The organism is Citrobacter sp. CFNIH10, assembly GCF_002934585.1.
GTDB lineage: Bacteria > Pseudomonadota > Gammaproteobacteria > Enterobacterales > Enterobacteriaceae > Citrobacter_A > Citrobacter_A amalonaticus.
The window spans coordinates 1,787,127-1,902,013 of the sequence record NZ_CP026216.1 but is presented as its reverse complement, the minus strand read 5'-3'; the positions used below and the strand labels follow the sequence as shown (position 1 = coordinate 1,902,013).

General features: G+C 51.9%; 114 protein-coding genes, 1 tRNA gene and 1 pseudogene (2 of these 116 cut by a window edge). 61 read left to right on the top strand and 55 right to left on the bottom strand.

What is annotated here, in order from left to right; genetic code table 11:
* A protein-coding gene (gene orn, locus C2U53_RS12615; RefSeq protein ID WP_042999177.1) for an oligoribonuclease crosses the window boundary here: on the bottom strand, window positions 1–438 show its 5' portion. Its footprint begins 108 nt before the window's first position; 438 of the gene's 546 nt are visible here — the first part of the coding sequence; it begins with the start codon at window positions 436–438; the stop codon falls past the left edge of the window.
* Between the two features lie 106 nt (window positions 439–544).
* Between orn and rsgA the strand changes: the two genes are divergently transcribed.
* The 3 genes from rsgA (at window position 545) to mscM (ending at window position 6,010) form a co-directional block, all read left to right on the top strand.
* Window positions 545–1,597 carry a small ribosomal subunit biogenesis GTPase RsgA gene (gene rsgA / locus C2U53_RS12610; protein ID WP_044327158.1) on the top strand — a complete coding sequence of 351 codons (1,053 nt, stop codon included), beginning with the start codon at window positions 545–547 and terminating at the stop codon, window positions 1,595–1,597.
* A 96-nt stretch (window positions 1,598–1,693) separates the two neighbouring features.
* Window positions 1,694–2,665 (top strand): archaetidylserine decarboxylase, encoded by a 972-nt coding sequence (asd, locus tag C2U53_RS12605; RefSeq protein ID WP_042999175.1) that lies wholly within the window; start codon window positions 1,694–1,696, stop codon window positions 2,663–2,665.
* An 18-nt stretch (window positions 2,666–2,683) separates the two neighbouring features.
* A complete protein-coding gene (gene mscM, locus C2U53_RS12600) occupies window positions 2,684–6,010 on the top strand; it encodes a miniconductance mechanosensitive channel MscM (RefSeq protein ID WP_042999174.1) in 3,327 nt (1,108 codons plus the stop codon).
* Between the two features lie 58 nt (window positions 6,011–6,068).
* Here the strand turns inward: mscM and C2U53_RS12595 are convergent, their stop codons facing one another.
* The 3 genes from C2U53_RS12595 to epmA all read right to left on the bottom strand — a co-directional run bounded on the left by C2U53_RS12595 (window position 6,069) and on the right by epmA (window position 8,500).
* A complete protein-coding gene (locus C2U53_RS12595) occupies window positions 6,069–6,383 on the bottom strand; it encodes a YjeO family protein (RefSeq protein ID WP_104445969.1) in 315 nt (104 codons plus the stop codon).
* Window positions 6,384–7,100, bottom strand: coding sequence for a hypothetical protein (locus C2U53_RS12590; RefSeq protein WP_371415066.1), 717 nt, complete (start codon window positions 7,098–7,100; stop codon window positions 6,384–6,386).
* A 422-nt stretch (window positions 7,101–7,522) separates the two neighbouring features.
* Window positions 7,523–8,500, bottom strand: coding sequence for an elongation factor P--(R)-beta-lysine ligase (gene epmA, locus C2U53_RS12585; protein ID WP_042999172.1), 978 nt, complete (start codon window positions 8,498–8,500; stop codon window positions 7,523–7,525).
* Between the two features lie 323 nt (window positions 8,501–8,823).
* On the opposite strand from epmA, the gene frdA reads away from it, so the two are divergent.
* The 5 genes from frdA (at window position 8,824) to C2U53_RS12560 (ending at window position 12,758) form a co-directional block, all read left to right on the top strand.
* Entirely contained in the window at window positions 8,824–10,614 is a 1,791-nt protein-coding gene (frdA, locus tag C2U53_RS12580; RefSeq protein WP_042999171.1) for a fumarate reductase (quinol) flavoprotein subunit, read from the top strand.
* The gene (gene frdB / locus C2U53_RS12575; protein ID WP_042999170.1) at window positions 10,607–11,341 is read left to right on the top strand and encodes a fumarate reductase iron-sulfur protein; all 735 of its coding nucleotides are present in this window, start codon (window positions 10,607–10,609) and stop codon (window positions 11,339–11,341) included. The genes frdA and frdB overlap by 8 nt, the downstream gene beginning before the upstream one ends.
* 10 nt (window positions 11,342–11,351) lie before the next feature.
* The gene (gene frdC / locus C2U53_RS12570) at window positions 11,352–11,747 is read left to right on the top strand and encodes a fumarate reductase subunit FrdC (RefSeq protein WP_042321376.1); all 396 of its coding nucleotides are present in this window, start codon (window positions 11,352–11,354) and stop codon (window positions 11,745–11,747) included.
* Between the two features lie 10 nt (window positions 11,748–11,757).
* The gene (gene frdD, locus C2U53_RS12565; RefSeq protein ID WP_042999169.1) at window positions 11,758–12,117 is read left to right on the top strand and encodes a fumarate reductase subunit FrdD; all 360 of its coding nucleotides are present in this window, start codon (window positions 11,758–11,760) and stop codon (window positions 12,115–12,117) included.
* A 107-nt stretch (window positions 12,118–12,224) separates the two neighbouring features.
* Window positions 12,225–12,758: a lipocalin family protein gene (locus C2U53_RS12560; protein WP_042999168.1), complete on the top strand. Its 534-nt coding sequence runs from the start codon at window positions 12,225–12,227 to the stop codon at window positions 12,756–12,758.
* On the opposite strand, the gene sugE is transcribed toward C2U53_RS12560, so the two are convergent.
* Window positions 12,755–13,072 (bottom strand): quaternary ammonium compound efflux SMR transporter SugE, encoded by a 318-nt coding sequence (sugE, locus tag C2U53_RS12555; RefSeq protein ID WP_042321373.1) that lies wholly within the window; start codon window positions 13,070–13,072, stop codon window positions 12,755–12,757. The two genes, C2U53_RS12560 and sugE, sit on opposite strands and share 4 nt — an antisense overlap.
* Window positions 13,073–13,328: 256 nt before the next feature.
* Here sugE and C2U53_RS12550 point away from each other — a divergent pair, with 256 nt between their 5' ends.
* On the top strand, window positions 13,329–13,919 hold the full coding sequence (locus tag C2U53_RS12550) for a LuxR C-terminal-related transcriptional regulator (RefSeq protein WP_044328366.1): 591 nt from the start codon (window positions 13,329–13,331) through the stop codon (window positions 13,917–13,919).
* Window positions 13,920–13,952: 33 nt separating this feature from the next.
* Here C2U53_RS12550 and ecnB read toward each other — a convergent pair whose 3' ends face one another.
* The 3 genes from ecnB to efp form a co-directional block, all read right to left on the bottom strand.
* Window positions 13,953–14,099 carry a lipoprotein toxin entericidin B gene (gene ecnB, locus C2U53_RS12545; protein WP_042999166.1) on the bottom strand — a complete coding sequence of 49 codons (147 nt, stop codon included), beginning with the start codon at window positions 14,097–14,099 and terminating at the stop codon, window positions 13,953–13,955.
* Window positions 14,100–14,207: 108 nt separating this feature from the next.
* The gene (locus C2U53_RS12540) at window positions 14,208–14,342 is read right to left on the bottom strand and encodes an entericidin A/B family lipoprotein (protein WP_042999165.1); all 135 of its coding nucleotides are present in this window, start codon (window positions 14,340–14,342) and stop codon (window positions 14,208–14,210) included.
* Window positions 14,343–14,405: 63 nt separating this feature from the next.
* Window positions 14,406–14,972 carry an elongation factor P gene (gene efp, locus C2U53_RS12535; protein ID WP_042999164.1) on the bottom strand — a complete coding sequence of 189 codons (567 nt, stop codon included), beginning with the start codon at window positions 14,970–14,972 and terminating at the stop codon, window positions 14,406–14,408.
* A 41-nt stretch (window positions 14,973–15,013) separates the two neighbouring features.
* On the opposite strand from efp, the gene epmB reads away from it, so the two are divergent.
* A complete protein-coding gene (epmB, locus tag C2U53_RS12530) occupies window positions 15,014–16,042 on the top strand; it encodes an EF-P beta-lysylation protein EpmB (protein WP_104445968.1) in 1,029 nt (342 codons plus the stop codon).
* A 161-nt stretch (window positions 16,043–16,203) separates the two neighbouring features.
* On the top strand, window positions 16,204–17,070 hold the full coding sequence (gene yjeJ, locus C2U53_RS12525) for a YjeJ family protein (RefSeq protein WP_104445967.1): 867 nt from the start codon (window positions 16,204–16,206) through the stop codon (window positions 17,068–17,070).
* A gap of 166 nt (window positions 17,071–17,236) precedes the next feature.
* On the opposite strand, the gene C2U53_RS12520 is transcribed toward yjeJ, so the two are convergent.
* From C2U53_RS12520 to C2U53_RS12510, 3 genes are all read right to left on the bottom strand, one after another.
* Entirely contained in the window at window positions 17,237–17,590 is a 354-nt protein-coding gene (locus C2U53_RS12520; RefSeq protein ID WP_042999161.1) for a DUF4156 domain-containing protein, read from the bottom strand.
* Between the two features lie 158 nt (window positions 17,591–17,748).
* Window positions 17,749–19,395: a chaperonin GroEL gene (groL, locus tag C2U53_RS12515; protein ID WP_003025464.1), complete on the bottom strand. Its 1,647-nt coding sequence runs from the start codon at window positions 19,393–19,395 to the stop codon at window positions 17,749–17,751.
* A gap of 43 nt (window positions 19,396–19,438) precedes the next feature.
* Entirely contained in the window at window positions 19,439–19,732 is a 294-nt protein-coding gene (locus C2U53_RS12510) for a co-chaperone GroES (RefSeq protein ID WP_000027827.1), read from the bottom strand.
* Between the two features lie 272 nt (window positions 19,733–20,004).
* On the opposite strand from C2U53_RS12510, the gene yjeH reads away from it, so the two are divergent.
* Complete coding sequence (yjeH, locus tag C2U53_RS12505; RefSeq protein WP_042999160.1) at window positions 20,005–21,255, top strand: L-methionine/branched-chain amino acid transporter; 1,251 nt, start codon at window positions 20,005–20,007, stop codon at window positions 21,253–21,255.
* 53 nt (window positions 21,256–21,308) lie between these two features.
* Here the strand turns inward: yjeH and C2U53_RS12500 are convergent, their stop codons facing one another.
* On the bottom strand, window positions 21,309–21,785 hold the full coding sequence (locus C2U53_RS12500) for an FxsA family protein (protein WP_042999159.1): 477 nt from the start codon (window positions 21,783–21,785) through the stop codon (window positions 21,309–21,311).
* Window positions 21,786–22,125: 340 nt separating this feature from the next.
* On the opposite strand from C2U53_RS12500, the gene aspA reads away from it, so the two are divergent.
* From aspA to C2U53_RS12470, 5 genes are all read left to right on the top strand, one after another.
* Window positions 22,126–23,562, top strand: a complete 1,437-nt coding sequence (aspA, locus tag C2U53_RS12490) for an aspartate ammonia-lyase (protein WP_042999158.1) — start codon at window positions 22,126–22,128, stop codon at window positions 23,560–23,562.
* Between the two features lie 114 nt (window positions 23,563–23,676).
* Window positions 23,677–24,978 carry an anaerobic C4-dicarboxylate transporter DcuA gene (gene dcuA, locus C2U53_RS12485; protein ID WP_042999157.1) on the top strand — a complete coding sequence of 434 codons (1,302 nt, stop codon included), beginning with the start codon at window positions 23,677–23,679 and terminating at the stop codon, window positions 24,976–24,978.
* A gap of 119 nt (window positions 24,979–25,097) precedes the next feature.
* Window positions 25,098–25,445, top strand: a complete 348-nt coding sequence (gene cutA / locus C2U53_RS12480) for a divalent cation tolerance protein CutA (RefSeq protein ID WP_042999156.1) — start codon at window positions 25,098–25,100, stop codon at window positions 25,443–25,445.
* The gene (locus tag C2U53_RS12475; protein WP_099433550.1) at window positions 25,421–27,130 is read left to right on the top strand and encodes a protein-disulfide reductase DsbD; all 1,710 of its coding nucleotides are present in this window, start codon (window positions 25,421–25,423) and stop codon (window positions 27,128–27,130) included. Before cutA ends, C2U53_RS12475 begins: the two co-directional genes overlap by 25 nt.
* Before the next feature lie 35 nt (window positions 27,131–27,165).
* A complete protein-coding gene (locus C2U53_RS12470) occupies window positions 27,166–27,741 on the top strand; it encodes a transcriptional regulator (RefSeq protein WP_043001810.1) in 576 nt (191 codons plus the stop codon).
* On the opposite strand, the gene C2U53_RS12465 is transcribed toward C2U53_RS12470, so the two are convergent.
* The gene (locus tag C2U53_RS12465) at window positions 27,738–28,328 is read right to left on the bottom strand and encodes a LysE family translocator (protein WP_104445966.1); all 591 of its coding nucleotides are present in this window, start codon (window positions 28,326–28,328) and stop codon (window positions 27,738–27,740) included. The two genes, C2U53_RS12470 and C2U53_RS12465, sit on opposite strands and share 4 nt — an antisense overlap.
* Window positions 28,329–28,366: 38 nt before the next feature.
* A complete protein-coding gene (locus tag C2U53_RS12460; RefSeq protein ID WP_044268503.1) occupies window positions 28,367–29,212 on the bottom strand; it encodes an AraC family transcriptional regulator in 846 nt (281 codons plus the stop codon).
* A gap of 169 nt (window positions 29,213–29,381) precedes the next feature.
* Between C2U53_RS12460 and C2U53_RS12455 the strand changes: the two genes are divergently transcribed.
* From C2U53_RS12455 to C2U53_RS12445, 3 genes are all read left to right on the top strand, one after another.
* Window positions 29,382–29,457 (top strand) — tRNA-Phe (locus C2U53_RS12455).
* Between the two features lie 182 nt (window positions 29,458–29,639).
* Window positions 29,640–30,911, top strand: coding sequence for an integrase arm-type DNA-binding domain-containing protein (locus C2U53_RS12450; protein ID WP_016240326.1), 1,272 nt, complete (start codon window positions 29,640–29,642; stop codon window positions 30,909–30,911).
* Window positions 30,912–30,919: 8 nt separating this feature from the next.
* Window positions 30,920–31,243, top strand: a complete 324-nt coding sequence (locus C2U53_RS12445; RefSeq protein ID WP_016240325.1) for a hypothetical protein — start codon at window positions 30,920–30,922, stop codon at window positions 31,241–31,243.
* Between the two features lie 40 nt (window positions 31,244–31,283).
* Here the strand turns inward: C2U53_RS12445 and C2U53_RS12440 are convergent, their stop codons facing one another.
* Genes C2U53_RS12440 through C2U53_RS12430 form a run of 3 tightly spaced genes read right to left on the bottom strand, consistent with a single transcriptional unit; the run spans window position 31,284 to window position 33,377 of the window.
* Window positions 31,284–32,762 carry a relaxase/mobilization nuclease domain-containing protein gene (locus tag C2U53_RS12440; RefSeq protein ID WP_049109143.1) on the bottom strand — a complete coding sequence of 493 codons (1,479 nt, stop codon included), beginning with the start codon at window positions 32,760–32,762 and terminating at the stop codon, window positions 31,284–31,286.
* On the bottom strand, window positions 32,759–33,130 hold the full coding sequence (gene mobC, locus C2U53_RS12435) for a plasmid mobilization relaxosome protein MobC (protein ID WP_064168947.1): 372 nt from the start codon (window positions 33,128–33,130) through the stop codon (window positions 32,759–32,761). The genes C2U53_RS12440 and mobC overlap by 4 nt, the downstream gene beginning before the upstream one ends.
* Window positions 33,117–33,377, bottom strand: coding sequence for a hypothetical protein (locus C2U53_RS12430; RefSeq protein ID WP_104445692.1), 261 nt, complete (start codon window positions 33,375–33,377; stop codon window positions 33,117–33,119). The genes mobC and C2U53_RS12430 overlap by 14 nt, the downstream gene beginning before the upstream one ends.
* Window positions 33,378–33,919: 542 nt before the next feature.
* Between C2U53_RS12430 and C2U53_RS12425 the strand changes: the two genes are divergently transcribed.
* Window positions 33,920–34,627 carry a hypothetical protein gene (locus tag C2U53_RS12425; protein WP_172740558.1) on the top strand — a complete coding sequence of 236 codons (708 nt, stop codon included), beginning with the start codon at window positions 33,920–33,922 and terminating at the stop codon, window positions 34,625–34,627.
* A 949-nt stretch (window positions 34,628–35,576) separates the two neighbouring features.
* Here C2U53_RS12425 and C2U53_RS12415 read toward each other — a convergent pair.
* Together C2U53_RS12415 and C2U53_RS29920 are read right to left on the bottom strand one after the other, a co-directional pair.
* A complete protein-coding gene (locus C2U53_RS12415; protein ID WP_016240318.1) occupies window positions 35,577–35,780 on the bottom strand; it encodes an AlpA family transcriptional regulator in 204 nt (67 codons plus the stop codon).
* A 367-nt stretch (window positions 35,781–36,147) separates the two neighbouring features.
* A complete protein-coding gene (locus tag C2U53_RS29920; RefSeq protein WP_146255631.1) occupies window positions 36,148–36,330 on the bottom strand; it encodes a hypothetical protein in 183 nt (60 codons plus the stop codon).
* A 1,055-nt stretch (window positions 36,331–37,385) separates the two neighbouring features.
* Between C2U53_RS29920 and C2U53_RS12410 the strand changes: the two genes are divergently transcribed.
* The 6 genes from C2U53_RS12410 (at window position 37,386) to C2U53_RS12385 (ending at window position 43,455) form a co-directional block, all read left to right on the top strand.
* Entirely contained in the window at window positions 37,386–37,925 is a 540-nt protein-coding gene (locus C2U53_RS12410; protein ID WP_044268420.1) for a fimbrial protein, read from the top strand.
* Between the two features lie 74 nt (window positions 37,926–37,999).
* On the top strand, window positions 38,000–38,683 hold the full coding sequence (locus C2U53_RS12405; protein WP_104445965.1) for a molecular chaperone: 684 nt from the start codon (window positions 38,000–38,002) through the stop codon (window positions 38,681–38,683).
* A 44-nt stretch (window positions 38,684–38,727) separates the two neighbouring features.
* Entirely contained in the window at window positions 38,728–41,208 is a 2,481-nt protein-coding gene (locus tag C2U53_RS12400) for a fimbria/pilus outer membrane usher protein (RefSeq protein WP_090050311.1), read from the top strand.
* Window positions 41,209–41,215: 7 nt separating this feature from the next.
* Entirely contained in the window at window positions 41,216–42,208 is a 993-nt protein-coding gene (locus C2U53_RS12395; protein WP_125339195.1) for a hypothetical protein, read from the top strand.
* A 10-nt stretch (window positions 42,209–42,218) separates the two neighbouring features.
* The gene (locus C2U53_RS12390; RefSeq protein WP_044268433.1) at window positions 42,219–42,713 is read left to right on the top strand and encodes a fimbrial protein; all 495 of its coding nucleotides are present in this window, start codon (window positions 42,219–42,221) and stop codon (window positions 42,711–42,713) included.
* Window positions 42,714–42,840: 127 nt separating this feature from the next.
* Window positions 42,841–43,455, top strand: coding sequence for a helix-turn-helix domain-containing protein (locus C2U53_RS12385; RefSeq protein WP_172740573.1), 615 nt, complete (start codon window positions 42,841–42,843; stop codon window positions 43,453–43,455).
* A gap of 480 nt (window positions 43,456–43,935) precedes the next feature.
* Here C2U53_RS12385 and C2U53_RS12380 read toward each other — a convergent pair whose 3' ends face one another.
* Window positions 43,936–44,286, bottom strand: coding sequence for a DUF1778 domain-containing protein (locus tag C2U53_RS12380; protein ID WP_125339196.1), 351 nt, complete (start codon window positions 44,284–44,286; stop codon window positions 43,936–43,938).
* Between the two features lie 558 nt (window positions 44,287–44,844).
* A complete protein-coding gene (locus C2U53_RS12375; RefSeq protein WP_104445963.1) occupies window positions 44,845–45,210 on the bottom strand; it encodes a FaeA/PapI family transcriptional regulator in 366 nt (121 codons plus the stop codon).
* A gap of 168 nt (window positions 45,211–45,378) precedes the next feature.
* On the opposite strand from C2U53_RS12375, the gene C2U53_RS12370 reads away from it, so the two are divergent.
* From C2U53_RS12370 to C2U53_RS12360, 3 genes are read left to right on the top strand one after another with little or no spacing between them, the layout of a single operon-like run.
* Window positions 45,379–46,107, top strand: coding sequence for a winged helix-turn-helix domain-containing protein (locus tag C2U53_RS12370; RefSeq protein WP_104445962.1), 729 nt, complete (start codon window positions 45,379–45,381; stop codon window positions 46,105–46,107).
* Window positions 46,100–46,567, top strand: a complete 468-nt coding sequence (locus C2U53_RS12365; protein WP_044257272.1) for a FidL-like protein — start codon at window positions 46,100–46,102, stop codon at window positions 46,565–46,567. Before C2U53_RS12370 ends, C2U53_RS12365 begins: the two co-directional genes overlap by 8 nt.
* Window positions 46,568–46,618: 51 nt before the next feature.
* Window positions 46,619–47,791 carry an HD-GYP domain-containing protein gene (locus C2U53_RS12360; protein ID WP_104446886.1) on the top strand — a complete coding sequence of 391 codons (1,173 nt, stop codon included), beginning with the start codon at window positions 46,619–46,621 and terminating at the stop codon, window positions 47,789–47,791.
* 33 nt (window positions 47,792–47,824) lie between these two features.
* Here the strand turns inward: C2U53_RS12360 and C2U53_RS12355 are convergent, their stop codons facing one another.
* The 26 genes and pseudogenes from C2U53_RS12355 to C2U53_RS12230 form a co-directional block, all read right to left on the bottom strand.
* Window positions 47,825–48,562, bottom strand: coding sequence for an SDR family NAD(P)-dependent oxidoreductase (locus C2U53_RS12355; RefSeq protein ID WP_044268441.1), 738 nt, complete (start codon window positions 48,560–48,562; stop codon window positions 47,825–47,827).
* Window position 48,563: 1 nt separating this feature from the next.
* Window positions 48,564–48,815 (bottom strand): acyl carrier protein, encoded by a 252-nt coding sequence (locus C2U53_RS12350; RefSeq protein ID WP_044268444.1) that lies wholly within the window; start codon window positions 48,813–48,815, stop codon window positions 48,564–48,566.
* Window positions 48,802–49,608 (bottom strand): MaoC/PaaZ C-terminal domain-containing protein, encoded by an 807-nt coding sequence (locus C2U53_RS12345; protein ID WP_061069546.1) that lies wholly within the window; start codon window positions 49,606–49,608, stop codon window positions 48,802–48,804. Before C2U53_RS12345 ends, C2U53_RS12350 begins: the two co-directional genes overlap by 14 nt.
* Window positions 49,605–50,858: a beta-ketoacyl synthase gene (locus tag C2U53_RS12340; protein WP_044257281.1), complete on the bottom strand. Its 1,254-nt coding sequence runs from the start codon at window positions 50,856–50,858 to the stop codon at window positions 49,605–49,607. Before C2U53_RS12340 ends, C2U53_RS12345 begins: the two co-directional genes overlap by 4 nt.
* The gene (locus C2U53_RS12335) at window positions 50,845–52,224 is read right to left on the bottom strand and encodes a TolC family protein (protein WP_044268451.1); all 1,380 of its coding nucleotides are present in this window, start codon (window positions 52,222–52,224) and stop codon (window positions 50,845–50,847) included. The genes C2U53_RS12340 and C2U53_RS12335 overlap by 14 nt, the downstream gene beginning before the upstream one ends.
* A complete protein-coding gene (locus C2U53_RS12330) occupies window positions 52,221–54,152 on the bottom strand; it encodes an ABC transporter permease (RefSeq protein ID WP_104445961.1) in 1,932 nt (643 codons plus the stop codon). Before C2U53_RS12330 ends, C2U53_RS12335 begins: the two co-directional genes overlap by 4 nt.
* Window positions 54,153–54,155: 3 nt before the next feature.
* A complete protein-coding gene (locus C2U53_RS12325) occupies window positions 54,156–55,307 on the bottom strand; it encodes an efflux RND transporter periplasmic adaptor subunit (protein ID WP_052443905.1) in 1,152 nt (383 codons plus the stop codon).
* Window positions 55,304–57,412: a peptidase domain-containing ABC transporter gene (locus C2U53_RS12320; RefSeq protein ID WP_104445960.1), complete on the bottom strand. Its 2,109-nt coding sequence runs from the start codon at window positions 57,410–57,412 to the stop codon at window positions 55,304–55,306. Before C2U53_RS12320 ends, C2U53_RS12325 begins: the two co-directional genes overlap by 4 nt.
* A gap of 8 nt (window positions 57,413–57,420) precedes the next feature.
* Window positions 57,421–58,371: an ABC transporter gene (locus tag C2U53_RS12315; protein ID WP_104445959.1), complete on the bottom strand. Its 951-nt coding sequence runs from the start codon at window positions 58,369–58,371 to the stop codon at window positions 57,421–57,423.
* A gap of 5 nt (window positions 58,372–58,376) precedes the next feature.
* Window positions 58,377–59,048 carry a DsbA family protein gene (locus C2U53_RS12310; RefSeq protein ID WP_104445958.1) on the bottom strand — a complete coding sequence of 224 codons (672 nt, stop codon included), beginning with the start codon at window positions 59,046–59,048 and terminating at the stop codon, window positions 58,377–58,379.
* Window positions 59,049–59,108: 60 nt separating this feature from the next.
* On the bottom strand, window positions 59,109–59,309 hold the full coding sequence (locus C2U53_RS12305; protein ID WP_104445957.1) for a DUF4762 family protein: 201 nt from the start codon (window positions 59,307–59,309) through the stop codon (window positions 59,109–59,111).
* A gap of 82 nt (window positions 59,310–59,391) precedes the next feature.
* Entirely contained in the window at window positions 59,392–60,060 is a 669-nt protein-coding gene (locus C2U53_RS12300; protein ID WP_044328422.1) for a transcriptional regulator, read from the bottom strand.
* Between the two features lie 23 nt (window positions 60,061–60,083).
* Window positions 60,084–60,632 carry a fimbrial protein gene (locus C2U53_RS12295; RefSeq protein WP_054176701.1) on the bottom strand — a complete coding sequence of 183 codons (549 nt, stop codon included), beginning with the start codon at window positions 60,630–60,632 and terminating at the stop codon, window positions 60,084–60,086.
* Between the two features lie 9 nt (window positions 60,633–60,641).
* A complete protein-coding gene (locus tag C2U53_RS12290; protein WP_104445956.1) occupies window positions 60,642–61,697 on the bottom strand; it encodes a fimbrial protein in 1,056 nt (351 codons plus the stop codon).
* Complete coding sequence (locus tag C2U53_RS12285; RefSeq protein WP_052517371.1) at window positions 61,697–62,320, bottom strand: fimbrial protein; 624 nt, start codon at window positions 62,318–62,320, stop codon at window positions 61,697–61,699. Before C2U53_RS12285 ends, C2U53_RS12290 begins: the two co-directional genes overlap by 1 nt.
* A gap of 17 nt (window positions 62,321–62,337) precedes the next feature.
* Complete coding sequence (locus C2U53_RS12280; RefSeq protein ID WP_044264050.1) at window positions 62,338–63,081, bottom strand: molecular chaperone; 744 nt, start codon at window positions 63,079–63,081, stop codon at window positions 62,338–62,340.
* Between the two features lie 42 nt (window positions 63,082–63,123).
* Window positions 63,124–65,598 (bottom strand): fimbria/pilus outer membrane usher protein, encoded by a 2,475-nt coding sequence (locus tag C2U53_RS12275; RefSeq protein ID WP_044257386.1) that lies wholly within the window; start codon window positions 65,596–65,598, stop codon window positions 63,124–63,126.
* A gap of 63 nt (window positions 65,599–65,661) precedes the next feature.
* Window positions 65,662–66,210: a fimbrial protein gene (locus tag C2U53_RS12270; protein ID WP_052443907.1), complete on the bottom strand. Its 549-nt coding sequence runs from the start codon at window positions 66,208–66,210 to the stop codon at window positions 65,662–65,664.
* 68 nt (window positions 66,211–66,278) lie between these two features.
* Window positions 66,279–66,809 (bottom strand): fimbrial protein, encoded by a 531-nt coding sequence (locus tag C2U53_RS12265; protein WP_042999110.1) that lies wholly within the window; start codon window positions 66,807–66,809, stop codon window positions 66,279–66,281.
* Window positions 66,810–67,232: 423 nt separating this feature from the next.
* Window positions 67,233–67,709 (bottom strand): type II toxin-antitoxin system YhaV family toxin, encoded by a 477-nt coding sequence (locus C2U53_RS12260; protein WP_042999109.1) that lies wholly within the window; start codon window positions 67,707–67,709, stop codon window positions 67,233–67,235.
* A gap of 4 nt (window positions 67,710–67,713) precedes the next feature.
* Window positions 67,714–68,049, bottom strand: a complete 336-nt coding sequence (locus C2U53_RS12255; RefSeq protein ID WP_042999108.1) for a type II toxin-antitoxin system PrlF family antitoxin — start codon at window positions 68,047–68,049, stop codon at window positions 67,714–67,716.
* 214 nt (window positions 68,050–68,263) lie between these two features.
* Entirely contained in the window at window positions 68,264–68,800 is a 537-nt protein-coding gene (gene napF / locus C2U53_RS12250; protein WP_042999107.1) for a ferredoxin-type protein NapF, read from the bottom strand.
* Complete coding sequence (locus tag C2U53_RS12245) at window positions 68,797–69,393, bottom strand: molecular chaperone (RefSeq protein ID WP_042999106.1); 597 nt, start codon at window positions 69,391–69,393, stop codon at window positions 68,797–68,799. Before C2U53_RS12245 ends, napF begins: the two co-directional genes overlap by 4 nt.
* Window positions 69,394–69,437: 44 nt before the next feature.
* On the bottom strand, window positions 69,438–70,211 hold the full coding sequence (locus C2U53_RS12240; protein ID WP_044257303.1) for a DmsC/YnfH family molybdoenzyme membrane anchor subunit: 774 nt from the start codon (window positions 70,209–70,211) through the stop codon (window positions 69,438–69,440).
* Window positions 70,204–70,830 carry a DMSO/selenate family reductase complex B subunit gene (locus tag C2U53_RS12235; RefSeq protein ID WP_042999104.1) on the bottom strand — a complete coding sequence of 209 codons (627 nt, stop codon included), beginning with the start codon at window positions 70,828–70,830 and terminating at the stop codon, window positions 70,204–70,206. The genes C2U53_RS12240 and C2U53_RS12235 overlap by 8 nt, the downstream gene beginning before the upstream one ends.
* A 13-nt stretch (window positions 70,831–70,843) precedes the next feature.
* Window positions 70,844–73,276, bottom strand: a pseudogene (locus C2U53_RS12230) (DMSO/selenate family reductase complex A subunit).
* 478 nt (window positions 73,277–73,754) lie between these two features.
* Here C2U53_RS12230 and C2U53_RS12225 point away from each other — a divergent pair.
* The 7 genes from C2U53_RS12225 to adiA all read left to right on the top strand — a co-directional run bounded on the left by C2U53_RS12225 (window position 73,755) and on the right by adiA (window position 84,151).
* Window positions 73,755–74,705, top strand: a complete 951-nt coding sequence (locus C2U53_RS12225) for a nickel/cobalt transporter (RefSeq protein WP_104445955.1) — start codon at window positions 73,755–73,757, stop codon at window positions 74,703–74,705.
* Between the two features lie 121 nt (window positions 74,706–74,826).
* Window positions 74,827–76,458, top strand: coding sequence for a sensor histidine kinase (locus C2U53_RS12220; RefSeq protein WP_044264069.1), 1,632 nt, complete (start codon window positions 74,827–74,829; stop codon window positions 76,456–76,458).
* Window positions 76,455–77,174: a two-component system response regulator DcuR gene (gene dcuR, locus C2U53_RS12215; RefSeq protein WP_042999101.1), complete on the top strand. Its 720-nt coding sequence runs from the start codon at window positions 76,455–76,457 to the stop codon at window positions 77,172–77,174. Before C2U53_RS12220 ends, dcuR begins: the two co-directional genes overlap by 4 nt.
* A 635-nt stretch (window positions 77,175–77,809) precedes the next feature.
* Window positions 77,810–79,150 carry an anaerobic C4-dicarboxylate transporter DcuB gene (gene dcuB, locus C2U53_RS12210; RefSeq protein WP_042999100.1) on the top strand — a complete coding sequence of 447 codons (1,341 nt, stop codon included), beginning with the start codon at window positions 77,810–77,812 and terminating at the stop codon, window positions 79,148–79,150.
* Between the two features lie 76 nt (window positions 79,151–79,226).
* Window positions 79,227–80,873, top strand: coding sequence for a class I fumarate hydratase (gene fumB / locus C2U53_RS12205; RefSeq protein WP_042999099.1), 1,647 nt, complete (start codon window positions 79,227–79,229; stop codon window positions 80,871–80,873).
* Window positions 80,874–81,017: 144 nt separating this feature from the next.
* Window positions 81,018–81,653: a DUF2238 domain-containing protein gene (locus C2U53_RS12200; RefSeq protein ID WP_042999098.1), complete on the top strand. Its 636-nt coding sequence runs from the start codon at window positions 81,018–81,020 to the stop codon at window positions 81,651–81,653.
* A 230-nt stretch (window positions 81,654–81,883) separates the two neighbouring features.
* On the top strand, window positions 81,884–84,151 hold the full coding sequence (gene adiA / locus C2U53_RS12195; protein ID WP_104446885.1) for an arginine decarboxylase: 2,268 nt from the start codon (window positions 81,884–81,886) through the stop codon (window positions 84,149–84,151).
* Between the two features lie 313 nt (window positions 84,152–84,464).
* Here adiA and C2U53_RS30730 read toward each other — a convergent pair whose 3' ends face one another.
* Window positions 84,465–84,647 (bottom strand): hypothetical protein, encoded by a 183-nt coding sequence (locus C2U53_RS30730; RefSeq protein ID WP_371415062.1) that lies wholly within the window; start codon window positions 84,645–84,647, stop codon window positions 84,465–84,467.
* A complete protein-coding gene (locus tag C2U53_RS12190; protein ID WP_000019445.1) occupies window positions 84,629–85,609 on the bottom strand; it encodes an IS5-like element ISKpn26 family transposase in 981 nt (326 codons plus the stop codon). The genes C2U53_RS30730 and C2U53_RS12190 overlap by 19 nt, the downstream gene beginning before the upstream one ends.
* A 75-nt stretch (window positions 85,610–85,684) precedes the next feature.
* Between C2U53_RS12190 and C2U53_RS12185 the strand changes: the two genes are divergently transcribed.
* The 5 genes from C2U53_RS12185 (at window position 85,685) to pmrB (ending at window position 91,411) form a co-directional block, all read left to right on the top strand.
* The gene (locus C2U53_RS12185) at window positions 85,685–86,446 is read left to right on the top strand and encodes an AraC family transcriptional regulator (RefSeq protein ID WP_042999096.1); all 762 of its coding nucleotides are present in this window, start codon (window positions 85,685–85,687) and stop codon (window positions 86,444–86,446) included.
* Between the two features lie 128 nt (window positions 86,447–86,574).
* Window positions 86,575–87,912: an arginine/agmatine antiporter gene (gene adiC / locus C2U53_RS12180; protein WP_042999095.1), complete on the top strand. Its 1,338-nt coding sequence runs from the start codon at window positions 86,575–86,577 to the stop codon at window positions 87,910–87,912.
* A gap of 98 nt (window positions 87,913–88,010) precedes the next feature.
* Window positions 88,011–89,654: a phosphoethanolamine transferase EptA gene (gene eptA, locus C2U53_RS12175; protein WP_104445954.1), complete on the top strand. Its 1,644-nt coding sequence runs from the start codon at window positions 88,011–88,013 to the stop codon at window positions 89,652–89,654.
* Window positions 89,651–90,325, top strand: a complete 675-nt coding sequence (gene basR, locus C2U53_RS12170; RefSeq protein ID WP_042999093.1) for a two-component system response regulator BasR — start codon at window positions 89,651–89,653, stop codon at window positions 90,323–90,325. The genes eptA and basR overlap by 4 nt, the downstream gene beginning before the upstream one ends.
* On the top strand, window positions 90,326–91,411 hold the full coding sequence (gene pmrB / locus C2U53_RS12165) for a two-component system sensor histidine kinase PmrB (RefSeq protein ID WP_042999092.1): 1,086 nt from the start codon (window positions 90,326–90,328) through the stop codon (window positions 91,409–91,411).
* Here the strand turns inward: pmrB and pmrR are convergent.
* Complete coding sequence (pmrR, locus tag C2U53_RS12160) at window positions 91,408–91,497, bottom strand: LpxT activity modulator PmrR (protein ID WP_042999091.1); 90 nt, start codon at window positions 91,495–91,497, stop codon at window positions 91,408–91,410. The two genes, pmrB and pmrR, sit on opposite strands and share 4 nt — an antisense overlap.
* A 60-nt stretch (window positions 91,498–91,557) precedes the next feature.
* Window positions 91,558–93,060, bottom strand: a complete 1,503-nt coding sequence (gene proP, locus C2U53_RS12155; protein WP_042321219.1) for a glycine betaine/L-proline transporter ProP — start codon at window positions 93,058–93,060, stop codon at window positions 91,558–91,560.
* Between the two features lie 701 nt (window positions 93,061–93,761).
* On the opposite strand from proP, the gene kdgT reads away from it, so the two are divergent.
* Window positions 93,762–94,760, top strand: a complete 999-nt coding sequence (gene kdgT / locus C2U53_RS12150) for a 2-keto-3-deoxygluconate transporter (protein ID WP_042999090.1) — start codon at window positions 93,762–93,764, stop codon at window positions 94,758–94,760.
* Window positions 94,761–94,777: 17 nt separating this feature from the next.
* Here the strand turns inward: kdgT and C2U53_RS12145 are convergent, their stop codons facing one another.
* A complete protein-coding gene (locus C2U53_RS12145; RefSeq protein ID WP_104445953.1) occupies window positions 94,778–95,668 on the bottom strand; it encodes a diguanylate cyclase regulator RdcB family protein in 891 nt (296 codons plus the stop codon).
* Window positions 95,665–98,019: a clamp-binding protein CrfC gene (crfC, locus tag C2U53_RS12140; RefSeq protein ID WP_042999088.1), complete on the bottom strand. Its 2,355-nt coding sequence runs from the start codon at window positions 98,017–98,019 to the stop codon at window positions 95,665–95,667. Before crfC ends, C2U53_RS12145 begins: the two co-directional genes overlap by 4 nt.
* 528 nt (window positions 98,020–98,547) lie before the next feature.
* Between crfC and C2U53_RS12135 the strand changes: the two genes are divergently transcribed.
* From C2U53_RS12135 to phnP, 16 genes are all read left to right on the top strand, one after another.
* Window positions 98,548–98,883: a zinc ribbon domain-containing protein YjdM gene (locus C2U53_RS12135; protein WP_042999087.1), complete on the top strand. Its 336-nt coding sequence runs from the start codon at window positions 98,548–98,550 to the stop codon at window positions 98,881–98,883.
* 81 nt (window positions 98,884–98,964) lie between these two features.
* Window positions 98,965–99,411 carry a VOC family metalloprotein YjdN gene (gene yjdN, locus C2U53_RS12130; RefSeq protein WP_042999086.1) on the top strand — a complete coding sequence of 149 codons (447 nt, stop codon included), beginning with the start codon at window positions 98,965–98,967 and terminating at the stop codon, window positions 99,409–99,411.
* A 132-nt stretch (window positions 99,412–99,543) separates the two neighbouring features.
* Window positions 99,544–100,332: a phosphonate ABC transporter ATP-binding protein gene (phnC, locus tag C2U53_RS12125; protein WP_058587236.1), complete on the top strand. Its 789-nt coding sequence runs from the start codon at window positions 99,544–99,546 to the stop codon at window positions 100,330–100,332.
* A 148-nt stretch (window positions 100,333–100,480) separates the two neighbouring features.
* A complete protein-coding gene (phnD, locus tag C2U53_RS12115) occupies window positions 100,481–101,497 on the top strand; it encodes a phosphonate ABC transporter substrate-binding protein (protein WP_042999084.1) in 1,017 nt (338 codons plus the stop codon).
* 96 nt (window positions 101,498–101,593) lie between these two features.
* Window positions 101,594–102,373: a phosphonate ABC transporter, permease protein PhnE gene (gene phnE / locus C2U53_RS12110; RefSeq protein WP_042999083.1), complete on the top strand. Its 780-nt coding sequence runs from the start codon at window positions 101,594–101,596 to the stop codon at window positions 102,371–102,373.
* Between the two features lie 20 nt (window positions 102,374–102,393).
* A complete protein-coding gene (gene phnF, locus C2U53_RS12105; protein ID WP_044328534.1) occupies window positions 102,394–103,119 on the top strand; it encodes a phosphonate metabolism transcriptional regulator PhnF in 726 nt (241 codons plus the stop codon).
* Window positions 103,120–103,572 (top strand): phosphonate C-P lyase system protein PhnG, encoded by a 453-nt coding sequence (phnG, locus tag C2U53_RS12100; RefSeq protein ID WP_042999081.1) that lies wholly within the window; start codon window positions 103,120–103,122, stop codon window positions 103,570–103,572.
* Window positions 103,569–104,153 (top strand): phosphonate C-P lyase system protein PhnH, encoded by a 585-nt coding sequence (gene phnH / locus C2U53_RS12095; RefSeq protein ID WP_044328533.1) that lies wholly within the window; start codon window positions 103,569–103,571, stop codon window positions 104,151–104,153. Before phnG ends, phnH begins: the two co-directional genes overlap by 4 nt.
* A complete protein-coding gene (locus C2U53_RS12090) occupies window positions 104,153–105,220 on the top strand; it encodes a carbon-phosphorus lyase complex subunit PhnI (RefSeq protein WP_104445952.1) in 1,068 nt (355 codons plus the stop codon). The genes phnH and C2U53_RS12090 overlap by 1 nt, the downstream gene beginning before the upstream one ends.
* A 46-nt stretch (window positions 105,221–105,266) precedes the next feature.
* Window positions 105,267–106,058, top strand: a complete 792-nt coding sequence (gene phnJ / locus C2U53_RS12085) for an alpha-D-ribose 1-methylphosphonate 5-phosphate C-P-lyase PhnJ (RefSeq protein ID WP_235188474.1) — start codon at window positions 105,267–105,269, stop codon at window positions 106,056–106,058.
* Window positions 106,055–106,813, top strand: a complete 759-nt coding sequence (phnK, locus tag C2U53_RS12080; RefSeq protein WP_044328531.1) for a phosphonate C-P lyase system protein PhnK — start codon at window positions 106,055–106,057, stop codon at window positions 106,811–106,813. Before phnJ ends, phnK begins: the two co-directional genes overlap by 4 nt.
* A gap of 72 nt (window positions 106,814–106,885) precedes the next feature.
* Window positions 106,886–107,572: a phosphonate C-P lyase system protein PhnL gene (phnL, locus tag C2U53_RS12075; RefSeq protein ID WP_042999076.1), complete on the top strand. Its 687-nt coding sequence runs from the start codon at window positions 106,886–106,888 to the stop codon at window positions 107,570–107,572.
* Window positions 107,569–108,705: an alpha-D-ribose 1-methylphosphonate 5-triphosphate diphosphatase gene (phnM, locus tag C2U53_RS12070; protein ID WP_042999075.1), complete on the top strand. Its 1,137-nt coding sequence runs from the start codon at window positions 107,569–107,571 to the stop codon at window positions 108,703–108,705. The genes phnL and phnM overlap by 4 nt, the downstream gene beginning before the upstream one ends.
* Window positions 108,706–108,707: 2 nt before the next feature.
* Window positions 108,708–109,262, top strand: a complete 555-nt coding sequence (gene phnN / locus C2U53_RS12065) for a ribose 1,5-bisphosphokinase (protein ID WP_104445951.1) — start codon at window positions 108,708–108,710, stop codon at window positions 109,260–109,262.
* Entirely contained in the window at window positions 109,249–109,683 is a 435-nt protein-coding gene (gene phnO / locus C2U53_RS12060) for an aminoalkylphosphonate N-acetyltransferase (protein ID WP_042999073.1), read from the top strand. Before phnN ends, phnO begins: the two co-directional genes overlap by 14 nt.
* 63 nt (window positions 109,684–109,746) lie before the next feature.
* Window positions 109,747–110,505 carry a phosphonate metabolism protein PhnP gene (gene phnP / locus C2U53_RS12055; RefSeq protein WP_042999072.1) on the top strand — a complete coding sequence of 253 codons (759 nt, stop codon included), beginning with the start codon at window positions 109,747–109,749 and terminating at the stop codon, window positions 110,503–110,505.
* Here phnP and yjdP read toward each other — a convergent pair.
* On the bottom strand, window positions 110,502–110,837 hold the full coding sequence (gene yjdP / locus C2U53_RS12050; protein ID WP_042999071.1) for a DDRRRQL repeat protein YjdP: 336 nt from the start codon (window positions 110,835–110,837) through the stop codon (window positions 110,502–110,504). The genes phnP and yjdP overlap by 4 nt on opposite strands.
* A 277-nt stretch (window positions 110,838–111,114) precedes the next feature.
* Between yjdP and fdhF the strand changes: the two genes are divergently transcribed.
* The gene (gene fdhF / locus C2U53_RS12040) at window positions 111,115–113,262 is read left to right on the top strand and encodes a formate dehydrogenase subunit alpha (RefSeq protein WP_080721659.1); all 2,148 of its coding nucleotides are present in this window, start codon (window positions 111,115–111,117) and stop codon (window positions 113,260–113,262) included.
* 103 nt (window positions 113,263–113,365) lie between these two features.
* Window positions 113,366–114,055, top strand: a complete 690-nt coding sequence (yjcO, locus tag C2U53_RS12035; RefSeq protein WP_042999069.1) for a Sel1 family TPR-like repeat protein YjcO — start codon at window positions 113,366–113,368, stop codon at window positions 114,053–114,055.
* A 97-nt stretch (window positions 114,056–114,152) separates the two neighbouring features.
* On the opposite strand, the gene gltP is transcribed toward yjcO, so the two are convergent.
* Window positions 114,153–114,887, bottom strand: the 3' portion of a protein-coding gene (gene gltP / locus C2U53_RS12030) for a glutamate/aspartate:proton symporter GltP (RefSeq protein ID WP_042999068.1). Its footprint extends 576 nt past the window's final position; the window shows 735 of its 1,311 coding nt (coding positions 577–1,311); the start codon falls outside the window, past its right edge; the stop codon is at window positions 114,153–114,155.

Genomic DNA, 114,887 nt, shown 5'->3' with positions numbered 1-114,887 from the left:
GGGTTTCCAGCGACGAGCCAGCTCTTTCAGCGTGCTGACATCCAGGTAGCGGTAATGGAAATACGCTTCCAGTTCTGGCATGTACTTAAACAAAAAACGGCGATCCTGTCCGATGCTGTTCCCGCAGATTGGCGACTTACCCGCTGGCACCCACGCTTGCAAAAATTCAATCGTCGCCAGTTCCGCTTCACGTTCACCCATTGTGCTCGCCTTCACTCGCTCCACCAGCCCGCTCCCGGTATGGGTACGCACGTTCCAGTCATCCATCAGTGCCAGCTGTTCATCAGACTGATGAACAGCAATCGTTGGCCCTTCAGCCAGAATATTCAGGTTGGCATCGGTGACCAGTGTGGCGATTTCAATTATGCGATCGCGCTCGGGATCCAGACCGGTCATCTCCAGATCAATCCAAATCAAGTTGTTTTCATTGGCACTCATGCTATTTTCCACCCCTCATACGTCACATTCTGTGTGACTACTCTCAACTAGAATTGTGTGTATCATAGATGTTTTGCCCAACATGGGCGACCAGGAGCCAGTACGATTGAGTAAAAATAAACTCTCCAAAGGCCAACAGCGCCGCGTGAACGCTAATCACCAGCGTCGTCTTAAAACGTCTAAGGAGAAGCCAGACTACGATGACAACCTGTTTGGCGAGACCGCTGAAGGGATCGTCATTAGCCGTTTTGGCATGCATGCCGACGTCGAATCTGCCGACGGTGAAATTCACCGCTGCAACATTCGCCGGACGATCCGCTCGCTAGTGACCGGCGACCGTGTGGTCTGGCGTCCCGGCAAAGCGGCTGCGGAAGGGGTCAACGTCAAAGGCATCGTCGAGGCGGTGCATGAACGTACCTCGGTATTGACGCGCCCGGACTTCTACGATGGCGTAAAACCCATTGCCGCCAATATCGACCAGATTGTCATTGTCTCCGCGATTTTACCGGAGCTGTCACTCAATATTATCGACAGGTATCTGGTGGCCTGTGAGACATTGCAGGTTGAGCCGATCATCGTGCTCAACAAAATCGATCTGCTGGATGACGAAAGCATGGCGTTTGTGAATGAGCAGATGGATATCTATCGTCATATCGGTTATCGCGTGCTGATGGTCTCCAGCCACACTCAGGATGGTCTGAAACCGCTGGAAGAAGCGTTGACCGGGCGCATCAGCATCTTTGCCGGTCAGTCCGGCGTTGGCAAATCCAGCCTGCTCAACGCATTGCTCGGTCTGCAGGAAGCCATTCTCACCAACGATGTCTCTGACAACTCCGGTCTGGGACAGCACACTACCACCGCGGCCCGCCTCTACCACTTCCCACATGGCGGCGACGTCATCGACTCCCCTGGCGTGCGTGAATTCGGCCTGTGGCACCTGGAGCCGGAACAAATCACCCATGGCTTTGTCGAATTTCATGACTATCTGGGGCTGTGCAAATATCGTGACTGTAAGCACGACACTGACCCAGGCTGCGCCATTCGTGCCGCCGTAGAGGACGGGAAAATTGCGGAAACCCGTTTCGAAAATTATCACCGTATTCTCGAAAGCATGTCGCAGGTAAAAACGCGTAAAAACTTTTCTGATACCGATGACTGACAACTAAGCTAAGCATCGCTAGAATCGTCCCCCCTTTTTCAGGATCCGGCATCAACGCCGGGTCAGGAACGATAAAACAATAGCCTGGAGGCTACCTTGTTAAACTCATTTAAACTTTCGCTACAATACATTCTGCCGAAACTATGGCTCACTCGCCTGGCGGGCTGGGGCGCGAGCAAACGAGCGGGATGGCTGACTAAGCTGGTTATCGATCTGTTCGTGAAGTACTACAAGGTCGATATGAAAGAAGCGCAGAAGCCAGATACCGCCAGCTACCGCTCATTCAATGATTTCTTTGTCCGCCCACTGCGTGACGACGTTCGCCCGTTGAATACCGATCCGAACGTACTGGTCATGCCGGCTGACGGTGTCATCAGCCAGTTAGGCGCTATCGAAGAAGATAAGATCCTGCAGGCCAAAGGCCACAACTACAGCCTGGAAGCCCTGCTGGCTGGTAACTACCTGATGGCGGATCTTTTCCGTAACGGGTCGTTTGTGACCACCTATCTGTCACCGCGTGATTACCACCGCGTGCACATGCCATGTAACGGCATTCTGCGTGAGATGATTTATGTTCCGGGCGATCTGTTCTCGGTTAATCATCTGACGGCCCAGAACGTTCCAAACCTGTTTGCCCGTAATGAGCGTGTTATCTGCCTGTTCGATACGGAGTTTGGCCCAATGGCGCAAATTCTGGTCGGTGCTACGATTGTTGGCAGTATCGAAACCGTCTGGGCGGGAACCATCACGCCGCCGCGCGAGGGCGTGATCAAACGCTGGACCTGGCCTGCCGGAGAAAGCGAAGGCTCCGTGGCGCTGCTGAAGGGTCAGGAAATGGGTCGCTTTAAACTGGGCTCCACGGTGATCAACCTGTTTGCGCCAGGTAAAGTGAATCTGGTCGAGCAGCTTGAGAGCCTCTCTGTGACCAAAATTGGTCAGCCGCTGGCGATCTCCACAGAGACATTCGTTGCGCCAGTCGACGCCGAGCCTGCACCACTGCCAGATGAAGAGATCAAAGCTGAACACGACGCCAGTCCGCTGGTCGACGATAAGAAAGACGAAACCTAATAGTAGAAGGACGTTGCTGTGCGCCTGATTATCGCGTTTCTGATGGCCTGGTGCCTCAGCCAGGGGGCGTACGCTGCAACCGCCCCCGACGCCAAACAAATCACTCAGGAACTGGAGCAGGCGAAATCCGCAAAGCCTGCTCAGCCTGATGTTGTTGAAGCCCTTCAGTCTGCGTTGAACGCGCTCGAGGAACGTAAAGGTTCTCTCGAACGCGCACAGCAATATCAGCAGGTTATCGATAATTTCCCGAAAATGTCCGCCAGCCTGCGCGCGCAGTTAACCAATCTGCGCGATGAACCCCGCAGCGTATCGCCGGGCATGACGACTGATGCGCTGAATCAGGAAATTCTCCAGGTCAGTAGCCAGTTGCTGGAAAAAAGCCGTCAGGCCCAGCAGGAGCAGGAACGCGCCCGTGAGATTGCCGACTCATTAAGCCAACTGCCTCAGCAGCAAACCGATGCCCGCCGACAGCTCAACGAAATTGAACGCCGTATTGGCAGCGCCACCGGCAACACCCCGCTCAACCAGGCGCAAAATTTCAGCATGCAGGCTGAATCCGCTCGCCTGAAAGCGCTGGTTGATGAGCTGGAGCTGGCGCAGTTGTCGGCCAACAACCGTCAGGAACTGGCTCGTATGCGCTCGGAACTGGCGGAAAAACAGAGCCAGCAATTGGATGCGTATTTACAGGCACTGCGCAATCAGCTCAACAGCCAGCGCCAGCGTGAAGCCGAACGGGCGCTGGAAAGTACCGAGTTACTGGCGGAGAACAGCGCTGATTTACCGCCGGATATTGTCGCCCAGTTCAAAGTGAACCGGGAACTGTCAGCCGCGCTGAATCAGCAGGCGCAGCGCATGGATCTCGTCGCCTCTCAGCAACGTCAGGCCGCCAGCCAGACTCAGCAGGTACGTCAGGCGTTGACGACGCTGCGTGAACAGTCGCAATGGTTAGGCTCGTCTAACCTGTTGGGTGAAGCGTTACGCGCCCAGGTGGCACGTCTGCCGGAAATGCCCAAACCCCAGCAGTTGGATACTGAAATGGCGCAACTGCGCGTCCAGCGTCTGCGCTATGAAGATCAGCTCAATAAGCAGCCTCAGCTGCGCCAGCTCCATCAGGCGGACGGGCAGCCGCTCACCGCCGAACAAAACCGTATTCTTGAGGCGCAACTGCGCACCCAACGTGAGCTGCTGAATTCGCTGTTACAGGGCGGCGACACGCTGATCCTTGAACTGACCAAGCTGAAGGTCTCCAATAGCCAGCTTGAAGATGCGTTGAAAGAGGTGAACGAAGCGACCCACCGCTATCTGTTCTGGACCTCAGACGTTCGTCCAATGTCATTCTCCTGGCCGATAGATATCGTGCAGGATCTGCGTCGGCTGATTTCACTCGACACCTTCAGCCAGTTAGGTCAGGCCAGCGTGATGATGCTGACCAGCAGAGATACCCTGCTGCCGCTGTTTGGCGCGTTGATTCTGGTCGGGTTCAGCATTTACTCGCGTCGCCACTTTACCCGTTTTCTGGAGCGTTCTGCCGCCCGAGTGGGCAAGGTGACGCAGGATCACTTCTGGCTGACGCTGCGTACGGTATTCTGGTCGATACTGGTGGCCTCGCCGCTGCCAGTACTGTGGATGACGCTGGGATACGGACTGCGCGAGGCCTGGCCTTATCCACTGGCTGTCGCGATAGGCGATGGCGTCACGGCGACGGTGCCGCTGCTGTGGGTCGTGATGATTTGCGCGACATTTGCCCGGCCCAATGGCCTGTTTATCGCCCACTTTGGCTGGCCGCGCGAACGCGTGTCACGTGCGATGCGTTATTATCTGATGAGTATCGGGCTTATCGTGCCGCTAATCATGGCGCTCATCATGTTTGATAACCTCAACGATCGGGAGTTTTCTGGCTCGCTCGGTCGCCTGTGCTTTATGCTGATTTGCGGCGCGCTGGCACTGGTCACCCTGAGCCTGAAAAAAGCCGGGATCCCGCTCTATCTCGATAAAGAAGGCAGCGGCGACAATATCGTGAACAGCATGCTGTGGAACCTGATGATAGGCGCGCCGGTGGTGGCGATACTGGCTGCCGCCGTGGGCTATCTGGCGACGTCACAGGCGCTGCTGGCGCGACTGGAAACCTCCGTCGCCATCTGGTTCCTGCTGTTGGTGATTTATCACGTCATTCGCCGCTGGATGCTGATTCAGCGTCGCAGACTGGCCTTTGACCGTGCCAAGCACCGCCGTGCGGAAATGCTGGCCCAGCGCGCCCGTGGCGAAGAAGAGCCGGCTCATTCAACCAGTCTGGAAGGGACCATCGACGTTGATGAGAGCGAAGTCGATCTTGATGCTATCAGCGCCCAGTCGCTCCGTCTGGTGCGCTCCATCCTGATGCTGATCGCCCTGCTGTCGGTCATTGTGCTGTGGTCGGAAATTCACTCCGCATTCGGCTTCCTCGAAAACATCTCGCTGTGGGACGTCACCTCGACGGTGCAAGGGGTTGAAAGTTTAGAACCCATTACGCTGGGCGCGGTGCTGATCGCGATTCTGGTGTTTATCATCACCACCCAACTGGTGCGTAATCTGCCTGCGCTTCTCGAGCTGGCGTTGCTACAACACCTCGATCTCACGCCGGGTACCGGCTATGCCATTACCACCATCACCAAGTACCTGCTGATGTTAATTGGCGGTCTGGTGGGCTTCTCGATGATCGGGATTGAGTGGGCGAAACTGCAATGGCTGGTGGCGGCACTCGGCGTCGGTCTGGGCTTTGGTTTGCAGGAAATTTTCGCCAACTTTATCTCCGGCCTGATCATCCTGTTTGAAAAGCCGATTCGTATTGGTGACACCGTGACCATTCGCGATCTGACAGGCAGCGTAACGAAGATCAATACCCGCGCGACGACCATCAGCGACTGGGACCGCAAAGAGATCATCGTGCCGAACAAAGCGTTTATCACCGAGCAGTTCATCAACTGGTCGCTGTCTGATTCCGTGACACGCGTGGTGCTGACCATTCCGGCCCCATCCGATGTGAACAGCGAAGAGGTGACGCAAATCCTGCTAACCGCCGCACACCGCTGCTCGTTAGTCATCGATAACCCGGCGCCAGAAGTCTTCCTTGTGGACTTACAACAGGGGATTCAGATCTTCGAACTGCGTATCTATGCCGCCGAGATGGGTCATCGCATGCCGCTGCGCCATGAAATCCACCAGTTGATTCTGGCAGGCTTCCGCGAGCACGGTATCGATATGCCGTTCCCACCATTCCAGATGCGTCTGGAAAGTTTGAATGGCCGACAAACAGGAAAAACGCTCAGTTCTGCCGGCAGAAGAAGTCGTCCGGCGGGGAGTTTGTAAATCGTTTGTACGTGTATCAGCAGAGGTTGGTTGTATTCCATCAGCCAATCTCTACTTTTTAGAGGCATAAATGATATCGAATAATAAAACGCCATAACCAAAAACTCAGCAGAGTTAACACAACAAAATATTGCCAAATACTGCGATGTTTTTTCCATATAATCACATAGAGGAAAGGGATAAAGATGGGTAGTGTTATTATCATTCCAGCTGCGCGAATATCGTCATTTTCAATATACATCATGACATCACAGATGTTTTTAATTCCCCTTCCATCGATAAACCATTCCTTACTTTGCGTTGACAACATGATTATCAATAAAATACAAACCACGCCTCCTATAAAATTCAAAACAAAAGCTTTCCAGTTCATTTAATTTCCTTGCGAAATCTTTTGTAGAATATCTTTCTTTTCTATAATTCGTCGGCCATATTCACTATATTCACGTTCTGCAGAGCCCGGTGATTTTCTAATCGAGAGAATAATATCTTCTTTGGCCCGTATAAGTCCGCGATTATACCTGGACCCCGCTAATATAATTTGCTCATCAGTCAGGTGAAGAGTATCAGTATCTGGATTATCATAGAGAATAAGGTCATGTAAATGGAATGCTACAACACGAATGTTAAAACTGTCATCGAGTAAGCATTGTGATAACCTAAATTGCTGAAAATGCGAAAGCGTGTTTGGGTGAATACCGATTGTTCTGGCAGCGACGCCTATCTGGATCGCGATAGAACCAATAGATGTTGCATTGGACAACTCATTGTTGTTCTTTCCCAGGAGCGCTTCTATTACTTGTCTGAATTGCAGAACGCCAACACCTTTGAATCTCTCCGGAGTTCCCCCTACTTCAGCAACCGCAACACCCGCAAGGAGTAATTCAGGTATTCGCGCTTCATAAGCATATTGTTTAATTTTATTCCGATGATGTACTAACCAGGCTGTTTTGTAATACCAAAGATATGCTTTTCCTGTCATAAAATGCCAATTAGTAGGCAACGCATACCAACGGAAAAAATCCCAACCATTCCAATGAGGGAAACCATATTCATCAATATCACAAAAAGGAGGCAAACTGATCACGATAACAGCCCTATGATAGACCTCACTATTGAAAAGACAATAGCTCTTTCGTCACTGCTCAGGATGGGATAGACATCACAATTATAAAAACGCATGTCAGCCTAACACAATATTATTCCAATAAAAAATTCAAGCCATCTATAAAAACAATAAAATATATAATACCGTTTATATATTCACACAGCGCGTTATATATAAAGAACAATATAGCTTCTACAATTAATGTTCATCTAATGATTAAATAAATATCTTGTGCAAAATAAATATATGATGAAGTCGTTCATACTAACCATCTACAGCGACTTAACGTTGAAACCTTAAGGTAGAAGTTACAAAAATAAAATGTGGGCGTTAAATATTAACTGAAAAGCATTCTTTAAAGCGGCGAGAAAAAACACGCCGCTTTGCTTTTTTGATTGAACAAGTTATGCGCGATCAACAGTAAACGCGATCACTTCCGCGAGGCTTTCTGCGCCCAGCGCCAGCATCACCAGACGATCCACACCCAGTGCGACGCCAGAACAGTCCGGCATGCCAACTTTCAACGCCTCAATCAGATTGTTATCGATCGGCTGCTGCGGCAGTCCGCGCGCGGCACGCTTACGGTTATCCTGTTCAAAACGTTGCTGCTGTTCACGCGCATCCGTCAACTCATGGAAACCATTCGCCAGCTCAATACCTTTGAAGTAGACCTCGAAACGTTCCGCTACACGGTGATCTTCCGTACTGATCTGCGCCAGTGATGCCTGGCTTGCCGGGAAGTGATACACAAACGTCGGTTTCTCTTTACCAATGTGCGGTTCAACGCCCATCGCAAACAGCAGTTGCAGTAAGGTATCGCGATCTTCTTCCGTATCGGCAATGTTGCTTAAATCCAGCTTTGCGGCAACTTCACGCAGCTGCGTTTTATCCGCAGACAGCGGATCAATCTCCAGATGACGCTGGAACGCTTGCTGATAAGAGAGGCTCTCCGCCGCCGGGCATTCCAGCACCTGCTGCAGCAAATCATCCACTTCGTTCATCAACCGGTACATGTCGTAATGGGGACGATACCACTCGAGCATAGTAAATTCGGGGTTGTGATGACGCCCCATCTCTTCATTACGGAAGCTACGGCACAGCTGAAAGACCGGACCACACCCTGCCACCAGCAGACGCTTCATGTGATATTCCGGGCTGGTCATTAAATAGAGGTTCATCCCTTGAGAGTGACCGGGGCCGACGAAACGCGTTTCGAACGGGAACAGATGAATGTCTGTGACCGTCGCCTGGCTCATGCAGGGCGTCTCAACCTCCAGCACGCCGCGATCGGCAAAGAAACGACGAATTTCCGTCATAATTGCCGCGCGTTTTAACAGGTTAGGTATGGACGCGCTCGGCTGCCAGGTTGCCGTTTCGCTCATGGTTCTTTCTCCAGTTTAAGACAAGGGCACGAAGTCTACTCGTAACGCGGCAATGAAACAAATTTTGCTCAGGAATACTCCGACACGGCTGAAGAGTTAAAAAACCGTAAAGCGATGGTTTAGTAATTAAATTAATCAAGATCACTGATAATTCCGGCCTCTGACACGCTAAAAAAATCGAACACGTCAAATTTCCCACTCATCGCAGAGACTATACTGTTGTACCTATAAAGGAGCAGTGGAAACGCATTCGCACCCCACCTGTTTCAGGGGGTTTACCCGAAATATGTGGTGGCGAAATTACAATAATCTGGAGGAATGTCGTGCAAACCTTTCAAGCCGATCTTGCCATTATAGGCGCCGGTGGCGCGGGATTACGCGCTGCAATTGCCGCAGCGCAGGCAAATCCTAATGCAAAAATCGCACTGATTTCAAAAGTGTACCCAATGCGCAGTCACACCGTGGCTGCTGAAGGGGGCTCAGCTGCTGTCGCCCAGGATCATGACAGCTTCGACTACCATTTTCACGATACGGTAGCGGGCGGAGACTGGCTGTGTGAACAGGATGTCGTGGATTATTTTGTCCACCACTGTCCTACCGAAATGACCCAACTGGAACAATGGGGCTGCCCGTGGAGTCGTCGCGAAGACGGCAGCGTCAACGTTCGTCGCTTTGGCGGGATGAAAATTGAGCGTACCTGGTTTGCTGCGGATAAAACCGGCTTCCATATGCTGCATACCCTGTTCCAGACCTCTCTGCAGTTCCCGCAGATCCAACGCTTTGACGAACACTTCGTCCTGGATATCCTGGTCGATGATGGTCATGCTCGCGGCCTGGTGGCGATGAACATGATGGAAGGCACGCTGGTACAGATTCGTGCTAACGCGGTAGTAATGGCGACAGGCGGCGCAGGCCGTGTGTATCGCTATAACACCAACGGCGGCATCGTGACCGGTGACGGCATGGGCATGGCGCTGAGCCACGGCGTTCCACTGCGTGACATGGAATTTGTTCAGTATCACCCGACCGGTCTGCCGGGCTCCGGTATTCTGATGACGGAAGGCTGTCGTGGTGAAGGCGGTATTCTGGTCAACAAAAACGGCTACCGTTATCTGCAGGATTACGGCATGGGTCCGGAAACTCCGCTGGGCGAGCCGAAAAACAAATATATGGAACTCGGTCCGCGCGACAAAGTTTCTCAGGCTTTCTGGCACGAATGGCGTAAAGGCAACACCATCTCCACGCCGCGTGGCGATGTTGTACATCTCGACCTGCGTCATCTGGGCGAGAAGAAACTGCTGGAACGTCTGCCGTTCATCTGTGAACTGGCGAAAGCTTATGTGGGTGTCGATCCAGTGAAAGAACCGATTCCGGTGCGTCCGACCGCGCACTACACCATGGGCGGTATCGAAACCGATCAGAACTGCGAAACCCGCATCAAAGGTCTGTTTGCCGTCGGCGAATGTTCTTCTGTGGGTCTGCACGGCGCGAACCGTCTGGGCTCTAACTCTCTGGCTGAGCTGGTGGTCTTTGGTCGTCTGGCAGGCGAGCAGGCGATGGAGCGTGCAGCAACGGCGGGCACTGCTAACGACGCAGCCCTTGACGCACAGGTTGCTGGCGTTGAACAACGTCTGAAAGACCTGGTCAACCAGGAAGGTAACGAGAACTGGTCGAAGATCCGCGACGAAATGGGGCTTTCGATGGAAGAAGGTTGCGGTATTTACCGTACACCGGAACTCATGCAGAAAACCGTGGATAAGCTGGCCGAACTGCAGGAGCGCTTCAAGCGCGTTCGCATCACCGACACCTCCAGCGTATTCAATACCGATCTGCTGTACACCATCGAGCTGGGTCACGGCCTGAACGTCGCTGAGTGTATGGCGCATTCCGCGCTGGCGCGTAAGGAATCACGCGGCGCACACCAACGTCTGGACGAAGGTTGCACCGAACGTGACGACGTCAACTTCCTCAAACATACTCTCGCCTTCCGCGATGCTGATGGCACGACTCGCCTCGACTATAGCGACGTGAAAATCACCACGCTGCCGCCGGCAAAACGTGTTTACGGTGGCGAAGCGGAAGCAGCCGATAAGAAGGAGAAGGCTAATGGCTGAGATGAAAAACCTGAAAGTTGAGGTGGTGCGTTATAACCCTGAGACCGACACCGCGCCGCACAGTGCTTTCTATGAAGTGCCTTATGATGAAACCACGTCACTGCTGGACGCGCTGGGCTACATCAAAGATAACCTGGCACCAGACCTGAGCTATCGCTGGTCCTGCCGTATGGCGATCTGCGGCTCCTGCGGCATGATGGTCAACAACGTGCCGAAACTGGCGTGCAAAACCTTCCTGCGTGATTACACCAACGGTATTAAGGTGGAAGCGCTGGGTAACTTCCCGATTGAGCGCGATCTGGTCGTCGATATGACGCACTTTATCGAAAGTCTGGAAGCAATTAAGCCGTACATCATCGGTAACCCGCGTACGCCGGATCAGGGACCAAATATCCAGAGCCCGGCGCAGATGGCGAAGTATCACCAGTTCTCTGGTTGCATCAACTGTGGTCTGTGCTATGCCGCATGTCCGCAGTTCGGCCTGAACCCTGAGTTCATCGGACCGGCTGCAATTACCCTGGCGCATCGTTACAACGAAGATAGCCGCGACCACGGTAAGAAGGAGCGTATGGCACAGTTGAACAGCCCGAACGGCGTATGGACCTGTACTTTCGTGGGCTACTGCTCCGAAGTTTGTCCGAAGCACGTCGATCCGGCGGCTGCCATTCAGCAGGGTAAAGTAGAAAGCTCGAAAGACTTTCTTATCGCTACCCTGAAACCACGCTAAGGAGTGCAACATGACGACTAAACGCAAACCCTATGTGCGGCCGATGACGTCCACCTGGTGGAAAAAATTGCCGTTTTATCGCTTTTACATGCTGCGCGAAGGCACAGCCGTTCCGGCAGTCTGGTTCAGCATTGAGCTGATTTTCGGCCTGTTCGCACTGAAGCATGGTGTCGAATCCTGGGCGGGCTTCGTCGGTTTTCTGCAAAACCCGGTGGTGGTGATCCTCAACGTGATCGCCCTGGCGGCAGCACTGCTGCACACCAAAACCTGGTTTGAGCTGGCGCCGAAAGCCGCCAACATCATCGTAAAAGACGAAAAAATGGGGCCAGAGCCGATCATCAAAGGTCTCTGGGCGGTTACTGTGGTGGCGACCGTAGTTATACTGTTTGTTGCCCTGTTCTGGTAAGGAGTCCGGGATGATTAATCCAAATCCAAAACGTTCTGACGAACCCGTATTCTGGGGTCTGTTTGGCGCAGGCGGTATGTGGGGTGCGATTATCGCGCCAGTGATGGTTCTGCTGGTGGGGATTCTGCTGCCGCTGGGTCTGTTCCCGGGCGATGCCCTGAGCTATGAGCGTGTTCTGGCGTTTGCTCAGAGCTTTATCGGCCGTGCTTTCCTGTTCCTGATGATTGTCCTGCCGCTGTGGTGTGGCTTACACCGTATGCACCACGCGATGCATGACCTGAAAATCCATGTGCCGGCTGGCAAATGGGTGTTCTACGGTCTGGCAGCCATCCTGACCGTCGTTACGGCGATTGGCATTCTGTCCGTCTAACGTCATCCGCCCTCTTGTCTGCTGATAAGAGGGCGTTTTTATCATTCCCGCCATTATTTCCCCCGCCAGGTTCTACACTTAGGAAAAAACACCCTAAGGATAAAACTATGCGCCTGCTCCCCATCGTTGCCGCTGTAACCGCTGCGTTTCTGGTGGTCTCCTGTAGTACCCCAACCCCGCCACAGGGCGTTACCGTGGTGAATAACTTCGATGCCAAACGCTACCTCGGAACCTGGTACGAAATTGCCCGCTTTGATCATCGCTTTGAACGCGGACTGGAGAAGGTCACGGCGACTTATAGCCAGCGCGATGACGGTGGCCTTACTGTCATCAATAAAGGCTGGAATCCGGACAGGAACAGATGGCAGCAAAGTGAAGGAAAAGCCTATTTTACCGGTGACCCAAGCCGCGCAGCGCTGAAGGTTTCGTTCTTTGGGCCTTTCTACGGCGGGTATAACGTTATCGCGCTCGACAGAGAGTACCGACACGCGCTGGTCTGCGGCCCGGATCGCGACTACTTGTGGATACTCGCCCGCACGCCAACCATTTCTGACGAAATGAAGCAGCAGATGCTGGCCGTCGCGACCCGGGAAGGGTTTGATGTCAATAAACTTATCTGGGTGAAGCAGCCCGGCGATTAGTGGGTGCTTAATTTCAGACCAATAATACCGACAACGATTAACGCCAGACTTGCCAGACGCATGGGATTGGCCGATTCGCCCAGCAGCAGAATACCGGTGATGGCGGCACCGACGGCGCCAATCCCTGTCCACACGGCATACGCGGTACCCACGGGTAGCGTTTTCATCGCCCACGCAAGGAGCGCCATACTGACGATCATCGCGGCAATGGTGATGATACTCGGTGTCAGGCGACTAAAACCGTGGGTATATTTCAGCCCCACCGCCCAAACGACTTCAAGCAGACCGGCGATTAATAAGATTATCCAGGACATATCAGGCTCCAGAGAAATGGGGCCGTCCCCGATGAAAGAAGCGTTCGCAGGTCGTCCTGCAAAGCTGAATGTGGAAAAAACATTCTTGCCCGAGCGGCGGTGAATTTCAACATTTTTATCTTTCCGCACCTAAAAGCTTGAATTAGGCGCATTTCGCTGCGTATTTTGCGCATTCAGCACTCATCCGACTTCTCTATGATGGGACGCTTTCTGAAGTCAGGAAGCCATTTGCCTTACTTCTGAATGCGAAAACGCTATGTTGAAAATATTAGTGATTGACCGTTGCCACTTCACCCGCACAGGGATCGAGGCATGGCTTAATCATTCCGAGCTCTTTAATACGTCGTTTCTGGTCTCTGGGCTCAATAATCTCTTACTGGTTAAAGAGCACATCCAGCAGTGGAAACCTCACCTGGTTATTGCGGACTTATACGGTTTTCTCAACGACACCCTGTCGGCCGAGTCCATTGCCCCATTTTTACTCGCCTGCGGCAGCAGTCCGTTGATATTACTGGAGTCAGGAGGCGTGATGGTAGAGACGCAGCGCTATCCTGTCTGTGCATCATTAACCAAGCAGGTCTCTCTGGCGATACTGGCTGAAAATATCCACAACGCCCTGCTGAGCGGCTCGGTATCGGAAGCACCCGGCAATGCCTCGACGCTGCTTACACCACAGGAAGAGAAAGTACTGACGATGTGGATGGAGGGGGCGAGTAACAACGCGATTGCCTGTGCGCTCAGTATTCATGGCAAAACGGTGTACACCTACAAACGCAATATCCGCATGAAGTTACACATGGATAATCGCTTTTCGCCGTTTCTTGCGCCAGCCGAGCTGAAAAATTAACGGCACGACAACACTGCCGTACCGTTTTCACCGTTACTGCTGAGCTTTGGTTGCTGCGCCTGAAATAGCGTTGCCGCCGTCGGAGATGTCTTCGCCCACACCACGTGTGGTGTTACACGCAGTCAACACGGAGGAAAGTACTAACACAGAAAAGATCGCTGCAATTGTCTTTTTAACCATAACGTCTTCCTTTTCTAGCCAATGTTATTTGTGTAGTGCCACTTAATCATAGACAAGATCCCGAACAATGCCGGGAGATAGACGCTTTTTAGGACGATGAGAAGAAAATTAACTGGCCGCGTGGGAAATGGAATTGCCGAGGTGCTTAATATCCTCACCAAAGCCGCGCGCGGTATTGCAGCCCGCCAGCAACGAGGTGGTGAGAAGAATCAGTGTTACAAGACCGAGAAGACGTTTCATCATTCCTGCCCTGGATAAACAATGGCGCAGCAAAGCTGCTGCACCATAATGAGCTAAACGCGCGGATTATTTAACGCGGGAAACGTATTCGCCTGAACGCGTATCCACTTTAATCACTTCGCCAATCTGAACGAACAGAGGCACTTTAACTACGGCGCCAGTAGACAGCGTTGCCGGCTTGCCACCTGTACCAGCGGTATCGCCTTTCAGACCCGGATCGGTATCAACGATTTCCAGTTCAACAAAGTTCGGCGGCGTCACGGAGATAGGCTGACCGTTCCACAGGGTCACGATGCACTCAGCCTGATCCAGCAACCATTTTCCGCTATCGCCAATCGCTTTAGCATCTGCGGAAAGCTGCTCGAAGGTTTCGTTGTTCATGAAGTGCCAGAACTCGCCGTCGTTGTACAGGTAAGTCAGGTTCATATCTACAACGTCAGCGCCTTCAGCAGAGTCAGTCGACTTGAAGGTTTTCTCAACGCGAGTACCGGTCAGCAGGCGACGCAGTTTCACGCGCGCAAAAGCCTGACCTTTACCTGGTTTAACGAATTCGCTGGCTTCAACCGCATAAGGTTCGCCGTCCAACATGATTTTAAGACCAGCACGAAAATCGTTGCTATAGTACGTTGCCATAAGGCCCTCTGAAAATTGTTAACTGGTAGCTAAGCCACAAAATGGCGCATATTGTAACCCTAAATACCCCATCCAGAGAAGATTGGTTATCGCAACTTGCCGATGTTGTGACCAATCCCGATGAACTCCTGCGTCTTTTGAATATAGACGCAGATGAAAAACTGTTGGCTGGACGCGACGCCAAACGGCTGTTCGCCCTGCGCGTGCCGCGTGCATTTATCGCACGTATGGAAAAAGGCAATCCTGACGATCCGCTTTTACGTCAGGTACTTACCTCCGAAGATGAGTTTATTACCGCGCCGGGTTTCTCCACCGATCCGCTGGAAGAACAGCATAGCGTCGTACCGGGACTGCTGCATAAATACCGTAACCGGGCGCTGCTGCTGGTGAAAGGCGGCTGTGCGGTAAATTGTCGCTATTGCTTCCGTCGCCACTTTCCGTACGCCGAAAATCAGGGAAATAAGCGAAACTGGCAGACGGCGCTGGACTACATTAACGCGCACACCGAGCTGGATGAGATCATTTTCTCCGGCGGCGATCCGCTGATGGCCAAAGATCATGAGCTGGACTGGCTGCTCACACAACTGGAAGCCATTCCCCATATCAAACGTCTGCGTATTCACAGTCGCCTGCCCATCGTCATCCCTGCGAGGATTACGGAGGGGCTGGTTGCCCGCTTCACCCGTTCTTCGCTGCAGATCCTGCTGGTGAATCACATTAACCACGCTAACGAGGTGGATGACGCGTTTCGACAAGCAATGGCGAAACTACGCATCGCAGGCGTTACGCTGCTCAATCAGAGCGTCCTGTTGCGTGGCGTCAATGATAACGCGCAGACGCTGGCGAACCTCAGTAATGCGCTGTTTGATGCGGGCGTCATGCCCTATTACCTGCACGTGCTGGATAAAGTGCAAGGGGCGGCGCATTTCATGGTGACGGATGATGACGCGCGCCAGATTGTGCGTGAACTGCTCACCCTGGTCTCGGGTTATATGGTGCCCAAACTGGCGCGGGAAATTGGCGGCGAACCGAGTAAAACGCCACTGGATTTACAACTGCGTCAACAATAACCTCGCAATCAGGTGTCCGTATCCGGACACCTGTCACCAAAACCCCGGATTCCCCCATTCTGTATGCTATTTTAGCGACACCTTGCGAACTATATATTTAAAAATCATATGTATAAGTCGCAACTAATCGCTGAATTTATTATTGGTGAGGAAGAACCGTTATGGCTATCAGTATCAAAGGAGTGAATACGGGTGTTATTCGTAAAGCGAACGAATTCATCGCGCTGGCGTTGAAAATTAAAGAGCAAAGGAACAAGGAATCGCTGTTTTTTCTACCTGCGCTGGAATTACGCGATCTGCTGATTGCCGTGGAAAGTCGTCTGTACCAGAAACAGCAACTGAACGCTGCCGAACGTCAGCACTACGAAAAAACGCGCGATGCTATCAGCAAGAAAATGCAGGAAAACATTCCCGCGATGGTGGAAAACGAACTTCGACATGCGGATATTCATCGCCGTGTCACCGCCGTCGCCTTAACTGACGCGAGTGGTGACAACATCACACTGACCTTCACGCTTCACGATGGCACAACTTGCGACCTGCGGGTGAACGAATTGCAGATTGATACTTTGGTGTATGCCATTATTCGGGCGATAGAGAACGCGGGTATGCGGGAACTGGCACTGAGGATCTCCTCGTTGCTGGATTTTTTGCCGCTGTACGATGCGGACTGTCTGGACCATGAGCGACTGGAATACGACGCCTACACGCAGTCAGAGTGGAAACACGCGCTTTTCACACATTATCTTGCGGTACTTTATCGTTTTACGGATGAAACAGGAAAGGAACGGTTCTGCGGCGCTGTCGTGAAAACCCGCGTTCCATCGGGTAGTAAAGAGGCGGAAGCCATTTCCCGTCGTGTACTCGACTTTAGCCCGAGGCTGAAAAAGCTGGCAGGTAAACCGTGTCAGGTCTCTGTCAGAACGCTGACGGCCAATAAAACGCAGACGCTGACCCAGGAGCAATGCCTGCGCGCGCTACATCATTTACGGGTTCAGTCCGTTAACACCGCAACACAGCACGCCTGATGGCGCTGCGCTTATCAGGCCTACGACATAACTTCGAGTCATTACACAAAATCATTCAATCAGAATCGCGGCGGCAAGCGAAGAAATCCCCAGGAGCATAGATAACTATGTGACTGGGGTTTCACAGCGCAGCCAATAAAGAGGCTGGTTGAAGGATGAAGTGTAATCAATTAGGGCACTTATAAACCTGGCCAATCATCTCACTGGCGGTCGGGACAAAGCTGGATAACATGCCCTGGCTCGGGCTGCTGACGCCATAAATCACGTTGCCGCCCATCGCTGCTGCCTGGTTGCGCAGGTCATTTGCCGCACCACGCATAGAACCGCCTTCTTCACCGTGCTGACCAGAAAGCCAGTTGCTTTGCTTCCCGGTGGCCGTGCCAATCAACTGACATTCAGCGCCTGGCTTCTCTTCCACAAAGCGAACGCTTTGCCCTGCGGAACTCAGTTCGTTGCTGGAGCTACAACCCGCCATCAGTAGCGCGGCACCGACGATCCCTGCTAAATATTTCACGTGCATGTTATTCCCCATAATCAATGAGCTGGACGTTTTGTCCGTCACTGAATCTTATACTAAAAAGATGACCAAAAGAAAAACCCCCGAACATTTCTGCCCGAGGGTTTCTCATTTCTGGGAGATTAACACCCTGCAGCCTGAAGGATGCAGGGTGTAGGCGATTACATCATGCCGCCCATACCACCCATGCCGCCCATACCACCAGCAGCACCTAAGTCAGGCGCGTCGCCTTTCGGCAGGTCGGTTACCATGCACTCGGTGGTGATCATCAGGCCAGCCACAGAAGCCGCGTACTGCAGAGCAGAACGGGTGACTTTGGTTGGATCCAGGATACCCATATCGATCATGTTGCCGTATTCTTCGGTCGCTGCGTTGTAACCGTAGTTGCCATCGCCCGCTTTCACGGTGTTAGCGACAACAGACGGTTCTTCGCCGCAGTTCAGAACGATCTGACGCAGCGGAGATTCCATTGCGCGCAGCGCAACTTTGATACCGACGTTCTGATCTTCGTTCTGACCTTTCAGGCCAGCGATTTTGGAGGCTACGCGAATCAGCGCCACGCCACCACCGGCAACCACGCCTTCTTCTACCGCAGCACGGGTCGCGTGCAGGGCATCTTCAACGCGGGCTTTTTTCTCTTTCATTTCAACTTCAGTCGCAGCACCAACTTTGATGACTGCCACGCCGCCTGCCAGTTTCGCTACGCGCTCCTGCAGTTTTTCGCGGTCGTAGTCGGAGGTGGCTTCTTCGATCTGCTGACGAATCTGAGTCACACGACCCTGGATTGCCGCTTCGTCACCCACGCCATCGATGATGGTGGTGGTGTCTTTGTTGATCACAACGCGTTTTGCCTGACCCAGGTCTTCCAGCGTTGCTTTTTCCAGCTCCATACCGATCTCTTCAGAGATCACGGTACCGCCAGTCAGAGTCGCGATATCCTGCAGCATCGCTTTACGACGATCGCCGAAACCAGGAGCTTTAACCGCAGCCACTTTCACGATGCCGCGCATGGTGTTAACCACCAGCGTTGCCAGCGCTTCGCCTTCCACATCTTCAGCGATGATCAGCAGCGGTTTGCCTGCTTTCGCAACGGCTTCCAGAACCGGCAGCATTTCGCGGATGTTGGAGATTTTCTTGTCAGCCAGCAGGATGAACGGGCTTTCCAGTTCTACTGCACCAGTTTCCGGCTTGTTGATGAAGTACGGTGACAGGTAGCCACGGTCGAACTGCATACCTTCAACGACGTCCAGTTCGTCCTGCAGACCGGTACCGTCTTCCACGGTAATCACGCCTTCTTTACCGACTTTGTCCATCGCTTCTGCGATCAGTTTACCTACGGTTTCGTCGGAGTTAGCAGAGATGGTACCCACCTGAGCAATGGCTTTAGAGTCGGAGCACGGTACGGACAGCGCTTTCAGTTCTTCAACCGCAGCCGCAACCGCTTTGTCGATACCACGCTTCAGGTCCATCGGGTTCATACCCGCAGCAACGGCTTTCAGACCTTCGGTGATGATGGACTGAGCCAGTACGGTCGCAGTGGTGGTACCGTCGCCTGCTGCGTCATTCGCTTTAGAGGCGACTTCTTTCACCATCTGCGCGCCCATGTTTTCGAACTTGTCTTCCAGTTCGATTTCACGTGCTACGGAAACACCATCTTTAGTGATGGTCGGTGCGCCGAAGGATTTGTCCAGAACGACGTTACGGCCTTTCGGACCGAGGGTGACTTTCACTGCGTCTGCCAGTACGTTTACGCCGCGCAGCATTTTCACACGAGCGTCGTTACCGAATTTTACGTCTTTAGCTGCCATTTTCTCTTTCCCTTAAATTCGTATGTTCAGTGTCGTTCGCGGATTACGCTTCAACAATTGCCAGGATGTCGCTTTCAGACATGATCAACACTTCTTCATTGTCGATCTTCTCAGATTTCACACCGTAACCATCGTTGAAAATCACGATGTCGCCGACTTTCACGTCCAGCGGTTGCACGGTACCGTTATCCAGGATGCGACCCTTACCGACAGCGATGATTTCGCCACGAGTTGATTTACCCGCTGCAGAACCGGTCAGAACGATGCCGCCAGCAGATTTGGACTCAACTTCTTTACGTTTAACGATCACGCGATCATGTAACGGACGAATACTCATTGATAGCTCTCCTTTGAGAAAGTCATTATCAGTTATGGGTGACGCCGGCCCGCTAAGGTTCCCGGCTAGTGACCAGAGAGATGGGGATGGGTTTTTGCCCCTTCAAGGGGCAATGTGAAAAAAAATTCTGATCAGCAAAAAATCCTGTAAAAACCCTACTTACCTCACATTTCTCGCCTATTTAATCGCTGGCGTCATAAGCAAATCTGATTGTGATAACATCGAAAACCTGCGCAGTGGCCTGGCATTCAGGCGCAAACGGATAACAACTCATGAGTGGACTGAAACAAGAGCTTGGATTGGCTCAGGGTATTGGCCTGTTGTCGACATCATTATTGGGAACAGGCGTGTTTGCCGTCCCGGCCCTGGCGGCACTGGTAGCAGGCAACAACAGCCTGTGGGCCTGGCCAGTTTTGATTGTGCTGGTGTTTCCCGTTGCGATTGTGTTTGCCCTGCTAGGCCGACATTACCCCAGCGCAGGCGGCGTCGCACATTTCGTCGGCATGGCGTTTGGCCCACATCTTGAACGGGTCACCGGCTGGCTGTTTTTGTCCGTCATTCCCGTGGGTCTTCCTGCTGCGCTGCACATTGCCGCCGGGTTTGGTCAGGCGATGTTTGGCTGGCACGGCTGGCAACTATTGCTGGCCGAACTGGGTACACTGGCGCTGGTGTGGTTTATCGGTTCACGCGGCGCGAGCTCCAGCGCAAACCTGCAAACGGTGATTGCCGGTCTGATCGTGGCGCTGATTGTCGCTATCTGGTGGGCTGGCGATCTCACACCAGCAGAAATCCCTTTCCCTGCGCCAGCCGATATTGAAATGTCGGGGTTATTCTCCGCGCTGTCGGTGATGTTCTGGTGCTTCGTCGGTCTGGAAGCGTTCGCCCATCTGGCCTCAGAATTCAAAGACCCCGAACGGGATTTCCCTCGCGCACTGATGATGGGTCTGCTGCTGGCCGGTTCGGTCTATTGGGCCTGCACCGTTGTGGTTCTGCACTTTGATGCCTATGGCGAAACGATGGCAGCGGCGGCCTCATTACCGGAAATTGTCGTGCAATTGTTTGGCGTTCAGGCGCTGTGGGTAGCCTGTGTGATCGGTTATCTGGCCTGCTTTGCCAGCCTCAATATTTATATTCAGAGTTTTGCCCGTCTGGTGTGGTCACAGGCGCAATATAAACCGGACCATTATCTGGCCCGCCTCTCCTCCCGTCATATTCCACGCAACGCGCTCAATGCCGTGCTGGGCTGCTGCGTAGTCAGTACGCTGTGCATTTATGCGTTAGAGATCAATCTCGATGCGCTCATCGTCTATGCCAACGGCATCTTTATCATGATCTATCTGTTGTGCATGCTGGCAGGGTGTCGCCTGTTGAAAGGGCGGTATCGCGCGCTGGCAATGGTGGGCGGATTACTATGCCTTCTGTTACTGGCAATGGTCGGCTGGAAGAGTCTGTATGCGCTGATTATGTTGGCGATACTGTGGCTGTTTTTGCCACAACGAAAAAAGGTTGAACATCACTTATAGGCCGGTTCCACGAAAATGCCCGGTGGCGCTTACGCTTACCGGGCCTACGGGAATCAGTCGCGACGATCGTCTTTGTGTTCGATACGGTCACGTTCTTCATCTTTGCGCTGGAACTCACCGTCAAAGGTGTCGCCACCGCCGGTTCCGGCGCTAAAGCCGCCACCCGGCATCCGGGAAAAACGCAAATGCGGCAGCAGCTTCATCGTCAGATGCTTCTGCACCGGTGGTAATAAAAGAAGAAGACCGAGGAAGTCGGTGAAAAAGCCTGGCAACAACAGCAACAGACCCGCGATGATCAGCGAAACACTCTTGATCATCTCTTCAGCCGGGCTCTCTCCTGCCGCCATTTTCTGCTGCATCAGCAAAAAGTTCTTAAACCCCTGGTTGCGTACCAGCGACATCCCGATGACCGAGGTGAAAATCACCAGTATGAGCGTCATCAGTACACCCATCACATGGGCAACCTGAATAAAGATAGAAATCTCAATATAAACATAGAGAAAGACTGCAAGTAACGGTATCCAGCGCAAAAGGATTCTCCTCAAACGACCGCCGTGATGCCCACGTCGGCCCGAAAATAGTTGCGATTCGCATTAGTCGGATGTAGGGGTAGTTCGCAAAATTTCAAGCTATTTGTACACTTATTTTTAGAGATAATCCTAAAGCGGTGACCTATTTCACAAAATAATAATTAAGGAGTAATTTACCACACTTAAAGTGATCCAGATTACGGCACAATTTCTGAAGCAGAATATGATCTCGTTGACCAGACCGATGTAGGGGATAATCGTCGGTCAAGAAACAATCGAAACCACATATATTCTGTGTGTTTAGTGCATTCATTGGCAGCTTTAAATAAAGAAGGTTCACATGTTAAACAACATTCGTATCGAAGAAGATCTGTTGGGTACCAGGGAAGTTCCAGCCGAAGCCTACTATGGTGTTCACACTCTGAGAGCGATTGAAAACTTCTACATCAGCAACAACAAAATCAGTGACATCCCTGAATTTGTGCGCGGCATGGTAATGGTTAAGAAGGCCGCTGCTCTGGCAAACAAAGAGTTGCAGACCATCCCTAAGAGTGTAGCGAACGCCATCATTGCTGCATGTGATGAAGTCCTGAATAACGGCAAATGCATGGACCAGTTCCCGGTAGACGTTTACCAGGGCGGTGCAGGCACCTCCGTCAACATGAATACCAACGAAGTGCTGGCCAATATCGGGCTGGAGCTGATGGGTCACCAGAAAGGTGAATATCAGTACCTGAACCCGAACGACCACGTGAACAAATGTCAGTCTACTAACGACGCCTACCCAACCGGTTTCCGCATCGCCGTTTACGCTTCTATCGTAAAACTGGTCGATGCTATCAACCAACTGCGTGAAGGCTTTGAGCGTAAAGCTGTCGAATTCCAGGACATCCTGAAAATGGGTCGTACCCAGTTGCAGGATGCAGTTCCGATGACCCTGGGTCAGGAATTCCGTGCTTTCAGCGTACTGCTGAAAGAAGAAGTGAAAAACATCGAGCGTACCGCTGAACTGCTGCTGGAGGTTAACCTCGGCGCAACGGCTATCGGTACCGGTCTGAATACCCCGAAAGAGTACTCTCCGCTGGCAGTACAGAAACTGGCGGAAGTCACTGGCTTTGCCTGCGTTCCTGCTGAAGACCTGATCGAAGCGACCTCTGACTGCGGCGCTTACGTGATGGTACACGGCGCGCTGAAACGCCTGGCGGTGAAGATGTCCAAAATCTGTAACGACCTGCGCTTGCTCTCCTCTGGCCCACGTGCCGGCCTGAATGAGATCAACCTGCCGGAACTGCAGGCGGGCTCTTCTATCATGCCAGCGAAAGTGAACCCGGTTGTACCGGAAGTCGTCAACCAGGTGTGCTTCAAAGTCATCGGTAACGACATCACCGTCACCATGGCGTCTGAAGCCGGTCAGCTGCAGCTGAACGTGATGGAGCCAGTGATTGGTCAGGCGATGTTTGAATCGATTCACATCCTGAGCAACGCCTGCTACAACCTGCTGGAGAAATGTGTTAACGGTATTACCGCTAACAAAGAAGTGTGCGAAGGGTATGTCTACAACTCTATCGGCATCGTCACCTACCTCAACCCGTTCATCGGCCACCACAACGGCGACATCGTCGGTAAGATTTGTGCCGAAACCGGTAAGAGCGTACGTGAAGTGGTGCTGGAGCGCGGTCTGTTGACTGAAGCTGAGCTGGACGATATTTTCTCCGCACAGAACCTGATGCACCCGGCTTATAAAGCAAAACGCTATACTGATGAAAACGAACAGTAATCGTACAGGGTAGTACCATGGAGGGCACGTCAGATGACGTGCCTTTTTTCTTATAAGAAGTTACTAAATAACAACAATTTAATATCAACTTGTTAAACAACAAGGAAGGCTAATATGATAGTTGTCGAACTTATCATTGTTTTGCTGGCAATCTTTTTGGGCGCCAGACTTGGGGGCATCGGGATTGGATTTGCAGGTGGACTGGGTGTTCTGGTTCTTGCCGCTATCGGCGTGAAACCGGGTAACATTCCGTTCGATGTGATTTCCATCATCATGGCGGTTATCGCTGCTATCTCCGCGATGCAGGTTGCGGGCGGTCTGGACTATCTGGTTAACCAGACAGAAAAACTGCTGCGTCGGAATCCGAAATACATCACGATCCTTGCACCGATCGTGACCTATTTCCTGACTATTTTTGCAGGCACCGGGAACATCTCCCTGGCAACGCTGCCGGTTATCGCTGAAGTGGCGAAGGAACAGGGCATCAAGCCTTGCCGTCCGCTCTCCACCGCGGTGGTTTCCGCTCAGATAGCGATCACTGCATCGCCTATCTCTGCTGCGGTCGTCTACATGTCTTCGGTCATGGAAGGCCATGGCATTAGCTACATCCACCTGCTGTCTGTGGTCATTCCGTCCACGCTGCTGGCGGTGCTGGTAATGTCCTTCCTCGTGACCATGCTGTTCAACTCCAGGCTCTCTGACGATCCGGTATACCGTAAACGTCTGGAAGAGGGTTTGATTGAGCTGCGCGGTGAGAAGCAGATCGAAATCAAACCTATGGCGAAGAACTCCGTCTGGCTGTTCCTGCTGGGCGTAGTGTGCGTAGTGGTTTATGCGATCATCAACAGCCCGAGCCTCGGTCTGGTTGAGAAACCGCTGATGAACACCACCAACGCTATCCTGATCATCATGCTGAGCGTCGCGACGCTGACCACGATCATGTGCAAAGTGGAAACCGACGCCATCCTCAACTCCAGCACCTTCAAAGCCGGTATGAGCGCCTGTATTTGTATTCTGGGCGTTGCATGGCTGGGTGACACGTTCGTGTCTCACAACATTGACTGGATCAAAGACACTGCAGGTGAAGTGATTCAGGGCCATCCGTGGCTGCTGGCTGTCATCTTCTTCTTTGCTTCTGCACTGCTGTACTCTCAGGCAGCAACCGCTAAAGCACTGATGCCGATGGCGCTGGCGCTGAACGTTTCTCCGCTGACTGCCGTTGCGTCTTTCGCTGCGGTTTCTGGTCTGTTCATTCTGCCTACTTACCCAACGCTGGTTGCGGCGGTACAGATGGATGACACCGGGACAACGCGTATCGGTAAATTTGTCTTTAACCACCCGTTCTTCATCCCTGGTACGCTGGGTGTGTTACTGGCGGTTTGCTTCGGCTTCCTGCTGGGCAGTTTCATGCTGTAAGTGTTACCTGCGGGGCGTGTTCACGCCCCGCATTTCCCTCCCCTTTGTCTAACATCCTTCCCTCGTCCGTTGTATAGTGACCTCTCTTTTGCCGGTCATTCTGTTCATTCGAGGTGTTTATGCATGATGTGAGTCGTCAGGATATCGCCCTCTCCGATGTCGTTGTTGTACTCTGTACCGCGCCGGATGAAGCCACCGCCCAGGATCTGGCGGCCAAAGTGCTGGCAGAAAAACTGGCGGCCTGCGCCACGATTATTCCCGGTGCCACCTCGCTGTATTACTGGGAAGGAAAACTGGAGCAGGAATACGAAGTCCAGATGATCTTAAAAACCTCGGTGGCACACCAGGACGCCTTACTCGATTGCCTGAAGTCTCATCACCCGTATCAAACGCCCGAGCTTCTGGTTTTACCCGTTACCCACGGAGACAGTGATTACCTCTCATGGCTCAACGCATCCTTACGCTGATCCTGCTTTTTTGCAGCACATCGACTTTTGCCGGACTTTTCGACGCGCCGGGTCGCTCGAATTTTGTCCCTGCTGACCAGGCCTTTGCCTTTGACTTTCAGCAAAACCAACACGATCTTAATCTCACCTGGCAGGTGAAAGACGGGTATTACCTGTATCGCAAGCAGATCAGTATTACCCCTGCACGGGCGGAAATCGCGGAAGTGACGCTGCCAGCGGGCGTCTGGCATGAAGATGAGTTCTACGGGAAAAGCGAAATCTATCGCAATACGCTCACCATTCCGGTTACCGTCAACCAGGCGCAGTCTGGCGCCACGCTAACGGTCACGTATCAGGGCTGTGCCGATGCGGGTTTCTGTTATCCGCCGGAAAGCAAAACCGTGCCGCTAAGTGAAGTGACCGCCAGCGCGAAGCCGAAACCAGTGGCGCCAGCAGCAATACAGCAACCGCCGCAGCCGGAGCAAGCGCCAGCCCAGCTCCCCTTCTCCGCCCTGTGGGCGCTGCTGATCGGTATTGGCATCGCTTTTACCCCCTGCGTACTGCCGATGTATCCACTGATTTCCGGCATCGTACTGGGCGGTAAACAGCGTCTTTCCACCGGACGCGCACTGCTGCTGACATTCATCTACGTACAGGGGATGGCGCTGACCTATACCGCGCTGGGGCTGGTGGTGGCCGCCGCCGGATTGCAGTTCCAGGCGGCTCTTCAGCATCCGTATGTCTTAATCGGCCTGGCAGTGGTCTTTACCCTGCTCGCCCTGTCGATGTTCGGCCTGTTCACCCTGCAACTGCCATCGTCGCTGCAAACGCGCCTCACGCTGATGAGTAACCGTCAGCAAGGCGGTTCTGCGGGTGGCGTGTTTGTGATGGGCGCGATTGCCGGGCTGATTTGTTCGCCGTGTACCACCGCACCGCTGAGCGCCATTTTGTTGTATATCGCTCAGAGCGGGAATCTGTGGCTCGGCGGCGGTACGCTGTATCTCTATGCACTAGGGATGGGGCTGCCGCTGATGCTGGTCACCGTCTTTGGTAACCGTCTGCTGCCGAAAAGCGGGCCGTGGATGGCGCAGGTCAAAACGGCGTTTGGCTTTGTTATTCTCGCGCTGCCGGTCTTTTTGCTGGAGCGCATCATCGGCGATACGTGGGGCTTACGCCTGTGGTCGCTGCTGGGCGTGGCCTTCTTTGGCTGGGCGTTTATTACCAGCCTGCAAGCAACGCGTAGCTGGATGCGCATCGTGCAGATAATCCTGCTGGCGGCGGCGCTGGTCAGCGTGCGTCCGCTCCAGGACTGGGCGTTTGGCACGACGGTGACCCAGACACAGGCGCATCTGGACTTCAAACCGGTGGCAAGCGTTGAGGAGCTTAATCAGGCGTTGGCCGAGGCGAAAGGCAAACCGGTGATGCTGGACCTGTACGCCGACTGGTGCGTCGCCTGTAAAGAGTTTGAAAAGTACACCTTCAGCCATCCACAGGTAAAACAGGCGCTGGGCGATACGGTACTGTTACAGGCTAACGTCACCGCCAATAACGCACAGGATGTGGCTCTGTTGAAGCATTTGCAGGTATTAGGACTGCCAACCATCCTGTTCTTTGATACGCAAGGTCAGGAACACCCGCAGGCACGGGTGACGGGCTTTATGGATGCGGCGACGTTTAGTGCGCATTTGCGCGATCGCCAACCGTGAGCGACACTTTCAGAGGTAAAGACGGAGGAATGACCGTGCAACGTGAAGATGTCCTGGGAGAAGCCCTAAAATTACTCGAGATCCATGGGATTGCGAACACCACACTGGAGATGGTGGCCGAGCGCGTAGATTATCCGCTCGATGAAATGCAGCGTTTCTGGCCGGACAAAGAGGCCATTCTGTATGACGCGCTGCGCTATCTCAGCCAACAGGTGGATATCTGGCGTCGCCAGCTATTGCTGGATGACACCCTGAGTGCCGAGCAAAAGCTGCTGGCCCGCTACACGGCGCTGGCAGAGTGCGTGAGTAACAATCGTTACCCGGGCTGCCTGTTTATCGCCGCCTGTACGTTTTATCCCGATCCGTCGCACCCCATTCATCAACTGGCAGATCAGCAAAAAAGCGCGGCGCACGATTTCACTCACGAACTGCTGACCACGCTGGAGATTGACGATCCGGCAATGGTGGCTAAACAGATGGAACTGGTGCTGGAAGGCTGTCTGAGCCGTATGCTGGTCAATCGCAGCCATGCGGATGTGGAGACGGCGCATCGTCTGGCAGAAGACATTCTGCGCTTTGCCCAGTGCCGCCAGGGCGGGGCGCTGACCTAAGCAAACACTCCCGCCCACGCAGAGATCAACAAACACAACGCCATCACACGCTGAAAACGCACCATCGCCACGGTGGTGCGAAACACTCGATTTACCGCCTTTCCCAGCCACGCCCAACACAGCAAACATCCGATAGAGATGAGCAAAAACCACAGCGCCATCAATGCAATATCGCGCAGTGCGTGACTCCCGGTCGGCGCAAACAGACTCACCACCGCCAACGCCATCATCCACGTTTTCGGGTTTACTACCTGCAACAGCGCCGCGGCCCGCGCGGTAAAGCGATGAGATGGTTTTCCGGACAGATTCGCAGCCGGAGCGCTAAATAACTGCCAGCTCATCCAGCTTAGCCACGCTACGCCTGCCCAGCTCATCACCTGCCGCACCAGCGGATGTTGATGCAATATCTCCCCAGCCCCGGCCCCAGAAATCAACACAATCATGCTCGCCGCCACACAACCGCTGACCAACGCAGGTAGTGTCGCTTTCACGCCATGATGCTGACTGTTCGCCAGGATGAGGATATTGGTGGGACCGGGGGTGATAGAGGCGACAAACGCAAACAGCAAAAACGGCGCGATACTCACAGGCAGACTCCTTTTTAGTTGAGCTTCTGACTGTGACGCTATTTCCTGTAAACGTCTGGAAGGTTTGTGCACAAGCGACGGTAATGCGCAGGCGAAATACGATACGCGCGCTGGAACCAGCGCCCCAGATGGCTTTGATCGGCAAATCCCAACGCTGCTGCGACATTAACCGGCAGCGCGCCCTTCGCCAGCATCTGACGTGCCTTTGCCAGCCGTAGCTGAATCAACCATGCGTGTGGAGCGAGGTGAAACTCGCGTTTAAAGCTGCGCGTCAGCGTAAAACGATCCGTTCCGGTCTCACGCGCCAGATCGGAAAGGCCAATGTTGTCACCCATATGCGCATGCAGATAATCCCGGGCGCGATGGGCGATCGCCGCGCTCTGTATCTGCGAAGGGAGGCGCTTTCGCCAGTGGCAATGGGTGGTGAGCTGTGAAAGAAGATGATCCATCGTACTTTGTTGCACAATACGCATCTCTTCGGTATGCAAGGCGTTAAACGTTTCGCCAATGGCGCGCACCAGCTGCGGCTCACGCGACAGCGTCCGGCTGAAATGCAGGGAATAGCTGTCCGGCGTGGTGTCATAAAGGCCCTGCAACGTTTTTGTCAGCCACTGCTCATCCAGATAAAAGGTGAGATAGGTAAACCCACCGGCCACCGGCGCATCGCCATCATGAATCTCACCCGGCTCCAGCAAAAAAGCATCACCCGGTTGGCTGTGGTGACACTCACGCCGACAGTGAAATTGCTGCGTACCGGAAAGGGTAATACCGACCAGAAAGCTATCGTGCCAGTGCGGGTCAAATGCATGCCCTTCAAAATGGGCTTTGATTGTCTCAATACCGGTATCGGCATGTTGTCGCAGCTCAAGCCAGTCGTTTGCCATACTGCCCTCCTCTCGCTGCCAGCATTGCCTGTTCAGAACGCATCTGTCTGGAAGATTTGTGCAAACTGAACGCAGAAACGCACAGATTGCCGCAAACTTAAGCAGTTGAACAGCTTTTCCCTAAATTAGGTTGACTGTCGTGCATGATTACGGTTTAATGCGCCCCGTTGCCCGGATAGCTCAGTCGGTAGAGCAGGGGATTGAAAATCCCCGTGTCCTTGGTTCGATTCCGAGTCCGGGCACCACTCATTTAGAAACGGACGTCTACTGACGTCCGTTTTGCTTTATAAAGTCAACAAGTTATCCCCTTCCAGTTGTCTACTACTGTCCGTTAAAATCTACTGGCAGCTCCCTCTATTTGTTGGTAAAAATGTTGGTAATCTCAGTTCGATGGGATTTTTACCAACATTTGCACAGGAGGCTTGTTATGCGCTTAACTGATATTGCTGTAAAAAACGCCAAGCCTTCCGACAAGCCAACTAAAATTTCTGATGGCAAAGGGCTGTATCTGCTCGTTCATCCTAACGGCTCGAAGTATTGGCAAGCGGCTTATCGCTATGATGGTAAGCAAAAAGTCTTCTCAATTGGCACCTACCCTTCTGTTTCGCTCTCAGAAGCTCGTACAAGCCTCTTAGCGATGAAATCTCTGTTAGCCAGTGGTATCGACCCACTTCAACAGAAAAAAGCTGTAAAGGCCGAAGAGCGAGGAGATTTTACGTTTGAAGCCGTAGCTCGTGATTGGCACAAAAAAATGTCTGTTAGTGAGCGGTGGATACCTCAGCATAGTGAGCGTATTTTAAACAGTCTTATTAATCATCTTTTCCCTGCTATCGGCTCAAAAGATATTACCAAGTTGACTACGCGCGATCTGTTGCTACCTCTGCGTAAAATTGAGGGCAAGGGCCAACACGAAACCGCTTCACGTTTAAAACAGCGTATTACCGCTATTATGCGTTATGCTGTCCAAGAAGATATGATTACCCATAATCCCGCTAATGAACTTGGCGGCACGTTAATCACACCTAAAAGAACGCATTATCCAGCGCTTGAACTTGAGCAGATACCTGATCTTTTAAGTCGTATAGATGCGTATAAAGGCCGTAGGCTCACTGTATTAGCTTTAAAACTCACTTTATTAGTTTTCATTCGGTCGAGTGAACTACGCTTCGCTCGCTGGCCTGAAATAGATTTTAAAAATGCCTTATGGGTTATTCCGCCAGAAAGAGACGAGATCGAGAACGTTAGATTTTCTGAAAGAGGATCTAAAATGCGCATACCTCATTATGTACCGTTAAGTCATCAGGCCATTGAAATATTAAAAGAGCTAAAAGATATTAGCTATGATATTAGCAATGGTGAGGGTTTGATATTTATCGGTTGTCATGATTATCGTAAACCTATGAGCGAGAATACCGTTAATAAAGCATTGCGACTTATGGGCTATGACACTCAAACTCAAATTTGTGGGCATGGTTTCCGCACAATGGCCTGTAGTTCTCTTGTTGAGTCAGGTATATGGACTGAAGACGCAATTGAAAGACAAATGAGTCATAAAGAGCAAAACAATGTTCGTGCTGCTTATACTCATAAAGCAAAACATATTACGCAGCGTCGTTTGATGATACAATGGTGGGCTGATTATTTGGACGCAAACAAAGAAAGACATATTATGCCGTTTGACTTCGCTAAAATGTTATAGGGGGATTTATGGATACTGTGATTTTCAATAACAATGAAGATGCGTACAAAAAGTGGTTAAACGATAATCCAGAAGGATACGTTGTTAACCTGTTAGAGAAAGCCAAAGGTACGGCAAGTAAATCTGACATAAATAGCACATGCCTCCACCATGTGAACTGTTTCGCTATAAATCCTTTAGTGTCAGATAAAGAAAAAACTGGATTTACAACAGGCCAGTATCAAAAAATATGTTCTGTATCAGAGGAGTCTGCTTATAACAAAGCTAAAGAACTTACAGGACTAACGACCATTAAACGCTGTTCTTTTTGTTTTAAGCATGTAGATATATAACAATTTAATACTAAAAAATAAAAGAGGTTTCAAGCCTCTTTTATTTTGGTTTAAAGGTTGGATATTTGACACTCTGTTCTGCTTCCTGCTGTTGTAGTTTTAATGTTTCTTTTTTTAAGTTTGATTTCAATTTGGATTTAAATCTATTTTCATAATCAAACATATATAATGGTTTTTTCTTTATTTCTTCTTTAATCACTTTTTCTTTATTTTTGGGCTGAATAACAGGTTTTCTAATATTTAACCTTTCTCTTATCTCTTCGATCTTAGTTGCTCTACTATTGAAACTGCGACGGCCTTTGAGTCTAAAGTTATTCGTGGCTGTTGTGGCTGTTTCTGCATGATCAAGTATCCTACTGATAGAACCGCTGCTAAGTTTAGAACTCCTACTATTGAAGCCACCTTGATTATAAGTTTTGATTGGTTCTTTATTGTATTGTTTTTTAACTCTGTTGAGTACTTGTGCAGCTTTTTGTGTTGTTCTTCTAACTTTTGGGCCTGTTGGTCTATTATATTTTTCGCTGAGTTTAAAGCTGTTGTGGTTGCTTCTAACGAGTTGTTTACCCTCGTAAGTGTCTGTTGTGTCTGGTTTAATGCTGTACTGACCGACTCCGATAATATCATCATCGTTTCTGATAATGGTTCTACCGTCATTGATATTTGGTTCAATAGGTGATCGTCCAATACTATTTTCGTCATCTGTTTTTCTTGCTGCGAATCTTCTAATGAGTTCATCATCTCTATTTTTGTCATATTTCACCTTGCCTTTAATAGTGTTCCAACTGTATTTTTTACCTAACTGTGAGCCTTTAAAATAAATATTTTTTTCATTATTTTTGATACCAAACGACACTCCGGCGACGTTGCCAGTGCTTGCAACGTTGAAGGCCGGATCGATGCCAACAGCCTGCAGTCTGTCTATGAATGTCTCAAGGTCTGGTTTTCCTACCATAGCCGCCTGTAATGCGTTCTGTAGAACGATACGAGCTGGTTTCTCACCTTTGCGTAGGGCTTGCTCGATCTCGTTCTTGGTTGGTGCTGATACCTCTGATTTTTGCCCTTTGAGACTTTGTGTAATGGTTAAGCCGTGCTTTATCTCCAAACGTTCACAAGCTGCTATTGTGTTAAATGCTGAGTGCTGACCATGCCATACGGAACCGTCTAAACCAATCCTATTGGCTACAATATGGATATGTTCTTTATCTGTATCGTTATGACGCACACAAATATATTGATGCTTTTCTATATCAATATTCATTTCTTTCAAATAGTCTTTTGCTATCTCCTGCCATTGTTCATCTGTTAAATGTTCATTTTTTGGAAGAGATAAAAACGCATGAAAAACAGGTTTTTTTATATCTTGTCTAAAGCTGCTTACAGTTTTAAACTCATCAGTTAAATCACTAACATTATTATAATCACTTGCCATGTTGCTACATATGAAATCGTGATCATCTTTTAATATATACTCAACTCTATTTTTAAATGATCTCCCTGTTTTAGCTACGTTTCCTTTCATACAGTATAAACCTCACAAGCCTTTAATATTCTTTTCATAAGTTGCTTTATAGCAAAGTTAGCTTCTGCGGCTACAGATTGTTTAAAGTCTTCGTTGGTATTTAGTTTTTTAGCAATCTGATTTATATTATTACCTTGATGCTGTATTTCCTTAAACAAGGATTGTTCAAAATCCGGCATTTTTCTTTTAACAATAGGTTCAGAGTTTAAAATCTCTTTTCTAATGTAATGGCCTCTTTCAAGGCCGGAGGCTTCCACAAGTTCTTTTAAATAGTCAAACTCTGCTTTGTTTACTCTAAACTGTATAGATATATCTCTACGTTCTGCGTGATTTAAACCCTTGCGGCCTCTTTTTCTATCTGTATCCATATTTACCACCTCCATAAACATAATCTTTCATTGCTTTGATATAATCTTCATCTTTTTGATCTTTCAAAGCTTCAATAAGATCTTGAGTTTTATTTTCTTTAATATAGCGATAAGCTACAAAATAACATAAATCTTGTTCATCTTTATTTGCTTCAAGAAATGCTGTATTTTCTTCATTTGGGTCTATATAATAAAAATATCTTGCTAATAGTTCTAGCAAGGACTGATCTATATCATTCTCATTCATTTTAAACACTCCTATATATATTTATAAAAACTACCGGATTTTACCGCCTCCCCTTTGATAAGGGGAATAGGCGGAAGGGTAGATATTTTTCAACCCTACGAGCAAAGCGAGATAGGGCCAATCGAAGATTGGGGTATAATACCGGCTACGGGATTACACCTTGCCTCAGTTTCCGAAAAGCTAAAAATAAAGCTGAACTCAACTTATATTTAAATAAATAACCGATAATAAGATCTAGTCAATAGCGGCTACATAAATAAATACACTTCACGCCGAATAAAAAGCAAATAAAAGATAGGGTAAATAATATACTGTCTATTGGTAGCTGTGCGTAATAGGTAGCTTTGCGTAAAAAATGCCGCTGCTTTTGATCGGCGGCGACAGAAAAGTAGAAAACTTGTTTTTCTGCTTTTGCTGGCGTCCATGCATTACAAACAACAATAAAATCAATAACATAAAAACAACAAACCAATTGCCGAATTAAAGATTTCAATAAAAACTCCAATATGCTATTTTATAAACATCAATACCTTAAAGGATCTATGATGAAAATAAATAAATTTACCTTAGCCATTTTATTTACATTATCCACACAATCTATAGCATGGGCTGATAATATTAATCATGGTTTAGATGAATACGGTAAAAAAGTATCGACGACTTCCGAAAAGGGAGCAATAAACTATATTAAATCATATCGAACAACTGAAAAACCATTAAATGCGTATAGAATGGATTTTGATACCTCTGAAAAAAATCTTTTGAGCGTGCCAAATGCTGCTCATGATAAAACAGCTAAATTGCAAAACTTAGCAATAACTAAAGCATGGGAAGTTAAATTTTGTCAGCCAGATCTGATTAACTTCATGTTAAAAAATAATATTGATATGGTCAGCGGTGCTCTAATAAGTAAAGGTGATATACAACGAATGGCAGTTTGCTTTAAAAGTATGCAATTACCTGAATCAGTATCAGATAAAAGCGATAAAGATATTGTTATAGGCTCATGGTATGACGACGTTGGTTCGCCTGAATTTTTGGATGCAACATTTACAATAACAAAAACATCACAAGGATATTTTTTAAAACGATTAAATGGTGATGGTAGTAGTGGGACCTATAAAATAACAAAACTTGATAATAAATATAAAAAGAACAATGATAAGTTCGGTTCTTATTATATAATAGATACTGAAGGATTAAAGATTTATGACAAGGATGGGTATATAAGAACAGCAAGAAAAAAATAATATCTTTAGTTTATATTTATTGGTGCCTGATAAAATGGCACCTTACTATTTTATATTTCCCGCTCTAGTTTTCCATTCCATTTTTATTTATTTTTTGTACTAGTAGTACTAGAATTTTATCAGCTTAGGTTCTGGGGTTTTAGATGGCGACTTTCAGTCGTAGTAGTTTTCCGTCAGGAAAACTTAGTTTTTCTTTAAGCATTCCCCCCCTACCCCCCACGCCAAAAATGGAAAGATAGAAGATGCTCATTGCGTCTTGAAAATATTCAGAACGTTTCCATTCTGATACTTCCCCCACGACCCACGCAAACAATACCATTGTTATTTTAAAACACTTCTCGTTTTACTAAAGAAGCTATACTAATGTTCTAAAAAACTTTAGGTATTGCGATTCAGGTTGGCAGCTACGTATCACCCGGCACTGCCACAATAACATAAGAACCGCCAATCACTTGAGGAACCTTCATTCTTATACCTGATACAGCAGGTTTTAACGTTATTGCTTTTGAGGATTAAAAAGGGTTCTGGAAATGGTATTTAAAAGACTTGTAAAAAGTTGGGATTTAGATTTGACAAATATAAGTTGATTAGATAATACTTTATTTATATTTGTAATCACGTTCTCGTATAACTGATTACAAGACTTAAAAAAGTCAGCGAAAACTTTTTTAGTCCTTAAAAAGTCAGATTTAATATCTGGCTTTTTTTGTATCTTTATTCTTTATAGATCTCTATATATTACCTGTCAATATAGAATGAAAAATATTTTAAACATCATGATCAATTAGATAAAAGAAAACAAAAAAGGCTGGATTTTATCCGGCCTTTACTCGAAGTATTCAATATTTTCCATATATAGCCTTAAAACGCTCTGTATGCGATTTTAGACGTTTTACACTATAAATAGTGTAATCATATTCAAGATAACAAATAGTAAGTGAGAGTGTTTTTACGCAGCCTGATTACGTGAATAAAAAATCTTTTCATCAATCCACGCATCGATTTCACTTTCAATAAATGCGATAGATCGTTCACCTGTTTTTACGGGAGCCGGGAAACTATTATTTTTAATCAGTCGATAAATCCAAGCTCTGCAAAATCCTGTGCGATCGATTACCTCAGAGATACGGATTAGTTTTGTTTTTTCTTTCATATATTTTTCCTTTTGTTATTTGATGGAATGTATTATTCGAATATCGCTTATGACGATCAACACCTATTTTTGGCATTTTCATGGCTTTTAGAGTGGAAACGGAGATAAAAGAAGATAACTTAATTAAAAACAATTAGTTATCATTTTTAGCAAAAAGTGCTTTTTTATTTGACAACACGATGTTTACACCATCTAAAAACCGATGTTTACTGATGTCTACTAACGAATAATAACGTAACTTATTGATTTAAATTGACAACACCTATGATTTGTTGGTAAATATACGTTGGTAAAAAACACTACATACTTATTTTTATTCGATAAAACATAGGATTGTATACATGTTCGATTCCGAGTCCGGGCACCACTATTCATAAGGCCTCGCTGAAAAGCGGGGCTTTTTTCTTTTCTGGCTACGGTAGATTTCTGGTCGTTGCAACACGTTATTTGTTTGCTGGATTTCACGCCATTTCTGCAAATGTTCTTTGCTGTCAAAGACATCCATACTCTCTGATAAGCCTGTAAACAAACCCGCTTTAGTTCCATGCATTTTTTGAATTCCCGGCCAAATCCTGCGCGAGCGCTATACGCTGACAGCGCAATAACGACTGGTTTTGCAGGTTGGGGGTTATAATAAATCGCTGAGTGATGACGATATTAATATTACTTTTCTTTGTGGCGTTTTTATACCATCTTGAGCTATAGAGTAATGTCGGGTGAAAATCGTAATCAAAAGATCAATCATGGGGAAAACGCAATAAAAAGAATAATGACCCATCCAGATTATCTGGACGCATATAAAGTTATATTTTGTTCTGCACTAACTCAAAATCAAACAGGATTAATGTAATAACTATACGTAAATTCAGATTATGACATTCAAGATTCTGTTTGAATATCATACCAATAAGATGCATTTCTGGCTGAGCTTCATGTTCCAACTCTCCAACTCATTGATAATAATAAAAGTCAGACTAATTTCCTGAAAGTGTGTTCGCTGGCGACAATATGTCCTATAACGCCCAGTCTATATGTATTGTAGAGATAGTTTCTATGAAATGAGAAAAAGCAGACCTGACAGTAATAACTGGGCGCTTCATTTTTTCCACACCATTTTTCGGACAGTTTCAGTCTACTGTCTGTAGCGACTTGCAGCAGCCATTGTAGCACACAATAAAACAAAAGTTTACTAAATAACCGATTTGCAGTGACGAACGTACAGTTTTCTGTAAGTAACCAAAGACTTCGCAAATAAAAATTAATACATCACATTTATGCGTTAGTATGGCTTAAGTATTGGTTGCTTAGAGACAAAAAACCTCGCTAACGAGGGGGGATTGCCTCTGTTGGTGCGGATTGCAGTTCGGTGCAATGACCATTGATGCATTGTTCAATGATATGATTTTATTGCGATTAGTCCTTTTTAGTATACGAAAAACCAATAAATAAAGTCCTATATAGGAGTAAAGAGACTAATTAGGACACATTTACTGTTCGGATTATAGCCACATCGAATTAATATTACTCCAGCTAACCTTCTGGGCTCAGTAAGGTGGTTTTAAAGGTTAATAAAAGACATGCGTCTAAGGATAGAAGGATTTAAAAATGAGTAATAAATTTTTTGCTGTTGCGGTTATGAGTATGTCCGTTGTTATGGGGATGTCTACAGCTCAGGCTAACAACGATGGTACTGTTAATTTCACCGGTGAAATTATTGGTACAGCCTGTACGGTTGATATCGGTGCAAATAACACAATGAATGTTGATCTCGGTAAAGTGAGTAAAACTGTTTTTACCGGAACGGGTACATACGCTTCAGCGACTGAGTTTGACTTAAAAGTGAAGGACTGTCCTGCAACTGGTATAAATGGCATTACCGTTAAGTTTGATGGTACTGCGTACGCTGGCGATAATAGTGTTCTTGCTCTTACCGAGGAAGACGGCGTTGCAACAGGCATTGCGATTGAGCTGTTAGATAAGAGTAAAAAAGCCGTTCCACTGTTTACCGATAGCGATTCATACGCTTTAGAGGCGGGTAAAACTGAGCTTACCATGCCGATGTATGCTCGTTATAAGCAGGTGGCCGCAGCTGTTACTGCCGGTCCGGCAAACTCCAGTGTTCAATTTACTCTTAACTACAACTAATTGGTGGAGTATTGACTAATTAGCACGTGGAGTAAATTTCACGTGCTATTTATAATATTATATAAGATATCATTATGAATCGTTCAATTATCTCTATCATAGCTATTTTAGGTGGCTATTTCCTGGCTTCCTCTGCTCATGCTGGGGTTGTTATAGGCGGTACTCGTATCATTTATGATGCGACAAAAAAAGATGCGTCCATTACTGTATCCAATCCTGACAATCATCCTTATTTGATTCAGACCTGGGTGGATAATGTAGAGAATGTCACAAAGGAAGTACCTTTTATTGTCACACCGCCCCTGTATCGACTGAATGCTGGCAAGAAAAGCATGATGCGGATTGTCTATACAGAAAGTTCCTTGCCTGAAAATCAGGAATCAATGTTTTATTTCAATGTAAAAGCAATACCTTCATCATCGGAAACGTCCAGTAATGTGTTACAGGTTGTTGTTAAAAGTAAAATGAAATTGATTTACCGACCCAAAAAATTAAAAGGTATAGAGCCTGAAAGTTTTGCTGAAAATCTGCAATGGAATATCAGTGGGAATCAATTAAATGTAAAAAATCCATCTCCATTTTATATGAACTTTGGAGAGATTAAGCTCAATGGTAGCGCGATCAAATCAGCATCCTATGTTGCACCAAACTCTAGCGCAAACTTTACGCTTCCTGGTCCAATGAAAAATGGCGCTATATCGTTTAAATTAATAAATGATTATGGCGGCCTGAGTAAAGAATTTAATTCCAAAATATAATAATGGACTATCTAATGAACTGCTTGCAAGGATCTAGCCCTCGAATGAAGAGGTTGGCATTGTTGGTTGCCTTAGTATCATTAGGTTATCCATTTAATGTTTTGCCTCGCGACCACTTTAATTCTGCGCTATTAGAAAATAATAGACCAGAGATCAAAGGGGTTGATTTGTCATCATTTGAAAATGGAATGCAACGCGCAGGGAAGTATCGCGTTGATATCATTTTGAATAATGATTTCTTTGCCTCAAAAGATATTAATTTTTCCAATGGCGAAGATGGGGAACTAACGCCTTGCCTGAGCATGGACTTTCTAAAAAATTTAGGTGTCCTTGTCGCAAATTTTCCAGAACTAAAAGAAACTGATGGTTGTGTAAATTTTAAGGTCATATCTCAAGCTTCAGCTAACTATGATTTATCAAGCCAGGAATTGCAGTTGAGTATTCCTCAGGCTGCATTGTCTCAAAAGGTTCGCGGATTTGTAGACCCCTCATTATGGGATGAAGGTATTCCTGCCTTTTTATTGAATTACAGTATTTCTGGCGATGAGACGAAAAATGATGCCGGTGGCACAACGAACAGTCAGTATGCACGCATTCTGCCTGGAATAAATATCGGCCCATGGCGTTTCAGAAATTACAGTTCTATAAATCATGATGATGTCAATGGGACTCAGGTTGATAGCGTTTATACCTATGTTCAGCGTGATATAAAGTTTCTTAGTAGCCAATTGACGATGGGTGATAGCAACACCCCATCCGATATATTTGATAGTGTCGCATTTCGCGGGACGCAATTGGCAACAGATGAAGATATGAAACCTGATTCCTTGCGTGGATATGCCCCCGTTGTGCGTGGCATCGCCAAAAGTAATGCTCAGGTTATGATCAAGCAAAATGGATACATTATTTATCAAAGTTATGTTCCTGCGGGATCATTTGAAATTAACGATCTCTATCCGACAGGACAGGGGGGCGATCTGACTGTGACAGTGAAAGAGCAGGACGGGAGCACACAGGAATTTGTTGTTCCTTATGCATCTTTGCCCCTGTTGCAACGTGAAAAAAGCTTGAAATACAGTGTTACCGCTGGACAATACCGTCCATCTAATTCTGATGTAGAAAAAACACCGTTCGTGCAAGGGACTGCAATTTATGGTTTGCCGTGGGGAATAACTATATACGGTGGTGTGCAGAATGCGAAATATTATAATTCTCTTGCAATCGGCCTTGGGCGTAATTTAGGAATCATTGGTGCTATTTCAGTAGATGTTATTGCTGCAAAATCAGAACTAAATGACTCACGTAGTGAATCCGGACGCTCATTCCGTGTGCGTTACAGTAAGGATTTTGTCGATACAGGCACCAACTTTGCCATTGCCGGTTACCGCTACTCGACGGAAGGTTTTTATAATTTGCAAGAAGTGCTTGAATCATATGGCAATGAAGATGCAATGCCGAATCGCCGCCGTGACCGAGCTGAAATCAGCTTAACACAATCCTTGGGAGAGAATCTCGGCAGTATAACAGGCAACGCGGTACAAGAAAAATACTGGAATAATGATGAAAAACTTAAATCATATTCATTCAGTTATAATAATTCATTCTCAGGCGTTACTTATTCTATAGTCTATAGTTTAAACAAAAATACTACAGCCAATAACGGCGACGGAACGACGTATAACGAAAACTCATTGATGCTCAATGTTAATATCCCGTTGTCAAGATTTTTGCCTGATACATGGGCAAGTTATAACTTAAATAACAGCGAGCATGGTGGCGCGACACAGACTATAGGTCTTAGCGGTTCTGCACTGGAAGAAAATAACCTTACCTGGAATATGCAACAAACAAAAGACCGGGAAAGTTATTCTGGAAGCTTCATGGCCGATTACAGAGGCGCGTTGGCGGAAACAAATCTGGGTTATAACTATAGCCCGGACTCACAGCAAATAAATTACGGTATATCGGGTGGTGTGGTAATCCACAGTGGCGGTGTGACTTTATCTCAACCGCTGGGTGAAACCATTGCTATTGTTGAAGCGAAAGGAGCTAAGGGTGCTGGTATTTATAATCAGGCCGGTTCTGGAATTGATCGGTTTGGTTATGCGGTAATGAATAGCCTTAGTCCATATCGTAAAAATGATATTTCTCTCGATCCAGGCACTTTTTCGGATAATGTTGAAGTTGAAGATAATGGTGTTACCGTCACGCCAACCAAAGGTGCTGTTGTCAAAGCCAGGTTTAATTCTCATTATGGCTATAAGGCATTAGTAACTTTGAAAAATGGCTCAGGGTATGTGCCATTTGGCGCAATGGTAAATTTAGTCGGGGGCGATAATTCCGATGAACAGAGTTTTATTGTTGGGGATCTTGGGCAGGTTTATATCAGTGGTTTGAAAAGCGAAAAAGGAAGTTTGTTAGTGAGATGGGGCAATGATGCAAACAATAACTGCAAGTCTCATTACAATCTGGTCGGTCAACCTTCCGCCGGAAATATGTACAAGACAACTGCAACGTGTGAGTAATAACTACATGAATAATTTCAAATATTATCGACTACTACTTATCGTTTTCTCGTTCTTATTGCTGATAATGTCCAGAGAGGCTTTGGCCATTAAATGTGTCGATGCGGAAACACAGAGTCAGACTGCAACCCAGGCGGTAGGGTCTGTGGCGATACCTAAAACTGACCCTGATGGTAGTATGGCATGGCGTTCACCACTCTTTCATTTACAAATTCAATGCTGGTCAGATAACGGCGATAAAAATGAAGATGTCTATTTATACACTAACCCACTAAAATCGGCTGTCGGCACAGGTATACAGCTGGGGGTCGTGGTAAATGGCCAGGATTTTGACGATATAAGCCAGGGAAGCAAGTGGCATATACCGGGCTGGATGGTGAGCTGCCCGGGCGGTGGCACGTCATCTGAATGTAAAGCCAACCACAGTAGCTTTTATACAATCGGTTATTATGTCAAGGTCAGGAAAAAGGGATCTGCATCAGGAACCTATCAGGGGAGTGATACATTCGCTGTTTTTCAGCTTGATGGCGTCGGTGGCTTGAACGTCAATGGTAACTATCGTTTTCAAATCACAGGATTGAAAAAAATTCGCTTTATAGGCTGCAGTGCAAATATAAATGTCACGCCAACAATTATCGATTTCGGTAATATCCTTTTGCCCGATACGACCTCGCCGGATCAATTTAAAGATAAAAAAGATTTTTCAATCACCGTTTCGCGTAGTTGTAACGACCCATTCAATCTGACGGCCCTTTATACCACCACTGCGGAAACTGATGGTGACAAAGTGAGATTTAATGGGATGTATCTGAAAATTTTTGATAAAACTCGCAACGGTTATGTCAATTTCTCTGATATGTTTCAATTGGTTGACTTTGCAAATCTGACTAATGTGCTCAGTGTTACGTTACCCTTTTCAGTAGAGCTTTATTTTGATGGCAGTGTACTTACGCCAGGGGAATATAGCCCAACTGTGACGGTATCAGTTTTTTATAACTAGCGGGAGCTATATGTTTATTTATAAATATTTGGTTGCTTTGCTGCTGCTGTGTTCTGCATACGTATATGCAGTAGGCTCATTCAACCTTAATTTCCATGTCAGGTTATATCAGAACGGTTGCACTGTTATTGGTGATAAAGATATCTATGTTGACTTTAGCGAAGTCGATGTGAAGCAGGTAAACTCAACACCTGCCCAGGAATTTAGTATCGATCTGAATTGTAATGTAGGGATGCCGAGTGTTTCCCTACAATTCGCTGGCGAAGCCGCAGGCACGAATAACCAATATATAAAAAACAATGGGACAGCTGCAAATGTCGCGGTAGAAATAAGAAGCAAAACTGATGATACTTTGATCAGTAACGGGCGTGTTTTAAGCCAGGTCGTTGATCCCGATACAGGCAGAGCATCGTTTCCGATGAAAGCAAAGATTGTACCTTTAGACGGGACGCTCAAATCAGGCACTCTGTCAGCGGTCGTTGAGTTTACCATTTTATATCCTTGATTAAACCGAATGCCTCTTGTCATATCAGCCAAGCGATAACGATGGAATCTTTTTTTTTATTACACTAAACTTGATATGAAAACATGGGAACCATGTTTATGACGCTATGTTTTTGACTGGAGTAAACATGAATACTTCGCCCGCTAATAATAACTATTCAAACCCACTTTTTGAGTTGATGATACGTCATGGTGAAAAGCGGTTGTATAATCGGGCACAGTTTGTTGTTGATGCAACGATTGATAAGAATATCTATTACGTCACCGAAGGAACCATCAATGTGTTTCGAAAAGGAGATAACATTGTTGTCGGAGTGATAAATGCCCCTTTCATGTTTGGTTTTGCTCTGATGTTTAACCCCATTGATATCGTTATTAAAGGGAGTGGGAAAACAGTAGCCTATGTGCTACCTAATGACAAAGTTCGAGCACTAATTAGTGAGCTTAATTTGTGGGAGTCTGTTGCTGAACTGCTTTCAAGACGTATTGGCTATTACTCTTATAGGGACAAATCCATACTAGGAAAAGATGCTTATGAACTCATCAGCAAACAACTACAGGAATTAATCAAGTACACGTTAGAACAGCGGGTTGGAATTGTAACGTCGACATTTATCATCGACCGCACTGGGCTGTCTCGCAGTCGAGTAATGTATATCCTCAAGCAGTTGAAAGCCGGTGGATATATAAAAATAATAAAGGGAGTGTTACTCGAAGTTAATTCTCTACCGAAGAAATTCTAGGTATTTTTCGTATTAAACGGGATGCTCATGTGCAATGACTATTTCGATAATCTATTCAAATATCTGACCATTACAAATAAACCTTCTAATAAACGCACTGCGCACGATGTCACACTTTTGAAAAACGATAAACTTTTCACTGAATTTCTGGGTAATAACTTCAATGGGGTGTAATGGACTCTCTCAGTATACGTCATAAACTTGTATCCCGCAGATCCTAATAGTTTCTTCTACATGAATCACCTGCAATCCGGCATTACCCACCAACGTTGGCCCGATTCCCAGAGAATGCAGAGATTGTTCTCCCCTAACCCTTGCCAATACCACAACAGGGATCGTATCGATCGCATTGCGGCGAAAGCGGCCAGATGAATGTTCGTCATCACCACGCTTGAGGCCAGCGAGTGGTAAACCATTACCTTCGAATCGCCGACGCAACAAATCAAAGTACGGGAGGCGCCGGTAACCTGATTTTCTCATTCACAGCAATTTCAACCGATTATCTATAAAATCCACACCGCAGCAGAACGGAGTACAAATATTACCGACGTGAGGCGGATCAGGTGCCTGATCCAGGCGAGTGCGAAATGCCTGATCGGTCTGCGGATCAGCCGTAATGATACGCTTCTCGATCAGCGCTTCTCCGACAGCAGTGCGGATTGCTTCCGGGATAAAATCAGTCTGGTTTTTGCCGCACACCTGCTCAGCGAGTTTTAATGCGCAGATTAAGGATTTCGTGTATCCCCGACAGACCGTCCGCGCCCGACAGGGTGTTGTCCTCCTCTGTAGCGATGGGCATAAAGTATTAAGCACGCGTAATGCTGATCTCATTAAGATAGAGATGCGATGATACCGTTTAATTTCGTGCCAGCTACCGAACGGTCTCACCTAAGCAACCAATCTCATGGTTAATACAGAGGTGATTGTCACCTTCTGTTTTATTTCAGGCCAGAACAAAAAAAACAAAAGAGAATATATCTACAACGGTATGCGCGGTTCCTCGTGAAAAAACATGCTAACCATGATCGCTAGTGTGTACAACCTCATCAGGACACAGGCCGGATACCAGTAGAGTCAGATGCAATAATCTCTGGCAGGATATAAAGATCATTAACGAGAAATAGTTGCCCATTGAAACCAGATTTCAAGGGCAACTGATAAGCAAACCATTCAAAAATGTAATGCGGCTTAAAAAGTGCTTAGTGCTACGCTTGTACTTACTGGTAAATACGGATCAAGCGTCCACTCTGCACAAGTATAAACAAAATGGACAAAAGGCAATAGTGACAGCATGCGAACATTAATATTTTATTGGGATTTTTCCTAATGGTTCGCGAGATTATAACCAGTATTTTTCATATTATCAGGGCTATCTAATTGACTTTTCACTCATTGTTGCAAATGAAAATACCCCTTGTTAGAATGCCAATCAATATCTGTAGAGTCCTTTGACAAAAACCACTGATGGTGCTTTTGCATTTTATTTCTTATAACCTGGCCATATTTCTCCAGCGGAAGAAGTAAGTGTCTGACTTTATAAATTGAAATGCCACACAGATCGGCAAGTTCTCTGGTCGACAGGCCCTGAGTACTGTGATCTTTTAATAGATTGAGAATAAAAAATTGTTCCGGCTCCCTGATCATCGGCAGGTCACTTATTCCCATTTCCGCCGCTAACATCTGCAGATTGTCATGAGGTACGTTGTAGCCTGGATGTGCTGTACCCGGGTTATATGAACGCAGCGAGAGTTTCATTGCAGACTCCTGGATTTTGAAGGTGTTAGCAGTATGCGTTCACCTGATTCAACCAGCAACATTAGCTTGAAATGAACGCAAATACAGGATTTTTATCTAATATTCATGTCGTTTTATTGAGAGAAGACTGTATGTTAGAGGAAAGCAGGGTCTAGGGTGGAGATGAACATGAGGTTCGACATTGAGGGATTTATCACTTTTGACACAGAGGATGCGTCTCTCGTTAACCTGTTGACTGGGGATTGTGTTGAATTATCCCAAACCTCTACACGCTTGTTGGCTGAATTGCTCAATCATCAAGGCGATATCCTTTCGAGAAATGAAATCTTTCAGTCTGTTTTTGATAAATATGGCGCCAGAGCGTCAAATAGTAATCTAAATCAATATATCTCCACATTGCGCAGAAACCTGAGCGATCTGGGTATCGCAAAAGAAATCATTGTCACGGTTCCTCGTATTGGTTTCAAAATAGCGGAAGATGCCATTATCAATAACGATCGTGAGTATCGCACGCCATTCCTTGAAGAAAAGGAGCCGGAGGCTCCGCCAGTTGAACCACAGAAACGCTGTCTTAAGCGATTTACCCGCATTATCGCTCTGGCAATTGCCTTCCTTCTGCTCATAATAAATCCAGGTTCATTCAGAGCCGACACCGATATACAAAAACTGGTTGAGGGTCAGTGCGTCATTTTTATGCCCACCTCACTCTCATTACGAGAGGTGACAAAGAGCTTTGATTTTGTCCCACAACCATTCGATTGCTCAGAGCAAAAGGAGTTGTACGTTTACAAGCAACAGGTACAAGGAGACCTGGGTGATATTGTGCAATTGTTACTCATTAAATGTGATAAAGACAGCTGCATGAGTTTTTATTACAGAGAAAAAAATAATGCCTAAACAAGCCATTTTTCTTTTGATCGGTGTCGGCCTGTTATTGATCGGCGCGGTTTACTGTTTTACCCGGCCCCCGGTTTTCTCATGCGAGTCACAGTTTTCTGTTATCCAGAGTATCAACAGCGACAACATTCGCGCCGAAGGGCTAATTTTTGTCCACATGACGGATGATCAACTTCTTATCAATATTGACGGGCTGCTCACACATAATGAAAAAAAGTATTTAATCTCGCGCACGCTCAAAATGAAATATGAAACATACAATGCCAATGCGCATCTGTATAAGATAATGAGTGTCAAAACCATACATGATAATACTGATAATGTTGATGATGAGATTGCTAATAGTTTGTTGTTTGGCAAAGGCCCTGACGACAAAATAATTTTCCTAAAAAAAGTCAATAATAATGTCATACTATTTGGTAACCACGTATTCCCGCAATATGGTTGCAAACGAGATTAATTAGCGTGGTTTTCTTTAACGAAGCACAGCGAAAGTTAAATGTCTCATTATATGAATATAAAATTAATAGAATCACTGGCTTGCATCTCAAAAATAATAGACATGATTAACCCCAGGCTTAACCTGCATCATGTCAGAACGGCATTCATCGCCTGGCACCTGGCCAGGGAATCGCGGTTCACACCTGCACAGTGCAGGAAAACGCTGCTGGCGGCCCTGCTTCATGATATTGGAGGACTGAACGAGGAATCTCGCCTTCAACCCCTCAGCTATTACGATAATGAACTCAATAACCATGCGGCCGTCGGTGCTGAATTACTGGCGAGCGTTCCTTTACTGAATCCGTTAAGTTCGATTGTTCGCTATCACCACACCCACTGGGACAATGGAAAAGGCGACTACGTTAACGGTGAAAAAGTGCCCAGAGAGAGCCATGTCGTTTATCTGGCGGATCGTCTGGATGTTTTAATCGCCCTTTACCGTGCTAGCGATATATTATCGGCAAAAGAGGAAATTATTAATATCATTGTTGGCGGCGAACATATTTTATATAACCCCGAATTTATCAATGCTTTCAGAAAAGTAGCAAATTGCGAACACTTCTGGTTAAAAATTAAATCCACAGAGTTCGACGATTATATCCAGGACATCCCCCGCATCCATAACGACTCCATCTCTTTGCATAACTTTCGCGATATCGCCAACATTCTGGCGTTTATTATTGATGGGTTCAGCCAGAACGGCGTCCAGCACTCCCTGGTTGTCGGCCGTATCTCCGGTTACCTGGCTCGAGAAATGGGAATCCCCCCGGTCCAGTGCCTGAAAATCGAAATAGGTGGCTTGTTGCATAATCTGACGTCTCTGGCGCTGTGCGCCGCTCCGGCACATACCGGGGAAGATAATGCTATCTGGGGTGAACTCTATCCAATTGAAGCCATTCGGGATATTGCCCGCTGGTGTCAAATTCAAAAGACAGGGGTTGCACAAGCCACCCATCCTCTTGAAGTGAGGATTCTGAAGGCCAGCATCTGGCTGGCGTCGTTGCTGCAGGGCGTCACGCTGTCATCGGAATTTAAAGTACGCGTCGGGGAAACTGCAGAAATCGCCCCTGAACTGGCGGACATTGTGCGGCAAAATAGCGAGGTTTTACTGCAAATTTTTCAGGAGTCGGTCAAAGAGCGACGCGCCCTGGTCCAGAGAATTAACCAGCTAGGCCTGACCTGAACCGCGAGATGCCATTCTCGCGGTTCTTGCTTATCAGGCGGACAAACCACCGTCCAGCACCAGCGTCTGACCGGTAAGATAGCTACTCCCTTCCCCGGTCAGAAACGCAACCGCGCGGGCGACGTCCTGCGTGCGTCCGAGGCGACGCAGAGGAATATTCTGCCGCATGGTTTTCAATCGGGCTTCCGGAATAGCCTGAACCATCTCACCGTCAATCAACCCCGGAGCCAGACAATTCACCCGAATGCCAAAACGCCCCACTTCTCGCGCCAGCGAATGCGTCAGGCCAATCATCGCCGCCTTGCTGGCGGCATAGGCCGTCTGTCCGCTGTTGCCTTTTATGGCCGTCACGGATGACATAAACACAATCGAGCCACTGCCCTGGGTCATCATGGCGGGCAGCAGGATGCGATTCCAGTTCACCACCGCGACCAGATTGTTTCCCAGCACCTCCTGCCAGTCTCGCGCGTTCTGGTGGATGTGCAGCGCGTCATTGGTCATACCGGCGTTATGGATGATAGCGGCAGGCGCGCCATGCGCCTCGAGCAGAGACATGGCTAACTGCTCGACGCTGGCTTCATCGCTGCCGTCGCAGCGAATGCCCTTCACCCAGGTCGACGTACTCTGGCTTTGCGCGATGTCCAGCGTGCGGGCGATCCCGGCCTCGTTGCGACCGGTAAAGACAATGTTCCATTCAGGCAACAGGTGACTCACCAGCGCCTGGCCGATTCCCCGACTGCCGCCGGTGATGAGCATCCATTTCTTTGCCATATCAACCTGCCATTTCCTGCGCAATACGCTGGCTGAGTTCGCGAAGCGTCATGGTTGGATTTTTCATAAACATTTCAGGGTTGAGCGTGACGTTAAATTCACGCTTCGCCAGTACCATCAGTTCAACGTAGTCGAGGCTGTCCAGCTCCAGTTCAGGCAGCGTCGTCTCTGGTGTCAGCGCCTCCGGCGCCAGGTCTTTGGCGTCACAGATCATTTCACTGATTTTGTCGTAGATCATTTCATGCTGGCTCATTTGATTTTCCTTTTGTCAGCGCGCCGACTTTAAGCGTTACGGCATTGCTAATGTAGTGATGTTGATAACAGGTTCGCGCGGCGATTCGCACCACCACCGCGCCATTCGCAAGGTCGCCAACCACCAGGGCCGGCAAGGTGTCGATCTCTAGATGTTCCGGTAGCGACTCTGCTCGCCAGGGGGCCAGCAGATGACTGTCAAAAATGACTTCCTGATGGGTCTGTACAACAGGAAAGTGAGAAAACAGCGCATCCAGCGTCCGACACGTCGGCAGTATGTCGGCAATCGCCTGCTGGCATAACAGCGCGGTATCCTGGAGAAGATGACGAAACAACAGGGCGTCGAGAAAATGCCATTGCTGAGCGTCGGGCAACAGCGGCAGAAACGTCCGATGCAGCGCGGCCAGCGCCGACGAATCCAGAACCCGTTGGCTTTCGCCATCGACGAGTGGCAGGTGGTTCTCCGGCGTGATCTGGCAAGAAAGGCAGGTCTCTTCGGCAGAAAACTCCCGCACCGACGCCGCAACCCGCTTAGTCGCATCGCGCGTCAGTCGATAGGCGGTATCCCGCCACAGCGGTCGACGCAGACGCACGGTACATTTCAGAAACGGGGCGTCGTCGACCGGCGGACTGATAAACCGCTTTACGTCCAGCAAGGCGCGCATGCCATGTACGCTGAGTCCGCTTCCGCCCCGCGCTTTCACCCACGCCTCGTCAAAGTGTACCGGGTTGTAATCGCCCGAAAACGCGGCCCAGCGCCGGGCATCCTGTTGACCATAATGAAGCGGCATCATACGTGCTTCTCCAGAATCAACGCCGCATTCGCGCCACCAAAGCCGAAGCTCAGGTTTAGCGTGCGACGGACATTGCCCGCACGATGGCCCTCAACCACATAATCCAGATCGCAGCATTCATCCGCTTGCTGGAAATTGGCCGTCGCGGGAATGATGCCGTTGGCGATAGCTTGCAGACAGACAATGCTCTCGAAGGTGCCCGCCGCGGAAATTAAGTGCCCGGAGTACGATTTCGTACTGGAAACCGGAATGGACCACACCGCGTCCCCCAGCGCCATTTTTAGCGACTGCGTTTCATTGATATCGTTCAGCGGCGTCGAGGTACCGTGCGCGTTGATGTAGTCGAGTTGCTCCGGTTCCAGCTCCGCCTGTTGCAGCGCATGGGTGATGGTTTGCACGCGGGCAAGACAGTCTTCCGCCGGCGAGGTGAAATCCCAGGCGTCGGAGAAGTTGGCGTAGCCGGTAATCTCGCCGAGGATCGTCGCGCCGCGTGCCAGTGCCCCTTCGCGCTCTTCCAGACACAGCACCGCCGCCCCTTCCGATAACACAAAACCGCTACGATGGGCGCTGAACGGACAGCTGGCGCGCTGCGGATCCGACGCCTCCTTACTCAGTGCGCCCAGCACGTCAATGTTCCACACCGCGCAGTGGCTGGTGAGAGATTCTCCGGCGCCGGCCAGCATCATCTTTGCCCTGCCGCTGCGGATCACCTCGTAAGCGTCGCCAATAGCGATCGTCCCCGTCGCGCAGGCGGCAACCACCGTATTCTGGTAACCATTGAGTCCCCAGAACTGGCTGCATGCTGCGGTGGTGACGCTGGGCATCGAATAAAAACAGTTAAACGGTGAAGCGACGCCCGCGGCCGCAAACTCACTTTGCGCGTCGTAGCTTTCGTCCAGTCCTCCCCAGCCGGTTCCCATGATCACGCCGCAGTCGAGCGTGCAGTAGTATTCCTGCGGCGGCCTGACGCCAAAGGCCATCGTCATAGCCTGACGTGCCGCGCCAACGGTCAGCCGGGCAAAGCGCGGCAGCCGACGGCGAATCACTGCAGGAACACCTGCCAGGCTCGGCTCGTTATCCACCAGCCCGAGAAAATGGGTGTTGATATTCTGCGCCGTTTTATCGACGTAGCGATAGCCCAGACGGTTATCCATCATCGCCTGCCAGCTCTCATCAGCCGTCGCGCCAAGTGGGGTCACGGCGCCATACCCGGTAACGACGACCCGCTTAAATTCATTATTCGGCTTCATGTTGCATCATCCTGTATTGCGTTTCGCCACCCCCTTGCGCCAGCCAGAGCTGCAACGTGGCGTAGAGGTAGTCGTATTGGGTTTGTGCGAGGGCGTTCTCTAACGTCAACAGATCGTCCTGCGCGTTCAACAACGTCTGAAAATCCACGGCGCCCGCGCGATAGCGGCTTTCCGTCAGGGTTAAACGCCGCTGACTGAGGATCAGCGACTGGTGAAGTCGTGCGCGCTGTTCATCAGCACTCAGGCGGTTTTCCATCGCTTCATCCACTTCGGCGAGCGCGGCGTAGGCCGTCGAGCGAAAGGCGATTGCCGCCTGTTTTACCGCGAGATCCGCTTGCTTCACGGTGAGCTGTTGGGTGTTCCACTGGATAAACGGCAGCGCCAGCGTGCCGCCAATCGTGCGGATCGGATCGCGGAACCATTGGCTGAAGATTTGACTGCCGGCATTCAGTGAGGCATCAAGCGAAAGTGCGGGATAAAACTGCAGCCTTGAGGCGTCGTAACCCGCAAGGGCCGCGCGCAGACGCGACTCCGCTGCCTGAATGTCCGGCCGCTGCGCAATCACCCGTAGCGGTGTTTTTTGCGCAATCGGCACCTGCTGGTTTGCATCCAGCGCGGGTGATTCATCGGCATGCTGTTCTGCCGGTCTGTTGAGCAACAGCGCCAGCGCATTGCGCGTATTCTGACGTTGCTGAACCAGCGTTCGCCACTGATTCTCTCGTTCCAGCAGGGCCTGCTGCGCCTGCAACACATCGAGCTGGCCGACCTTCCCGGCGTTAAACCATGACGTCACCTGCTGCACGGTCTGTTGCGAAATCGCCAGACCGTCACGCTGATTGCGAATCTGCTGGTTATACAGTGCGATACGCCAGTACAACTGGGCGGTGGTGCCCATCGTGGTGAGTACCGTCGCGTGATAATCCTGCTCGCTCGCCACCGCTTCCCACTCGCTTTGCTCACGGGCCCGCGCCAGTTTTCCCCACAGATCCAGTTCCCAGCCGATGGTGATGCCGCTGCTGTAGTTTTCCTGCGCGGATGTTCCCCGGCGTGTGTTTTTGCTGTTACTGGCAGAACCGCTGACCGCCACATCGGGGGTCATATTGGTGTCAGTTAACCCTGCCGCCACACGCGCCTGTTGCACGGTGATGGCCGCCGCCGCGAGATCGTTATTGCTTTCCAGCACCTGTTCAATCACCCGCGACAGTCGGGGATCGCCAAAACGTTGCCAGCCGTATTCCGACACCGTGTCGGTAGCAGGCCCCCATTGGGTGGGCAAAGACAACAGCGGACGCTGGTAGTCGCTGCGGGTCAGTGAGCCACAACCCGCGAGCAATAAAAGTGCGAGCAACACAAGCAGTCTTTTCATTCGCGGGCCAGCGCCTCGGTTGGGTTGAGGCGAGCCGCCCTGCGCGCCGGAAAATAGCCAAACGTCAGGCCGATCAGGGCAGAAAACCCACAGGCCATCAGCACCGGAAACGCAGTGAACACCATTGAGAACGCATCGGTCGCAAGGGCGAAAAGATGCCCCGCCACCCACGAACCGAACACGCCCAACAGGCCGCCGAGGGCGCAGATCATCACGGCCTCAATCAGAAACTGGTTCATGATGTCCGAGGGACGCGCCCCCACCGACAAGCGGATGCCGATTTCATGCGTCCGCTCTGTCACCGACACCAGCATGATGTTCATCACTCCGACGCCGCCCACCAGCAGGGAGATCGCCGCAATGGCGGTAATCAACAACGACATCGAGTCAGAGGTCTTTTGCAACGCATTCGCCAGCTGATCGTCGGTCTGGATAAAAAAGTCCTTCCGGCCATGTTCCCGCAGCAGATGACGTTCCGCCCGCAGCGCCGCCTCATGCGGTTCCAGCCGCGGTTGAAAACGCAGAATCAACGATTCCAGCGGCTTTTCGCCGGTGAGTCGCTGCTGTAATGACGTATGCGGAACCCAGGCGGTCATAAACCCGCCCACCACTTTCGGGCCGGGTCGTGTCGCCACGCCGATCACCCGCCACGGCGCGCCGCCAATCTGGACTATCTCGTCAAGCGGATTTTCGCCACCGGGAAACAGCGTATCGCGCCCGGTCTCATCGAGAATCAACAGCGGTTCGCCTTCCGCGACGTCGCGTTCGGTAAAGCCATTTCCCTGCACAAAGCGCAGCCCTTGCAGGGCAAAAAAGTCCTGTGACACGCCGGAGAGCATCATGGAGGAGTCGAGCCCTTTGCGAACCGCGAGCGTTGTGCTGCTGACCACCGGCGAGACGCCCATGATCCACGGCAACGCCTGTAAACTGCGCACATCGTCCATCGACAATGCGCGCTCCATATCCGGGCGCTTGCTGCCCCACCCTGTGCCGGGATGGATCTCCAGCGTGGTACTTCCCAGTTTGCCAATCTCGCTCATGATCGCCTGCCGTGCGCCTTCGCCTACCGCCATCGAAGACACCACCGACGCAATGCCGATGATGATCCCCAACATGGAGAGAAACGCGCGCATCCGGTGTCCGAGCAGCGAACGCCAGGCCATGCGGACCGCTTCATGAAGACGGCGGCCCAGCGAGGCGCGTCCGTTATCCTGCTCCGGCAGCGTAATCGGCCGACGAACGGCGGCGTGCTGAACGTCGCGAATAATTCGCCCGTCGCTGATCTCAATCATTCGCTGCGCCTGCCGGGCAACGTCGCGGTCGTGGGTGACGATGATGACCGTGTGCCCAGCCGCATGCAGCTGATGCAGCACGTCCATTAGCGCCTTGCCGCTGACGCTATCGAGTGCGCCGGTGGGCTCATCCGCGAGGATGATATGCGCACCGTTGATCAGCGCCCGGCAGATGCTCACGCGCTGCTGTTGCCCCCCCGAAAGCTGGGCGGGGCGGTGCTGGAGTCGGTTTTCCAGGCCAAGCTGACGTGCAAGACGCTGGGTGCGTGCATTGCGCTCTTGCGCTGACATCGCTGTGTACAGCGCGGGAATGGCGATGTTCTCTTCCGCCGCCAGATACGGCATCAGGTGATAGCGCTGAAATATAAACCCCAGATAACGACTGCGCAGATCGGCCAGGTGCAGGCTGTCGGCATCATGTACCGGCGTTCCGTTGATCAACACCTCGCCGGAAGAAGGTTTGTCCAGGCAACCGATGATGTTCATCAGCGTGGACTTCCCCGAACCCGAAGCGCCCACAATCGCCACCATCTCACCGCTGTGGAGGGTCAGTGAAATGTCGCTCAGCACCGCAAGCGTCTCGCTTCCCGCGCGGAATGTCCGGCAAACCTGGCGTAAGACGATAATCGGTTCCATCCGCTATCCTCGCACCGTGTCCTGCGCCAGCACCACGCGATCGCCGACCTGCAATCCCTCCAGCACTTCGGCGTATTGCCGGTCATTTATCCCAATGCGGATGGTGCGGGTGCGCGTTTTCCCGTTTTCAACGGTCGTGATGGTGTAACGCTCGGTATCCAGCGCCTGCCCGAGCGCCGCGACCGGCACGCGCAATACGTTTTTTGCTTCGGCAATCTGAATAAAGACCTGCGCCGTCATTGACGTTTTGAGCTCGCGCTCAGCGTTAGGCACTTCAAAGGTACCGGTGTAGTACACCGCCATCGCCTGTTGATTACCGCCCATGCCGTTCTCGCCGGGCGCTTCCAGCGCTTCCTGCGGCGCAGGCTGCACGAAGCCCATCGTACTGACGTAGCGTTTATCCGGATTGGCGATGACATAAAAGCGCAGCGGCTGACCGGGACGGATTTTTTGCACGTCGGCTTCGGAGATACGCGTTTGCACCTGCATGGTGTCGAGGTTCGCCAACACCAGAATGGTCGGTGCCGTTTGCGAGGAGACGATGGTCTGCCCTTCCCGGGTGACGATACCCAGCACTTCGCCGTCGATGGGCGCCACAATGCGGGTATAGCTGAGATTGGCCTGCGCCGTTTTCACCGCCATCTCCGCCTGCACAATCTGCGCATCGCTCACGTCAATTTGCTGCACCTGCGCATCGTATTGCGCCTTCGCCTGCTCGTATTCACTGCGCACGGCAGAGCCGTCACGCAGCATCATGCGCTGGCGGTTCAGTTCCTGGCGATAACGTAACAGCGTCGCCTGCGCCGACAGCTTTTGCGCTTTAGCGCTGGCCAGTTGCGCGCGCGTGTTGTTGAGATCCGACTCCTGCAACGTGGGGTCAATTTCCGCCAGCAGTTGTCCTTTTTGCACCTTCTCGCCCTGGCGCACATACAGCTTGCGCAATTGTCCGTTGACCTGTGCACCAACGTTAACCTGCACCGCCGGTTTCAGAACCCCCGTCACCAGCACCACCTTTTCGATATCGCCCGTGCCAATGGTCTCCAGCGGTAAACTCTCCTGCGGCGAGGTCGAAGCCAGCGACGCCCAGGTGACACCGATCGCAACGGCCAGCGCTACTGCACCGCCGATCAGCAGCCAACGCGATTTCGGCGTCATACGTTGACCTCCAGCGGGCTGAGCGTGCCGTCGTTCAGTTGATAAACCCGCTGGAACCGCGACAGAATCGCGTCGCTGTGGGTGACCACAATCAGTGACTTACCGGCTTTCTGGCAATGAGCGTGAATCGTCTCCATGACAATGGCCGCGGTGTCGTCGTCAAGATTGGCGGTCGGTTCGTCAAGCAACAACACCGGACGCGAACTGTACAGCGCGCGCGCCAGCAATAACCGCTGACGCTGGCCGAGCGACAGCGCCGCATGGCTTTCGCGGATCAGGGCGTCGATACCGCCCGGTAATCCGCGTACCACCTCACCCAGCGCGAGGGATTCCAGCAATGCCTCAATCTGCCCACGGTCGCGTTCGCGGTAGTGCGCGTCGAACAACGTAATGTTTTCGCGAACCGAGGCGTTAAACAGAATATCCTCCTGACTTTGCAGGCAGACAAACTGCGCCAGTTGTTGCGAAGGGAGTGCCGAATCTGCGGCATAACAGCCCCCCGCCTGCGGAGAAAACAGGCCGGCAATCAGACGGAGTAAAGTGCTCTTACCCGCACCAGATTCACCGACAATTGCAATCTGATCGCCCGCGCGTAGCGACAGCGACACCGACGACAGCACCGGCCTGGCGGGATCGTAGCCATAGCACAACGACGCAAACGTCAGATCTGGCGCGGTATCGGTGGGAAGTTGCATCGCAAACGAAGCGGGCTTCGCCTCGTCTCGTGGCGCAAACAGCGCATGGGCGCGGGTGTCGATCACGTTCAATTGCGATTTCTGAATGATGGCGTAGAAGATACGCGTGACGTAGGAGGTGAATATTTGCCGCAGGAAGCTATAGGCAAAAAAATCGCCCAGTGAGATCAGTTTGCTGTGCACCATCGGCAGAACCACCAGCATAAACACCACCATCTCCAGGCTTCCGGTGAGCTGATACAGCCCCTCTTTCACCTGCTGATAGACCTTCTGGCGTTGCAGACACGAAAACAGATCGCGACTGAAACCGGCGAATTGTCCCTGGCGCTGCCCTTCCAGTCCGGCGGTTTTGACGGTCAAAATGCCCTGAATAGTCTCCATGAAAAAATCATTCAGGGTGGCGCTTTTCAGCTGCAATTGCTGGGTGAACCAGCGGTCTCGGATCACCGCCCAGACGCTGATGATCCCCATTACCGTGACGCCGACGGCGGAGATCGCCGCCAGCACGGGCGCAATCCAGAACATGATCGCCAGCGCGATCGTGCAGATCACCCAGTCGGAGCGCAGGCCGTTATCCAGCTCAATCTTTTGCAACAGGCCAATCTGCCAGGCCGTGAAGCGGCTGAAGATCTCCCCCGGCGCCCGTTTTTCGAAAAAACGCAGTGGGTTGTGGAGCAGGCGGGAAAACCCCACACCGCTGTGGATCAGCACAAAGCGTTTGATAAAGCGTTCGCTAATCACCCGCACGCCCAGCGCCATCAGTGAGGAGGCGACAAACGCCAGGATAAACCAGCCGTAGGGAAAGTCGCTGCTGGCCACGCTGGAAAAGGCCTGGTTGATGGCGTTGCTCACCATCGTCGGCATCAGAAATAGCGTCAGCGAGACGAGGAAGGTCAGCAGCATCAGCCGATAGATCCCCGGCACCGCCGCAGTTTCCTGCATGCTCATCGCGCGCGGCGCGCTCTGCGCGGTTGTCGACAACGGCAAATCAGGGTCTGCGGCAACGGCCTGCTCAGGTTCGACAATCAGGGCATAGCCGCTGATCTCCTGCTTAAGCGCGGCAAACGGTAACCACTGCTCACCAATCGCCGGGTTCATCACGCACACGTGGTTGCCTTTGCGCCAGGCCAGCAGGACATAGTGACTTGCACCATAATGCAAAATGGCCGGCAGCGGCAGGTCGCTCAGCTCATCGTGCTCAAACAGGACCGGCGTCGTCGCAATACCCAGCCGCGCCAGAATGCTCATCAGCGTATCCAGTGAGGTTCCGTGGTCAGAGGCCGGAAACCACTCGCGCAATGTTGCCAGCGAAACAGGCTGCCCCTGCGTCTGTGCCAGCATCGCCACGCACGCCAGGCCGCACTCGTTGGTCTCTTCCTGAAAGATCAGATTCGGGATCGTGGTCGTCATTTTTATCATCAGTGATTAATAAAGAAGAGAGAATGGCTGTGCCAAAGGAGCCACTCCTGCGGATATTCACGCAGCGTGGATTCAATAATGTCAGGCAGTTCGCGGGCGACATTCTGACTGCTCACCGGCGGACGAATATGAATGTGCAGACCGTTGTGGTAGCTGAGGTGATAAAACACCACCTGCGCCGCAATCACTCCGGAAAGGCGCACCACGCCATTGTGTAACTTCGCGCTGCGGCCGAATAAACGACACGGCAGTTTCGCCGCCAGCGCCCCTTCGGCCTGTAGGGTGTAGTCCGGCGAGATATCGGGAAAAATAATCATGTTCTGCCGTCCGGTAGCGACATCGGTGATGAGCTCCATCAGGCTGCCGGCCAGCGTTTTGTTCTGCTGATGGATGGAGCAATAGGAGAGGTCGATACCGCCCAGGGCACGGGTCTGCGCGTTGTAGAGTTCGGCGCTGGAAGAGACTACCACGCAGGCTTTACCCGGCGTGACGCAGGCACCGACCATCGCCGCCAGCACGTCCGACACCGTATGTAACGGCGCCAGAATGTAAGGAATGTTCTGCTGATGCAGCGGTGCGACTGCGGCATCAAGTTCTGCCGCACAGGCACGGATCTGCTGGAGTAGCGCCGGGTTTTGTCCCCATGTTGCGGCCTCTTCCAGCAGGCGGCGACGCACCGCGATCCAGGCCGCGTTCACCCGGCCGGTTTGCCCGATCAGGCAGCGGGTGTTTTCGTTTGCCACCGCATTGCGTAAGCGATAAGAGCGCCCCAGCAACCGCAGCGCGCAGAGTCCTTTCGCTACGGTCAGTAAAGCGGGCAGCGGTAGATAACGCACCATTTTTCGCAGCAGAATCAGTGTTCCCTGAGAAAAATTACGCTTCGCGTCATACAGCCAACCCGCACTGTTTTTAAAACTAAATACGCTCCAGATAATAAAAAATCTGACCACCGCGGTTATTTATCCTCTTTCAGCAATTGCAGCATGCGCTGCGCGAATTGAGGAAATTCACTGTCCTGGGCGACCACGTAGCGTTTATTGATAATAAACATCGGCGTCGCGTTAATATCATAATGCGCAGTAATGGCCGCCATCGTGCTGAGACGGTTTTTAACCGCGTCGCTCTGACGCAGAGTATTAAATTTATCCACATCAATATTGTTTTTTACCAGCCAGGCATTCAATGCCTTCTCATCGGTGAGGTCGACATTACGGGTAATAACGGCGTTATAGGCGCTGTCGCGAACGTTCTTTTCAATCCCCATCTCTTCCAGCGTGGCGAAAATCGGCGCGTAAGCCGCAAGACCGCTGTCCTCACTGGTAATATGAATCGCGGTAAATACACTGCCCGGCGGCAGGGTCCGGGAAAATTCCGCCAGATTTTCTTCGTTAGCCGCACAATAATGGCAACCGTAAGACATCACCTCGATAATACTGCGCGCGTCTTTAATCGGACTCTGTGCAATCTGTTCTGCACTGACTTCACGAAAAGCCTGTGTTTGTGAGTTATCCGTGGCAAAGGTATTAAAGACAAAAATGTGATAACAAAGTACCGTCATCAACGAAGAGATGACGATCAAACACAGCGAATAGCTGATAATAGTGATGCGTTTAAATTGGGTTGCCATAGTATTCTCGCAGCGGAAAAAATAAACCTGGAGGTGCGGGTACCTCCAGGCTATAGCCAATTAGTAGCGGTTCGGAACCCCACCACACTTGCTGGCGTTCGCATCTTTCATTGACGTGGTCGTACCGTGCTTATCCGTGCAGGTTGTCAGTTCCTTACAGGAGGTTACACCACCAATGGTGACGTTCTGATACGTGGTTTCGCAGGTTTTACAGGTTCCGCCCACCACGTTAGCCACTTCGATCGCAGTTAATTTTTTCATCTCTGTTTTCCTTACTTAGGGTTTAATGGGGTGCAATCACTTGCACCGATCGCTCGGCAAATACCACTGCCGAAAAGACAGTTCACGGGTCACACGGCATAATTCCCTTGAACACCGTGAATAACGCAATGTTGTTTCTAATATTCAGTCGTTTCATTAAGTGCCGCTTGATATAGCTCAGGCGTCGAACATCGATATTCACTTCACCGGAAATTTGCGACAGCGATTTCCCTTTGAATATCTCTTCCATCAGCCACCATTCATTGCCGGAAATCGTATAATTCATTTCCCGGTGGTGCAGTCTTCTGCGGGTGTAATTCACTAATGAATAGCTAAAGCAGCATCCCTGGCGTCGTTGGTCCAATAATTCCTGAAAAAAAGGGGTGATATTGGCGAGATTCTCGCTTTTCAATAACCAGTGCGCGTTTGGCAACAGCGCATACAACGTGAAAAAAAGCGGCATGTTGTGCTCGCTTAATAAAATGATCAGATTCTTGTTTTCACGCTGATAGAAATTATTCATGAGCTGCAGCGCACGAATCCGCTCATGCGGCAGGCTGTCCAAATCGCAGAGGATCCACAGGCGGCAGTCATCATTCACGCGAGTCTGTAACTGCTTAATCAATTGCGTGTAATCATCCGTTAAGGAATATAAAACATCCGTTTTCTCCGCGAGCAAACTGGCAATCACTGTTTTGATTCCTTGCGAAAAAAAGAGATCTTTGTTGTAAAGAAAACACTGATACACCATGCCTCAATATCCTTTTGATGACGCTACTGATAGTTCAATGTGTAGTTCGCTGTGGCGGTAAAAGGTCCGGTGGTCAGGGTGCCATTTGCTAAGGCATCCGGCTCAGCCTCCACAAATGCCTGGAAGTTAAGCCGTAAAGTGGTGTCGCTGATCGCGGCCGGACGGGTCGCCACATTCAGGCGCACAGGCGTATCGTCTTCCTCCAGAAGACCGATCCCCACGCCACCCGCATTGCCCGGTGATGTGGCGCTGATCGCCAGTCGGTCCGCCAGATTGCCATTGGCAATACCGCTGAACGTCACCGTCACGGAATCAAAGACGCTCGGCGTGCAATCCTCTAATTTGATCGTGAACGGAACCGGCACTGTTTTTCCGTTGATATACAGTGATTTGGTCGATACTTTCCCGAAATCGACTGGCACCCGCTCTGAATCAGGCGCAATGCTGCACGGGTAGGCCATCACCACGCCGGTAAAACTGAGATCGCCACCCAGCAACTCCCCCAGCGCCCACACCGGGGCCGGAGCGAGCGTCGTCAATAAACCGGCAAAGACCATTGTTATGCGATGCATATTCCCTCCTTACTGGAATTCAGCCACAACCGTTGCAGATGCATGGAACTCACCTTCCGGAATGACGGAGGTGGTATATTTCGCCACCGGCGCGGCAGTCAGGTTCCAGTCGCCTTCGTTATTGGCAAACCCCGGCACGTTATAGAAGGTGTTGGGCGCCACCGGATTCCCCTGACGATCGCGCAGCGCAATGCCCAGCTCGGAACGATCCGTTGTCCCCTGCGTACTCAGGTATTTACCATCGTCAAACGCAGGATTAGCCTGCTGGATCCCCAATTTGATATTCAGTGCCCCCTGGGCAAAGCTGCCGCCCTCGCACTTCACATGAATCGGCACGTTTTGGCTGTAATTGATGCCATTCAGCCGGCTACCGATCCCCGGTATGTTGCCGAAGTCAACGACGATCGGCGTCCCCTGATTGACGATACATTTATCCGGCACGGTGATGACACCGGAAGCGATGGTGATGCGGGAAAGCGGTGTTTGTCCCATTGCGCCCGGCCCCAGGCGGCCAAAAAGCTTTGCAATCTCAGATCCTTGCAGGTTCACCCCGTTGATAATCGGTTTGGTGATCATAAAGGTCACCTTCCCCTTTGCACCGGAGGTAAACTGGTTGTCAAGGATCGTGCTGGGCGGGTTACAGTAGTTCTGATTGGCGTCGTTTGAGATGTTATCAAACGGTACTGTTTTATAATCTTGCAGATTCCCGCCAATGTAGATCTCAATTTTAACGTCCATGTAGTCATTGAGTTTGAGGTAACCCGGCGTCATTCCGGACTGCGTCAACGTCGCCTGCGACATGTAATACACCGGCTGATCCACCATTGACTGTGTACAGTACGCACGCCCCTGGAACATCCCTGCCAGATTAAACTCGTCAGTAATGGTCGCCCCTGCCTGGTTGGAGGTAATATCATGATTGCTGATATTAATCAGATAGTCATAGGTCCCATTCACCGGTTCAATTTCACCGTTCAGTGCGGACCACGCCGCGCCCGGTAAGCCGAGCGTGCTAAGTGCCAGTAAGACCGGCCATTTGCGGCGGAACAGGCCTGACAGTTTCATTACAAGTACTCCATCTTCAGGCGGACCAGGCTGCTAAAGTCACCCGCGCTTACATGCAAACCCGTGGATTCCAGCGCCGCCATAAAATTCAGTTCACTATCACCAGAGTTCACCAGCCAGGGCGCATGGGTCTGCCCGACATCCAGCGCATTCCCGTTTTTATCGAGCAGGCGCACGCCGGCTCCCTGGGTCGTACCGCTGGTGCGTAATAGCTGGCCGTTATTAAGATCGGATTCACCAACGAACGTCAGTTGCACCGCTTGCTCCCCGGTGCTGTAGGCACGCCAGTCATTCCCGGTGGTTCTGGACGCCAGACTCCCTCGCGACTGCGACGCCCCTTTCAGGCAGTCCTTCAGATACAATTTGAAGCGTACCGGCTCGCTGCGATCGCCCGCCTGGCGAAAATTCTGCGCGCTGATCTCGCCCATCTCGACGTCCTGAATACGCCCTTGTGTCATCAGCACACAGGGGGAGGCAAACACGGTGCCGTGAAACCGGACAATGCCGCTATCTTCGCTGACATGTTCCTGAGCGCTATGCTGTGGCTGCGCCGGCACATCCGCCCCGCACTGAAACGCCACGCCCATCGCAAGGAGGGCCACCGTGAATAAAGGATTTTGCATTGTCAGGTTCCTCCTGGTTAGCCCTGTTGCGCCGGTGGAAGCGCTTTGCAGGTGTTGCCATCGCAACGAAACTTCAGCTCCGGGTGTCCGCCATAGTCGTTCACGTACATCATGGAAAACTGGCTGACATTTCCGTCCGTTACCGCAAACTGCTGGCTCGATTTGGGCGCGATCATGATTCCCGGGAATTGGGTGATCTTCTGTCCGGCCCCTTTGGACAACCCAAGGATCGTGACGTAGTAAGGCGTTGGATTCTGTACCGTCATCTGGTTGCCGTTTTTCTGGAACACCACCTGGTCCTGCCAGATTTCACTCCGGGTCTTCGGGATCACCGCCGCCGGGCGGTAAAACAGCTTGATACGCGACTGCATGGCCAGTTGCAGCGTATTCGGTTTATCCGGCTTCGGCGGGATCTCCCGGACATTGAGGTAGAACAGGCTTTCTCTGTCCTGCGGCAGCTTTTCGATCCCGGCGGTTTTGGTGACGCGCGCGATCCCTTTTTGCCCCCCGTTGATTCGCTGTAGCGGCGGTAACACAATCAGCGGCGAGGTAATCTTGTTGCCCTTTTCATCCTCGACCCACGACTGGGCGAGGAAGGGAATATCCGGGCTGGTATTGGACAGATTGGCGCTCGATGAGGCCTCTTTCTCCGTAATAATGACGCGGGTCCGATCCAGAGAGACCCCCGCCTGCGCGTAGCCGCCAATCATGCTCAGCGCCCACGCCGCCATCAGATATCCGCTATGTCTTTTCTTGCTCATTTTTGGCCTTTTATTACAGTGAGATAACTCGTTCTGTCGGGATTAACGACACGGCAGAAGCGTGTTCGCCGATCCGTTGTTTGCGCCTGGCGGGATCGTCACCTGACATTGCTGTTTACCGCCCCACATCACGTTCAGCGTTTCGTTCGCATTGACCCCCGCAAGCCAGGCTTGCCCGTCTTCCAGCACCATCGCGACGCTTACGCCATCGGTGTTGTAAATTTCCGCGCCGAATGGCGGGACGCTGCCATCCGTGAGGCGTAGCGTCCCCATCATCTTCATCCCCTTCGCCATACCGAAGGCCTGATAGCCAATTGCGCCTTCCGTCAGGGTTGTCGTGCTGATGGCTTTTGACGGTTCGATGTCGCTGTCCATCGCATCCACATCCACGCGGGTGTCAAAACTGTTGTAGCTCACCACATCCGGCACCACGGCAATGCCGTAGCCGTTAGTCCGCGACTTCTTGCCGTTAAGCGGCACGCCGCCAATGCCATTGGTATCCACCATGACGCGCGCCGTGTTGATCGTTGCGCCGCTGTTATGCATCGCGGCACCGTGGCGGGTTGCCGTGAAGCCACCGCGCAGGGTCGTGCTCAGCGCCATGTACTGGCTCTGCTGATAGCTGGCATTGGTATTGATTTCCGCCAGTTGCGAACGATGCTGGTAATAGCCGTCAACGCTGGCGTTACCGCTCTGGCTGGCACCGGCACGAATACGCCACAAGTTGTTGTAATCACTGTTGTCGGTGTAGGACGCCATCGGACTGGTTTTGCCGTTGTTGGTCTGGATATCCAGACCCGCCCATTTGTTGTCGCCAATCGGCACCGACAGCGAGAAGGAGATCGAATCGTCTTTGCGCCCTTTGTAATCGGTACGGTAAGCGGAAAGGTTGGCGGTGATACCGTTGATGTCGCCAATGCGGAAGGCGCGCCCCACCGACATGCCGTAACGATCCTGGCTACGCTTATCCCAGTAGTTCTGGTGCGTCCAGGTCAGGAAGACGGTCGTCGCCTTCCCTGCTTCGCCAGCCCAGAAGGTTTTATTCCCGGTGATGGTATAGAGCTCTTTTTCACGCCCGATGTGGTCGTATCCCTGATAGCGTTCATCGAGATACTGCGCCATTGTGCGGAAGTCTTCCTGCGAGAAGCGGTAGCCCGCAAAGGTAATAGAGCTGTTGTATTCGTCGAAGGTTTTCGCGTAGCTCAGCTTGTAAGAGGTTCCTTTCAGCCGGTTGCCGTCTGGCTCACGGCTCCACGACTCGGTGGCGTCAATGGAAATAGCGCCAAACGCATAGAGATCGCGCCCGATACCCAACGACGCCGCGGTGTACTCTTCACCTGAAGACTGTAAGCCGCCATACAGCGACCACGCGTTACTGACCCCCCAGGAGAAATCGCCGGAAAGGAACGTTGGGCCCTGCATTTTATGGTTGTAACGGGACGGCGTACCGCCTGAGATGTTGTAACGAACGTAGCCCGGACGCGTGAGATACGGAATATTGGCGGTGTTCACCTGGAAAGTGGAGACCGAGCCGTCCTGTTCTTCGACGCGTACATCGAGCGTGCCGCGCACTGAACTGCGCAAATCCTGAATGTTGAACGGCCCGGCGGGTACGGTCGTTTCATAGATGACGCGCCCACTCTGGCTGACGGTCACTTTGGCGTTGGTACGGGCGATACCATGAATTTCAGGGGCATAGCCCTGTAACGCCGGTGGCAGCATCCGCTCATCGCTGGCAAGGTTGACCCCGGTAAAACGCACGGTATCGAAAACCTGCGAATTCAGGTAGATCTCACCCAGCGTCAGTTTCGCCGCCATCATCGGCAAAGGACGGTAGGCGTAGATCTGATTCCAGTCGAAATCGAATTGATGGTTCTGGCTGTAATAGCTGGTCTGATATTCACCGCGCACACGCCAGCCGCCGATGTTCGCGCCCGCCTGGCCATAGCCTGAAACCGCGCTGTAGTTTTCCTGGCCGTTAAACTGGCGGGTGAGTTGCCCGTTGAGGCTGTAATCAAACAGAAGACCCGCGATCCCTTCATCCCAGCGCTCAGGCGGCGTCCAGTTCGGATCGTTATACTTCATCCACGCCTGCGGCACGGTAATTTCAAGCACGCCGGCATAGTTGCTTAATTTCGCCCCTGGCAGACTTTGCAGGGAATAGCAGTTCTCATAGAGCTGGGTGACCTGCGCGCGGGCCTCATCTTTCAGCGCCAGTTTGTCCAGCAGGTCGCCGCTGATGCACGGCAGCGTGCGCTTGCCTTCAGGAGCCTCGATATAACGAATTTTCTCCTGACCGACCGGCTGACCGTTAATACGGATATCCAACAAATAATCACCAGGCGTGACATAGTTGTCGGTTGCAAAACGCGACAGATCAATCTGCGTGCGCTCCGCTGCATCCAGGACATCGGTATTAAACTCAACGCTCTCCTCAGCACTGGTTGTCGCGGCATAGCAGCTATTCATTACCAGAAGAGCAATCATCGTTATAGGGGTTTTTATTTTTACCGACATGATTTTCATCCCGAATAAATCCGTTAAAAACGTCCTGCTTCCTGCCAGGTTATTGTTATGCTGTTAGTGGTAATCCATAAAAAACTGCGCAACGGCAGTAAACTCGCCCGCTTTTATATATTTTTGAACCGGTACCAGCGATGCGGAAAATTTTAAAACGTTATCGGTCTCGCTCAGTTCATATTCCTGAGAGGGTTGACCCAGCGTTAATATTTCACCCTGACTGTCACGTAGACGAATACCAAAGCCATCGGCGTCACCACTGACTAATAATGTGGTGGGATCGGATGCCGCCGCATTGCCCATAAAAGTGACCGAAGCATAAGGATAAAGTGAACCATCGTTGCCTCGTTTCACCACGGAACATCCTGTCAGGCGTATCAACACTGGCCGCGTAATATTGCCTTCATCATTACGATTAATCAGGCTGGCAGAAACATTACCAAACTCAACCTCTATATCCCGACTGTTCGGGTCAAGGCTGCATGCCGCCTCAATCAGTTCACCGCTCATGGCTAATTTACCCGGCGTGACGGTGGATGCTGAAACCGAAGCCGACCCGACCAGAGCGCAAAAATAGACGGCAATGAGGAGCGTATTGTTTATTTTCACTTTGTCCCTCCCTGGTCTACGGTGGAGAAAGTGCGGGAACACGCCCCGCACTCATCACTTCAGGTCAATTACTGGTACGCAATCTCGAAGTTCACGGTGGACTGGAAGGAACCAGCAGCCACGGTTGCGCTTGCGCTTTCTGCTTTCACATAGGCCACAAACGGAATGGTGTTGGTGCCATTAACCAGCTGGACAGGTGTTGTTGCAGTGCCCCACACCACATCCTGGCTGGCGCTGTCACGCAGGCCGATACCCGCACCAGACGCGGTGCCTGAAGTAAAGGCCGCCAGAGTGGCGTCAGTTGGGTTGGTGCTGGTCGGGGTGTAAGTCACTTCTGCAGTTTGCGCTACCGTGATGTCGCAGTGCTGCAGTTCGATGTTCTGGTGTACGTTTCCGGCGCGAGCACCGTTAGCCAGTGCAGAAACAGGAATCTGACCAAAATCAACGGTCACCGGGCTTGAACCTGGTGCCAGACCACAGGCGGTATTTACCAGTTCACCCTGGAATTCAATCACACCGTTCGTTGTGTCAGCTAAAACAGACATAGAACCCAGAGCGGCGCTGAACGCAACAGCCATAGCAACTTTATTCATTTTCATAACAATTTCCTGTTTGTACCAATATCCTGAGAAATAAAGAGTCATCACGTCGCATTCGTTATTTCGTCCTGCTGTAATCAACTCTTGGTTTTGTTCTGGAAATGTCCTGGCAATAATTAAAAATGCAATAATATTAATTACCACCACTCCTTTGAACTGATGAAAATGCTACCAAATCAAAATTTCCACACAAAGCACTACATTTGCTGTGGGATAGATACGCATTGTTAACTCGCAGGGAAAGGAAAGGTGGATTTATATCTCGCGAAGTGGTGTGATAAATCCGAAATACATGACGGGTTTTAGCGGATATAGAATTCAAAAGCGGAGAAGAGATTAGGATAATTCCCGATAATACCGGAAATAAAATAATGATTCAGTAAATTATTGGAATAGTTAAGGTGAAAATATCAACAGTAGAGCTCAAAGATGTTCCTTCCCGTCGTTTTGACAAGCCTGAAGCAAACTTAGCCAGTCGTCGGGTGGATTTCCCTCATCGAGCATTTTCCCGAAAATCTTATAGGCATCGGTCTTGCTGCCGTAGGTGCGCAATGGCCCTTCATCATTCACCCATGCGATGACAATGATCTTACTCTCGAGACTATAACGGAAAAATAAGCGATACCGTCCTCCACCAAACTTCGCTCTCGACCAGTCTGTATAAGCTTTCCCTATACTGTCACCAGGCCGGTAAACAGAAGCTCGGGGTTCGTGGGTAATGTTGGCAATGGATTTCAATAAATGCGCCAGCACCTTGGTCTCTTTCTTCTTCTGGAAAACAATGGGATCTGGAAACCTGTGCTTAAGGTCTTCAACACGTGCGACCAGCGCGTTGTATTGATCGATAAAACAGGGATGAGCGTAGATCGTCCACCCGTTCAGCCATGTGGGAAAATCCATTTTTTCAGTCTTCGTCGCTGATTTCATCATCAAGATTGACGTCGATACCATCAACCAGTTCATAGCCACGGGATAAATCCAGCTTCTTCAGCGTTTGTGGGTTATTCGCCACATCCTGTGATAAGAAGTCCAGGAATGATCGCATCACACCGTCCTCCGTTGCTTCACTGTATTTTGAAAGCAGTACTTCACCCGTGGAAAGCAATGTGTAATGAATACGATCACCACTGCGAAGATGTAAAGCGTCCCTGATCGACGCAGGGATAGTCGTTTGATGTCGTTCCGTCAATTTAGAATCCGCTTCAATGGCAATGTCTTCAGATCGAACATAGGCGAACATATTTATCCCTTTGCGTTACTGTGTACAAATTTTAAACGCATTGTAGGCTCGCCAGAAAAACAATGCAAACGCATTGCAATGTAGTTGCATTGTTAGCAAAGAACTCACGGAGCTGAACGTTACACTCAGAAACTCGCAATGACAAAGGATTCAAAGCCTATAAAGGAGGAAAAGATCAAAACGGGAAGCCGTCTCGCAAATCCGGGCGGAAGGATTATTTCAGACTGACGGCATCAACATGACACTGTACCCGGCATTCACCGCAGCCGGTACAACGCTCGCTGTCCAGCACAGGGATCCCCGTCGCGCCGAGGGTACAGGCCAGTTCGGGGCATGCCTCAACACACTGGTTACACGAGCGCACTGGATTAACGCAGGCAGCGCTGAACGTTGGCCGCAGGCCTGTATCAAAACGCGCCTGTACGCACAGCGCGTCACTCGGGCATGCGGCAATGCACGCCCCACAGCCATCGCAACTGGCATAATCAATAGCCAGTTGCGGGTAGCCGTCTTCGTGACGGGTCAGAATCCCCATCGGGCATGCATCGATACACTGGTTGCAGCGGGTACATTGCGCGATGAACTGCGCATCAGGCACGGCTCCCGGCGGCAACGAATGCGCAAGTTGAGGCACCGATACCCCCTCCGGCGCAGTGTGCTTTGCCGCACTGACAAACGCGCGAAACAGCCCACGCCGACTGACGTGCCGATGCGTCATCAGCGCCTGATAATATTTCTCTGACTTGTTCATCCGAAGTACAGCCGTTTCACCGCAGGTTGTAGCGCGCGTTGCTGCTCCATCTCCTGCAGATAACACGCCGTTACGGCGGCAAGACGCGCATAGAACGGGCTCACCGCGCTGTCCTGCACGCGTTCCAGATAGCGATATCCCCACGGCAGCAGATGCACTGCGAATAATTGATTTACCGCCGCGTCTTTACCGGCCTCCAGCAGCGCACTACTGGCTAACAGCATCAGGCCAAACTGATCTTCGGGTTCGCTCTGGCGCGAGTCAAATGCCATTCCCTGCGACTGTAAAAACGCGCGGTATTCCGCGGTGGTATCGCCCATCAGCAGATTATCGCGCTCCAGCCAGACGGAACCCCATGGCGGCGCGGGCATATCCCCTTGCCCTTCGAACAGCACGGAAAATTGCCACGCCAGTTCTTCATCATCCGGCAGCGGCCAGTCAGCACACAGCCTGGCAATCTGCACCGGATCGCGCCACGGATACAGATCGGGCAGCATGGGCAGACTGTCGAACAGCGCTTTCACCTCCGGTCGTCCGGGAGAGTAATAAAACAGTGCACCGAGGATCCTCGGTAATACAGCATCGGGGGTCATCTCTGGCTCCTCCTGAAAACAGAGCGGCCGAAGCCGCTCACAGGTTACATCGGTAACGTCCACAGATTGTAGAACGCAATCCTGCCCACTAGCTCAGCCACGATGACGACCACGGCGGTCATCGCCAGAACCGTGACACTGGACTTCAACCGCGCCCAGGTCACCACCCCAACAATGCCTAGCGCCAGCAGCGCCGCTTGTGCGGTAAACCAACTGGTTTGCGCCGCCGTTAACGCGTCGTCCGCACTCATCAGCGTCGACACATACCCCGGTCGCAGGCAGAAACTTACGAGTATCGCCAGTACGCTCACCAACAGGCCCAGACGCAGCCCGAACAGCCCGGCCAGAATGCCGCCGCCAATCAGCGGCGTCAGCACCATCATCACCGTCGTATACGAGGTGCGCCAGGTAACCACCGTCGGCAACTGGTAGATTTGCGGGATCGCCAGAATAAAGACCACGCCCACCACCGCCGCCAGCCATACCAGCGCTTTACACAGCGCAGTCGCGCCACGGTTAAGCAGCAGACCGAGAGAACCCAGCCCGCCAAGCGTGGCAAACACTGCCGACAGTACAATTTCGTTGCTCATCGGCGAATGACCCACGCGCAGCAGCATATTCAGCGCACGCAGCGGTTGTCCGACGTGGATTACCCCCAGCAGCACCCCAACCCCAAACAGACACATGACACAGAACAGGCCGACGGCCATCCGCCGCGCCTCGATCTGCCCCAGGGTGCCGCCAATCAGCAGCAGAATAAATGCCCCCACTGCGCTTTGGGTAAAGACGGTAAAAAAGACCAGCGGTAACTCATGCATGGCGCACCTCCCCCATGTTCATAATGGCCCCTTCCTTATCGCCCGTAGGTTTGGCCTTCGGATGCGGCTTAATGATGAGGTTAGGATGGGTAAACGACGCGGCGGGTAGTGGCGCAATTTCGTTCTCGCTACCGTATTTCGCGCGCAGTTCATCGATTGGGCCGAAATCCAGCGCTCGCTGTGGGCAAGAATCCACACAGATGGGGCGCAGATTCTGCTCCAGTCGGTCGAGACAGCCGTCGCATTTGCGCATGACTTTGGCCTTAGCATCAAACTGCGGCGCGCCATACGGGCAGCGCATCTCGCAATAGCGGCAGCCCACGCAGATACTGTCATCGACCAGCACCAGACCGTCTTCTTCACGCTTGTGCATCGCGCCGGTCGGGCAGCCTGATACGCAGACTGGCTCATCACAGTGGTTACAGGCGATAGAGAGGTAGTAGGTAAAGGTGTCGTTGTGCCAGCTTTCTCCTTCTTTCACCCAGCTTCCGCCGCCGTATTCATAGACCCGGCGGAATTTCGGGCCGACGTCCAGATCTTTATTATCCTTACAGCTGACCTGGCAGGTTTTACAGCCCGAGCAGCGCGAGGAGTCAACATAAAAGCCATACTGTTTCATTGCGGATCACTCCTTAAGCGCGTTTGATTTCAACCAGGTTGGTATGCTGCGGGTTCCCTTTCGCCAACGGCGACGGCAGATGACTGGTCAGGGTATTGATGCACCCGCCAACGTCCACACCGTTGCTATCCAGACGAGTCCACGCCCCCTGTGGCATCGCCACCACACCCGGCAGAATCCGCTGGGTCACCTTGCAGGGAATCGCCACCACGCCGCGATCGTTGAACACATGCACCAGATCGCCAGAGTTCAACTGGCGTGCGCTGGCATCTATCGGGTTGATCCACACTTCATCCGGTACCGCTTCATGCAGCATCAACACGTTGGTATAGGTTGAGTGGGTATGGCCTTTGGTGTGAAAACCGCTTAACTGCAGCGGATACTTCGCGGTCAGCGCTTTGTTCAGATGCGACTCTGTCACCGCGCAGAACTCCGGTACCGCCGGGATGCGATCGCCTTCCGGCAGCGTCCACGCTTTCGCGAGATCGGCCAGCGCCTGCGAGTAGATCTCAATCTTGCCGGATGGCGTGGTCAGCGGATTGGCCACGGCATCGGCACGGAAATCAGCAAACGCCAGGCTCTGTTTGTCGGTTGCGATGCGCTGGTCAACGACCCCCATCTCTTTCGCCACCGACCATTCCGGCAGGTACGGACGTTTCTCGCGGATCTGCTGATAGTGCATTTCTGCCCACTGCGCCTGTGTCCGCCCTTCGGTGTACTGCTCACGCAGCCCCAGATGCCCGGCGATATCAGCACAAATATCGTAGGTGCTACGTACTTCCCACATCGGCGTGACCGTTTTCTGCAAGGCGATCATGTAGTTGTGAGACCCCGTGGCATAGGAGCTGTCCACCAGATCTTCCGCTTCGAGATAGCTGGTTTCCGGCAGCAGGAGATCGGCGTACTTCGCGCTCGGCGTCATGTGGTTTTCAATGACGATAATGGTTTCGCACAAACTTTCATCCGCGAGAATTTTGCGCGTGCGGTTGGTTTCACCGTGCTGATTCAGCAGCGTGTTACCGGCCTAGTTGAAGAACAGCTTGATGCCGGTTTTCAGTTTATCCGCCCCCTTCACCCCCATCGTGGTGGCCGTCATCATTTCCGGGCGTTGAATCGCATCCGTCCACAGATAGCACGGAATGGAGGTCTTGATCGGGTTGGTCAAAATCGGTAACAGCGGTACGCCATACGGGGTGCCATAAGGCCAGTTACCGTTATTGGTGCCCGGCAGGCCAAAGTGGCCCGTCAGTGCGGGTAACGTCTGAATGGCGCGCACGGTTTGCTCGCCGTTAGCGTGACGCTGCGGCCCCCAGCCCTGACAAATGTAACAGGCACGAGCCGAAGCGATTTCGCGCGCCAGTTGGCGAATGCGCGTCGCCGGAAGCCCCGTGATCTCCGCCGCCCATTCCGGCGTTTTAGCGATACCGTCATCACCTTTACCAATCACGTAGTCTTTATAGCTGGCATTCGGCGCAGCGCCTTCAGGCAGCGTGCTGCTGTCATAGCCCACGCAGTACTTATTCACCTCGGCTTCATTGATCAACTGTTCGGTAATCAACGTATGGGCGATACCAGCCACCAACGCGGCATCGGTCGTCGGGCGAATCGGCAGCCACTCGGCATGCTCGGTAACTACCGAGTCGGTATAACGCGGATCGATAATAATCACCCGCGCTTTCGAGGCTTCCAGCGCACGACGTAACTCTTCCACCTGTCCGCCGCCAGACATGCGCGTTTCAGACAAATTCAGACCAAACAGCACCACCAGATCGGAATGCGCAATTTGCGTAAAGTGACTTCCGACATACACGCCGTGAGTATAGGGCGTTGCGGTGGCAATTTGCGCCGTGGAATAGGTGTTATGATAATTTAAATAGCCGCCGGTAAGATTTAGCAGACGTTTCCAGGCAGGCGTGCCCTGGGTATGATAATAAGCGCCCGACTGATAATTATAATAAATTGCCTCACGGCCATATTTTTCCGTCACGCGTTTTAATTCTGCAGCGATAAATGCTGTCGCTTCGTCCCAGGAAATACGTTTGAATTTCCCTTCGCCACGTTTACCTACGCGTTTCATCGGATATTTAATCCGGTCCGGACTATATACCCGCCAGCGACTGGAACGACCGCGCAAACACGGACGAATCTGATGTTCGCCAAATACCGCGTCGTCTTTTGCGTCTTCCGGTTCAATACGCACGATGCGGTCATCTTTAACGATCACTTTCAGCGGGCAACGGCTGCCACAGTTGACCAGGCAGGCACTGTGGCGAACGGTTTCGCCATTGCCGCCTTGCGCAGGAGCGTCGGTCATTTCAGCCTGCGCGGTGGTAGAGAAAGGCAACGTAATCGCGTTACTGAGTGCAACAGCGGCACCTATTTTTGCGGTGCCTGTCACCGCATCCCGTCGGGACAGCGTTGTGTTTAGCCACTTTTTTATTTCCATCTTTTTTTCTCACATTGCATCCATAGTTATTATTAATAAGTAATCATATAGGGCTAAACACGGCTGATGGTTGATTATGATCAAACGCGCTTTTATGGAAAAATAAAGTGGTAAAACCATGACACTCTTATCATTTTTCATCTGATAAAAAGCAGTGATTTAACTGAAGATGACATTTTTAGAAACATATAAGAGATAAAAACAGAACAACAGCATAATCATTGTATAGTTAATTATATTGCGATTATATATTCCGTCAGGCAAGCGCAATAAAATTCTTATTTTTGGAACGTATGCCAAAAAGAGTATTCCTGGTCAAAATGAATATTCCTGGCGTTCAGGAACATATTACTTTTTATGCTAATTTAGCAATAATATGATTTTTTGTTATACAAAAAGAAGAAAGCCTTCTGCGTGAACTGAGTTCTTAACGTAAACGGGCTATACTGTTTCATCATCCCCATAGCCAGACTGAATCATGATCGTATCCGGACGCCATCCCTCTCTGCGCCTGTCGCTGGCAGGACTCCTGACGCTGACACTGTTTGGAAGCGGCTATACCCTGCATCTGCACTGGGGGGCGTTTATTCAGTGGTGTCTGGCGACGCAAATCACCCTGCATCGCTATCTGGTGATGTATCTGCTGCAGTTGAATAATCATCAGTACAGCGGCGGTTTCTGGTTACTGACGGGGGCGTTTCTGTACGGCGTACTGCATGCCATCGGACCGGGACACGGAAAGTTCATCGTGACGACCTATCTGAGTACCAATAAGGAAAGCCTGCTGGCTGCTCGGGTCGTGCCTTTTATTGGCAGCCTGATGCAAGGAGTCAGTGCGATCCTGTTTGTGTTTATCCTCGCGATTGGCTTTAACCTGGCAGCCGGCGATTTAAGCACCAGCCGATGGTACGTTGAAAAAATCAGCGCTGTGCTGATCGCCGGATTCGGCGCGTTTCTCATTTATCAGGCACTTAAATCCATACGCCCGATAACCTTCACCCGATTTACTCCCTTGCGCAGCCATGACGAGAAGTGCGGCTGCGGGCATCACGGCGTCGGGCAGACGCTGGTGGACGGTAACTGGAAAACCCGGCTGGGGGTGATTCTCGCCATCGGTGCCCGACCATGCAGCGGGGCAATCATGATCCTGCTGTTTTCCAATGCTCTCGGTATCGTCACCTGGGGCATTGCAGCGGTGATGACCATGTCCTTTGGCACTGCGCTGTCGATCATGGGCCTGTCTCTGGCGGTACGTTATGCCCGAAATCAGACACTCACATGGTTCGGTACAGGACATCCCGCTCTGAAATGGCTTGCGCCTGCAGCGAAAATAGTCGGCGGTGTGGTGCTGATCCTGTTTGCCACAATTCTGTTCTTAACGGTGATCCCGATTAGCGCCAACGGCGATTATATTGCCGCAGGTTGCTGACCCGACCTGCGTAATAATTATCCGATAATGGGACACCTGCCCCAGTGAATTTCCCTGCCACCTTTGAATTACGCGTCCCAATAGGGATAATATCCACACGAACTGTGAACCCGGGACCACCATGAGACACTCCCTGCCTTGTCGCAAGCTACGTGAACGGCCGATGAAACTCGGTACGACGGTGATACTGATGGTCAGCGCCGTGTTGTTTTCTGTCTTGCTGGTCGTCCATCTGTTCTACTTCTCACAAATCAGCCACATGACGCGTGATGCGCTGGCAGACAAAGCGCTGGCCGTTGCCCGGACGCTGGCAGACTCGCCGGAGATCCGTGCGGGGTTGATGAAAAAACCCGAGGATAGCGGGATTCAGGCGATTGCCGAAGCGGTGCGCAAGCGAAACGATATGCTGTTCATTGTTGTCACCGACATGAAAAGCCTGCGTTATTCTCATCCGGAAGCCCAACGCATCGGGCAACCATTTAAGGGCGACGATATTTTGCTGGCGCTGGATGGCAAAGAGAATATCGCCATCAACCGGGGCTTTCTCGCCCAGGCGCTGCGCGTTTTCACCCCCATTTATGACGACAATCACCACCAGATTGGGGTGGTGGCGATCGGTCTGGAACTGAGTCGGGTGACCGAACAGATTAACGACAGTCGCGGCAGCATCCTCTGGTCCGTACTTTTTGGCGTGCTGGTTGGCCTGCTGGGAACATGGGTGCTGGTGAAAGTGCTCAAACGCATCCTGTTTGGCCTGGAACCGTATGAAATTTCTACCCTGTTTGAACAGCGCCAGGCGATGCTGCAATCAATCAAAGAGGGGGTCATCGCCGTTGACGACAAAGGCGAAGTGACGTTAATCAACGAGGCCGCCCAGGAGTTGCTGGATTACCGTAAGTCACAGGATGACCCCCAGTTTTCCACGCTCAGCCATGCATGGTCGCAGGTGGTGGATCTCAGCGAAGTGCTGCGCGACGGTACGTCGCACCGCGACGAAGAGATCAACATCAAAGATCGGTTGCTGCTCATTAATACCGTCCCGGTTCGCAGCGACGGCAAGATTATTGGCGCGATCTCCACCTTCAGGGACAAAACGGAAGTTCGCCAGTTGATGCAGCGACTGGATGGCATGGTGAACTATGCCGACTCACTCCGTGAACGATCCCACGAATTCATGAATAAATTACATGTGATTCTGGGATTGTTACATCTGAAGAGTTATAAGCAGCTTGAAGACTATATTATTAAGACGGCAAACAACTATCAGGAAGAGATCGGCTCACTGTTAGGCAAAATTAGATCGCCGGTCATTGCTGGCTTTTTACTTAGTAAGATTAATCGCACATCCGATTCAGGGCACAAACTGGTGATTAGCCATGACAGCCAGGTACCGGACAGCGGCAATGAAGATCAAATTGCGGTATTGATTACCGCGCTCGGAAATCTGATTGAAAACGCGATCGACGCGTTAGCACAGCAGTCAGGAGGTGAGATCAGCGTCTCCTTATACTATCGCAATGGTTGGCTACATTGTGAAGTCAGTGACGATGGTCCCGGCATTGAACCGCACCGCCTTGACGCTATTTTTGATAAAGGCGTCTCGTCTAAAGGAACTGAACGCGGCGTTGGTTTAGCGCTTGTTAAACAACAAGTTGAAAGTCTTGGTGGCAATATTTTTGTGGAATCCGAACCTGGCGTTTTCACACAATTTTTTGTACAAATACCCTGGGATGGGGAGAGGGCCAGCACATGATCAATGTCTTTATTATCGATGACGACGCCATGGTCGCGGAGTTAAACCGCCGCTATGTCGCACAGATCCCCGGTTTTCAGTGCTGCGGAACCGCCTCAACGCTGGAAAAAGCCAAAGAGGTTATTTTTAATAGCGATGTTCAGATTGACCTGATTCTGCTGGATATTTACATGCAGAAAGAGAACGGGCTGGACCTGCTACCGCTTCTGCATGCCGCTGGCTGCAAAAGCGATGTCATTGTCATCTCTTCTGCCGCCGATGCCATGACGATCAAGGATTCGTTGCACTACGGCGTTGTAGATTACTTAATCAAGCCGTTTCAGGCCTCACGCTTTGAGGAAGCCCTCACCAGCTGGCTGCAAAAGAAAAGGGACATGGATAAGCACCAGTATTATGAGCAGTCAGAGCTGGACCAACTGATTCACGGCAATGCGTCCAGTGAGCAGGACACCCGCCGCCTGCCGAAAGGGTTGACGCCGCAGACGCTGCGCACGCTGTGTCAGTGGATCGATGCACATCAGGATTATGAGTTTTCAACCGATGAACTGGCAAATGCGGTGAATATTTCTCGCGTCTCCTGCCGCAAATATCTTATCTGGCTGGTCAACTGTCATATTCTGGTTACCAGCATCCATTATGGCGTTACGGGCAGGCCGGTTTACCGTTACCGTATTCAGGCAGAACATTATTCTTTACTTAAGCAATATTGTCAGTAGAAGATAAATCTTAACCTTGCATTATTTCGTTATATATTGGTAACAATTATTACAATAATGAAAAAATAAAAAGGTTAAGGTTACTTCCTGCAAATTCAGAAATTGTGCCAGATCAAATATAATTGCATCATTCCACATTTTTCAATGCGTTATTATTATCCGACACGCCATTGTTTTTAATTTCAAAAACGCTAACAAAAGTTAATAAAGTATTATCCCCTGCGCAGAGTGTGTATTTTTAATCACAAAGGAGTAGTCTGGAAATAACCGGACGGATTAACAAAAACGATAAACGGTAGCAACGGAGCTCATGCTACATCTTAAGGATAAGCACACTCTGTGAGCAGATGATATGTTCATGTTTTTCATAAAGATACAAAAAATAGCCCGAACCTGCCTCTGCTCTTCTTTTTCAACACTGCCCATCGCCAGAGAGTCGTGCTCTCTGAAAACAGCCTGAAAAAAACGATAAGAGTTTTCCTGTCCTTAGGAATAACGTTATTCGATGTTTAAAAACTAATCGCACTTTCAGACGAAACGAATATTAGCCAGGCTCTGCGCCCATTACACAAAAAACAGAACATGGCTGTGATCCATTTATCAAAATTGACTGGTTTTATCGCGAGGGTAAATAAATGCTATTTAGTATACAACTTCTCATAATATTAATATGTTTGTTTTATGGTGCCAGAAAGGGCGGTATCGCGCTGGGTTTGTTAGGCGGTATCGGCCTGGTCATTCTGGTGTTCGTTTTCCACCTCCAGCCGGGTAAACCACCGGTTGACGTCATGCTGGTGATCATCGCCGTGGTCGCGGCCTCAGCAACGCTACAGGCCTCAGGCGGTCTGGATGTGATGTTGCAGATCGCAGAGAAACTGCTGCGCCGCAACCCGAAATATGTCTCTATCGTTGCCCCGTTCGTGACCTGTACCCTGACTATCCTGTGCGGTACCGGCCACGTGGTCTACACGATTCTGCCCATCATTTACGACGTGGCGATTAAAAATAACATCCGCCCGGAACGTCCGATGGCCGCCAGCTCCATCGGCGCACAAATGGGGATCATTGCAAGTCCGGTATCGGTGGCGGTGGTTTCTCTGGTTGCCATGCTGGGTAATGTGACGTTTGAAGGCAAACACCTCGAATTCCTCGACCTGCTGGCGATCACTATCCCGTCCACGCTGATTGGTATTCTGGCTATCGGTATTTTCAGCTGGTTCCGTGGTAAAGATCTGGATAAAGATGAAGACTTCCAGAAATTCATCTCCGTACCGGAAAACCATCACTACGTGTATGGCGATACCGCTACACTGCTGGACAAAAAGCTGCCGAAAAGCAACTGGCTTGCGATGTGGATCTTCCTTGCCGCCATTGCTGTCGTCGCTATCCTGGGTGCCTTCTCTGAACTTCGCCCTTCATTCGGTGGCAAAGCGCTGTCGATGGTGCTGGTTATCCAGATGTTCATGCTGCTGACCGGCGCGTTGATTATTATTCTGACCAAAACCAATCCCGCTTCAATCTCTAAAAACGAAGTCTTCCGTTCAGGTATGATCGCGATTGTGGCGGTGTACGGTATCGCCTGGATGGCGGAAACCATGTTCGGCGCGCACATGACAGAAATCGAAGGTGTGCTGGGTAACATGGTGAAAGAGTATCCGTGGGCCTATGCGATTGTTCTGCTGCTGGTGTCTAAATTCGTTAACTCTCAGGCAGCGGCGCTGGCGGCTATCGTTCCGGTCGCGCTGGCGATTGGCGTTGACCCGGCCTACATCGTGGCGTCTGCCCCGGCGTGCTACGGCTACTACATTCTGCCGACCTATCCGAGCGATCTGGCCGCCATTCAGTTCGACCGTTCAGGAACCACCCGCATTGGTCGCTTCGTCATCAACCACAGCTTTATTCTCCCGGGTTTGATTGGCGTGAGCGTCTCCTGCGTCTTTGGCTGGATCTTTGCTGCCATGTACGGATTCCTGTAAAGGTCTCCCGCGTGCCGTCCGTCACCGGGCGGCACGTCACTTATGATATTAAAAGAAATCAATAGGCTGGAAGCACATGTCAAATAAAGCGTTCTTCTATCAGGCACCTTTCCCGATGGGGAAAGACGAAACAGAGTACTACCTGCTCACTTCCGATTATGTCAGCGTGAGTGAGTTTGAAGGTGAGTCCATACTGAAGGTTGAGCCGCAAGCCCTGACGCTGCTGGCGCAACAAGCCTTTCACGATGCCTCCTTCATGCTCCGCCCCGAACATCAGCAACAAGTCGCCTCCATTCTTCATGACCCCGAAGCCAGCGAAAACGATAAATACGTTGCCCTGCAATTCCTGAGAAACTCTGAAATCGCCGCCAAAGGCATTCTGCCGACCTGTCAGGATACCGGCACGGCCATTATCATGGGGAAAAAAGGCCAGCGTGTCTGGACTGGTGGCGGTGATGAAGCGGCGCTGTCAAAAGGGGTGTACAACACCTACATCGAAGACAATCTGCGCTATTCGCAAAACGCCGCGCTGGATATGTACAAAGAGGTGAATACCGGTACCAACCTGCCGGCACAGATCGACCTCTACACCGTCGATGGTGATGAGTATAAATTCCTGTGCGTAGCGAAAGGCGGCGGTTCCGCCAACAAAACTTACCTGTACCAGGAAACCAAAGCGCTGCTCACCCCGGGCAAGCTGAAAAACTTCCTCGTTGAGAAAATGCGGACGCTGGGAACAGCAGCCTGCCCGCCGTACCATATCGCCTTTGTGATTGGCGGCACTTCTGCAGAAAGCACGCTAAAAACCGTGAAGCTCGCCAGCACGCATTACTACGATGCGCTGCCGACCGAAGGCAACGAGCACGGTCAGGCGTTCCGTGATACACAACTGGAACAGGAACTGCTGGAAGAGGCACAAAAACTCGGTCTTGGCGCGCAGTTTGGCGGTAAATATTTCGCCCACGATATCCGCGTGATCCGCCTGCCGCGTCACGGTGCCTCCTGTCCGGTCGGCATGGGCGTTTCCTGCTCGGCGGATCGTAACATCAAAGCCAAAATCAACCGCGAAGGGATTTGGATCGAAAAACTGGAGCACAACCCAGGCCAGTACATCCCGGAAGCGTTGCGTCAGGCCGGTGAAGGCGAAGTGGTGAAAGTTGACCTCAACCGCCCGATGAAAGAGATCCTGGCACAGCTTTCACAGTACCCGGTTTCCACCCGTCTGTCGCTGACCGGAACCATTATCGTCGGTCGTGATATTGCGCATGCGAAGCTGAAAGAACGTATCGACTCTGGCGAAGGGTTGCCGCAGTACATTAAAGATCACCCGATCTACTACGCCGGTCCGGCAAAAACACCGGCGGGCTATCCTTCAGGCTCATTAGGACCGACCACCGCAGGCCGCATGGACTCCTATGTTGATCTCCTGCAATCGCACGGCGGCAGCATGATCATGCTGGCAAAAGGCAATCGCAGCCAACAGGTGACCGATGCCTGCCATAAACACGGCGGCTTCTATCTGGGCAGCATTGGCGGCCCGGCAGCGGTTCTGGCGCAGCAGAGTATCAAGCATCTGGAATGCGTTGAGTATCCGGAACTGGGTATGGAAGCGATCTGGAAAATTGAAGTGGAAGATTTCCCGGCGTTCATCCTGGTCGATGACAAAGGCAACGATTTCTTCCAGCAGATAGTGAACAAGCAGTGCGCTAACTGCACGAAATAACCTCTTCGGCCCGGCACCGGACTGCTCTCAACGTTTGAAGGCAGTCCGGTGATCCCCCCGGGCCACCTTTTCCCGTCATGGCTGACATTGAATTTTCGACCACTTCGGTGAATAGTAGCCTTTTCCATCACTTGCGAAATCACCATGATCCGCACATTAAACCCCACCCTGCTGAATATCGGCGCACTGATCCTGACGCTTATCCTGATCTACACTGGCTTCTCGGCAGGTGAGAAAACCACCTGGCTGATGGAAGTTACGCCGGTCATTATTGTGATACCGCTGCTGCTGACAACCGCAAAGCGCTACCCGCTCACTCCTCTGCTTTATACCCTGATTTTTTTCCACGCCATCATCCTGATGGTGGGCGGTATGTACACCTATGCCAAAGTCCCTGTGGGCTTTGAAGTGCAGGAGTGGCTGGGCTTAAGCCGAAATCCGTATGATAAGCTCGGCCATTTCTTCCAGGGCCTGGTTCCGGCACTGGTGGCGCGCGAAATTCTGCTACGCACAAAGAGTGTTCGCAGCGGTAAGATGCTGGCATTTCTGGTTTGCTGCGTGGCGCTGGCGATCAGTGCCACCTATGAGTTAATTGAATGGTGGGCCGCGCTGGCGATGGGACAGGGCGCGGACGATTTCCTTGGCACGCAGGGCGACCCGTGGGATACCCAGTCAGACATGTTCTGCGCGTTGCTGGGTTCATTAACTACGGTAACGTTGCTGGCGGGAGTGCATAGCCGTCAGTTGCAGCGCTATGGATTAACGCCCCCCGACGCATAACGTATTTATCTGCCGGAGGCATACACAGGCTCCGGCGATATCACTATCAGCTCAAAAAATAATTCAGCTGTCGATAAACCATCGCCAAAAACGGCTGGCAAATCACTTTAATCCATTGTTTATAAACAATTATTGATGAATCCCCGTCGTTTCGCGCCCTCTTTACACCTTTTTTAGTCAGGATAATACTTGCCCGCATCACAGATTCCTCCACAACCGGGTAAGAGATGATGAAAGTATTAATTGTTGAAAGTGAATTTCTGCATCAGGACACCTGGGTTGGCAAGGCCGTGGAACGTCTGGCAGACGCCTTAAGTCGGCAAAATGTTACCGTCATTAAGTCCACGTCTTTCGACGACGGCTACGCCATCCTGTCGGCAAACGAAGCCATTGATTGCCTGATGTTCAGCTATCAAATGGAACAGCCTGATGAACATCAAAATGTCAGAGAACTGATCGGTAAGCTTCATGAGCGCCAGCAAAATGTGCCGGTCTTTCTGTTAGGTGACAGAGAGAAAGCCACCGCCTCGCTGGACCGCGATATGCTGGAGCTTGTCGATGAGTTCGCCTGGATCCTCGAAGACACCGCTGACTTTATCGCGGGGCGCGCGGTCGCCGCCATGACCCGTTATCGTCAGCAACTGCTGCCGCCGCTGTTTAGTGCGCTGATGAAATATAGCGATATCCACGAATACTCCTGGGCTGCACCGGGCCACCAGGGCGGCGTTGGTTTTACCAAAACGCCTGCCGGCCGCTTCTATCATGATTATTACGGCGAAAACCTGTTCCGCAGCGACATGGGGATTGAACGTGCTTCGCTGGGTTCTCTGCTTGATCACACCGGGGCCTTTGGCGAAAGCGAAAAATATGCTGCACGGGTCTTTGGCGCAGACCGTTCCTGGTCCGTCGTGGTCGGGACATCCGGCTCCAACCGCACCATCATGCAGGCCTGTATGACCGATAACGATGTGGTGGTGTTGGACCGTAACTGCCATAAATCGATTGAACAGGGGTTGATCCTGACCGGGGCGAAACCGGTGTATATGGTGCCCAGCCGTAACCGCTACGGCATCATTGGCCCTATCTACCCACAGGAAATGCAGCCGGAAACCTTACAGAAAAAAATCAGCGAAAGCCCGCTGACCAAAGAGAAGACAGGACAAAAACCGTCTTATAGCGTGGTGACCAACTGTACCTACGACGGTGTCTGCTATAACGCGAAATCCGCACAGGCGTTACTGGCGCAAACTACCGACCGCATTCACTTCGACGAAGCCTGGTACGGCTACGCCCGCTTTAACCCGATTTACGCCGACCACTATGCGATGCGCGGTGAACCGGGCGATCACAGTGGTCCTACCGTTTTTGCCACCCACTCTACGCACAAACTGCTGAACGCCCTCTCTCAGGCGTCTTACATCCATGTGCGTGAAGGTCGCGGCGCGGTGAATTTTTCCCGCTTCAATCAGGCGTACATGATGCATGCCACCACCTCGCCGTTGTATGCCATCTGCGCATCCAACGATGTGGCGGTGTCCATGATGGACGGCAACAGCGGCCTGTCGCTGACTCAGGAAGTGATCGACGAAGCCATCGACTTCCGCCAGGCCATGGCGCGTCTGTATAAAGAGTTCAGCGCCGACGGCGACTGGTTCTTCAAGCCGTGGAACAAAGAAGTGGTCACCGATCCGCAGACCGGGAAAACATTCGATTTTGCTGACGCACCGGCGAAACTGCTGGCAACAGACCAGAACTGCTGGGTGATGCGTCCGGGCGAATCCTGGCACGGCTTTAAAGACTTACCCGATAACTGGAGCATGCTTGACCCGATCAAGGTCAGCATTCTCGCACCGGGGATGGGTGACGACGGCGAACTGGAAGAGACGGGGGTGCCTGCCGCGCTGGTCACCGCCTGGCTTGGACGTCACGGAATCGTGCCAACCCGCACCACCGATTTCCAGATCATGTTCCTGTTCTCAATGGGCATCACCCGTGGGAAATGGGGAACCCTGATCAACACCCTGTGCTCATTTAAACATCACTACGATGCCAACACCCCACTGGCGCAGGTCATGCCGGAACTGGTCGACGAACACCCTGAAACCTACGCCAATATGGGCATTCACGACCTGGGCGATCGGATGTTCGCCTGGCTGCGGGAAAACAACCCAGGCGCGAAACTCAACGCCGCCTATTCCGGCCTGCCGGTTGCCGCAATGACGCCGCGTGAAGCCTATAACGCTATCGTTAACGACAACATCGAAATGGTGGCCATTGATAAACTGCCGGGTCGCATTGCAGCAAACTCGGTGATCCCTTATCCGCCGGGAATTCCGATGCTGCTTTCCGGCGAGAACTTCGGTGATGAAAACAGTCCGCAGGTGGGCTATCTCCGCGCCCTGCAATCCTGGGATCACCACTTCCCTGGTTTCGAACATGAAACCGAAGGCACTGAAATCATTGATGGCGTCTATCACGTAATGTGCGTGAAAGCGTAAATCAATTCCGACGACTGCGTCATGACATGACCACCCTGACGCAGCCTGGTTTAGGCCGTAGGGTTATGACGAGCGTTTCCTGAGTATTGCTGAGAAAAACTACCATTGTCATACCTTTTTGCGCGGGTGCTCCCCGCGCTTTTTTTATCCCTTATGCATGGTTTCCACCGCGTAAAAGTTTCTGTACATAGCAATTATCTGTCGCCTATTGTATTTCCAGACAAAACCATTATTTTAATGCGGACTTCATTCGTCATACAAATCTAAATATCTGCTTTATCTCTCCCCTTTGGCGAGAAAGGATATTTTATGTTCATATTCGGGAGTTAGGGAAGGTGCGAATAAGCAGGTCATTTCTTCCCAAGCTGACTCGCTGATTAAAATTTCGCGGATCTGGGCCGATTTTTTTCCCGCAAACACATCGAATCAGCCTATTTAGGCTATTTTTTCCACCATTTCTGGCGTTATTTCCGGTTTTTACTGAGATCTCTCCCACTGACGTATCATTTGGTCCACCCGAAACAGGTTGGCCAGGGTGAATAACATCGCCAGTTGGTTATCGTTTTTCAGCAGCCCCTTGTATCTGGCTTTCACGAAGCCGAACTGCCGCTTGATGATGCGAAACGGGTGCTCCACCCTGGCACGGATGCTGGCTTTCATGTATTCGATGTTGATGGCCGTTTTGTTCTTGCGCGGATGCTGCTTCAAGGTTTTTACCTTGCCGGGACGCTCGGCGATCAGCCAGTCCACATCCACCTCGGCCAGCTCCTCGCGCTGTGGCGCTCCTTGGTAGCCGGCATCGGCTGAGACAAATTGCTCCTCTCCATGAAGCAGATTACCCAGCTGATTGAGGTCATGCTCGTTGGCCGCGGTGGTGACTAGGCTGTGGGTCAGGCCACTCTTGGCATCGACACCAATGTGGGCCTTCATGCCAAAGTGCCACTGATTGCCTTTCTTGGTCTGATGCATCTCCGGATCGCGTTGCTGCTCTTTGTTCTTGGTAGAGCTGGGTGCCTCAATGATGGTGGCATCCACCAAAGTGCCTTGGGTCATCATGACGCCTGCTTCGGCCAGCCAGCGATTGATGGTCTTGAACAATTGACGGGCCAGTTGATGCTGCTCGAGCAGGTGGCGGAAATTCATGATGGTGGTGCGATCCGGCAGGGCGCTATCCAGGGATAATCGGGCAAACAGGCGCATGGAGGCGATTTCGTACAGAGCATCTTCCATGGCACCGTCGCTCAGGTTGTACCAATGCTGCATGCAGTGAATACGCAGCATGGTCTCCAGCGGATAGGGCCGTCGGCCATTGCCCGCCTTGGGATAAAACGGCTCGATGACAGCGGTCATATTCTGCCATGGCAGAATCTGCTCCATGCGGGAGAGGAAAATCTCTTTTCGGGTCTGACGGCGCTTAGTGCTGAATTCACTATCGGCGAAGGTGAGTTGATGGCTCATGATGTCCCTCTGGGATGCGCTCCGGATGAATATGATGATCTCATATCAGGAACTTGTTCGCACCTTCCTTAGGGTATGAGAATTTTCAGCAATAATCCTTGCATTGTCGTGTTAACCGAAAAAGACGTTTGGCTACGAGTAAACGGTAAAGAGGCTATCAATTTAAAAGCGAATCATATGGCACTCATCGCCTGTGAAAACAATATCATCGACATCTCATCGATTAATAACGCACTGGTCGCACATATTAGCCGAGATATAATTAAAGATTATCTTCGCTTTTTAAATAAAGATCTTTCAAATATTCCACTCTGGCAACGGAGTTCCTCACCGGTATTAACCGCTGAATGTGTGACCCCCGATGTCTTCCGGGTGGCAGCACAACACAGCATTGCGCATACCGACAGCCCTGGCGAAGAAGAACGTACACGCTGCCTGTTGTTCGCCGTGTTATCCCGCTTTCTCGACAGTAAGAAGTTTTTGTCCCTGCTGATGTTTATGTTGCGAAACCGAGTCAGCGACAGCGTTTACCATATTATCGAGAGTGACATTCATAAAGCGTGGAATCTTAATCAGGTCGCCCGTTGTCTCTGTCTGAGTCCGAGTTTGCTAAAGAAGAAACTCAAAAGCGAAAATACCAGCTACAGTCAAATCATCACCACTTGCCGCATGCGCTACGCCGTTAATCAACTTCTGATGGATGGCAAGAATATATCCCAGGTCTCCGAACTGTGTGGTTATAACAGTACATCTTACTTTATCTCTGTGTTCAAAGAGTATTATGGCATGACCCCGCTACATTATGTCAGCCAGTTTAAAGACCGTACGGCAGCGTGATTTTTGAGCATTTTGTAATGAGCTACGATAATATCAGCATTAGCGATAACCCACGTCGCACATAATTCAACCGACACCTGAAGGCGTATTATGAGACATCATTTATTGTTCCCTTCAGGAGATTAATTATGTCCTCGGATGCTGATGCTCACAAAGTGGGCTTAATCCCCGTCACCTTAATGGTGTCGGGGAATATCATGGGTTCAGGGGTTTTCCTGCTCCCTGCGAACCTGGCCGCCACCGGCGGGATTGCAATCTACGGATGGTTAGTCACGATTATCGGCGCGCTGGCGCTGTCGATGGTCTACGCAAAAATGTCGTCCTTAGATCCCAGTCCCGGCGGTTCTTACGCGTATGCTCGTCGTTGCTTTGGGCCGTTCCTCGGTTACCAGACCAACGTGCTGTACTGGCTGGCCTGCTGGATCGGTAACATCGCGATGGTGGTTATCGGCGTCGGTTACCTGAGCTACTTCTTCCCCATTCTGAAAGATCCGCTGGTGCTGACCCTGACCTGCGTGGTGGTGCTGTGGATCTTCGTTCTGCTCAATATTGTCGGTCCGAAAATGATCACCCGCGTTCAGGCCGTCGCCACCGTGCTGGCGCTGGTCCCCATCGTCGGTATCGCGGTGTTTGGCTGGTTCTGGTTCCGTGGCGAAACCTACATGGCGGCCTGGAACGTGAGCGGCATGAACACCTTCGGCGCGATTCAGAGCACCCTTAACGTCACCCTGTGGTCATTCATCGGGGTCGAAAGTGCCTCGGTAGCGGCAGGGGTGGTCAAAAACCCGAAACGCAATGTGCCGATTGCCACCATTGGCGGGGTGCTGATCGCGGCTGTGTGCTACGTGCTCTCCACCACCGCCATCATGGGGATGATCCCTAACGCCGCGCTGCGCGTCTCCGCTTCACCGTTCGGTGATGCGGCACGTATGGCGCTGGGTAACACCGCCGGCGCGATTGTCTCCTTCTGCGCGGCAGCAGGCTGTTTAGGTTCGCTGGGCGGCTGGACGCTGCTGGCCGGACAGACCGCGAAAGCCGCCGCCGATGACGGTCTGTTCCCACCGATTTTTGCCCGTGTAAATAAGGCGGGCACACCGGTTGCCGGGCTGATTATTGTCGGGATTCTGATGACTATCTTCCAGTTCAGCAGTATGTCGCCGAACGCCGCGAAAGAGTTTGGTCTCGTCTCTTCAGTGTCCGTCATCTTTACGCTGGTGCCGTATTTGTACACCTGTGCCGCGCTGCTGCTGCTCGGTCACGGACACTTCGGCAAAGCGCGTCCGCTCTATCTGCTGGTAACCTTTGTGGCCTTTATTTACTGCATCTGGGCAGTGGTGGGGTCCGGCGCGAAAGAGGTGATGTGGTCATTCGTGACCCTGATGATCATCACCGCGCTGTACGCCCTGAACTACAACCGGATCCACAAAAACCCCTTCCCACTGGATGCGCCGGTTAACCGCAGTTAATCCCCTCTTTTACACGATGAAGCCAACCTTAAGTTCTTAAGGTTGGCTTAACTTTACTTTGCGAGGATCTGCGCTAATTAGTCTACGGAAGCTCCACCATGTTAAAGCGCATTGTCAAAAGACCTCTTCTCAGCCTGCTGGCCTGGTTACTACTGGTTTCATTCTATTTGTCTGTTTGTCTGAACATCGCGTTCTACAAACAGGTTGTGCAGGATCTGCCGCTGGATTCTCTGCGTAACATCCTGGTCTTCTTGTCGATGCCGGTCGTGGCGTTCAGCGTCATGAATATTGTCCTGACGCTGGCCTCTTTCCTGTGGCTGAACCGCCTGCTGGCCTGCCTGTTTATTCTAATGTCCGCGTCGGCGCAGTATTTCATCATGACCTACGGCATCATCATTGACCGCTCAATGATTGCCAATATGGTGGATACGACGCCTGCCGAAACGTTCGCCCTGATGACGCCGCGAATGGTGCTCACGCTCGGTCTTAGCGGCATTGTGGCGGCCATCGTTGCCTGCTGGATTAAAATCAAACCGACCACGCCTGTCCTGCGCAGCGTGCTGTATCGCGCTGCCAACGTGCTGGTATCCGTGTTATTGATCGTGCTGGTGGCGGCCTTTTTCTATAAAGATTACGCCTCACTGTTTCGCAACAATAAAGAACTGGTCAAAGCTCTCAGCCCGTCTAACGGCATTGTCGCCAGCTGGTCATGGTACTCCCATCAGCGCCTCGCGCACCTGCCGCTGGTACGCATCGGGGAAGACGCCCATCGTAATCCGGTGATGCAGCAAGAGAAGCGCAAAAATCTGACTATCCTGATCGTCGGTGAAACCTCACGTGGCGAAAACTACTCGCTCGGCGGCTACTCCCGCGAAACCAATCCGCTATTGGCAAAAGATAATGTGGTTTACTTCCCGCGCACCACGTCGTGTGGTACCGCCACGGCGGTCTCTGTACCATGCATGTTCTCTAACATGCCGCGTAAGCATTACGACGAAGAGCTGGCGCAGCATCAGGAAGGGATGCTCGATATTATCCAGCGCGCGGGCGTTAACGTACTGTGGAATGACAACGATGGCGGCTGTAAAGGCGCCTGCGACCGCGTGCCGCATCAGAATATGACGGCGTTAAACCTGAAAGGGGAATGCATCGACGGCGAATGCTATGACGAGGTTCTGTTCCACGGTCTGGAAGAGTACATCAACAACCTGCAAGGTGACGGGGTGATTGTACTGCATACCATCGGCAGCCACGGCCCGACCTACTACAACCGCTACCCGCCGCAGTTCAGGAAATTTACCCCAACCTGCGATACCAATGAAATCCAGACCTGTTCACAGGAACAATTAGTGAACACGTACGATAATACCGTGCTGTATGTCGACTATATTGTTGATAAAACAATTAATCTTCTGAAAGCGCATCAGGATAAATTTACCACCAGCCTGGTGTATCTTTCCGACCACGGCGAGTCGCTGGGTGAAAACGGCGTTTATCTGCACGGCCTGCCGTATGCCATTGCGCCAGACTCCCAGAAGCATGTGCCGATGCTGCTGTGGCTGTCAGAGGATTATCAGCAGCGCTATCAGGTTGATGCCAGTTGCCTGCAAAAACAGGCGCGTACTCAGGATTACTCGCAGGACAATCTTTTCTCGACCATGCTGGGACTGACCGGCGTACAGACCACGCAATATCAGGCCGCAGATGATATTCTGCAGCCCTGCAGGAGAACCACGCAATGAAAATACTGATTGTTGAAGACGATACGCTGCTTTTGCAGGGCCTGATTCTGGCGGCACAAACCGAAGGGTACGCCTGCGATGGCGTGTCGACCGCCCGTGCGGCTGAGCAATGTCTGGAAACCGGTCATTACAGTCTGGTGGTGCTGGACCTCGGCCTGCCTGACGAAGATGGCCTGCATTTTCTTGCTCGCATCCGGCAGAAAAAATATACCCTGCCGGTGCTGATCCTTACTGCGCGGGACACGCTCGGCGATAAGATTTCCGGGCTGGACGTCGGGGCCGACGATTATCTGGTGAAACCTTTTGCGCTGGAAGAGCTGCACGCCCGGATCCGCGCGCTGCTGCGTCGTCACAATAACCAGGGCGAGAGTGAACTGGTCGTCGGCAACCTGACGCTGAACATGGGCCGTCGACAGGTGTGGAAAGAGGGAGAAGAGTTAATTCTCACCCCTAAAGAGTACGCGTTGCTGTCGCGTCTGATGCTGAAATCAGGAAGCCCGGTGCACCGGGAAATTCTCTATAACGACATCTATAACTGGGATAACGAACCGTCTACCAATACCCTGGAAGTGCATATCCATAACCTGCGCGATAAAGTGGGCAAATCCCGTATTCGTACCGTGCGCGGCTTTGGCTACATGCTGGTGGCGACCGCGACTGAGGAAAGCTAATTGAATCTGAAGCGTTTTCTACGCCAGCCCATGACCCTGCGTCGGCGGCTGATGATCACCATCGGCATGATTTTGCTGGTTTTCCAGCTCATCAGCACCTTCTGGCTCTGGCATGAAAGCACTGAGCAGATCCAGCTGTTTGAACAGGCGCTGCGGGATAACCGCAATAACGATCGCCACATCATGCATGAAATCCGCGAGGCGGTCGCCAGTCTGATCGTCCCCAGCCTGTTTATGGTGGGGTTAACGCTGTTCATCTGCTATCAGGCCGTTCGCCGCATTACCCGTCCGCTCGCCAACCTGCAACACGAATTAGAAACCCGCACGGCGGATAATCTCTCCCCTATCGACATTCACAGCTCAACGGTCGAAATTGAAGCGGTCGTTTCGGCGCTCAACCAGTTGGTCAATCGACTGACCACGACCATCGAAAACGAGCGTCTGTTTACCGCCGACGTGGCGCACGAACTGCGAACACCGCTATCGGGCGTCCGTTTGCATCTGGAACTGCTGTCAAAAGCGCATCACGTGGATGTCGCGCCGCTGCTGGGTCGTCTTGATCAAATGATGGACAGCGTCTCGCAGCTTTTACAACTCGCCCGCGTGGGTCAGTCTTTTTCATCGGGAAATTATCAGCATGTCAGATTGCTGGAAGATGTGATCCTGCCGTCTTACGATGAGCTGAGCACGATGCTGGAACAGCGCGAACAGACACTCCTGCTGCCTGACAGTCAGGACGATGCGGCTGTTCAGGGCGACGCGACGCTGCTGCGGATGCTGCTGCGTAATCTGGTGGAAAATGCCCATCGCTACAGTCCGGAAGGCACCACCATCGCCATTACGCTGAACGTTGATGACGAAGCAACAATGACAATGGCGGTAGAAGATGAAGGACCGGGGATCGATGAAAGCAAGTGCGGCGAACTCAGCAAAGCCTTCGTCCGCATGGACAGCCGTTACGGTGGAATCGGTCTGGGGTTAAGCATCGTCAGCCGCATTACGCAGCTGCACCACGGGCAGTTTTTCCTGCAAAATCGCAGTGGAACCACCGGAACCCGCGCCTCGGTGCTGTTGAAGAAGGTTTAGTAGGTTGAGACCCAAATGTACAGGAAGCTACTGACAATCAGTACGCTGAATACGGTCGTGACACTTTCATAAATACGCTGTTTCATCACACTCTCCTCCAGGGTATGGAAGAGAGTGTGCCAGTCAGAGATTAAGCAAACCTTAATTTACTCGTCAATTCGCGGATGCTGCTGCACCAGGCGCGTACGCTTCGCCTGCAGGTCCGCAATCTCCTGATCGATATCCTCAATTTTCTGCTCGATATTATCGTAGTGTTCACCGAGAATTTCTTTCGCTTCCTGAATATCCGAGGCGGCGGGCGTTGCCCCTTTCAGCGGCTGATTCGCGGTCTCTTTCATGGTGATACCGGTAATGAAACCAATCACCGCAATCACCATCAGGTAGTAAGCAGGCATCATCAGATTCTGCGAGCTTTCCACCAGCCAGGCCGCCAGCGTTGGCGTCAGACCGGCAATCAGTACCGAAATATTAAATGCCGCCGCCAGCGCACTGTAACGAATATGTGTCGGGAACATGGCTGGCAGTGAAGACGCCATGACCCCGGTGAAGCAGTTGAGGATCACCGCCAGCATCAGCAGACCGGCAAAAATCAGGCCGATAATATTACTGTTAATCAGAATAAAGGCCGGGATTGCCAGGGCAAACAGCGCGATGCTACCCATGATCACGAATGGACGACGACCAAAACGGTCACTCAGTAGTCCCATCACCGGCTGGACAAACAGCATCCCGATCATAATGGCGATGATAATCAGCACGCCGTGATCTTCAGAGTAATGCAGGTTATGCGACAGATAGCTCGGCATATAGGTCAACAGCATGTAGTAGGTGACGTTGGTAGCAATCACCAGGCCAATACAGGCCAACAGGCTGCGCCAGTGCTTAGTGGCGATCTCTTTAAAGGACACTTTTGGTCCGTCCTGCAAGCCTTCGCGGTCGCCCTGTTCCAGCTTATCGACGTGCTGCTGGAACGCCGGGGTCTCTTCCAGTGCATGACGCAGATAGAGTCCGATAATCCCTAACGGCAGGGCGATAAAGAACGGAATACGCCAGCCCCATTCCAGGAAGTTCTCTTCTCCGACCACCGTCGAGATCAGGACGACCACACCCGCCCCCAGCACGAACCCGGCAATGGAGCCGAAGTCCAGCCAGCTTCCCATAAAGCCGCGTTTACGGTCCGGGGAATATTCGGCCACAAAAATAGACGCGCCGGTGTACTCACCGCCGACGGAGAAGCCCTGCGCCATCTTACACAGCAGCAGCAGGATGGGTGCCCAAATGCCTATCGAGGCGTAGGACGGTATCAGACCGATACAGAAGGTACTGATCGACATAATCACGATGGTGATGGCAAGAATCTTCTGGCGACCATATTTATCGCCGAGCATACCGAAGAACAAACCACCGAGCGGACGAATCAGAAAGGGAACAGAGAAAGTAGCAAGGGCGGCAATCATCTGCACGCTGGGGTCAGCCCCCGGGAAGAACACTTTACCTAATGCGTAAGCAACAAAACCATAAACCCCAAAATCAAACCACTCCATCGCATTACCCAACGAAGCAGCGGTAATCGCCTTTCGCAATTTACCGTCATCGATAATCGTGACATCACGAAGCGTAATCGGTTTTACTTTTTTCCTTTTCAGCATAGCTGTCCTCGTAGACTAAGCCCTGTCTCGCGGCATATCGACTGCACTGGCGCACTGGGCGCAACGTCACCGTCGAGCGCGGGGTTGCTCAGACGCAACTCCTGTAACAAGCGTAGCAGGTTTACTTACACGGACTGGTTAAGGTCTGTACAACCGAACCTGTTGACGCCTGATTTGGGCGGTTAATGAGCTATCTACCCTACCAGTGTTTAAAATTGTGATCAACTTCACATATATGTTTAGGTTTCGTCAACGGAGGTAAATAAGGTGATCCTGAGTCTCTTTTTTTAAAGCACAGAGTTGTTCTTTTTTACGTTTTCGACCTCTATTTTGTTGTGCTTGCTTCATAAAAAGTCACTGCAGTTATTATTATTCTGCCAGGCAATTCCCTCTCATTTTTCACAACTTCTTTACGGTAATTTTAAATATTCAGATCGCGCGGGAATGTTTACATTGATTATGTGACAAAGATAACTAAAACAGCGTTTCGTTTTGATTGAATCAACATTCCAATGAATGCAAGATAATAGTCGTTGCAATACCACCGGGAAGCGAAAAACGCCGATACACGGTGCAATCGCTACGTAGAACATAAAGAGAATGTAGGTTTCCCTGCCTTCTTTTCAGATACAACCTTCTGAATTTTAATATTTTTTTGCCACCTTACCCGTATGTTCCACGGGCAAGAAGTGAGGACATTTATGAGAATTAAAGCCACCATTGAACGCATCCCTGGTGGGATGATGTTGATTCCATTGCTGCTGGGTGCGGTTGTAAATACCCTGGCACCGAATACCGGTGCTTATTTTGGTTCCTTTACAAAAGGCATGATTACCGGCACGGTACCGATTCTTGCTGTGTGGTTCTTCTGTATTGGTGCATCAATTGATTTACGCGCAACCGGTACGGTTCTGCGTAAATCCGGCACGCTGGTCATTACCAAAATTGCCGTAGCGTGGGTAGTGGCAATGATTGCCGCCTCGTTTATTCCGGATACCGGTATTCAGACCGGTTTCTTTGCCGGTCTTTCCGTACTGGCGATTGTTTCCGCGATGGATATGACCAACGGCGGTCTGTATGCCAGCCTGATGAACCAGTACGGTACGAAAGAAGAGTCCGGCGCGTTCGTTCTGATGTCGCTGGAATCCGGTCCGCTGATGACAATGGTGATTCTGGGCGCTGCGGGTCTGGGCTCCTTTGAACCGCATCACTTTATCGGCGCAGTACTGCCGTTCCTGATCGGCTTCACGCTGGGCAACCTTGACCACGATCTGCGTGCGTTCTTCAGCAAAGCAACGCCGGTACTGATTCCGTTCTTCGGTTTTGCGCTGGGTAACACCATTAACCTGGGTGTGATTGTTGATACCGGTCTGTTGGGCATCCTGCTGGGTGTGGCGGTCATTGTCATCACCGGTATTCCACTGATTATTGCGGACCGTGTGATCGGTGGTGGTAATGGTACTGCAGGTGTCGCGGCGTCCTCTGCGGCAGGTGCCGCCGTTGCCAACCCGGTGATCATCGCGCAAATCAACCCGGCGTTTGAACCGGTTGCCGCCTCCGCGACGGCGCTGGTCGCTGCCAGCGTAGTGGTCACGGCGATTCTGGTGCCGATTATTACCGCGCTCTACGCCAAACGCTTCGCCAGGCTACCGGCTCCTGCTGGTGTGGAAGAAACGACAGCGGAATCCGCACACCACTAATCATCAGCCCTCTCCTCTCAAAACCTGAGGGGAGAGGGTGGAAACACCTCTTCAACCATCGCATCCACCAGTCGCTTTGCCGAACAGAGTCGCGGCATACCCAACGCAACCGGCTGCCAGCGCTGCGTCACAGACCAGCACACCGGATGTTTATCCGCCTCACACCAGTCTCCCAACCAGCTCAGCATGTCGCTGTACTCACCTGAACCGGCGGTCGCGGTGGTACTCAACCACTGATGATAATAGTGACGCGTCGTCGGTGCGGCATTGATACTGTGGGCCAGATAGTTTGTCGCCATCGCCCGGAGATTATCTTTCAGCATCGCCGCCACGTCAGGATTCGCCAGACGACAGGCATCGCCAAACGGTCCCCAACGCAACTCTTCGAGCGCAATAAAACACCGCCCCGGCAGCGACCATCCTTCATACGCCCCCGCCAGCCATCGGGTAAATACCTGTTCACTGTGTTCCCCGGCCTGAACCGTGAGACCACGCTGGCTCAGCGCCTTCTCCTTCCAGGCACTGCGCTGGCTAAACCACTCGCTGAGAGTGGTAAGTTGCTGAACCAGTCCTGGGACGGACGGTCCGCGAGAGAGATCCGTCTGTTGAAGGACCTGCAGTCGCGCAGCGATCCGCGTCAGCGCCAGATGCCCCGGATCGAGCATACCCGCCAGCTTTTCCACCAGCTTCAGGCGCATCATCAGATGCTCGCTGAACATCCCGGCCATCGCCCACGCCCGCAACTGCGTCTGGGACAGAATCTCCTGCGTCAGGCGCTCGCGAAACTGCTGCTGTTGCAATGTGCCGTCAGCCCGTTTCGGTTCTTCTCCCTGAACCAGATCGACCATAAACTTCGGGTGGATACACTCCAGCGTCCGTCCGGGGCCTTCCAGTAACGCGTTTGTCATGTGTGTTCGGCCACAAAAAGGGTTTGAATGTCGTCACGGAGCAGGCGAGAGTCTTCATAAATCCAGGCGGTGGTGGCAATACTGTGCTGCAACTGCTGACTCAGACTCTGAACAGCTGATTCATTCTGCTGACGAACCAGCAAACTCTCGCGCAGGCTCTCCTGTAATCCCGCCAGGCACAATGAGAAATCGGCAAAAAACGTTGCCATACCTGCCGTAACTGAAACATCGACCTGCGCGGCTAAAGCTTTACGAATTTGTTGGCAGAAGTGGCTGACGTACTCCGCCAGACTCTGATGCAGCGCATTAATATCAATCAGATAGCGTGTCTTCGCTTCGACATAATCATTCCAGCCCCAGTTCGGCTGATTCAGCCAACGAGAAAAGGTTTCACGCACCCCACTCACGCGAGGTTCGTCACTTTCGACGCGGTCCTGCTGGGCAATCGCCTCGCTGAATAACTGGCGCGTCGTGAAGTTAAACATGGAGGCGTGAAAGGCCGGAAAGCTGATTCGGGGGCGAAACCCCGCATGACTCAACTCCTCTTTCACCCGCATTTCGATAGGGCGCATCGCCTCATTCAGTGACCGGCTGAGCGTGGCTTCCAGTTGTTCAAAACGCATCGCCAGGTCGCGGCTGATGTTTTCCTGCGCCGCCAGCAGGACGCCCTCACAGGTGGAACGTAGTTTACTGAGGATCACCTGCGCCTGCGCTTCGTCATGCAGCACCAACACCTCTCCGTCAAGCTCCGCCTGCGGCAGCGGCGACCAGCTATCGCCACACGACAATTTCAGGATCTGTTCACGGCTGAAAAAGGTCCCGATGTTGCGCAAGATCGTGGCCTGCTGCTGGTTGAGAAAGTCGTTGGCCGACGTCAGCGCCAGCCCGACCTCATGGCGGATCTCGTCGCTGACGCTGTCCTGGCTCACTTTCAGTTGCTGCATGTCCGCTTCCAGACGCATGATATTTTGCTGCAGCGTGTCAAAGGCCACCGTCAGACAGTGATAGCGGAAATCCAGATATTCGCGGGCGCTGTGGGCGTAATTCAGCAATTTATGCGAGGCGGAACGCAGCGCATACAGCGACGCATTGGCATAGGCGGCATGAATTAAGGTCTGAATCGGCTGTTCAAACAACGAATCTTCCCACAGCAAATCCGCCGCATGACGCAGGTGTTCGATATCATCCAGATCGGCGCTTCGCCAGCGCCGACCGAGCGCGGCTTCAGCAAAGTCCTGTACCCAGCGCTGCTCTTCGTGATCCGGGAGATGACCGTGGTTTGCCAGCTCATGGCGTGCCCGATTGGCCAGATAACCCCACATCGAGGAGACCGGATAAATCTGCGCCGGGTTAATACAACCCTTCATCAGGGTACCGGAAATCAACGCCCTCACCTGTTCTTCATCATCGCTGTTGCGATCTTTCTGGTCGAATTTATTCACCAACGCATACAACGGCACCGATTTTCCTACTGCGGCAATGGCCTGACGCACCTCTTCATCGGAAATCGATTTCAACTGCGTATAGTCCATCACCGCCAGAACGGCGGAGGCGCGAGCCAGTTGCTCATTGAGCATTTTTTGCAGATGCGGCTGCCCGGCTTCATTTGGCCCGGGTGTGTCCAGTAACGTCAGTTGACCCGGATAGTTCTCCAGCCCCGCCAGGTGCACAAACTCCACCTCAATCACCGGAATATGTTCAATCGCCGCATAGGCAGAAAAGGGAAAATCGACCTCCAGCGCTTTCGACAGGCGCACCAAATCGTTAAGACTTTTCAGGCAGTGAAAGATCGGCTGTGCACCAAGATAATGGCGCTCAAACGCTTCCCCTCTTTCGATGCGCTGCATGAGGCCGTTCATGTCTTTATCAATTTCCAGCACCTGCGTCAGATTCTGCCGATCGCAGGCGCGCATGCTCTCTTGCAGGGTCTTCATCAGCGCATCGATGGGCGCAACGTGGGAAAAATGCAGCACCGGTTCTTTCTGACCAGGCGTATGGCGAATGAGTGTCGGCAGCGCGGTCATTGGACGGTTGCGATTGGGCAGCACCTCCGTGCCGACAATGGCATTGATCGTCGTCGATTTTCCCGCTTTCATGGTGCCGACGATCGCCAGCACCATTTCCAGTCGCGAGATTTTTCGCAACTCATTGTTCAGCGTGGCCTGCTGGGCCTCGACACCCCGGGTACTGAAATGCATGGGCTGAACGTTGAGATCGTCCTCACTCTTTAATGATGAAGTGCTCTCCAGAGTGGCCGTTGGCATTTTTTTTACGGTCTTAAGATGCTCTAAAGAGAGCATCAGCAAGCGTTCCGCTTCCTGGCTCAATTCATATATTGTCTGTGTGTACATAAAAAATGTTTCCTTAACGCAAATTTTTATTGCTTTTATTTAGCCGTTTCGTTTATTAGTGAATTCTCGGCTTTAATAATTACGTATGGAAAAAAGAATTTATTAATTAATCTATTGATATCAATGAATTTATTATTTTAATTGCTATTTTTTGAATAACACTCAGTGGCATAAGAAAGTAAAAAATCGTAGTTCAGATTTATAAAAACCCAGGCCAATTTTGGTTAATTTCACCTACCAGAAATAAGGGGCAAGGTGAGGTAAACGAACCCTAAGTAAAACTCGCTCAGCCAATTAGTTAGAATATTTCTCGTCACCTTATCTCAAATAACAAACGGTAGCAATTTCCCTTAAAAATAATAGCGCTTTTTTTCTGTCTGGCAGACAGGTTAGGTCACAGTACGGTATTTACCTTAAAAACAGAGTAGTCCCGACAACGTTAAGGATTTTGTGTATAATTGCGTCCTTTTTCGGCAATCTGCCATTTTTTGGGCGCTTTTGCCCTTGCTGACTTTTGAGGAAATCGACATGTCATTACCCCACTGCCCACAATGCAACTCCGAATACACTTACGAAGATAACGGCATGTACATCTGCCCGGAATGCGCCCATGAATGGAACGATGCAGAACCAGCGCATGACAGCGACGAACTGATCGTTAAAGATGCCAACGGCAATCTGCTGGCTGACGGCGACAGCGTCACCGTCGTGAAAGATCTGAAAGTCAAAGGCAGCTCTTCAATGCTGAAAATCGGCACGAAAGTAAAAAACATTCGTCTGGTGGAAGGCGACCACAACATCGATTGCAAAATTGATGGCTTTGGTCCGATGAAGCTGAAATCAGAATTCGTGAAAAAGAACTGATGTAAATTGCCCGGTGGCGCTTCGCTTACCGGGCCTGCGATAACTACACTTAACTGGCTTCTCTTACCTGAGGTAAAGATTATGTCGTTAAGTCCCTACATCTCTTTTGCCGGAAACTGTGCCGACGCCATCGCGTACTATCAAAAGACGCTGGGTGCAGAACTCCTTTATAAAATCAGCTTCGGTGAAATGCCCAAACCGGCGCAGGACAGCGAAGACGGATGCCCGTCCGGAATGACATTCCCCGATACCGCTATCGCTCATGCCAACGTGCGCATTGCCGATAGCGACATCATGATGAGCGATAGCATTCCCACAGGAAACGCTCACTATTCAGGTTTCACGCTGGTCCTCGACACGCAAAATGTCAACGAAGGGAAGCAATGGTTTGACAATCTCGCCGCAGAGGGTCAAATCGAAATGGACTGGCAGGAAACCTTCTGGGCGCATGGCTTTGGCAAAGTCAGCGATCGCTACGGCGTACCGTGGATGATCAACGTCGTCAAACAACCCCAGCCAACCGAGTAACCTCACGGGAGGCATGCCTCCCGTTCTGTCATCAAACTCACCTTAACTCTTCATCGGCAGGTAACGTCCCCTTAACCCAAACGTCATATTGATCCGCCACGATAGGGCCACTTTTTTTAGAGAGGCCGCATCATGGAAACGATCATTCGCGTCGAAAAACTCTCCAAAACGTTCAATCAGCATCAGGCGCTGCATGCGGTTGATCTGAACATCTGTGCCGGTGAAATGGTCGCTCTGCTGGGGCCGTCGGGTTCCGGCAAATCCACCCTTTTACGTCATCTGAGCGGTTTGATTACCGGCGATAAATCAGCAGGTAGCCGCGTCGAACTCCTCGGTCGCACCGTTCAATACGAAGGTCGACTGGCGCGCGATATCCGCAAAAGCCGCACGCATACCGGTTACATCTTCCAACAGTTCAATCTGGTGAATCGCCTGACAGTGCTGGAGAACGTGCTGATTGGCGCGCTCGGCAGCACGCCGTTCTGGCGCACCTGTTTTAGCTGGTTTAGCGCAGCGCAGAAACAGCGCGCGCTCCAGGCACTGACCCGCGTCGGGATGGCGCACTTTGCGTACCAGCGCGTCTCTACGCTCTCCGGCGGTCAGCAGCAGCGCGTGGCCATTGCCCGGGCGCTGATGCAGCAGGCCAAAGTGATCCTCGCCGACGAGCCGATTGCCTCACTGGACCCGGAATCCGCGCGCATCGTGATGGACACCCTGCGCGACATCAACCAGACCGACGGTATTACCGTCGTCGTCACGCTGCATCAGGTGGATTACGCCCTGCGCTACTGCGAACGGATTGTCGCGTTGCGTCAGGGACACGTTTTCTACGACGGCAGCAGCCAGCTCTTTGATAACGAAAGATTTGACCATCTCTACCGCAGCATGAACCGCGTCGAACAGAACGCGCAGGCTGCTTAATTCAAAAAGACCAGGCGTTATTGACGCAGACAGACTGGAGGCGGCCAGCGCGGAAAAACGGAGCGTACACATAGTACGTGAGGATGTTTAGCACTGCCCGAACTCAGGCTGGCAAGTGAAATAGCCTGGAACAACGTGAGGATAAAACATGAATTACAAGGCCGTTGCCGCGCTGGCGTTTACCAGCATGTTCAGCGTCAGTACTCTGCTCAGTCCCGCCTTTGCCGAAGAGCAGGAAAAAGCGCTGAACTTTGGCATTATTTCGACCGAATCACAGCAAAACCTGAAACCTCAATGGGATCCGTTCCTGAAGGATATGGAGAAGAAACTGGGCGTGAAAGTGAACGCTTTCTTCGCGCCGGACTACGCCGGGATCATCCAGGGTATGCGCTTTAATAAAGTCGACATCGCCTGGTACGGTAACCTGTCAGCAATGGAAGCCGTGGATCGCGCCAACGGCCAGGTCTTTGCCCAGACCGTCGCCGCCGATGGATCGCCAGGTTACTGGAGCGTGCTGATCGTCAACAAGGACAGCCCGATCAACAACCTCGACGATCTGATCGCCAAACGCAAAGATCTCACCTTTGGTAATGGCGATCCTAACTCTACCTCCGGCTATCTCGTCCCTGGCTATTACGTCTTCGCGAAAAACAATATCGCCGCCAGCGACTTTAAACGCACCGTCAACGCCGGTCATGAAACTAACGCCCTTGCGGTCGCCAACAAGCAGGTGGATGTCGCCACCAACAACACCGAGAACCTCGATAAGCTGAAAACGTCCGCGCCGGACAAGCTGAAAGCGCTGAAGGTTATCTGGAAGTCGCCGCTGATCCCAGGCGATCCGATTGTCTGGCGTAAGAACCTCTCTGAAGCCACCAAGGACAAGGTGTACGACTTCTTCATGAACTACGGCAAAACGCCGGAAGAAAAAACCGTACTGGAACGCCTGGGTTGGGCGCCGTTCCGCGCCTCCAGCGACCTGCAACTGGTGCCGATTCGCCAGCTCGCCCTGTTTAAAGAGATGCAGGGCGTGAAGGACAACAAAGGACTGAACGCTGAAGAGAAGACCAGCAAATCTTCTGCGATTAAAGCGCAACTGGACGATCTTGACCGTCTGACCGCGGCGCTGAGCGCCATGACCAGCGTCACCAAAGCGGTACAGTAAACCTGACGCCCGGTGGCGCTTCGCTTACCGGCCTACAAACGTAGGCCGGATAAGGCGGAGCCGCCATCCGCCAATAACGTACGCACGGAGCTAAACATGCAAACCATCACCGTTGCCCCGCCAAAGCGCAGTTGGTTCTCGCTCGTCAGTTGGGCCATTCTGCTCGCCGTGCTGGTCGTGTCGTGGAAAGGCGCCGAAATGGCCCCGCTCACGCTGATTCAGGATTCCGCCAACATGGCGACGTTTGCCGCCGACTTCTTTCCGCCGGACTTTAGCCAGTGGCAGGACTACCTCGGCGAAATGGCGGTGACCCTGCAAATCGCCGTCTGGGGAACCGCGCTGGCCGTGATCCTCTCCATTCCTTTCGGCCTGATGTGCGCCGACAACCTCGTGCCCTGGTGGATCTACCAGCCGATGCGCCGTCTGATGGATGCCTGCCGCGCCATTAACGAAATGGTGTTTGCGATGCTATTTGTGGTCGCTGTCGGCCTCGGTCCGTTTGCGGGCGTCATGGCGCTGTTTATCCATACCACCGGCGTGCTCTCCAAGCTGCTGTCCGAAGCGGTGGAAGCCATTGAACCCGGTCCGGTTGAAGGCATTCGCGCCACTGGCGCTAACAAAATTGAAGAAATTCTTTACGGTGTACTGCCCCAGGTGATGCCGCTGCTGATCTCCTACTCGCTGTACCGCTTTGAATCCAACGTCCGTTCAGCAACTGTCGTCGGGATGGTGGGCGCAGGCGGCATTGGCGTCACGTTGTGGGAGGCAATTCGCGGTTTCCAGTTCCAGCAAACCTGCGCCCTGATGGTGTTAATCATTGTGACCGTCAGCCTGCTGGATTTTCTCTCCCAGCGTTTACGTAAGCATTTTATCTGATTAGCGAGGCATTGATTGCTATGCACTTGTCTACACATCCGACCAGTTATCCGACGCGTTATCAGGAGATTGCCGCGAGACTTGAGCAGGAGCTACGTCAACATTACCGCTGCGGCGACTATCTGCCCGCCGAGCATCAGCTTGCCGCGCGTTATGAGGTTAATCGCCACACCCTGCGCCGCGCCATCGATCAGTTGGTGGAACGCGGCTGGGTCCAGCGTCGTCAGGGCGTCGGCGTACTGGTGCTGATGCGCCCGTTCGATTATCCGCTTAACGCCCAGGCACGCTTCAGTCAGAACCTGTTGGATCAGGGAAGTCATCCCACCAGCGAAAAACGGCTGGCGGTACTGCGCCCGGCCTCCCGTCACGTTGCCGATGCGCTCAGCGTGCAGGAAGGCGATAACGTCATCCACTTGCGCACCCTGCGGCGGGTGAACGGCATCGCCCTGTGTCTGATTGACCATTACTTTTCCGACCTGGCCCTTTGGCCGCTGCTGCAGGGTTTTAACCACGGCTCACTGCACGACTATTTGCGCGAACAGTCCGGCCTGACGCTCAAGCGCACCCAGACGCGCATCAGCGCCCGGCGTGCGCAGGCGAAAGAGAGCAAGGTGCTGGAAATCCCCAACATGGCGCCGCTGCTCTGCGTGCGCACCCTGAACCACCGTGAAGGCGAGGAACGTGCGATGGAGTATTCCGTCAGCCTGACCCGCGCCGACATGATCGAATTCACTATGGAGCACTGAATGCATTTCGATACCGCCACCCGCCAGCGCTGGATGCGCGCGCTGGCTTACAGCAAGGCCGATGCCCTGAATGCGCGACTCCAGGCGTTAACGCTGGCACCGGAATATGAACTGATTCGCCCCCCGGAATGCGGACTGATGCAAATTCAGGCGCGCATGGGCGGCACCGGCAACCGTTTCTTTGCCGGAGACACCACGCTGACCCGCGCGGTGGTTCGCCTGAAAAGCGGCACGCTGGGTTACAGCTACCTGCTGGGACGCAACAAACGCCACGCCGAGCAGTGCGCCGTTATCGACGCTTTACTGCAGGAACAGACACATTTCCAGAACCTGATGGAAACCTTAATTAGCCCGCTGGAAGCAGAACGCGATGCGGAAATCACCGCCCGTCGCGCCGAGGTCAACGCCAGCCGGGTCGACTTCTTTACGCTGGTGCGCGGAGATAACGAATGACCCTACAGACCGCCTTTACCCTGCCCGTCCAGGACGCCCAACAAAGCTTTCGCCGTCTGCTGAAAGCGATGAGCGAACCGGGGGTGATTGTTGCCTTACATCAATTGAAACACGGCTGGCAGCCGTTGAATCTGGCGACCACCAGCGTCCTGCTGACGTTAGTCGACGGCGATACGCCGGTGTGGCTGTCGCCTGCGATGAATAACGACATCGCCAGCCAGAACCTGCGTTTTCACACCAACGCGCCGATGGTCGAACAACCCCAACTGGCGGCCTTTGCCGTAGCCGACGAGCGCATCAGCAGCGAACAGCTTAATGCTCTTTCTGCCGGTTCTGCGGTCGCGCCAGAAAACAGCGCCACGCTCATCGTGCAGGTTTCCAGCCTGAGCGGTGGGCGGATGTTACGCCTGACCGGGGCAGGTATCGCCGAAGAGCGAATGATCGCACCGCAGTTGCCAGACTGCCTGATCCACGAACTCACCGAACGTCCGCATCCGTTCCCGCTGGGCGTTGACCTCATCCTTACCTGCGGCGAACGGCTGCTGGCTATCCCGAGAACCACCCATGTGGAGGTGTGCTGATGTACGTAGCCGTCAAAGGGGGCGAGAAGGCGATAGCCAACGCCCATGCGTTACAGGAGCAGCGACGCCGGGGCGACGATGCCGTTGCCGAACTGAGCGTGGCGCAGATCGAACAGCAGATGAATCTGGCTGTTGATCGCGTCATGACCGAAGGCGGTATTGCCGATCGCGAACTGGCGGCGCTGGCGCTCAAGCAGGCCAGCGGCGATAACGTCGAAGCCATCTTTCTGCTGCGCGCTTACCGCACCACGCTGGCAAAGCTGGCGGTAAGCGAACCGCTGAACAGTGGGGAAATGCGCCTGGAACGCCGTATCTCGGCAGTCTATAAGGATATTCCGGGCGGACAGCTGTTAGGACCAACCTACGACTACACCCATCGTCTGCTCGATTTTACGCTGCTGGCGAATGGCGAAACGCCGCCGCTGCGGACTGCAGAAAGTACGCAGGACGCCGCCCCGCACGTCTTTTCGCTGCTGGCGAATCAAGGGTTGGCGAAGCCCGAAGAAGATAACGGCGCCACGCCGGATGACATCACCCGCACGCCGCCGGTTTACCCCTGCTCCCGTGCGTCACGCCTGCAACAGCTGATGCGCGGCGATGAGGGCTATCTGCTGGCGCTGGCCTACTCCACCCAACGCGGCTATGGGCGCAATCACCCCTTCGCAGCCGAAATCCGTAGTGGCTACGTTGCGCTGGAAACGGTACCGGAAGAGCTGGGATTTTCGGTCAACGTCGGCGAACTGCTGATGACCGAATGTGAAATGGTCAACGGCTTTGTCGCCCCGGACAACGATGCGCCTCACTTTACCCGCGGCTACGGACTGGTGTTCGGCATGAGCGAACGCAAAGCGATGGCAATGGCGCTGGTGGACAGAGCCCTACAGGCACCCGACTACGATGAAACGGTCACAGGACCGGCGCAGGACGAAGAGTTCGTGCTGGCGCACGCGGATAACGTCGAGGCGGCGGGTTTTGTTTCGCACCTCAAGCTCCCCCACTACGTCGATTTCCAGGCCGAGCTGGAACTGCTCAAACGCCTGCAACAGGAGGCCGCCCGTGACCACTAACCTCTTCGGCTACAACTTTGCTTATCTGGATGAGCAAACCAAACGCATGATCCGTCGCGCGATCCTCAAAGCGGTGGCGATCCCCGGCTATCAGGTGCCATTCGGTGGCCGCGAAATGCCGATGCCTTACGGCTGGGGAACCGGTGGGATCCAGATTACCGCCAGCGTGATTGGTGAACCGGACGTGCTGAAGGTTATCGATCAGGGCGCAGATGACACCACCAACGCGGTATCGATCCGCAACTTCTTCAAACGCATCACCGGGGTCAATACCACCGAGCGCACGGAAGATGCCACGTTAATCCAGACCCGTCACCGGATCCCGGAAACGCCGCTGACGGAAGATCAGATCCTGATCTTCCAGGTGCCGATCCCTGAACCGCTGCGTTTTATCGAACCTCGCGAAACGGAAACCCGCACTATGCATGCGCTGGAGGAGTACGGGATCATGCAGGTGAAGCTGTATGAAGATATCGCCCGCTTCGGCCATATCGCCACCACATACGCCTACCCGGTGAAAGTCAACGGACGCTATGTGATGGATCCGTCGCCGATCCCGAAATTCGACAACCCGAAGATGGACATGATGCCCGCCCTTCAGTTGTTTGGCGCGGGACGCGAAAAACGCATCTATGCCGTACCGCCGTATACCCGCGTGGAAAGTCTCGATTTCGACGATCATCCGTTCACCGTACAGACCTGGGATGAGCCCTGCGCCATCTGCGGTTCAACGCACAGTTATCTTGATGAAGTGGTACTCGATGACACCGGCAAACGCATGTTTGTCTGCTCCGACACCGACTACTGCCGCCAACAGAGCGAGGCACTCAGCCAATGACGCAACCGCTGCTTTCGGTTAATAACCTGACCCATCTCTACGCGCCGGGTAAAGGCTTCAGCGAGGTCTCTTTTGACCTGTGGCCTGGCGAAGTGCTGGGCATTGTCGGGGAGTCCGGTTCCGGCAAAACCACCCTGCTGAAATCCCTCTCCTCGCGCCTGACGCCGCAGTCGGGCGAGATTCAGTACCAGAGCCGTTCACTGTACGCCATGAGCGAAGCCGACCGCCGCCGCCTGTTGCGCACTGAATGGGGCGTGGTACATCAGCACCCGTTGGATGGCCTGCGTCGTCAGGTCTCGGCGGGCGGTAATATCGGCGAACGCCTGATGGCGACCGGCGCACGCCACTACGGCGAGATCCGCGCCACCGCCCAGCGCTGGCTGGAGGAGGTCGAAATTCCGGCCTCTCGTATCGACGATCTACCGACCACCTTTTCCGGCGGCATGCAGCAGCGTCTGCAGATCGCCCGCAACCTCGTCACCCACCCGAAGCTGGTATTTATGGATGAGCCGACCGGCGGTCTCGACGTCTCCGTCCAGGCGAAACTGTTGGATCTGCTGCGCGGGCTGGTGGTGGAACTGGATCTGGCGGTGGTGATTGTCACCCATGATTTAGGCGTGGCGCGCCTGCTGGCAGATCGTCTGCTGGTGATGAAACAGGGTCAGGTGGTGGAAAGTGGATTAACCGACCGCGTGCTCGACGATCCACATCATCCGTATACCCAGTTGCTGGTGTCGTCCGTATTGCAGAACTGATTTTTTGTTTTGCCGGATGGCGGCTACGCCTTATCCGGCAATCGAATGCCCAAATGCTTAAAGAGGCTAAAAATGAACGCGATCCGCGTTGAAAACGTCAGTAAAACCTTTGTGCTCCACCAGCAAAACGGCGTGCGCCTGCTGGTGCTGCAAAATGCCTCGCTGGAAGTCAAAAACGGTGAATGTGTCGTTCTACATGGCCATTCCGGCAGCGGAAAATCGACGCTGCTGCGTTCGCTGTATGCCAATTATCTGCCCGACGAGGGGCATATTCACATTCGCCATCACAACGAATGGGTGGATCTGGTGCACGCTCCGGCGCGCAAAGTGCGGGAAGTCCGCCGCGCCACGATAGGTTGGGTGAGCCAGTTTCTGCGGGTGATCCCACGGATCTCCGCGCTGGACGTAGTAATGCAGCCGCTGCTGGATCTCGGCGTACCGCGCGAGGCGTGCGCCGCCAAAGCCGCAAGCCTGTTGACCCGTCTGAACGTGCCGGAACGCTTGTGGCACCTCGCCCCATCAACCTTTTCCGGCGGTGAACAACAGCGCGTGAACATCGCGCGCGGATTTATCGTCGATTATCCGATTCTGTTACTCGACGAACCGACCGCGTCGCTGGATGCCAGAAACAGTGCCGCCGTGGTGGCGCTGATTGAAGAGGCGAAAGCGCGGGGTGCGGCCATTGTCGGCATTTTTCACGATCAAACTGTGCGCGACCGCGTAGCGGATCGTTTGCACCTGATGGGAACAACACCATGATTATCAATAATGTAAAGCTGGTGCTGGAAGATGAAGTGGTGCAGGGATCGCTGGAAATGCAGGATGGCGTGATTCGCGCGTTTGCGCAAAGTCAGAGCCGTCTTCCGCAAGCGCTGGACGGAGAAGGCGGCTGGCTGCTACCGGGGCTGATTGAGTTGCACACCGATAATCTCGACAAATTCTTTACCCCACGGCCGAAAGTGGACTGGCCCGCGCATTCCGCAATGAGCAGCCACGACGCGCTGATGGTCGCCAGCGGTATCACCACCGTGCTGGACGCGGTGGCGATTGGCGATGTCCGCGACGGCGGCGATCGTCTGGAAAACCTGGAGAAAATGATTAACGCCGTAGAGGAGACGCAAAAGCGTGGGGTGAACCGCGCCGAGCATCGCCTGCATCTGCGCTGCGAACTGCCGCACCACGCCACGCTGCCGCTGTTCGAGAAGCTGATCAGCCGCGAACCGGTCACGCTGGTTTCGCTGATGGATCACTCGCCGGGCCAGCGTCAGTTCGCCAACCGCGAGAAGTATCGTGAATATTATCAGGGTAAATATTCGCTGACCGATGAACAGATGACGCGTTACGAAGAGGAACAACTGGCCCTGGCGGCTCGCTGGTCGCAGCCCAACCGGACTGCCATCGCGCAACTGTGCCGCGAGCGCAACATTGCACTGGCAAGCCATGATGACGCCACCTCCGGGCATGTGCAGGAATCCCACCAGCTTGGCAGCGTGATCGCCGAATTTCCCACCACGTTCGAAGCCGCAGAAGCCTCGCGCCAGCACGGCATGAACGTACTGATGGGCGCACCGAACATTGTGCGCGGTGGCTCTCATTCCGGCAACGTCGCGGCGCACACGCTGGCAGAATTGGGGTTGCTGGATATCCTCTCGTCAGATTACTACCCCGCCAGCCTGCTGGATGCCGCGTTTCGCGTCGCAGACGACGCGGCTAACCGTTTCACCCTGCCGCAGGCGATCCGCCTGGTGACCGCCAACCCGGCGCGGGCGCTCAGTCTCCGCGATCGCGGCGTGATCGCCGAAGGTAAGCGCGCCGATCTGGTACTGGCGCACCGTAAAGGCGATCACATCCACATCGACCACGTCTGGCGCCAGGGAAAGAGGGTGTTCTGAGTATGGGAAAACTGATCTGGCTGATGGGGCCGTCCGGCTCCGGGAAGGACAGTTTGCTGACCGCACTCCGTCAGCAAGAACATGCGCAACTCCTGGTGGCGCACCGTTATATCACTCGCGCGGCGAATGACGGGAACGAAAATCATGTCGCCCTGAGCGAGCAAGAGTTTTTCACCCGCGCCGGGCATAACCTGCTGGCGCTAAGCTGGCATGCTAACGGCTTTTATTATGGCGTCGGCGTGGAGATCGATCTCTGGCTTAACGGCGGCTTCGACGTGGTGGTCAACGGCTCACGCGCGCATCTGCCCCAGGCGCAGGCGCGCTACGGCACGGCGCTGCTGCCGGTCTGCTTGCAGGTCTCCCCTACGATTTTGCGCCAGCGCTTACAGGCGCGCGGGAGGGAAAGCGAACCCGAGATTGCCGCGCGTCTCGAACGCGCCGCCCGCTACGCCCCGTTTGGCTGCCATACGCTCAATAACGACGGCAGTTTGCACCAGTCCGTCGATTCGCTGTTAACGTTAATGGGACGCAAGGAGCCACGCCATGTCTGCCTGTGAACTTCGTCGCGCCACCGGACAAGACACCGAGGCCGTGTACGCGCTCATCTGCGAACTGAAGCAAGCCCAGTTTGATTACCCGACCTTTTGCGCCGGATTCACCGCCAATTTGCAGGATGACCGACTGCGTTATCAGTTGGCGCTGCTTGAGGGCCAGGCGGTTGGACTCATTGGCCTGCATCTGCAGTATCATTTACACCACGCCAACTGGATTGGCGAGATTCAGGAACTGGTGGTGATGCCGCAGGCACGGGGTCTGAAAATCGGTAGCCAGTTACTGGCATGGGCAGAACAGGAAGCCCGCGAGGCAGGCGCAGAGATGACAGAGCTGTCCACCAGCGTGAAGCGTCATGACGCCCACCGTTTTTATCGGCGCGAAGGCTACGAACAAAGTCATTTTCGCTTCACAAAAGCATTGTGAGGTACGTAGGCCGGATAAGCCGCTCGCGTCGCCATCCGGCACGATACGACAAGGGGAATCACGATGAGTCTGAGCATCACGCTAAGCGGCACCGGCGGTGCGCAAGGGGTACCCGTGTTTGGCTGCGATTGTGAAGCCTGTCGCCGCGCACGCCTGCAGGAACCGTATCGCCGACGCCCGTGTAGCGGCGTGGTCAAATTCAACGATACGGTGACGCTGCTGGATGCGGGCATACCGCACCTGATGGACGACTGGCCGGCGGGCAGCTTTCGACAGTTTTTACTCACCCATTATCATATGGATCACGTACAGGGATTGTTTCCGCTACGCTGGGGCGTCGGGGCGTCCATCCCGGTGTACGGCCCGCCGGACGAACAGGGGTGCGACGATCTGTTTAAGCATCCCGGCATTCTCGACTTTAGCCACACCGTCGAGCCGTTTGTGGTGTTTGAGTTACAAGGATTGCAGGTCACACCGCTACCGCTGAATCACTCAAAGCTGACGTTGGGTTATCTTCTGGAGACAGCGCACAGCCGCGTGGCATGGCTGTCTGACACCGCCGGACTGCCCGATAAAACGCTCACCTTTCTGCTCAACAATCAGCCACAAGTTATCGTCATCGACTGTAGCCATCCGCCACGTCCCCAACCGCCGTGCAATCACTGTGATTTAAATACGGTCATTGCGCTTAATGAAGTGATTCGCTGCCCGCAGGTGATCCTCACGCATATCAGCCACGCGTTCGATGTCTGGCTGATGGATAACCCGCTCCCGGACGGATTTGAAGCAGGCTATGACGGGATGCAGATTATGGTCGATTAACGCCCGTAATCCTCTTCCATTCGGCTTTCTTCATCTTCCAGTTGGCGGCGTTCACGATCGAGCTGGCGCTGACGTTCATCAAGTTGCCGTCTGCGATCCTCAAACTGACGCCGGCGATCATCATATTGTCTGCGGCGATCGTCGCTCATTTCGTTCTGCCACCTGTCGTCGCGCGAATCCTCGTAATCCCGCCCGCTATCGCTGTCAGGCTTATAAGCATCGTTGATCGCCTGCTGAATGTTGCCGATAGCATCATCAATGATATCGGCCTGTGCCGGCACGGTAGCCAGCGACAGCAGGCTGAATAAAAAGAGTGTCAGGGTGCGTTTCATAGAACCAGCCTCAAAAGGGGACGGTTTCTACGTTAGTTATCGCCCTGTGCGACGAGTAGCGGAGGAATCTCAATTTCGTATCGGGTTCCGTTACAGCCTCCGTCGGCACAACGCCAAATCGTCACGTCAAATATGACGACAGCCTGTTTTTCGTCAGGGTTTTGTCCAAAAATTATCCGTAATATCAGGGAAAGCCCCCAATTAAAATGTGGCATAAAAGATGCATACTCAGGTCGACAAGCGTGTATGCGCGATTTGATTAACTGGAGCGAGACCGATGAAAAAAGTCGTCACGGTTTGCCCGTATTGCGCATCAGGTTGCAAGATCAACCTGGTGGTCAATAACGGCAAAATCGTCCGGGCTGAGGCGGCGCAGGGGAAAACCAATCAGGGTACTCTGTGTCTGAAGGGCTATTACGGCTGGGATTTTATTAACGATACCCAGATCCTGACCCCGCGCCTGAAAACGCCTATGATTCGTCGCCAGCGTGGCGGCAAACTGGAATCAGTTTCCTGGGATGAAGCGCTGAATTACGTCGCCGAACGCCTGAGCGCCATCAAAGCGAAATACGGCCCTGATGCCATCCAGACGACCGGCTCGTCGCGCGGCACCGGGAATGAAACCAACTACATCATGCAAAAATTTGCGCGCGCCGTTATTGGTACCAATAACGTTGACTGCTGCGCTCGCGTCTGACACGGCCCATCGGTTGCAGGTCTGCACCAGTCGGTCGGTAACGGCGCAATGAGCAATGCCATTAACGAAATTGATAACACCGATTTAGTGTTTATCTTCGGTTACAACCCGGCGGATTCCCACCCGATTGTGGCGAATCACGTGATTAACGCTAAACGTAACGGGGCGAAAATTATCGTCTGCGATCCGCGCAAAATTGAAACCGCGCGCATTGCCGACATGCACATCGCTCTGCGAAACGGCTCGAATATCGCACTGTTGAACGCGATGGGCCATGTCATTATTGAAGAAAATCTGTACGACCAGGCGTTTGTCGCCTCCCGTACGGAAGGTTTTGAAGAGTACCGCAAGATTGTCGAAGGCTATACGCCGGAGTCCGTCGAGGAGATAACCGGCATTAGCGCGAGTGAAATTCGTCAGGCCGCGCGGATGTATGCCGGTGCGAAAAGCGCGACCATCCTGTGGGGCATGGGCGTCACCCAGTTCTATCAGGGTGTAGAAACCGTGCGTTCACTGACCAGCCTCGCGATGCTGACCGGCAACCTCGGTAAGCCCAGCGTGGGCGTTAACCCGGTACGTGGCCAGAACAACGTTCAGGGCGCGTGCGATATGGGTGCGCTGCCGGATACCTATCCGGGCTATCAGTATGTGAAAGATCCGGCTAACCGCGAGAAATTCGCCAAAGCCTGGGGCGTGGACAGCCTGCCTGCGCACACTGGCTATCGCATCAGCGAGCTGCCGCACCGTGCGGCGCATGGCGAAGTGCGTGCGGCGTACATTATGGGCGAAGATCCGTTGCAAACGGATGCGGAACTCTCCGCAGTGCGCAAAGGCTTTGAGGATCTGGAACTGGTCATCGTGCAGGACATCTTTATGACCAAAACCGCATCGGCGGCAGATGTCATTTTACCGTCGACGTCGTGGGGCGAGCATGAAGGGGTCTTTACCGCTGCTGACCGTGGTTTCCAGCGCTTCTTTAAAGCCGTTGAGCCGAAGTGGGATCTGAAAACCGACTGGCAAATCATCAGTGAGATCGCCACCCGGATGGGGTATCCGATGCACTACAACAACACCCAGGAGATCTGGGATGAGTTGCGTCATCTGTGCCCGGATTTCTACGGGGCGACTTACGAGAAGATGGGCGAACTGGGCTACATCCAGTGGCCTTGCCGCGACACGTCAGACGCCGATCAGGGGACCTCATACCTCTTTAAAGAGAAGTTTGATACCCCGAACGGCATGGCACAGTTCTTCACCTGCGACTGGGTTGCGCCGATCGATAAACTCACCGACGAGTACCCGATGGTACTGTCGACGGTGCGTGAAGTCGGCCACTACTCCTGTCGTTCGATGACCGGTAACTGTGCGGCCCTGGCCGCGCTGGCGGATGAACCAGGCTATGCGCAAATCAACGCGGCCGATGCGGCGCGTCTGGGCATTGAAGATGAAGCACTGGTGTGGGTTCACTCGCGAAAAGGCAAAATTATCACCCGCGCGCAGGTCAGCGAGCGCCCGAACAAAGGGGCTATCTATATGACCTACCAGTGGTGGATTGGTGCCTGTAACGAGCTGGTGACCGAGAACTTAAGCCCGATTACCAAAACACCAGAGTACAAGTATTGCGCCGTGCGCGTGGAGCCGATTGCCAATCAGTCCGCCGCCGAGCAGTACGTGATTGATGAATACAACAAGCTGAAGGCTCGCCTGCGCGAAACCGCAATGGGCTAACCACAACGTTGATGCATCTCAACAGCCTCCACCCTGGAGGCTGTTTTTTTATCCATACGATCTCTTTATACTGTCCATTCCGTACCCTAATTAAAACTTAATAATGAAACCACTTCTTGCATTGATGTTATTGATGACATTCTTTGCCCGTGCTGCCGATCCTGAGCCTGGAAGCCAGTATTTGCAGGCCGCAGAGGCAGGTGACAAACGCGCGCAATATTACCTTGCTGACAGCTGGTTTAGCTTCGGCGATTTAAGCAAAGCCGAATACTGGGCACAGAAATCCGCCGACAATGGCGATGCGGACGCCTGTGCGCTGCTGGCGCAGATTAAAATCACTAATCCGGTCAGTCTGGATTACCCTGAAGCAAAAATGCTGGCGGAGAAGGCCGCCCGGGCGGGCAGTAAAGCGGGCGAAATTACGCTGGCACGCATTCTGGTGAATACGCAGGCCGGTAAAACCGATTACCCCAAAGCCATCTCCCTGCTGCAAAACGCCTCTGAAAATCTGGAGAGTGATGTGGCCGTAGATGCGCAGATGCTGCTCGGTTTGATTTACGCCAACGGTGTCGGGATTCAGGCTGATGATGATAAAGCGACCTGGTACTTCAAACGCAGTTCCGCCATCTCTCGCACCGGGTATTCCGAATACTGGGCGGGAATGATGTTTCTGAACGGCGAACAGGGCTTTATTGAGAAGAATAAACAGAAGGCGCTGCACTGGTTGAATCTGAGCTGTACCGAAGGATTCGATACCGGCTGCGAAGAGTTTGACCGATTAACGAACGGCTGACTCAGATTACCTGATGGCGCTTTGCTTATCAGGCCTACAAGCGATGTCGACTCGTAGGCCGGATAAGGCGCAGCGCCATCCGGCAGACCGTTTACCGTTACTGGGCAGTCTTATCGAATTTACCCAGTACTTCGCGCTCATACGCCAGCGCTTTTTTGCGATCAAACTTGTGTTCCCATTTGGCGATAACCAGTACCGCCAGCGCATTCCCCACCACGTTCAGCGCCGTACGCGCCATGTCGAGAATACGGTCGACCCCGGCGATAAAGGCCAGGCCTTCCAGCGGGATGCCCACGCTACCAAGCGTTGCCAGCAGTACCACGAAGGAGACGCCCGGCACGCCAGCAATCCCTTTCGATGTCACCATCAGCGTCAGCACCAGCACGATTTCCTGCCACAGCGACAGGTCGATACCGTACAACTGCGCGATGAAGATCGCCGCAATACTCTGATACAGGGTCGAGCCATCGAGGTTAAACGAGTAGCCGGTCGGCACCACAAAACTGGTGATCGAGGCTGGCGCGCCGTAGGCTTCCATCTTCTCGATAATTCGCGGCAGCACGCTTTCAGAGCTGGCGGTGGAGTACGCCAGAATCAATTCATCTTTCAGAATGCGGATCAGGATCCAGATACTCAGTCCGCAAATACGCGCGACGATACCCAGCACCACCAGCGCGAAGAACAGGATCGCGAAGTGAACCAACAGCACCAGCTTCGCCAACGGCCACAGCGAGGCAAAACCGAAGTTCGCCACGGTCACGGCGATCAGCGCGAATACCCCGACGGGTGCATAGCGCATGACCATGTGCGTCACTTTAAACATGGTTTCGGA

What these genes read in the sequence shown, in the direction of transcription:
- C2U53_RS12595 (WP_104445969.1), bottom strand. Translation starts at nt 6,383, where the DNA reads ATGAACTGGAAAGCTTTTGTTTTGAATTTTATAGGAGGCGTGGTTTGT.
- epmA (WP_042999172.1), bottom strand. Translation starts at nt 8,500, where the DNA reads ATGAGCGAAACGGCAACCTGGCAGCCGAGCGCGTCCATACCTAACCTG.
- frdB (WP_042999170.1), top strand. Translation starts at nt 10,607, where the DNA reads ATGGCTGAGATGAAAAACCTGAAAGTTGAGGTGGTGCGTTATAACCCT.
- frdC (WP_042321376.1), top strand. Translation starts at nt 11,352, where the DNA reads ATGACGACTAAACGCAAACCCTATGTGCGGCCGATGACGTCCACCTGG.
- frdD (WP_042999169.1), top strand. Translation starts at nt 11,758, where the DNA reads ATGATTAATCCAAATCCAAAACGTTCTGACGAACCCGTATTCTGGGGT.
- C2U53_RS12560 (WP_042999168.1), top strand. Translation starts at nt 12,225, where the DNA reads ATGCGCCTGCTCCCCATCGTTGCCGCTGTAACCGCTGCGTTTCTGGTG.
- sugE (WP_042321373.1), bottom strand. Translation starts at nt 13,072, where the DNA reads ATGTCCTGGATAATCTTATTAATCGCCGGTCTGCTTGAAGTCGTTTGG.
- C2U53_RS12550 (WP_044328366.1), top strand. Translation starts at nt 13,329, where the DNA reads ATGTTGAAAATATTAGTGATTGACCGTTGCCACTTCACCCGCACAGGG.
- ecnB (WP_042999166.1), bottom strand. Translation starts at nt 14,099, where the DNA reads ATGGTTAAAAAGACAATTGCAGCGATCTTTTCTGTGTTAGTACTTTCC.
- C2U53_RS12540 (WP_042999165.1), bottom strand. Translation starts at nt 14,342, where the DNA reads ATGATGAAACGTCTTCTCGGTCTTGTAACACTGATTCTTCTCACCACC.
- efp (WP_042999164.1), bottom strand. Translation starts at nt 14,972, where the DNA reads ATGGCAACGTACTATAGCAACGATTTTCGTGCTGGTCTTAAAATCATG.
- epmB (WP_104445968.1), top strand. Translation starts at nt 15,014, where the DNA reads ATGGCGCATATTGTAACCCTAAATACCCCATCCAGAGAAGATTGGTTA.
- yjeJ (WP_104445967.1), top strand. Translation starts at nt 16,204, where the DNA reads ATGGCTATCAGTATCAAAGGAGTGAATACGGGTGTTATTCGTAAAGCG.
- C2U53_RS12520 (WP_042999161.1), bottom strand. Translation starts at nt 17,590, where the DNA reads ATGCACGTGAAATATTTAGCAGGGATCGTCGGTGCCGCGCTACTGATG.
- groL (WP_003025464.1), bottom strand. Translation starts at nt 19,395, where the DNA reads ATGGCAGCTAAAGACGTAAAATTCGGTAACGACGCTCGTGTGAAAATG.
- C2U53_RS12510 (WP_000027827.1), bottom strand. Translation starts at nt 19,732, where the DNA reads ATGAGTATTCGTCCGTTACATGATCGCGTGATCGTTAAACGTAAAGAA.
- yjeH (WP_042999160.1), top strand. Translation starts at nt 20,005, where the DNA reads ATGAGTGGACTGAAACAAGAGCTTGGATTGGCTCAGGGTATTGGCCTG.
- aspA (WP_042999158.1), top strand. Translation starts at nt 22,126, where the DNA reads ATGTTAAACAACATTCGTATCGAAGAAGATCTGTTGGGTACCAGGGAA.
- dcuA (WP_042999157.1), top strand. Translation starts at nt 23,677, where the DNA reads ATGATAGTTGTCGAACTTATCATTGTTTTGCTGGCAATCTTTTTGGGC.
- cutA (WP_042999156.1), top strand. Translation starts at nt 25,098, where the DNA reads ATGCATGATGTGAGTCGTCAGGATATCGCCCTCTCCGATGTCGTTGTT.
- C2U53_RS12475 (WP_099433550.1), top strand. Translation starts at nt 25,421, where the DNA reads ATGGCTCAACGCATCCTTACGCTGATCCTGCTTTTTTGCAGCACATCG.
- C2U53_RS12460 (WP_044268503.1), bottom strand. Translation starts at nt 29,212, where the DNA reads ATGGCAAACGACTGGCTTGAGCTGCGACAACATGCCGATACCGGTATT.
- C2U53_RS12450 (WP_016240326.1), top strand. Translation starts at nt 29,640, where the DNA reads ATGCGCTTAACTGATATTGCTGTAAAAAACGCCAAGCCTTCCGACAAG.
- C2U53_RS12445 (WP_016240325.1), top strand. Translation starts at nt 30,920, where the DNA reads ATGGATACTGTGATTTTCAATAACAATGAAGATGCGTACAAAAAGTGG.
- C2U53_RS12440 (WP_049109143.1), bottom strand. Translation starts at nt 32,762, where the DNA reads ATGAAAGGAAACGTAGCTAAAACAGGGAGATCATTTAAAAATAGAGTT.
- mobC (WP_064168947.1), bottom strand. Translation starts at nt 33,130, where the DNA reads ATGGATACAGATAGAAAAAGAGGCCGCAAGGGTTTAAATCACGCAGAA.
- C2U53_RS12430 (WP_104445692.1), bottom strand. Translation starts at nt 33,377, where the DNA reads ATGAATGAGAATGATATAGATCAGTCCTTGCTAGAACTATTAGCAAGA.
- C2U53_RS12425 (WP_172740558.1), top strand. Translation starts at nt 33,920, where the DNA reads ATGATGAAAATAAATAAATTTACCTTAGCCATTTTATTTACATTATCC.
- C2U53_RS12415 (WP_016240318.1), bottom strand. Translation starts at nt 35,780, where the DNA reads ATGAAAGAAAAAACAAAACTAATCCGTATCTCTGAGGTAATCGATCGC.
- C2U53_RS29920 (WP_146255631.1), bottom strand. Translation starts at nt 36,330, where the DNA reads ATGCATGGAACTAAAGCGGGTTTGTTTACAGGCTTATCAGAGAGTATG.
- C2U53_RS12410 (WP_044268420.1), top strand. Translation starts at nt 37,386, where the DNA reads ATGAGTAATAAATTTTTTGCTGTTGCGGTTATGAGTATGTCCGTTGTT.
- C2U53_RS12405 (WP_104445965.1), top strand. Translation starts at nt 38,000, where the DNA reads ATGAATCGTTCAATTATCTCTATCATAGCTATTTTAGGTGGCTATTTC.
- C2U53_RS12400 (WP_090050311.1), top strand. Translation starts at nt 38,728, where the DNA reads ATGAAGAGGTTGGCATTGTTGGTTGCCTTAGTATCATTAGGTTATCCA.
- C2U53_RS12395 (WP_125339195.1), top strand. Translation starts at nt 41,216, where the DNA reads ATGAATAATTTCAAATATTATCGACTACTACTTATCGTTTTCTCGTTC.
- C2U53_RS12390 (WP_044268433.1), top strand. Translation starts at nt 42,219, where the DNA reads ATGTTTATTTATAAATATTTGGTTGCTTTGCTGCTGCTGTGTTCTGCA.
- C2U53_RS12385 (WP_172740573.1), top strand. Translation starts at nt 42,841, where the DNA reads ATGAATACTTCGCCCGCTAATAATAACTATTCAAACCCACTTTTTGAG.
- C2U53_RS12380 (WP_125339196.1), bottom strand. Translation starts at nt 44,286, where the DNA reads ATGAGATCAGCATTACGCGTGCTTAATACTTTATGCCCATCGCTACAG.
- C2U53_RS12375 (WP_104445963.1), bottom strand. Translation starts at nt 45,210, where the DNA reads ATGAAACTCTCGCTGCGTTCATATAACCCGGGTACAGCACATCCAGGC.
- C2U53_RS12370 (WP_104445962.1), top strand. Translation starts at nt 45,379, where the DNA reads ATGAGGTTCGACATTGAGGGATTTATCACTTTTGACACAGAGGATGCG.
- C2U53_RS12365 (WP_044257272.1), top strand. Translation starts at nt 46,100, where the DNA reads ATGCCTAAACAAGCCATTTTTCTTTTGATCGGTGTCGGCCTGTTATTG.
- C2U53_RS12360 (WP_104446886.1), top strand. Translation starts at nt 46,619, where the DNA reads ATGAATATAAAATTAATAGAATCACTGGCTTGCATCTCAAAAATAATA.
- C2U53_RS12355 (WP_044268441.1), bottom strand. Translation starts at nt 48,562, where the DNA reads ATGGCAAAGAAATGGATGCTCATCACCGGCGGCAGTCGGGGAATCGGC.
- C2U53_RS12350 (WP_044268444.1), bottom strand. Translation starts at nt 48,815, where the DNA reads ATGAGCCAGCATGAAATGATCTACGACAAAATCAGTGAAATGATCTGT.
- C2U53_RS12345 (WP_061069546.1), bottom strand. Translation starts at nt 49,608, where the DNA reads ATGATGCCGCTTCATTATGGTCAACAGGATGCCCGGCGCTGGGCCGCG.
- C2U53_RS12340 (WP_044257281.1), bottom strand. Translation starts at nt 50,858, where the DNA reads ATGAAGCCGAATAATGAATTTAAGCGGGTCGTCGTTACCGGGTATGGC.
- C2U53_RS12335 (WP_044268451.1), bottom strand. Translation starts at nt 52,224, where the DNA reads ATGAAAAGACTGCTTGTGTTGCTCGCACTTTTATTGCTCGCGGGTTGT.
- C2U53_RS12330 (WP_104445961.1), bottom strand. Translation starts at nt 54,152, where the DNA reads ATGGAACCGATTATCGTCTTACGCCAGGTTTGCCGGACATTCCGCGCG.
- C2U53_RS12325 (WP_052443905.1), bottom strand. Translation starts at nt 55,307, where the DNA reads ATGACGCCGAAATCGCGTTGGCTGCTGATCGGCGGTGCAGTAGCGCTG.
- C2U53_RS12320 (WP_104445960.1), bottom strand. Translation starts at nt 57,412, where the DNA reads ATGACGACCACGATCCCGAATCTGATCTTTCAGGAAGAGACCAACGAG.
- C2U53_RS12310 (WP_104445958.1), bottom strand. Translation starts at nt 59,048, where the DNA reads ATGGCAACCCAATTTAAACGCATCACTATTATCAGCTATTCGCTGTGT.
- C2U53_RS12305 (WP_104445957.1), bottom strand. Translation starts at nt 59,309, where the DNA reads ATGAAAAAATTAACTGCGATCGAAGTGGCTAACGTGGTGGGCGGAACC.
- C2U53_RS12300 (WP_044328422.1), bottom strand. Translation starts at nt 60,060, where the DNA reads ATGGTGTATCAGTGTTTTCTTTACAACAAAGATCTCTTTTTTTCGCAA.
- C2U53_RS12295 (WP_054176701.1), bottom strand. Translation starts at nt 60,632, where the DNA reads ATGCATCGCATAACAATGGTCTTTGCCGGTTTATTGACGACGCTCGCT.
- C2U53_RS12290 (WP_104445956.1), bottom strand. Translation starts at nt 61,697, where the DNA reads ATGAAACTGTCAGGCCTGTTCCGCCGCAAATGGCCGGTCTTACTGGCA.
- C2U53_RS12285 (WP_052517371.1), bottom strand. Translation starts at nt 62,320, where the DNA reads ATGCAAAATCCTTTATTCACGGTGGCCCTCCTTGCGATGGGCGTGGCG.
- C2U53_RS12280 (WP_044264050.1), bottom strand. Translation starts at nt 63,081, where the DNA reads ATGAGCAAGAAAAGACATAGCGGATATCTGATGGCGGCGTGGGCGCTG.
- C2U53_RS12275 (WP_044257386.1), bottom strand. Translation starts at nt 65,598, where the DNA reads ATGTCGGTAAAAATAAAAACCCCTATAACGATGATTGCTCTTCTGGTA.
- C2U53_RS12265 (WP_042999110.1), bottom strand. Translation starts at nt 66,809, where the DNA reads ATGAAAATGAATAAAGTTGCTATGGCTGTTGCGTTCAGCGCCGCTCTG.
- C2U53_RS12260 (WP_042999109.1), bottom strand. Translation starts at nt 67,709, where the DNA reads ATGGATTTTCCCACATGGCTGAACGGGTGGACGATCTACGCTCATCCC.
- C2U53_RS12255 (WP_042999108.1), bottom strand. Translation starts at nt 68,049, where the DNA reads ATGTTCGCCTATGTTCGATCTGAAGACATTGCCATTGAAGCGGATTCT.
- napF (WP_042999107.1), bottom strand. Translation starts at nt 68,800, where the DNA reads ATGAACAAGTCAGAGAAATATTATCAGGCGCTGATGACGCATCGGCAC.
- C2U53_RS12245 (WP_042999106.1), bottom strand. Translation starts at nt 69,393, where the DNA reads ATGACCCCCGATGCTGTATTACCGAGGATCCTCGGTGCACTGTTTTAT.
- C2U53_RS12240 (WP_044257303.1), bottom strand. Translation starts at nt 70,211, where the DNA reads ATGCATGAGTTACCGCTGGTCTTTTTTACCGTCTTTACCCAAAGCGCA.
- C2U53_RS12235 (WP_042999104.1), bottom strand. Translation starts at nt 70,830, where the DNA reads ATGAAACAGTATGGCTTTTATGTTGACTCCTCGCGCTGCTCGGGCTGT.
- C2U53_RS12225 (WP_104445955.1), top strand. Translation starts at nt 73,755, where the DNA reads ATGATCGTATCCGGACGCCATCCCTCTCTGCGCCTGTCGCTGGCAGGA.
- C2U53_RS12220 (WP_044264069.1), top strand. Translation starts at nt 74,827, where the DNA reads ATGAGACACTCCCTGCCTTGTCGCAAGCTACGTGAACGGCCGATGAAA.
- dcuR (WP_042999101.1), top strand. Translation starts at nt 76,455, where the DNA reads ATGATCAATGTCTTTATTATCGATGACGACGCCATGGTCGCGGAGTTA.
- dcuB (WP_042999100.1), top strand. Translation starts at nt 77,810, where the DNA reads ATGCTATTTAGTATACAACTTCTCATAATATTAATATGTTTGTTTTAT.
- fumB (WP_042999099.1), top strand. Translation starts at nt 79,227, where the DNA reads ATGTCAAATAAAGCGTTCTTCTATCAGGCACCTTTCCCGATGGGGAAA.
- C2U53_RS12200 (WP_042999098.1), top strand. Translation starts at nt 81,018, where the DNA reads ATGATCCGCACATTAAACCCCACCCTGCTGAATATCGGCGCACTGATC.
- adiA (WP_104446885.1), top strand. Translation starts at nt 81,884, where the DNA reads ATGAAAGTATTAATTGTTGAAAGTGAATTTCTGCATCAGGACACCTGG.
- C2U53_RS12190 (WP_000019445.1), bottom strand. Translation starts at nt 85,609, where the DNA reads ATGAGCCATCAACTCACCTTCGCCGATAGTGAATTCAGCACTAAGCGC.
- C2U53_RS12185 (WP_042999096.1), top strand. Translation starts at nt 85,685, where the DNA reads ATGAGAATTTTCAGCAATAATCCTTGCATTGTCGTGTTAACCGAAAAA.
- adiC (WP_042999095.1), top strand. Translation starts at nt 86,575, where the DNA reads ATGTCCTCGGATGCTGATGCTCACAAAGTGGGCTTAATCCCCGTCACC.
- eptA (WP_104445954.1), top strand. Translation starts at nt 88,011, where the DNA reads ATGTTAAAGCGCATTGTCAAAAGACCTCTTCTCAGCCTGCTGGCCTGG.
- basR (WP_042999093.1), top strand. Translation starts at nt 89,651, where the DNA reads ATGAAAATACTGATTGTTGAAGACGATACGCTGCTTTTGCAGGGCCTG.
- pmrR (WP_042999091.1), bottom strand. Translation starts at nt 91,497, where the DNA reads ATGAAACAGCGTATTTATGAAAGTGTCACGACCGTATTCAGCGTACTG.
- proP (WP_042321219.1), bottom strand. Translation starts at nt 93,060, where the DNA reads ATGCTGAAAAGGAAAAAAGTAAAACCGATTACGCTTCGTGATGTCACG.
- kdgT (WP_042999090.1), top strand. Translation starts at nt 93,762, where the DNA reads ATGAGAATTAAAGCCACCATTGAACGCATCCCTGGTGGGATGATGTTG.
- C2U53_RS12145 (WP_104445953.1), bottom strand. Translation starts at nt 95,668, where the DNA reads ATGACAAACGCGTTACTGGAAGGCCCCGGACGGACGCTGGAGTGTATC.
- crfC (WP_042999088.1), bottom strand. Translation starts at nt 98,019, where the DNA reads ATGTACACACAGACAATATATGAATTGAGCCAGGAAGCGGAACGCTTG.
- C2U53_RS12135 (WP_042999087.1), top strand. Translation starts at nt 98,548, where the DNA reads ATGTCATTACCCCACTGCCCACAATGCAACTCCGAATACACTTACGAA.
- yjdN (WP_042999086.1), top strand. Translation starts at nt 98,965, where the DNA reads ATGTCGTTAAGTCCCTACATCTCTTTTGCCGGAAACTGTGCCGACGCC.
- phnC (WP_058587236.1), top strand. Translation starts at nt 99,544, where the DNA reads ATGGAAACGATCATTCGCGTCGAAAAACTCTCCAAAACGTTCAATCAG.
- phnD (WP_042999084.1), top strand. Translation starts at nt 100,481, where the DNA reads ATGAATTACAAGGCCGTTGCCGCGCTGGCGTTTACCAGCATGTTCAGC.
- phnE (WP_042999083.1), top strand. Translation starts at nt 101,594, where the DNA reads ATGCAAACCATCACCGTTGCCCCGCCAAAGCGCAGTTGGTTCTCGCTC.
- phnF (WP_044328534.1), top strand. Translation starts at nt 102,394, where the DNA reads ATGCACTTGTCTACACATCCGACCAGTTATCCGACGCGTTATCAGGAG.
- phnG (WP_042999081.1), top strand. Translation starts at nt 103,120, where the DNA reads ATGCATTTCGATACCGCCACCCGCCAGCGCTGGATGCGCGCGCTGGCT.
- phnH (WP_044328533.1), top strand. Translation starts at nt 103,569, where the DNA reads ATGACCCTACAGACCGCCTTTACCCTGCCCGTCCAGGACGCCCAACAA.
- C2U53_RS12090 (WP_104445952.1), top strand. Translation starts at nt 104,153, where the DNA reads ATGTACGTAGCCGTCAAAGGGGGCGAGAAGGCGATAGCCAACGCCCAT.
- phnJ (WP_235188474.1), top strand. Translation starts at nt 105,267, where the DNA reads ATGATCCGTCGCGCGATCCTCAAAGCGGTGGCGATCCCCGGCTATCAG.
- phnK (WP_044328531.1), top strand. Translation starts at nt 106,055, where the DNA reads ATGACGCAACCGCTGCTTTCGGTTAATAACCTGACCCATCTCTACGCG.
- phnL (WP_042999076.1), top strand. Translation starts at nt 106,886, where the DNA reads ATGAACGCGATCCGCGTTGAAAACGTCAGTAAAACCTTTGTGCTCCAC.
- phnM (WP_042999075.1), top strand. Translation starts at nt 107,569, where the DNA reads ATGATTATCAATAATGTAAAGCTGGTGCTGGAAGATGAAGTGGTGCAG.
- phnN (WP_104445951.1), top strand. Translation starts at nt 108,708, where the DNA reads ATGGGAAAACTGATCTGGCTGATGGGGCCGTCCGGCTCCGGGAAGGAC.
- phnO (WP_042999073.1), top strand. Translation starts at nt 109,249, where the DNA reads ATGTCTGCCTGTGAACTTCGTCGCGCCACCGGACAAGACACCGAGGCC.
- phnP (WP_042999072.1), top strand. Translation starts at nt 109,747, where the DNA reads ATGAGTCTGAGCATCACGCTAAGCGGCACCGGCGGTGCGCAAGGGGTA.
- yjdP (WP_042999071.1), bottom strand. Translation starts at nt 110,837, where the DNA reads ATGAAACGCACCCTGACACTCTTTTTATTCAGCCTGCTGTCGCTGGCT.
- yjcO (WP_042999069.1), top strand. Translation starts at nt 113,366, where the DNA reads ATGAAACCACTTCTTGCATTGATGTTATTGATGACATTCTTTGCCCGT.